General features: G+C 70.3%; 99 protein-coding genes, 3 tRNA genes, 3 pseudogenes and 1 riboswitch (1 of these 106 running past the window's edge). Of the genes and pseudogenes, 48 read left to right on the top strand and 57 right to left on the bottom strand.

Going from position 1 to position 115343, the window contains the following annotated elements:
• Positions 1 to 277, top strand: the 3' portion of a protein-coding gene (locus ABD352_RS34495; protein ID WP_344616716.1) for an aminodeoxychorismate/anthranilate synthase component II. Its footprint begins 368 nt before the window's first position; only the last 277 of its 645 coding nucleotides appear in the window; its start codon lies beyond the left edge, outside the window; its stop codon occupies positions 275 to 277.
• Positions 278 to 1181: 904 nt separating this feature from the next.
• Here ABD352_RS34495 and pknB read toward each other — a convergent pair.
• The 8 genes and pseudogenes from pknB to ABD352_RS34460 form a co-directional block, all read right to left on the bottom strand.
• Positions 1182 to 2921: a Stk1 family PASTA domain-containing Ser/Thr kinase gene (gene pknB / locus ABD352_RS34490; protein ID WP_344616808.1), complete on the bottom strand. Its 1740-nt coding sequence runs from the start codon at positions 2919 to 2921 to the stop codon at positions 1182 to 1184.
• Positions 2922 to 2981: 60 nt separating this feature from the next.
• Positions 2982 to 3194 carry a hypothetical protein gene (locus ABD352_RS57800; RefSeq protein ID WP_425553769.1) on the bottom strand — a complete coding sequence of 71 codons (213 nt, stop codon included), beginning with the start codon at positions 3192 to 3194 and terminating at the stop codon, positions 2982 to 2984.
• A pseudogene (locus ABD352_RS57795) lies at positions 3191 to 4673 on the bottom strand (serine/threonine-protein kinase). Before ABD352_RS57795 ends, ABD352_RS57800 begins: the two are co-directional and overlap by 4 nt.
• Before the next feature lie 13 nt (positions 4674 to 4686).
• The gene (locus ABD352_RS34480; protein WP_344616715.1) at positions 4687 to 6204 is read right to left on the bottom strand and encodes a peptidoglycan D,D-transpeptidase FtsI family protein; all 1518 of its coding nucleotides are present in this window, start codon (positions 6202 to 6204) and stop codon (positions 4687 to 4689) included.
• On the bottom strand, positions 6201 to 7673 hold the full coding sequence (locus ABD352_RS34475) for an FtsW/RodA/SpoVE family cell cycle protein (RefSeq protein WP_344616807.1): 1473 nt from the start codon (positions 7671 to 7673) through the stop codon (positions 6201 to 6203). Before ABD352_RS34475 ends, ABD352_RS34480 begins: the two co-directional genes overlap by 4 nt.
• A gap of 80 nt (positions 7674 to 7753) precedes the next feature.
• Complete coding sequence (locus ABD352_RS34470) at positions 7754 to 9163, bottom strand: PP2C family protein-serine/threonine phosphatase (RefSeq protein WP_344616714.1); 1410 nt, start codon at positions 9161 to 9163, stop codon at positions 7754 to 7756.
• Positions 9160 to 9639 (bottom strand): FHA domain-containing protein FhaB/FipA, encoded by a 480-nt coding sequence (locus tag ABD352_RS34465; RefSeq protein WP_344616713.1) that lies wholly within the window; start codon positions 9637 to 9639, stop codon positions 9160 to 9162. Before ABD352_RS34465 ends, ABD352_RS34470 begins: the two co-directional genes overlap by 4 nt.
• A 40-nt stretch (positions 9640 to 9679) precedes the next feature.
• Positions 9680 to 10459 carry an FHA domain-containing protein gene (locus tag ABD352_RS34460; protein ID WP_344616806.1) on the bottom strand — a complete coding sequence of 260 codons (780 nt, stop codon included), beginning with the start codon at positions 10457 to 10459 and terminating at the stop codon, positions 9680 to 9682.
• 157 nt (positions 10460 to 10616) lie between these two features.
• Between ABD352_RS34460 and ABD352_RS34455 the strand changes: the two genes are divergently transcribed.
• From ABD352_RS34455 to ABD352_RS34445, 3 genes are all read left to right on the top strand, one after another.
• Positions 10617 to 10699 (top strand) — tRNA-Leu (locus tag ABD352_RS34455).
• Between the two features lie 351 nt (positions 10700 to 11050).
• Positions 11051 to 12124 (top strand): NAD-dependent epimerase/dehydratase family protein, encoded by a 1074-nt coding sequence (locus ABD352_RS34450; protein ID WP_344616712.1) that lies wholly within the window; start codon positions 11051 to 11053, stop codon positions 12122 to 12124.
• Between the two features lie 4 nt (positions 12125 to 12128).
• Positions 12129 to 12935 carry a WecB/TagA/CpsF family glycosyltransferase gene (locus tag ABD352_RS34445; protein ID WP_344616711.1) on the top strand — a complete coding sequence of 269 codons (807 nt, stop codon included), beginning with the start codon at positions 12129 to 12131 and terminating at the stop codon, positions 12933 to 12935.
• A gap of 165 nt (positions 12936 to 13100) precedes the next feature.
• Here the strand turns inward: ABD352_RS34445 and ABD352_RS34440 are convergent, their stop codons facing one another.
• From ABD352_RS34440 to ABD352_RS34425, 4 genes are all read right to left on the bottom strand, one after another.
• The gene (locus ABD352_RS34440) at positions 13101 to 13397 is read right to left on the bottom strand and encodes a hypothetical protein (RefSeq protein WP_344616710.1); all 297 of its coding nucleotides are present in this window, start codon (positions 13395 to 13397) and stop codon (positions 13101 to 13103) included.
• Between the two features lie 558 nt (positions 13398 to 13955).
• Entirely contained in the window at positions 13956 to 14462 is a 507-nt protein-coding gene (locus ABD352_RS34435) for a hypothetical protein (protein ID WP_425553767.1), read from the bottom strand.
• A 188-nt stretch (positions 14463 to 14650) separates the two neighbouring features.
• Positions 14651 to 14878, bottom strand: coding sequence for a DUF397 domain-containing protein (locus ABD352_RS34430; RefSeq protein WP_425553766.1), 228 nt, complete (start codon positions 14876 to 14878; stop codon positions 14651 to 14653).
• Positions 14878 to 15678, bottom strand: coding sequence for a helix-turn-helix domain-containing protein (locus tag ABD352_RS34425; protein ID WP_425553765.1), 801 nt, complete (start codon positions 15676 to 15678; stop codon positions 14878 to 14880). The genes ABD352_RS34430 and ABD352_RS34425 overlap by 1 nt, the downstream gene beginning before the upstream one ends.
• Before the next feature lie 376 nt (positions 15679 to 16054).
• Between ABD352_RS34425 and ABD352_RS34420 the strand changes: the two genes are divergently transcribed.
• Complete coding sequence (locus ABD352_RS34420) at positions 16055 to 16345, top strand: hypothetical protein (RefSeq protein ID WP_344616708.1); 291 nt, start codon at positions 16055 to 16057, stop codon at positions 16343 to 16345.
• Positions 16346 to 16570: 225 nt separating this feature from the next.
• On the opposite strand, the gene ABD352_RS34415 is transcribed toward ABD352_RS34420, so the two are convergent.
• Complete coding sequence (locus ABD352_RS34415; RefSeq protein ID WP_344616707.1) at positions 16571 to 17242, bottom strand: PASTA domain-containing protein; 672 nt, start codon at positions 17240 to 17242, stop codon at positions 16571 to 16573.
• Between ABD352_RS34415 and ABD352_RS34410 the strand changes: the two genes are divergently transcribed.
• From ABD352_RS34410 to ABD352_RS34395, 4 genes are all read left to right on the top strand, one after another.
• A complete protein-coding gene (locus tag ABD352_RS34410; RefSeq protein ID WP_344616706.1) occupies positions 17234 to 17608 on the top strand; it encodes a hypothetical protein in 375 nt (124 codons plus the stop codon). The genes ABD352_RS34415 and ABD352_RS34410 overlap by 9 nt on opposite strands.
• A 173-nt stretch (positions 17609 to 17781) precedes the next feature.
• Positions 17782 to 19143 carry a hypothetical protein gene (locus tag ABD352_RS34405; RefSeq protein WP_344616705.1) on the top strand — a complete coding sequence of 454 codons (1362 nt, stop codon included), beginning with the start codon at positions 17782 to 17784 and terminating at the stop codon, positions 19141 to 19143.
• 415 nt (positions 19144 to 19558) lie between these two features.
• Positions 19559 to 21670 (top strand): MMPL family transporter, encoded by a 2112-nt coding sequence (locus ABD352_RS34400; protein WP_344616704.1) that lies wholly within the window; start codon positions 19559 to 19561, stop codon positions 21668 to 21670.
• A 79-nt stretch (positions 21671 to 21749) separates the two neighbouring features.
• Positions 21750 to 24767, top strand: coding sequence for a helix-turn-helix domain-containing protein (locus tag ABD352_RS34395; protein ID WP_344616703.1), 3018 nt, complete (start codon positions 21750 to 21752; stop codon positions 24765 to 24767).
• A gap of 211 nt (positions 24768 to 24978) precedes the next feature.
• Here ABD352_RS34395 and ABD352_RS34390 read toward each other — a convergent pair whose 3' ends face one another.
• Positions 24979 to 25467: a MarR family winged helix-turn-helix transcriptional regulator gene (locus ABD352_RS34390; RefSeq protein WP_425553763.1), complete on the bottom strand. Its 489-nt coding sequence runs from the start codon at positions 25465 to 25467 to the stop codon at positions 24979 to 24981.
• Between the two features lie 97 nt (positions 25468 to 25564).
• Here ABD352_RS34390 and ABD352_RS34385 point away from each other — a divergent pair, with 97 nt between their 5' ends.
• Both ABD352_RS34385 and ABD352_RS34380 read left to right on the top strand, forming a co-directional pair.
• Entirely contained in the window at positions 25565 to 26140 is a 576-nt protein-coding gene (locus ABD352_RS34385; RefSeq protein ID WP_344616702.1) for a YceI family protein, read from the top strand.
• A 189-nt stretch (positions 26141 to 26329) separates the two neighbouring features.
• A complete protein-coding gene (locus ABD352_RS34380; RefSeq protein ID WP_344616701.1) occupies positions 26330 to 27805 on the top strand; it encodes a glutamate-cysteine ligase family protein in 1476 nt (491 codons plus the stop codon).
• 17 nt (positions 27806 to 27822) lie between these two features.
• Here the strand turns inward: ABD352_RS34380 and ABD352_RS34375 are convergent, their stop codons facing one another.
• The 9 genes from ABD352_RS34375 to ABD352_RS34335 form a co-directional block, all read right to left on the bottom strand.
• Entirely contained in the window at positions 27823 to 28980 is a 1158-nt protein-coding gene (locus ABD352_RS34375) for an acyl-CoA dehydrogenase family protein (protein WP_344616700.1), read from the bottom strand.
• A 12-nt stretch (positions 28981 to 28992) separates the two neighbouring features.
• Positions 28993 to 30507 carry an acyl-CoA carboxylase subunit beta gene (locus ABD352_RS34370; RefSeq protein ID WP_344616699.1) on the bottom strand — a complete coding sequence of 505 codons (1515 nt, stop codon included), beginning with the start codon at positions 30505 to 30507 and terminating at the stop codon, positions 28993 to 28995.
• 172 nt (positions 30508 to 30679) lie between these two features.
• Positions 30680 to 32263, bottom strand: coding sequence for a chaplin family protein (locus ABD352_RS34365; protein WP_344616698.1), 1584 nt, complete (start codon positions 32261 to 32263; stop codon positions 30680 to 30682).
• A 268-nt stretch (positions 32264 to 32531) separates the two neighbouring features.
• The gene (locus ABD352_RS34360; RefSeq protein WP_344616697.1) at positions 32532 to 33437 is read right to left on the bottom strand and encodes a hypothetical protein; all 906 of its coding nucleotides are present in this window, start codon (positions 33435 to 33437) and stop codon (positions 32532 to 32534) included.
• Between the two features lie 122 nt (positions 33438 to 33559).
• Positions 33560 to 34453: a hydroxymethylglutaryl-CoA lyase gene (locus ABD352_RS34355; RefSeq protein ID WP_344616696.1), complete on the bottom strand. Its 894-nt coding sequence runs from the start codon at positions 34451 to 34453 to the stop codon at positions 33560 to 33562.
• A complete protein-coding gene (locus tag ABD352_RS34350) occupies positions 34450 to 35787 on the bottom strand; it encodes an acetyl-CoA carboxylase biotin carboxylase subunit (protein WP_344616695.1) in 1338 nt (445 codons plus the stop codon). The genes ABD352_RS34355 and ABD352_RS34350 overlap by 4 nt, the downstream gene beginning before the upstream one ends.
• Positions 35788 to 35867: 80 nt before the next feature.
• Positions 35868 to 36572 (bottom strand): TetR/AcrR family transcriptional regulator, encoded by a 705-nt coding sequence (locus ABD352_RS34345; protein WP_344616694.1) that lies wholly within the window; start codon positions 36570 to 36572, stop codon positions 35868 to 35870.
• 572 nt (positions 36573 to 37144) lie between these two features.
• Positions 37145 to 39970 (bottom strand): hypothetical protein, encoded by a 2826-nt coding sequence (locus tag ABD352_RS34340; protein WP_344616693.1) that lies wholly within the window; start codon positions 39968 to 39970, stop codon positions 37145 to 37147.
• Positions 39960 to 41735, bottom strand: a complete 1776-nt coding sequence (locus ABD352_RS34335; RefSeq protein WP_344616692.1) for an HSP90 family protein — start codon at positions 41733 to 41735, stop codon at positions 39960 to 39962. Before ABD352_RS34335 ends, ABD352_RS34340 begins: the two co-directional genes overlap by 11 nt.
• A gap of 76 nt (positions 41736 to 41811) precedes the next feature.
• Here ABD352_RS34335 and ABD352_RS34330 point away from each other — a divergent pair, with 76 nt between their 5' ends.
• The 3 genes from ABD352_RS34330 (at position 41812) to ABD352_RS34320 (ending at position 46242) form a co-directional block, all read left to right on the top strand.
• Entirely contained in the window at positions 41812 to 42690 is an 879-nt protein-coding gene (locus tag ABD352_RS34330; protein WP_344616691.1) for an ADP-ribosylglycohydrolase family protein, read from the top strand.
• Between the two features lie 209 nt (positions 42691 to 42899).
• Positions 42900 to 45302, top strand: coding sequence for a glycosyltransferase (locus ABD352_RS34325; protein WP_344616690.1), 2403 nt, complete (start codon positions 42900 to 42902; stop codon positions 45300 to 45302).
• Positions 45292 to 46242 carry a glycoside hydrolase family 130 protein gene (locus ABD352_RS34320; RefSeq protein ID WP_344616689.1) on the top strand — a complete coding sequence of 317 codons (951 nt, stop codon included), beginning with the start codon at positions 45292 to 45294 and terminating at the stop codon, positions 46240 to 46242. The genes ABD352_RS34325 and ABD352_RS34320 overlap by 11 nt, the downstream gene beginning before the upstream one ends.
• A gap of 21 nt (positions 46243 to 46263) precedes the next feature.
• Here ABD352_RS34320 and ABD352_RS34315 read toward each other — a convergent pair whose 3' ends face one another.
• Positions 46264 to 47154: a sulfurtransferase gene (locus ABD352_RS34315; protein WP_344616688.1), complete on the bottom strand. Its 891-nt coding sequence runs from the start codon at positions 47152 to 47154 to the stop codon at positions 46264 to 46266.
• Positions 47155 to 47385: 231 nt separating this feature from the next.
• Positions 47386 to 48156, bottom strand: coding sequence for an SGNH/GDSL hydrolase family protein (locus tag ABD352_RS34310; protein ID WP_344616687.1), 771 nt, complete (start codon positions 48154 to 48156; stop codon positions 47386 to 47388).
• Positions 48157 to 48299: 143 nt separating this feature from the next.
• Between ABD352_RS34310 and ABD352_RS34305 the strand changes: the two genes are divergently transcribed.
• The 3 genes from ABD352_RS34305 (at position 48300) to ABD352_RS34295 (ending at position 51422) form a co-directional block, all read left to right on the top strand.
• The gene (locus tag ABD352_RS34305) at positions 48300 to 49037 is read left to right on the top strand and encodes an arginase family protein (RefSeq protein ID WP_344616686.1); all 738 of its coding nucleotides are present in this window, start codon (positions 48300 to 48302) and stop codon (positions 49035 to 49037) included.
• Between the two features lie 130 nt (positions 49038 to 49167).
• Positions 49168 to 50892, top strand: a complete 1725-nt coding sequence (locus ABD352_RS34300; RefSeq protein WP_344616685.1) for a VWA domain-containing protein — start codon at positions 49168 to 49170, stop codon at positions 50890 to 50892.
• Positions 50893 to 50894: 2 nt separating this feature from the next.
• Complete coding sequence (locus ABD352_RS34295) at positions 50895 to 51422, top strand: YbaK/EbsC family protein (protein ID WP_425553761.1); 528 nt, start codon at positions 50895 to 50897, stop codon at positions 51420 to 51422.
• Here ABD352_RS34295 and ABD352_RS34290 read toward each other — a convergent pair.
• On the bottom strand, positions 51372 to 51800 hold the full coding sequence (locus tag ABD352_RS34290) for a SufE family protein (protein WP_344616801.1): 429 nt from the start codon (positions 51798 to 51800) through the stop codon (positions 51372 to 51374). The two genes, ABD352_RS34295 and ABD352_RS34290, sit on opposite strands and share 51 nt — an antisense overlap.
• 23 nt (positions 51801 to 51823) lie before the next feature.
• Here ABD352_RS34290 and ABD352_RS34285 point away from each other — a divergent pair, with 23 nt between their 5' ends.
• Positions 51824 to 52393 carry a GNAT family N-acetyltransferase gene (locus tag ABD352_RS34285; RefSeq protein ID WP_344616684.1) on the top strand — a complete coding sequence of 190 codons (570 nt, stop codon included), beginning with the start codon at positions 51824 to 51826 and terminating at the stop codon, positions 52391 to 52393.
• Here the strand turns inward: ABD352_RS34285 and ABD352_RS34280 are convergent.
• A complete protein-coding gene (locus ABD352_RS34280; protein WP_344616683.1) occupies positions 52383 to 52808 on the bottom strand; it encodes a CBS domain-containing protein in 426 nt (141 codons plus the stop codon). The genes ABD352_RS34285 and ABD352_RS34280 overlap by 11 nt on opposite strands.
• Before the next feature lie 98 nt (positions 52809 to 52906).
• On the opposite strand from ABD352_RS34280, the gene ABD352_RS34275 reads away from it, so the two are divergent.
• Positions 52907 to 53443, top strand: coding sequence for a barstar family protein (locus ABD352_RS34275; protein ID WP_344616682.1), 537 nt, complete (start codon positions 52907 to 52909; stop codon positions 53441 to 53443).
• A 226-nt stretch (positions 53444 to 53669) separates the two neighbouring features.
• A complete protein-coding gene (locus ABD352_RS34270) occupies positions 53670 to 53867 on the top strand; it encodes a hypothetical protein (protein WP_344616681.1) in 198 nt (65 codons plus the stop codon).
• A 278-nt stretch (positions 53868 to 54145) separates the two neighbouring features.
• On the opposite strand, the gene ABD352_RS34265 is transcribed toward ABD352_RS34270, so the two are convergent.
• The 6 genes from ABD352_RS34265 to ABD352_RS34240 all read right to left on the bottom strand — a co-directional run bounded on the left by ABD352_RS34265 (position 54146) and on the right by ABD352_RS34240 (position 61091).
• The gene (locus ABD352_RS34265) at positions 54146 to 54388 is read right to left on the bottom strand and encodes a DUF2188 domain-containing protein (protein ID WP_344616680.1); all 243 of its coding nucleotides are present in this window, start codon (positions 54386 to 54388) and stop codon (positions 54146 to 54148) included.
• A 935-nt stretch (positions 54389 to 55323) separates the two neighbouring features.
• Complete coding sequence (locus ABD352_RS34260) at positions 55324 to 55584, bottom strand: GNAT family N-acetyltransferase (protein WP_344616679.1); 261 nt, start codon at positions 55582 to 55584, stop codon at positions 55324 to 55326.
• Between the two features lie 417 nt (positions 55585 to 56001).
• Positions 56002 to 58356 carry a P-loop ATPase, Sll1717 family gene (locus tag ABD352_RS34255; RefSeq protein WP_344616678.1) on the bottom strand — a complete coding sequence of 785 codons (2355 nt, stop codon included), beginning with the start codon at positions 58354 to 58356 and terminating at the stop codon, positions 56002 to 56004.
• Between the two features lie 48 nt (positions 58357 to 58404).
• Entirely contained in the window at positions 58405 to 58956 is a 552-nt protein-coding gene (locus ABD352_RS34250) for a RipA family octameric membrane protein (protein ID WP_344616677.1), read from the bottom strand.
• A 197-nt stretch (positions 58957 to 59153) separates the two neighbouring features.
• A complete protein-coding gene (locus tag ABD352_RS34245; protein WP_344616676.1) occupies positions 59154 to 59831 on the bottom strand; it encodes a YdcF family protein in 678 nt (225 codons plus the stop codon).
• A 33-nt stretch (positions 59832 to 59864) separates the two neighbouring features.
• Positions 59865 to 61091 (bottom strand): helix-turn-helix domain-containing protein, encoded by a 1227-nt coding sequence (locus ABD352_RS34240; RefSeq protein ID WP_344616675.1) that lies wholly within the window; start codon positions 61089 to 61091, stop codon positions 59865 to 59867.
• 315 nt (positions 61092 to 61406) lie between these two features.
• On the opposite strand from ABD352_RS34240, the gene ABD352_RS34235 reads away from it, so the two are divergent.
• The 11 genes from ABD352_RS34235 to ABD352_RS34185 all read left to right on the top strand — a co-directional run bounded on the left by ABD352_RS34235 (position 61407) and on the right by ABD352_RS34185 (position 69842).
• Positions 61407 to 61667, top strand: a complete 261-nt coding sequence (locus ABD352_RS34235) for a hypothetical protein (protein ID WP_344616674.1) — start codon at positions 61407 to 61409, stop codon at positions 61665 to 61667.
• A 100-nt stretch (positions 61668 to 61767) separates the two neighbouring features.
• Complete coding sequence (locus ABD352_RS34230; protein ID WP_344616673.1) at positions 61768 to 62151, top strand: hypothetical protein; 384 nt, start codon at positions 61768 to 61770, stop codon at positions 62149 to 62151.
• Between the two features lie 80 nt (positions 62152 to 62231).
• The gene (locus tag ABD352_RS34225; RefSeq protein WP_344616672.1) at positions 62232 to 62960 is read left to right on the top strand and encodes a GntR family transcriptional regulator; all 729 of its coding nucleotides are present in this window, start codon (positions 62232 to 62234) and stop codon (positions 62958 to 62960) included.
• 135 nt (positions 62961 to 63095) lie between these two features.
• Positions 63096 to 63488 (top strand): transcriptional regulator, encoded by a 393-nt coding sequence (locus ABD352_RS34220; protein ID WP_344616671.1) that lies wholly within the window; start codon positions 63096 to 63098, stop codon positions 63486 to 63488.
• A 328-nt stretch (positions 63489 to 63816) separates the two neighbouring features.
• A complete protein-coding gene (locus ABD352_RS34215; protein ID WP_344616670.1) occupies positions 63817 to 65415 on the top strand; it encodes an FtsK/SpoIIIE domain-containing protein in 1599 nt (532 codons plus the stop codon).
• Positions 65412 to 65660, top strand: a complete 249-nt coding sequence (locus tag ABD352_RS34210; protein ID WP_344616669.1) for a spread protein — start codon at positions 65412 to 65414, stop codon at positions 65658 to 65660. The genes ABD352_RS34215 and ABD352_RS34210 overlap by 4 nt, the downstream gene beginning before the upstream one ends.
• Before the next feature lie 178 nt (positions 65661 to 65838).
• Complete coding sequence (locus ABD352_RS34205) at positions 65839 to 66363, top strand: DUF2637 domain-containing protein (RefSeq protein ID WP_344616668.1); 525 nt, start codon at positions 65839 to 65841, stop codon at positions 66361 to 66363.
• Entirely contained in the window at positions 66360 to 66761 is a 402-nt protein-coding gene (locus tag ABD352_RS34200) for a hypothetical protein (RefSeq protein ID WP_344616667.1), read from the top strand. Before ABD352_RS34205 ends, ABD352_RS34200 begins: the two co-directional genes overlap by 4 nt.
• Positions 66758 to 68434 carry a replication initiator gene (locus tag ABD352_RS34195; protein WP_425553783.1) on the top strand — a complete coding sequence of 559 codons (1677 nt, stop codon included), beginning with the start codon at positions 66758 to 66760 and terminating at the stop codon, positions 68432 to 68434. Before ABD352_RS34200 ends, ABD352_RS34195 begins: the two co-directional genes overlap by 4 nt.
• Before the next feature lie 14 nt (positions 68435 to 68448).
• Positions 68449 to 68610: a helix-turn-helix transcriptional regulator gene (locus ABD352_RS34190; RefSeq protein WP_344616665.1), complete on the top strand. Its 162-nt coding sequence runs from the start codon at positions 68449 to 68451 to the stop codon at positions 68608 to 68610.
• A 2-nt stretch (positions 68611 to 68612) separates the two neighbouring features.
• On the top strand, positions 68613 to 69842 hold the full coding sequence (locus tag ABD352_RS34185; RefSeq protein ID WP_344616664.1) for a site-specific integrase: 1230 nt from the start codon (positions 68613 to 68615) through the stop codon (positions 69840 to 69842).
• 66 nt (positions 69843 to 69908) lie between these two features.
• Here the strand turns inward: ABD352_RS34185 and ABD352_RS34180 are convergent.
• The 6 genes from ABD352_RS34180 to gyrB form a co-directional block, all read right to left on the bottom strand.
• A tRNA-Ala gene (locus tag ABD352_RS34180) sits at positions 69909 to 69981 on the bottom strand.
• A gap of 53 nt (positions 69982 to 70034) precedes the next feature.
• Positions 70035 to 70163: a DLW-39 family protein gene (locus ABD352_RS34175; RefSeq protein WP_344616663.1), complete on the bottom strand. Its 129-nt coding sequence runs from the start codon at positions 70161 to 70163 to the stop codon at positions 70035 to 70037.
• A gap of 375 nt (positions 70164 to 70538) precedes the next feature.
• Positions 70539 to 70612 (bottom strand) — tRNA-Ile (locus tag ABD352_RS34170).
• A 128-nt stretch (positions 70613 to 70740) separates the two neighbouring features.
• Positions 70741 to 71565, bottom strand: a complete 825-nt coding sequence (locus tag ABD352_RS34165) for a DUF3566 domain-containing protein (RefSeq protein ID WP_344616662.1) — start codon at positions 71563 to 71565, stop codon at positions 70741 to 70743.
• 3 nt (positions 71566 to 71568) lie between these two features.
• Positions 71569 to 74091 (bottom strand): DNA gyrase subunit A, encoded by a 2523-nt coding sequence (gene gyrA / locus ABD352_RS34160; protein ID WP_344616661.1) that lies wholly within the window; start codon positions 74089 to 74091, stop codon positions 71569 to 71571.
• Positions 74092 to 74123: 32 nt separating this feature from the next.
• Positions 74124 to 76067 carry a DNA topoisomerase (ATP-hydrolyzing) subunit B gene (gene gyrB / locus ABD352_RS34155; protein WP_344616660.1) on the bottom strand — a complete coding sequence of 648 codons (1944 nt, stop codon included), beginning with the start codon at positions 76065 to 76067 and terminating at the stop codon, positions 74124 to 74126.
• A gap of 452 nt (positions 76068 to 76519) precedes the next feature.
• On the opposite strand from gyrB, the gene ABD352_RS34150 reads away from it, so the two are divergent.
• Positions 76520 to 77077: a hypothetical protein gene (locus ABD352_RS34150; RefSeq protein ID WP_344616659.1), complete on the top strand. Its 558-nt coding sequence runs from the start codon at positions 76520 to 76522 to the stop codon at positions 77075 to 77077.
• Here ABD352_RS34150 and ABD352_RS34145 read toward each other — a convergent pair.
• From ABD352_RS34145 to dnaA, 5 genes are all read right to left on the bottom strand, one after another.
• A complete protein-coding gene (locus ABD352_RS34145; RefSeq protein WP_425553760.1) occupies positions 77074 to 77637 on the bottom strand; it encodes a DciA family protein in 564 nt (187 codons plus the stop codon). The two genes, ABD352_RS34150 and ABD352_RS34145, sit on opposite strands and share 4 nt — an antisense overlap.
• Entirely contained in the window at positions 77570 to 78682 is a 1113-nt protein-coding gene (gene recF / locus ABD352_RS34140; protein ID WP_344616657.1) for a DNA replication/repair protein RecF, read from the bottom strand. Before recF ends, ABD352_RS34145 begins: the two co-directional genes overlap by 68 nt.
• A gap of 2 nt (positions 78683 to 78684) precedes the next feature.
• Positions 78685 to 79560 (bottom strand): phosphogluconate dehydrogenase (NAD(+)-dependent, decarboxylating), encoded by an 876-nt coding sequence (gene gnd, locus ABD352_RS34135; RefSeq protein ID WP_344616656.1) that lies wholly within the window; start codon positions 79558 to 79560, stop codon positions 78685 to 78687.
• Positions 79561 to 79574: 14 nt separating this feature from the next.
• Positions 79575 to 80705: a DNA polymerase III subunit beta gene (dnaN, locus tag ABD352_RS34130; RefSeq protein WP_344616655.1), complete on the bottom strand. Its 1131-nt coding sequence runs from the start codon at positions 80703 to 80705 to the stop codon at positions 79575 to 79577.
• A 904-nt stretch (positions 80706 to 81609) separates the two neighbouring features.
• Positions 81610 to 83553 (bottom strand): chromosomal replication initiator protein DnaA, encoded by a 1944-nt coding sequence (dnaA, locus tag ABD352_RS34125; protein WP_425553759.1) that lies wholly within the window; start codon positions 83551 to 83553, stop codon positions 81610 to 81612.
• A 479-nt stretch (positions 83554 to 84032) separates the two neighbouring features.
• Between dnaA and rpmH the strand changes: the two genes are divergently transcribed.
• The 11 genes and pseudogenes from rpmH to ABD352_RS34070 all read left to right on the top strand — a co-directional run bounded on the left by rpmH (position 84033) and on the right by ABD352_RS34070 (position 95815).
• Complete coding sequence (gene rpmH, locus ABD352_RS34120) at positions 84033 to 84170, top strand: 50S ribosomal protein L34 (RefSeq protein ID WP_344616653.1); 138 nt, start codon at positions 84033 to 84035, stop codon at positions 84168 to 84170.
• A gap of 769 nt (positions 84171 to 84939) precedes the next feature.
• The gene (gene rnpA, locus ABD352_RS34115; RefSeq protein ID WP_425553782.1) at positions 84940 to 85248 is read left to right on the top strand and encodes a ribonuclease P protein component; all 309 of its coding nucleotides are present in this window, start codon (positions 84940 to 84942) and stop codon (positions 85246 to 85248) included.
• Positions 85245 to 85516: pseudogene (yidD, locus tag ABD352_RS34110) on the top strand (membrane protein insertion efficiency factor YidD). The gene rnpA and the pseudogene yidD overlap by 4 nt, the downstream one beginning before the upstream one ends.
• An 11-nt stretch (positions 85517 to 85527) precedes the next feature.
• Entirely contained in the window at positions 85528 to 86598 is a 1071-nt protein-coding gene (gene yidC / locus ABD352_RS34105; protein WP_344616800.1) for a membrane protein insertase YidC, read from the top strand.
• 189 nt (positions 86599 to 86787) lie between these two features.
• Positions 86788 to 87486, top strand: a complete 699-nt coding sequence (locus tag ABD352_RS34100; RefSeq protein ID WP_425553780.1) for a Jag family protein — start codon at positions 86788 to 86790, stop codon at positions 87484 to 87486.
• Between the two features lie 545 nt (positions 87487 to 88031).
• Positions 88032 to 88114: riboswitch (ZMP/ZTP riboswitch) on the top strand.
• 17 nt (positions 88115 to 88131) lie between these two features.
• Positions 88132 to 89034, top strand: a complete 903-nt coding sequence (locus ABD352_RS34095) for a bifunctional 5,10-methylenetetrahydrofolate dehydrogenase/5,10-methenyltetrahydrofolate cyclohydrolase (RefSeq protein ID WP_344616650.1) — start codon at positions 88132 to 88134, stop codon at positions 89032 to 89034.
• Between the two features lie 1436 nt (positions 89035 to 90470).
• Complete coding sequence (gene rsmG, locus ABD352_RS34090; protein WP_344616649.1) at positions 90471 to 91154, top strand: 16S rRNA (guanine(527)-N(7))-methyltransferase RsmG; 684 nt, start codon at positions 90471 to 90473, stop codon at positions 91152 to 91154.
• Between the two features lie 501 nt (positions 91155 to 91655).
• Positions 91656 to 92906, top strand: a complete 1251-nt coding sequence (locus tag ABD352_RS34085) for a ParA family protein (RefSeq protein ID WP_425553779.1) — start codon at positions 91656 to 91658, stop codon at positions 92904 to 92906.
• Positions 92903 to 93943 carry a ParB/RepB/Spo0J family partition protein gene (locus tag ABD352_RS34080; protein WP_344616647.1) on the top strand — a complete coding sequence of 347 codons (1041 nt, stop codon included), beginning with the start codon at positions 92903 to 92905 and terminating at the stop codon, positions 93941 to 93943. Before ABD352_RS34085 ends, ABD352_RS34080 begins: the two co-directional genes overlap by 4 nt.
• 358 nt (positions 93944 to 94301) lie before the next feature.
• Positions 94302 to 95018, top strand: a complete 717-nt coding sequence (locus ABD352_RS34075; RefSeq protein ID WP_425553758.1) for a hypothetical protein — start codon at positions 94302 to 94304, stop codon at positions 95016 to 95018.
• A 116-nt stretch (positions 95019 to 95134) separates the two neighbouring features.
• Positions 95135 to 95815, top strand: a complete 681-nt coding sequence (locus ABD352_RS34070) for a GNAT family N-acetyltransferase (RefSeq protein ID WP_344616646.1) — start codon at positions 95135 to 95137, stop codon at positions 95813 to 95815.
• Between the two features lie 133 nt (positions 95816 to 95948).
• Here ABD352_RS34070 and ABD352_RS34065 read toward each other — a convergent pair whose 3' ends face one another.
• The 7 genes from ABD352_RS34065 to murJ form a co-directional block, all read right to left on the bottom strand.
• Positions 95949 to 97127, bottom strand: a complete 1179-nt coding sequence (locus ABD352_RS34065; RefSeq protein WP_344616645.1) for an N-acetylmuramoyl-L-alanine amidase — start codon at positions 97125 to 97127, stop codon at positions 95949 to 95951.
• A gap of 223 nt (positions 97128 to 97350) precedes the next feature.
• Complete coding sequence (gene trxA, locus ABD352_RS34060) at positions 97351 to 97680, bottom strand: thioredoxin (RefSeq protein ID WP_344616644.1); 330 nt, start codon at positions 97678 to 97680, stop codon at positions 97351 to 97353.
• Positions 97681 to 97707: 27 nt separating this feature from the next.
• On the bottom strand, positions 97708 to 98634 hold the full coding sequence (gene trxB, locus ABD352_RS34055; protein WP_344616643.1) for a thioredoxin-disulfide reductase: 927 nt from the start codon (positions 98632 to 98634) through the stop codon (positions 97708 to 97710).
• Positions 98635 to 98726: 92 nt separating this feature from the next.
• Entirely contained in the window at positions 98727 to 99614 is an 888-nt protein-coding gene (locus ABD352_RS34050; protein WP_344616642.1) for a hypothetical protein, read from the bottom strand.
• A complete protein-coding gene (gene sigM, locus ABD352_RS34045; RefSeq protein WP_344616641.1) occupies positions 99611 to 100246 on the bottom strand; it encodes an RNA polymerase sigma factor SigM in 636 nt (211 codons plus the stop codon). Before sigM ends, ABD352_RS34050 begins: the two co-directional genes overlap by 4 nt.
• A 36-nt stretch (positions 100247 to 100282) precedes the next feature.
• Complete coding sequence (locus tag ABD352_RS34040; RefSeq protein ID WP_344616640.1) at positions 100283 to 101797, bottom strand: protein kinase family protein; 1515 nt, start codon at positions 101795 to 101797, stop codon at positions 100283 to 100285.
• 587 nt (positions 101798 to 102384) lie between these two features.
• On the bottom strand, positions 102385 to 104124 hold the full coding sequence (murJ, locus tag ABD352_RS34035; protein ID WP_344616639.1) for a murein biosynthesis integral membrane protein MurJ: 1740 nt from the start codon (positions 104122 to 104124) through the stop codon (positions 102385 to 102387).
• A gap of 427 nt (positions 104125 to 104551) precedes the next feature.
• Here murJ and ABD352_RS34030 point away from each other — a divergent pair, with 427 nt between their 5' ends.
• Positions 104552 to 106024, top strand: a complete 1473-nt coding sequence (locus tag ABD352_RS34030; protein WP_344616638.1) for a CCA tRNA nucleotidyltransferase — start codon at positions 104552 to 104554, stop codon at positions 106022 to 106024.
• Here ABD352_RS34030 and ABD352_RS34025 read toward each other — a convergent pair.
• Positions 106002 to 107018 (bottom strand): peptidylprolyl isomerase, encoded by a 1017-nt coding sequence (locus tag ABD352_RS34025; protein WP_344616637.1) that lies wholly within the window; start codon positions 107016 to 107018, stop codon positions 106002 to 106004. The two genes, ABD352_RS34030 and ABD352_RS34025, sit on opposite strands and share 23 nt — an antisense overlap.
• 218 nt (positions 107019 to 107236) lie before the next feature.
• Here ABD352_RS34025 and ABD352_RS34020 point away from each other — a divergent pair, with 218 nt between their 5' ends.
• A complete protein-coding gene (locus ABD352_RS34020) occupies positions 107237 to 108124 on the top strand; it encodes a hypothetical protein (protein ID WP_344616636.1) in 888 nt (295 codons plus the stop codon).
• Here ABD352_RS34020 and ABD352_RS34015 read toward each other — a convergent pair.
• The 3 genes from ABD352_RS34015 to ABD352_RS34005 all read right to left on the bottom strand — a co-directional run bounded on the left by ABD352_RS34015 (position 108118) and on the right by ABD352_RS34005 (position 111593).
• Positions 108118 to 109482, bottom strand: a complete 1365-nt coding sequence (locus ABD352_RS34015; RefSeq protein WP_344616635.1) for an MFS transporter — start codon at positions 109480 to 109482, stop codon at positions 108118 to 108120. The two genes, ABD352_RS34020 and ABD352_RS34015, sit on opposite strands and share 7 nt — an antisense overlap.
• Before the next feature lie 61 nt (positions 109483 to 109543).
• Positions 109544 to 111067: a flotillin family protein gene (locus ABD352_RS34010; protein ID WP_344616634.1), complete on the bottom strand. Its 1524-nt coding sequence runs from the start codon at positions 111065 to 111067 to the stop codon at positions 109544 to 109546.
• A 25-nt stretch (positions 111068 to 111092) separates the two neighbouring features.
• Positions 111093 to 111593: an NfeD family protein gene (locus ABD352_RS34005; RefSeq protein WP_344616633.1), complete on the bottom strand. Its 501-nt coding sequence runs from the start codon at positions 111591 to 111593 to the stop codon at positions 111093 to 111095.
• Positions 111594 to 111677: 84 nt separating this feature from the next.
• Between ABD352_RS34005 and ABD352_RS34000 the strand changes: the two genes are divergently transcribed.
• Positions 111678 to 112166, top strand: coding sequence for a methylated-DNA--[protein]-cysteine S-methyltransferase (locus tag ABD352_RS34000; protein WP_344616632.1), 489 nt, complete (start codon positions 111678 to 111680; stop codon positions 112164 to 112166).
• Between the two features lie 50 nt (positions 112167 to 112216).
• Here the strand turns inward: ABD352_RS34000 and ABD352_RS33995 are convergent, their stop codons facing one another.
• Together ABD352_RS33995 and ABD352_RS33990 are read right to left on the bottom strand one after the other, a co-directional pair.
• Positions 112217 to 113296, bottom strand: a complete 1080-nt coding sequence (locus ABD352_RS33995; protein WP_344616799.1) for an inositol-3-phosphate synthase — start codon at positions 113294 to 113296, stop codon at positions 112217 to 112219.
• 23 nt (positions 113297 to 113319) lie between these two features.
• Positions 113320 to 113922, bottom strand: coding sequence for a PadR family transcriptional regulator (locus tag ABD352_RS33990; protein ID WP_344616631.1), 603 nt, complete (start codon positions 113920 to 113922; stop codon positions 113320 to 113322).
• Positions 113923 to 114106: 184 nt separating this feature from the next.
• Between ABD352_RS33990 and ABD352_RS33985 the strand changes: the two genes are divergently transcribed.
• Complete coding sequence (locus tag ABD352_RS33985; RefSeq protein ID WP_344616630.1) at positions 114107 to 114532, top strand: DUF5318 domain-containing protein; 426 nt, start codon at positions 114107 to 114109, stop codon at positions 114530 to 114532.
• A gap of 370 nt (positions 114533 to 114902) precedes the next feature.
• Positions 114903 to 115343, top strand: a pseudogene (locus ABD352_RS33980) (transglycosylase domain-containing protein); the annotation flags it as partial.

Here is a 115343-nt window from a genome sequence, read left to right as displayed (position 1 = left end):
CATCGCCACGCGCTACCACTCGCTGGCCGTGGTCGAGTCGACCCTTCCCCCGGAGATCGAGGTAACCGGCCGCACGGAGTCCGGCGTCGTCATGGCCATGCGCCACCGCGACCTGCCGATCGAGGGCGTCCAGTTCCACCCCGAGTCGGTCCTGACCCAGGGCGGGCACCAGATGCTGGCCAACTGGCTCGCGGTGTGCGGCCTGCCCGCCGCCCTGGACCGCGCCCCCGACCTGGTGGCCGAGGTAGAGGCCCGCCGAATCGCCGCCTTCGCTTAGCCGGCCTCCTGCAACCTTGCGCGCGGTTGGAGCCGTAGGGCCCCTCCTCGCCAGGTCTCCGTGGTCACCGCTGGGCCTTCGCCGCCACGGCCGCCAGGCGTCGCGCTGGCCTCACGCCCGACCACCGGACCCCGGTACCTCGCACAGGCCCGCTCCGGCCGCCCACGCGCTTGCCTAGGGCACGAAAACGATCCAGACCGCGGAGGGGTGGTCAAGGCGGCGCGACGGCCGGAGCGGCGAGGGCTACACGTCGCGCCAGCCCCGCCAGACGGCATCCCATCCCGCACACCCGATCCCGCGCGCCCGCGCCGCGTTCAGCCTCGCCAGCCGAACGCCCCACGCACTACGACCCTCGGCGACGCCGTGCGCGCACAGCCAGCGGTCGGGCGTCGCGTTCCACACCACCGCCGAGGCCGGCGCACCCAGTGCACGACCTCGCCAGGCGCCGCCCCGGACCCCCGGACCCCCGGGCGGCGTCGGCCTCGCTCACAGGGCCCAACGGCCTGCCGAACCCGGCAGCGAACCCCGCGGGCGGCGCGCCCGCCGATATCGCCCGCCACCCGGAGCTCCAGCCGAAGCTCAGAGCCCGCGCCGGCCCCAACCAACCCGCGAGGCGCCGGGCGTTCGGTGACGCGCGCGAGTCGAACCCACGAAGCCCAAATCCGGCAACGTGAAGGCGAGGCTTGCCGTGGCGGGTCAGGAAGAGCAGGCGATATGTCGGTCGGTGCGGTGGCCGGTCTACACCTAACGCTACCTGAACCCAACAAATCCGAACGCCCGGTGATCCATCGCGGTCGACACAGCGTCACCGCGGCATCACCGCGCTAGCAGGCTGCCTGTGCACAACCCTGTGGATAACGACCCAGTTATCCACAGGGCACGGTCTGTAGCCCCCTAGAGGAGGTCAGTTCGGCGGGGTTGTGCTGCCGCTGGGCTTTGCCGAGCCCGACGGGTTCGGGGTCGGGTTGCCGCCGCCGTCCGACTGGCCGATGCGCAGGACGATCGGTTCGGTCTTCGAGTAGACCTTGTTGATCGTCTGCTTCGTGCCGACCACCAGGCCGACCTTCGAGTCGTCGGTGACCGTCGTGGACTGGGTGGTGACGTTCGTGAAGCCGAGCTGCTCCAGCGTGGCCTCGGCCTGGGCCGGGGTCTTGTCGATGACGTTCGGCATGACGGCCTGGTTGAACTTTGACACGTAGATGGTGACCGACGAGCCGGTCTTGACCTGCTGGTTGGCCGGCGGGTCGGTGGCGACGACCTCGTCCTTGGGCTCGGTGCCGTCGCGGTCCTGCACGACCGGGACCAGGTTCATCTGCTGCAGCTGCCGCGTGGCCTCGTCCTTGCTCAGCCGTCTAAGCTCCGGCACCGCCACCGTCGCGGGGGTGCCGCAGAAGGTGTAGTCGATCTGCGTGCCCTGCTTGACCTGCTTGCCGGCCTCCGGGCTCTGGGTGAGCACCGTCCCGGCCTGGCAGCTCTGGGCGGCGTCCTGCCGGGGGTCGCCGGACAGGCCCGACTGACGCAGGGCCGCGTCGGCCTCGGCCTGGGTCCGGCCGGTCAGCTTCGGGACAGGGACCATCGGGTCCTGGTTGGCCAGGTACAGGCCGATCGACAGGGCGGCGACGGCCAGCAGGCCGAGCACGGTCAGGGCGACGACCACGCCGGTCGAGCTCTTGCGCTTCTGGCGCTGGTTGGCCCGGGCCGGCTGGCGGGAGGCCGGCGGCGGCCGGTAGGCGGTGGCCTGGGAGGCCATCACCGCGGCCATCTCGTCCTCGGTCATCACCGGCGGGGCGGAGACGGGGCGGCCGGCCGCGGCCCGCATCACGTCGGCGCGCATCTCGGCGGCGCTCTGGTAGCGGTTCAGCGGGTTCTTGGCCAGCGCCTTGAGGACCACGGCATCGATGTCGGGGGTGACGTCGCGGTTGCTGGAGCTCGGCGGGCGCGGGTCCTCCCGGACGTGCTGGTAGGCCACCGAGACGGGGTTGTCGCCGACGAACGGCGGGTGCCCGCACAGCAGCTCGAAGATCACGCAGCCGGTGGCGTAGACGTCGCTTCGGGCGTCGACCGGCTCGCCGCGGGCCTGCTCCGGCGAGAGGTACTGCGCCGTGCCGATGACCGCCGACGTCTGCGTCATGGTCGTCGCGCCGCTGGCCAGCGCCCGGGCGATGCCGAAGTCCATCACCTTGACCTGGCCGGTCTGGGTGAGCATGACGTTGCCGGGCTTGATGTCGCGGTGGATGATCCCGTGCCGGTGGCTGAACTCCAGGGCGGCGCAGATGTCCGCCGTGATCTCCAGGGCACGCCGGGGCATGAGCCGTCCTTCGGCCGCGAGCACCTCTTTCAGGGTGCGGCCGTTGACGAACTCCATGACGATGTACGGCAGTTCCTCGCCCGCCGGCCCCCGCTCCTCGCCGGTGTCGTACACGGCGACGATCGCGGGGTGGTTGAGGGAGGCCGCGTTCTGGGCCTCCCTGCGGAACCGCAGTTGGAATGTCGCGTCGCGAGCGAGGTCGGTGCGCAGCGTCTTGATCGCGACGTCGCGACCCAGCCGCAGGTCTCGACCCCGATGGACCTCGGCCATACCGCCATAGCCGAGCAGCTCCCCGACCTGGTAACGGCCGCCGAGGAGGCGCGGCTGGGCGGTCATGTCGTGTCGTCCTTCGGTCATCGACTATTACCTTGCCACGTCTTGCGACGAGAAGACATTTCAGCCCGGCACGCAGATGCCGGCGAGGATCTTGTTCGGCGGCGCGCACGAGGCGTCGGTGTTCGGCGCTCCGGCGGACGTGGACGACTTCGGGTTGGAGGATGCGGGCGCCGACTGGTCGCCATTGTCGCCATTGTCGTCGATCGCGCCCCGGTTGGCGTAGATGGTGACCTCGGTGCCCTGGTTCACCTCGCCGCACGGCTCGACCTTCACGACGCCGTTGGGAATGACACCGCGGGTCGGCTGGTTGACGACGTTCGGCCTGAGGCCCTTGCGCTCGAGATCCTTCTGGAAGATGTCGACCGGGGTGAACGGCTTGCACTCCACCTTCACCGGCTTGCCCGTGCCCTTGACCGGGGTCGGCGAGGCGGACGTCGGCGCGGCCGTCGGGGTGTTGTCGCCCACGGTGTTGTCGGGCTTGTTGTCGCTCTTCGTCGCCAGGTAGATACCGCCGATGCCGACGAGCACCAGCAGTACCACCGCGGCAATTCCGACAAGCACGAGGTTGTTGCGTCCGCCGCCGGAGCGCGAGCCGGTGCCCGAGTTGGGCGGCGGGGGCTGGTAGCCGCCGGTGTTGCCGAGGAACGTCGCCGTCTCGTTCGACGGCGGCGGGGGCACGCCGGCCGCGCCCCGTGCCTGGTGACCGCCCATGCCTGCGGCGACGCCACCGGCGGCCGCGGGCATCGCGCCGGGCATGATCCGGGTGCCGCCCGCGCCGGAGGTCGGCGGGCCGGACATCGGGGCGCCGGACATGGGGGCGCCGCCGTAGCCGGGGGAGATCGGGGAGCCGGAGACCGGCGGGCCGGAGACGGGCGGCCCCGACATGGGCGCGCCCATCGGCGGGACCGCCGGGCCGGTGGCCGTGCTGCCGCCGGAGAGCTGGGCGGAGACTCGCCGCGCGGCCTGGGCCAGGGCGGCGGCGCTGGGCCAGCGGGCCGCCGGGTCCTTGGCCATCGACCGCTCGACGAGCTGGGCGACGGGCGGCGGGATGTCGGCCGGCAGCGGCGGCGGCATGTCGCGGACGTGCCGCATGGCGATCTCGAGCGGGTTCTCGCCTTCGAACGGCCGCACGCCGGACAGGCACTGGTAGGCCACCACACCGAGCGCGTACACGTCGGACAGCGGGGTGGCCTGGGCGCCGGAGGCCTGCTCGGGCGAGATGTAGGAGGCGGTGCCGAGCACCGAGCCGGCCGCGGTGAGCTGGGCGACGGCGGCGGAGCGGGCGATGCCGAAGTCGGTGAGCACCAGCGTGCCGTTGGGGCGCACGAGCAGGTTGCCGGGCTTGACGTCGCGGTGGACGATGCCCTTCTCGTGCGCGGCGTGCAGCGCGTCGGCGGCCTGGGCGATGAGGGCCATCGCCCGCGCCGGGGTGAGCCGGCCGACCCGGGACAGAGTGCGGGAGAGCGCGTCGCCCTCCACGTACTCCATGATCAGGAAGGCGGTCCCGTTCTCGCTGCCGTAGTCGTAGATGTCGACGACGCCAGGGTGGTTGATGGTCGCCATGGTGCGCGCCTCGCCCCGGAAGCGCTCGGCGAAGCCGGGCTCCTCCAGCAGCGCGGGCAGCAGCACCTTGATCGCGACCACGCGGCCGAGCACCTCGTCGGTGCCGCGCCACACGTCACCCATACCGCCGCCGGCGATGCGTTCGTCCAGACGGTAGCGACCGCCCAGGGTGGTGCCGGCGCTCAACATGTCGCGCACCTCATTATCGAATGCCCTTTTCGTCCGCGTATGCCTTCATGACCAGGCCGGCGATACGAGCCGCCTCGGCGCTGCCACCTTTGCCAGCGTTCTGGAGGAAGACCGCGACCGAGATGATCGGCTTGCCGTCCTTCAGGGCGAAACCGATGAACCAGCCGTGGTCCTCTGCGTCCTCACCGTCCTGCGCCGTACCGGTCTTACCACCGACCTGCAAACCCGAGATGCGCGCGCTCTTGCCGGTGCCGTCGTCGGCGGACACGACGCTGAACATCATGTCCTGCAGCTCGTGCGCGACGTCGGCGGTGATGGGGGTACGCAGCGTCTTGGGTTCGGTGTGGTCGGCGATGGACAGGTCCGAGTTCTGCAGGCGGTCGACGACGTACGGACGCATCTGCTTGCCGTCGTTGGCGACCGTCGCCGCAATCATGGCGCCTTGCAGCGGAGACATCTTCACTTCGCGCTGTCCGATGCTCGACTGAGCCACGGCCGGCGGGTCGACCCGCCCGTCCGAGCTGGTCATCGAGCCGGTGTGGCTGGCCACGATGCCGCAGTAGTTGCGGTCCTGGTCCTCGACGAGGCGGGGCTCCTGCTCGAAGCCGAAGGCCTGGGCCATCGACTTGAGCTTGTCGGCGCCGACCCGCTCGACGCCCATGCGGGCGAACACCGTGTTGCAGGACACGGTCAGCGCCTGCTTCATGGTGATCTGGTCGGGACACACGCCGGTGTGCGAGTTCTTGATCTGGAAATCCGACACCTGCGGCGGCTTGTAGTACTCGCCGCCCGGGACCACGGAGTCCGGGGTGAGCGACGAGTCGGCAGTCATCGCCGCCGCCGAGACGATGACCTTGAACGTCGAGCCCGGCGGATAGACGTCCTGCACCGCGCGGTTCAGCAGCGGCCGGGCCGGGTCCGCGGCGAGCGACTTGTAGTTGGCCAGCGCCGCGTTGGTGTCGTGGGTGCTCAGCAGGTTGGGGTCGTAGCTCGGCAGCGACACCTCGGCCAGCAGGCCGCCGGTGTTCGGGTCCATCGCCACGATGGCGCCGCTCGGGACCTTGAGCTTGTTGGTGCCCAGCGCCTGGTACGCGGTGTCCTGTGCGGCCTTGGAGATGGTCAGCAGCACGTTGCCGCCGGCGGGCTCCTTGCCGGTGAACATGCCGGTCAGCCGGTCGACCGCCTGCTTGTCCGAGGTGCCGGTGAGGAAGTCGTTGTTGAGCTTCTCGAGGTTCGTCGAGGCCAGGTTGACCGGCTTGTAGCCCAGCAGGTGCGCGTACTCGTCCTTGAGCGGGTACGTCCGCAGGTACTTCAGCGAGTCCCCGGTCAGCTGCGCGTCGGCGAGCACGGTCCCCTTGGCGTCGGCGATCTTGCCGCGCGGGTGCTCGTACTCCGTCGCCTGCACGCGCCCGTTGTGCGCGTCGGTCCGGTACTCGTCGGCCTTGACCACCTGGCGGTAGTTCAGGTTCAGGAACAGCAGGGCGAACAGGACCAGAACCACGACCCCGACCCGGCGCAGCGGGGCGTTCATCGCACAACCTCCGTGGGCATCTCTTTGATCTGCACCGGCGCGCCGCCGCCTCCGCCGGCGGAGATGCCGCCGAGCCCGATCGACGGTGCCCCGCCGGCCGGTCGGCGGCCCGCGTCGGAGATCCGCAGCAGCAGGCCGATCAGCAGCCAGTTGGCCACCAGCGACGAGCCACCCGCCGACAGGAACGGCGTGGTCTGGCCGGTCAGCGGGATGAGCTGGCTGACCCCACCCACGATGACGAACACCTGCAACCCGATGGTGAACGAGAGGCCGCCGGCGAACAGCTTGCCGAAGGAGTCCCGCACGTTGATCGCGGAGCGCAGGCCCCGCTCGACGATCAGCACGTATACGACGAGCAGGGCGGTCAGGCCGAACAGGCCGATCTCCTCGCCCATGCCGGAGAAGATGAAGTCGGTGCGCACCTCGGGCACCTTGGTCGGCTGGCCGGCGCCGGGCCCGGTGCCGGTGAGGCCGCCGGTGCCCAGGCCCAGCAGCGACTGCACCAGCTGGTAGCCCTTGTTGTTGGCGTCCCCGAAGGGGTCCAGCCAGGTGGTGGCGCGCTCGGAGAAGTTGAGGAAGGGCCCGCCGATCGTCTTGCCCAGGAAGTACGCCAGGAACGCACCGCCGAGGAACAGCCCCAGGCCGATGATCAGCCAGCTGACCCGCTCGGTGGCGACGTAGAGCGTCACGACGAAGAGGCCGAAGTACATCAGCGAGGTGCCGAGGTCCTTCTCGAACACGAGGACCATCAGCGACATCAGCCAGACGCCGACGACCGGCCCGAGGTCGCGGCCGCGCGGGAAGTCGATGCCGAGGAACCGCTTGCTGGCCAGCGACAGCACCTCGCGCTTGCGCACCAGGTAGTAGGCGAAGAAGACGAGCAGGCAGATCTTGGCGAACTCGCCGGGCTGGATCGTGAACCCGGGCAGCTTGATCCACAGCTTGGCGCCGTTGATCGCGGAGTACCGCGAGGGCAGCACCGCCGGGATCAGCACGAGCACGATGCCGGCGAGGCCGAGCGTGTACGCGTACCGCGAAAGGGAACGGTGATCGCGCACGATGATCAGCAGGGCGACGGCCCCGACCACGGCGACCGCGGTCCAGCCCAGCTGGCGGAAGCCGTCGCCGCCGAAGACGCTGAGGTCGGCCCGCTGCGCCGCCTTCGTGTTGGCCAGGTCGAGCCGCCGCAGGAACGCCACGCCGAGCCCGTTGATCAGGGCCACCGCGGGCAGGATTACCGGGTCGGCGTACGGCGCGAAGATCCGGATCGCGACGTGTGCCACCACGAAGATGGCCCCGACCAACGCGATCTGCACCCAGAAGTGGGAAGTGACCTCGCCGGCGGCGTTGCCCTCCACCACGGCGGCGAAGACGGCGAGGATGCCGATGACGAACAGCAGCAGCGCCAGTTCGACGTTGCGCCGGGTGCGCGGCTGGGCGGGCGCGGAAACGCCCGCTCCGCCGCCCATGGGCGACGGAGCCGGGATGGCGGTGGCGGTCACAACTGGCTTCCTTTGTTCCTCAGCACGTCAGTTCGGCCTGGGCCACGTCAGCAGCTGGCCGCGGGAGTCGGGGTCGGCGTGGAGGTCAGGGACGTCTCGGCGGCGCTCGGCGCGGTTGAGCCGGCCGGGTTGTTGGCGGGCGACGCCGGCGACGTCACCACGGACGTAGACGCCGACGGCGACTCCGACTCCGCGGGGTGCGCCGACGGACAGACCTGTTTGCGTGAGAGGTTGGTCGGGTCCTCCAGCTCGGCCATCTTCGCCTGGGCCTGCCGCAGTGTGTCGACCTGGATGCCCTGCCGGACATTGCCCTGCGCGACCTCGTTGAGGTCGTCGAGGGTGAGCGTGTCGCTCTCCTGGTACACCGACGACAGCTTCAGCCAGGCGACCTTGCCGGGCACGCCCTTGAAGATCGCGACCCGGCCGCTATCGGTGGCGCCGACGTAGTACTTCGACTGCGTGACGGTCCAGCCGTACCAGAGCCCGCCGCCGAGCAGCCCGAGCAGCACCACGAGGAGGAGGGTGGTGCGCACGGGGTGGCGCCGGGAGCGGGGCTCCTGGTCGTCGCGGGCATGGGCGGGGGCCGGGCCGCGGCCGCTGGGGTCGTCGTCCGGCACCGGCGGGCGCGGTGCGGCCAGCGCGGCGCCCCGGGCCGAGGACATCGACTGGTCGGCCGAGGTCGCCATGCCCCGGTCCTGTGCCGCGGCGCCGCCCACGATCGGCCGCTCCTCGACGATGTCCTCGTCGGTCACGTCGGCGACGATCACGGTGATGTTGTCCGGCCCGCCGCCGCGCAGCGCCAGCTCAATGAGCCGGCTCGCGCACTGGTTGGGGTCGACGTACTCGCGCAGGGTGGACTCGATCGTCTCCGCGCTGACGACGCCGGACAGCCCGTCGCTGCACAGCAGGTACCGGTCGCCCGGCTTCACCTGGCGCACCGAGTACTCGGGGTCGGCGTCGCGGCCGTCCAGCGCCCGGGTCAGCAGTGAGCGCTGCGGGTGGCTGTTGGCCTCTTCGAGGCTGATGCGGCCCTCGTCGACGAGCATCTGGACGTACGTGTCGTCCTTGGTCACCTGGGCGAACTCCCCGTCGCGCACCAGGTAGGCGCGGGAGTCGCCGATATGGATCATGCCCATCTTGGAGCCGGAGAACAGCATGGCGGTCAGGGTCGTGCCCATGCCCTCCATGGCCGGGTTCTCCTCGACGGCGTCCCGGATCTGCTGGTTCGCCAGGTCGACGGCGCCCCGGAGGGTGTCGATCATGGCGTTACCGGGCACGTCTTCGTCGAGTGGCGCCATGGTGGCGATGACGATGTTGCTGGCGACGTCACCGGCGGCCATGCCGCCCATGCCGTCGGCAACGGCAAGCAGCCGCGGACCGGCGTAAACGGAATCCTGGTTTCCGCTCCGGATCAGACCGCGGTCGCTGCGAGCCGCATAGCGCAAGGTGAGGGTCATGGCCGTAACTCGAGAGAAGTGCGGCCGATGCGGATCGGCACGCCGAGGGGGACGGGGGTAGGCGCGCTGACCTTGGTCTTGTCGAGGTACGTCCCGTTGGTCGAACCGAGATCCTCGAGGTACCACTGGCCCGCGCGCGGTACGAGGCGAGCGTGCTTGGACGAGGCGTAGTCGTCAGTGATCACCAGCGTGGAGTCCTCCGCCCGGCCGATGGTGATGGGCGCCTCGCCGAGTGTGATGCGAGTGCCCGCCAGCGCGCCGGCGGTGACGAAGAGCTGGTTGGCTGTCTTGCCGCGCTTGACCTTCGCCGGACGGCCGGGGGCCGCCACCGCACCAACCCCCCGGGGTGCGGCGACGATCCGGCTCGAACGCGAGCCCGCGAACAGGTCCCGGCGGATCACTCCCACCACCGTGAATACGAAGATCCACAGCAGCACGAGTAGCCCGTACCGGGCAACCGTGATGACGAATTCCATCTACGACGCGCTCATTCAGATCCGCCTACGTGAAGTACGGTCATCCATCCACGCGGTAGGTCAGCGTGGTCGTGCCGAGCTGGATCATGTCACCCGGGTTCAACGCGACGGCAGAGACGCGCTGTCCGTTGACCATGGTGCCGTTCGTGGAGCCGAGATCGGTCAGCACGACCTGGGCCCCGTCGAAGTCGAGTCGCGCGTGGCGCCGCGAGATGCCGACGTCGGGGAGCCGCATGTTGGCCTGGTCGCCCCGGCCGATCACGGTCGAGCCAATCGACAGAGGGTAGCTTCGCCCGTCGCCCGACACCAGTCGGACGTTGCGGGCGGGGCCGCCGGGGCCGCCGGGCGGGGGGCCGTAGCCGCCGCCACCCTGGTTGTAGCCGCCGTACGGGTCCGGGGCCGGCGGGGGCGCAACGTCGCCACCGGTGTAGACCTCCGCGGTGACCCGGAACATGCCGGTGTCCAGCCCGTCGCCGCGCTCGATCTCGACGATGACATCGCCGTAGACGGTCCAGCCCTGCTCGCCGATGAACTCCGCCTGCGACTGCGCGAGCTCCTGGGCGAGCGCGGCGGCGTACGGGGCCAGCCGGCTGTGGTCGTAGGGCGACAGGTCGATCACGTAGCGATTCGGCACGAGCGTGCGCCCGCCGGCCAGAATCGCCTTGTGGGCTTCCGCCTCCCGTTGCATGGCGTTGAGGATCTCCACGGGGTGGACGACCCCCTTGAAGACCTTGGCGAAGGCCCCCTCAACCAGGCCCTCTAGGCGCTTCTCGAAGCGCTGCAGCACACTCACCGGTTCCTCCTCGGGTTCCGAGGTCATGATGGTATCCGGACGTCGCACGCCCGTATGCAAGCTGACCGGTCGGCCCGTGCTACTCTTCCGTGGCGCCCAGGGAAGCCTAGTGCCTACCCGGTGATTTCGCCGAGTAGGAACGATGTATGCTCTGGAGCGCCGGTCACGCAACATTGTGACCTGCGGGGAAGTGGCGGAATGGCAGACGCGCACGGTTCAGGTCCGTGTGCCCGAAAGGGCGTGGGGGTTCAACTCCCCCCTTCCCCACCGCAGAGGGGTCTCCTGCTTCGTGGCGGAGGCCCCTTGCCTTGTCTGCGGTGGATTCCTCCCGCTCGCTTCGCTCGCTAAAAGTGGGGGGCTTCGCCCACCCAACGACCCCCCTTTCCGCGGTTGCTGTCCGCGGTTGGCTTACGGTCCCCCGGTCGGTGGTTACTGTCCGTGGTCGGGGTCGTCGTATTTTTGACTCAGGCCGCGTCACTTGCGGACCGTTGCTCCCGTCAGACACCGGTCGGCCCCTGGGGGGCCTCCCTGCCGGGTTCGCCGTGTCAATAGCCGTCGGCGGGCCCACGGTATGCTCCGGACGTTCGAGTTCCCGTCGTTTCCAGGGAGACTGCCAACGTGAGCGTCGCACTCGTCACCGGCTCGGCCGGCCTCATCGGATCCGAGGCGGTGCGCCACTTCGCCTCCCTCGGCCTCGACGTCGTCGGCATCGACAACGACATGCGCAAGCGGTTCTTCGGCAACGAGGCCTCCACCGCGTGGAACGTCGTGCGCCTGACGAGTGACCTCGGGGACTCGTACACCCACCACGACGTCGACATCCGCGACCGTGACGCCGTCGCCGCGATCTTCAAGCGCTACGGCAAGGACATCGCCGTCGTCATCCACACCGCGGCCCAGCCCTCGCACGACTGGGCGGTCCGCGACCCCTTCACCGACTTCGACGTCAACGCCGGCGGCACGCTCAACCTGCTGCAGAACGTGCGCGAGCACTGCATCGACGCCCCGTTCATCCACTGCTCGACCAACAAGGTCTACGGCGACCGGCCCAACAGCCTGCCGTACCAGGAGCTCGAAACCCGCTGGGAGATCGAGCCCGGCCATCCGTACGAGGGCGGCATCAAGGAGGACATGTCGATCGACGCCTGCCTGCACAGCGTCTTCGGCGCCTCCAAGGTCGCCGCGGACGTGATGGTGCAGGAGTACGGCCGCTACTTCGACATGAAGACCGCCTGCTTCCGCGGCGGCACCCTCACCGGCCCGGCCCACTCCGCCACCGAGCTGCACGGCTTCCTGGCGTACGTGATGCGCTGCAACATGGAGCAGCGCACCTACCGGATGTTCGGCTACAAGGGCAAGCAGGTCCGCGACGCGATCCACAGCCACGACGTGACCAGCGCCTTCGAGGCCTTCTTCCGTAACCCCCGCTCCGCCGCGGTCTACAACCTCGGCGGCGGCCGGCACTCCAACACCTCGATGCTGGAGGCCTTCGCCCTCGCCCAGAGCATCACCGGCAACGAGATGATCACCGAGTACCACGAGGCCAACCGCGTCGGCGACCACATCTGGTGGATCGGCTCCAACGAGCGGTTCCAGCTCGACTACCCCGACTGGAAGCAGGTCTACGACGTGCCGATGATCTGCCAGGAGATCTACGAGGCCAACGTCGGCAAGTGGACCCCGGAAGCCTGAGCCGATGATCGACCAGGGCAAGCGCAACGTCCTCGGCGTCGAGGTCAGCGCCGTCGACTACGACGGCGCCGTCGACAAGATCCTGCGGGCCGCCCGCGAGGGCCGGCCCCTCGCGGTCACCGCGCTGGCCGTCCACGGCGTCATGACCGGCGTCCAGGACAAGGCCCACGGCGCGCGGCTCAACTCGTTCGACCTGGTCACTCCGGACGGCCAGCCCGTGCGGTGGGCGCTGAACCTGCTCCACCACGCCCAGCTGGCCGACCGCGTCTACGGCCCGGACATGACCCTCAAGGTGCTCGAGGCCAGCGCCGCCGAGGGCCTCCCGGTGTACTTCTACGGCTCCACCCAGGAAACCCTGGACCGCCTCGCGCAGAAGCTGCACGAGCGCTACCCCGCGCTGAAGATCGCGGGCATGGAGCCGTCCAAGTTCCGCCAGGCCCAGCCCGGCGAGCCGGAGCAGATCGCGGCCCGGATCAGCGACTCCGGCGCCCGGGTGGTCATGGTCGGCCTCGGCTGCCCACGCCAGGAGGTCTTCGTCTACGCGATGAAGCACCTGGTCAACGCCCCGATGCTGGCCGTGGGCGCCGCCTTCGACTACCACGCCGGCGGCCTGAAGAACCCGCCCCCCTGGATGCAGCGCTACGCCCTGGAGTGGCTGTGGCGCCTCGGCTTGGAGCCCAAGCGCCTGTGGCGCCGGTACATCCTGCTCAACCCGAACTACCTGGCCCGCCTGGGCGCCCAGAAGACCCGCCTGTGGCGCGCCGCCCCGCCCGCCCCGGCCACCGAGCCCCTGCAGACCTTCGCCGTCTGACGCTCGCCGCTGGACCGATAAGTCGGGCGCTGGCGCGCCACGACTTATCGGATTTATACCCCGACAGGCGAAAGGTCCGAACGCAGCGCGCTCGGACCTTTCGCGGGAAGATTCGGGATTGCCAGAAACATCACACCCGGCGGCGTGTGGGGGAAATGCCCGGGTTCAGCGGCCCGTGATGGCGTCGACCTTGGTGGTGCGGCGCTTGAAGGTGCCGCGCTTGTCGAGGGCGCGCTCGGCCGGCCACAGCATGAGGGCCAGCGGGGCGGCGATGTACCAACGGTCGGCCATCACGTACGCGACGATGTTCGCCACGACGCCGAGCGCGTACAGACCGATCAACAAGTCGACCCGCCGCTCGCCGAGCCCGCGCTTGTGGTAGGCGTCCAGGACGCCGAAAGCGCCGACACTCAGGGCCAGGAGGCCGAAGCCGCTCACGAAAGCGAAGATCAAGTCTGTCACGTCACTCACCCTTGCCTCCCCGTTAACACCAGCAAACTCCGACCAAGCTAAGCGGACATTTCAAGATCGACCATCAACTTTGCGACATGCCGCTCGGCCGAACGTGGCTCGGCCAATCGGACATTCGGCCGATTTCCCTGATCTTGGGCACCCCCCGAATCGGCCGCTCGTGGGCCGTCTTGAGGGAGATGACCGCCTTCTTCCCGGGCGTCACCCGTGCCTCGGGGGCCGTCGGGTCGCAGCCTCGGCCGAGGTGGAAGTGGCGGGCGCGGTCATGCGCGCACGCGGGGGCGACGTAGGGCTGCAGGTCGGTGACCGCGGCGGCCGGCCGCGGTCATGCGCGCACGCGGGGGCGACGGGCGCGGGAGAGCGCGCACCGGTCGGGCGATGTTCGGTTTCGGCAGGGCGGGCGGCGCGGCGAGGGCGGCTGTTATCGACGGGCTCCGGCCGCGCGATCGGCGCACCCGGAGCCCGTCCGACCTCCCCAGGTCGAGTCCTCCCTGTTTCTACAGGGTGCGGATCGACCTGTCGATAGACAGGCAGGTGCGCGCGACGGGGTCACTTGAGCGGCCGGGACTCCTGGGAGTAGATCAGCTCGAGGATGCTGCGGGCCGCCTCGAACCAGCGGTCCAGCCAGTCCTGCTGCGGCATCGTGCCCTTCGGCGGCAACTCCATGAGCAGGCCGCGCAGCAGCGGGTGGTCGGCCATCGACGCGCTCGGGGTGTCCAGCCACGAGTCGCGGCCGAACATCGGCTCCGTGAGCGCGCTGCTGCCGAGCGAGCCGGAGCTCAGCGACCCGTTGCTCAGCGAGCCGCCGCTCAGCGAGGCGCCGGTCAGCGGGCCGAGGTCCGCGACGAGCGAGGACTCGGGCAGCTTGGGCGGCGTCATGTCCAGTGGCATGGACGCCCGGTCCAGCGACGAGCCATTGCGGGGCGACAGGTCGTCGAGCGGCCCGTCGCCGATGCCGTCCCGGCGACCGCCCGGACGGTAGCTACCCAGTTGCCCGGAGAAACGGTCGTCGGTCTTCGACGATCCGTTGCCGAAGTTTTCGGGGCCAATGTTCACGGTAGGAAGCCTTATCTCACTCGGGGGGAAGCGCCACAATCGGTGCGATTCGCGGCACTCATACCTACAACGACGCTCCCCGGGCTCCGGCCACGCAAAGCCGCCAAAACGCCTGCAAAAGCGACCGGCCCGCCCCCGCAGGCGTTACACCGCGGGAGCGGGCCGGCCGAATAGCGCCGGGGCGTGCGTCACGCCAGGTCGAATTCCCCGTCCTTGGTCCCGCCGACGAAGGCAAGCCATTCCTCCGCGGTGAACAGCAGTACCGCCCCGGCCTTGTCCTTCGAGTCGCGGAGCGCCACCGCTCCACCAACGAACGCGACCTCGACGCAGTTGTCCGAGTACGGACCGCTGCGGGTGCTTTTGCGCCACGCGGCACCGTCGAGGTTCACGCTGAAGCCCTTGGTTTCGATCTCCACTACAGCTCCTTTGTCAGCTTCCCGAACATCGACACCGACTCGTCCGGACGGAGTGCATTGGCGCGCAAGTAGTCAAAGATGAATCCGTAGCGCTGCAGCTCGTCGTCCTTCTCGAGAAAGAGACCACCCGCCGCGTTCGAGGCGAACACGAAGTTCTGCCCGGCAGACTCGTCGTACAGCAACATCGTGAATGCACCATCCATGCCGGCATGCGCACCGGCGGAGAAGGGCAGGACCTGCAAGGTCACGTTCGGCCACGTAGCCACCAGGCTGAGGTGCTCGAGCTGGCGCCGCATGACCGCCCTTCCGCCGACCGGGCGGTGAAGGACTGCCTCGTCCAGTACCAGCCAGAGATCGAGCGGGTCATCCTGAGTGAGTAACGACTGTCTGCCCATCCGGACACGCACCCTTTTCTCGACATCTGTGGCGCCGATGTCGGGGCGGGCGGCGTGGATCATCGCCTGGGCGTACTCCTCGGTCTGCAGCAGCCCGGGAACGACGAGTGCCTCGTACGAGCGGATGTGATCGGCGGCGGCCTCGAGTCCCACGTAGGCGCTCGTGAGGACGTCGCCGTACAGCTGCCACCAGCCCTTCTGCCGCGCCTCGCGCGCGATCGTCAGCAGCTGGTCGGCATATTCGGGATCCACGCCGTAGATGTCCAGCATGTCGCGCACATCGCGCGGGGTCACGCCGGTCTGACCGGTCTCGATCCTGGAGATCTTCGAGCCTGAGCACTCCAGGCGTTCGGCCACCTGGTCGATGGTCACGTGCGCGTTCTCGCGCAGCCGGCGCAATTCCATGCCCAGCTGCCGACGCCGGAGGGTGGGGCTGCCTCGCCGACTTGCCACGTTGTCACACCTCCGTGCCGCGGGACCTACGTAGATAACTTACGTATGGATCAGCGCAACATGGTAAAGCCGCGCAAGGCGGCGCGGCGCGACAAACGTTGACTCATACCTCTGGTGGAAACTTCGTCCTGCAAGTTGCAATGATCAAGATTCTCGGGCAACCTGAGCGTGTGGCTGGGGCCACGGAGAGTTCACTTGACCGATCAATCCGGCCCCGGATGGACGCAGCGACAAACGATCGATACCGATCGGCGGTTACGGGCCCGCCCCGCGACGGACACCGTGACCGGCTTCCCCCCACACGCCGACGGATGACGGGAGTTCCACCGTGTTACCGAGGACCGGTGACGTGCTGCGCGTGACCAAAGCCGCGAGTGTGCAGTTCACGCAGCCCATGCTGTTCCGGGTGATCAGAGTCCACGACTGGCAGACGTACGACGGCTGGGCCTGGCTGGACGGCTACCAGCTCAACACGGCGGGCGACGCGGTGGAGCGCCGCTCGATCTTCGTCCAGCTCCAGGGCCTGCAGCCGGGCTTCGTCACCCGCAGCCAGCGCACCGCCACCCCCGCCCGCACCACCGCACCGGCCGACGCCGGCATCCCGGTCGCCGTCGGCTGACCCCCACCCCCCGTCCTCGTTCGGCCACCGCCAGGCGCGGTGGCCGCTTGCTTTTTACGCGTCGGCTTTTCCGTCAGTCGCCAGCTTCTGCGTCAGTCGCTGGCTTCTGCGTCAGTCGCCAGCTTCTGCGTCAGTCGCCAGCTTCTGCGTCAGTCGCCAGCTTCTGCGTCAGTCGCCAGCTTCTGCGTCAGTCGCCAGCTTCTGCGTCAGTCGCCAGCTTCTGCGTCAGTCGCTGGCCGAGGCGCTGGGTGCCGGGGACGGCGGCGGGGAGGCCGGGGCGGCGACGATCAGCGTGACCGTGTCGCCCGGGGCGACGGCGGTTCCCTCGCCCGGGCGTGTGGCGATGACCTCGCCGGGCTGCACCGTGTCGTCGGCCCGGCGCTGGACGTCCACGTTCAGCCCGAGCACCTGCAGCTTCACCGTCGCCTCGGCCAGGGTGTTCCCGCGCAGCTGCGGGATCACCACCTGGCCGGCCGGCGGGCCTGCGCTCGTCGGCGGGGCCTCCGAGGACGGCTCGACCGACGGGGACGGCGGCGCACTCGTGGCCGGCGCGGGCGGCGGGGCCGAGGTCGTGGCGGCCGGCGGCGCGACCCCGCCGGGCGCGTTCTGGCCGTTGACGGTGGCCCGGTATATGAGGAACAGGCCCACGGCCAGGGCGGCGACCAGCACCAGCGCGACGAGGCCGACGATCACCGGGCCGTACCAGGGCCGGCCCTGGTACGGGTCTTCTTCCTCTTCCACCCACTCCTGCGGGGCGGGGCGGCGCAGGGACGGGTCCCCGGGTGCGGGCACGCCGGCGCGGGCCGTCCACCGCTCGCCCCGATCGGCCGGCTCCTCCACCCAGGTCGCGCCGCCACCGGACCCCTGCACCCTGGTCGTGTCCCCCGGGTGCTGCACCCGCGTCGCATCCCCGGGGCGCTGCACCCGCGTCGCATCCCCGGGACGCTGCACCCGCGTCGCGTCGCCGGGACGCTGCACTTGTGTGGCGTCGCCGGGCCGCTGCACCTGTGTCGTGTCGCCTGGGCGTTGCACCTGGGTCGTGTCGCCTGGCCGCTGCGCCTGCGTTTCGTCGCCTCGGCGGTGCACCTCGGTCGCGTCGGCGGGGCGTTGCGGGTGGGTGGTCTCTTCGGGGCCGTGAGCGCGCGTTTCGTCGCCCGGAGAGTCGGGCCGTGGCGATGCGGAGGCTGGGTGCGGTACATCTGCGGCACCCTCGTCGCCGCCGAAAGGCCAGAACGGCTGCGTCGAGGACTCATCGTCCGGTGACCGGTCCGCGTTGTTCCCCATACGTCCAGTTCACCACCTTGCCCGACTTGTCCGCCCCTCTCCAGCTACCAAATGCCCAGCCGGGCAGGGCCATAACACGGCGCGGGCCGGGGCGCTGACGTGAGCCCGACTTCGACTCGCCCGGGTGGACGGCTCGGCGTACGCTGCGCGGCATGGCGGCACGAAGCTGGGCAACCTCAATATTCACGGCGATCGGCGTGGCGGCCGGCGCGGGTGCCGCGCAGCTCGGTCTCGGCTACGGCCTGGGGATTGTCTCCTGGCAGCCGACCGGCGACAGCGCGACCGTGTGGGTCAGCAGCCTGGCCTGGGTGACCTGGCTCGCCGCGTCCTCGACGGTCATCGGCGCCATCTGCGCCGACCGGCTCGCCGGCGCCGGAGCCCCGGTCCCGGCCGACCCGCACAGCTTCGGCGGACAGGCCCTCGTCGTCGCCTGGCGAGTGGTGATCGCGCTGGCCGCGGCGGTCGGCTCGCTGATCATCGTGCCGCTGGTCGCCATCCCGGCGCGCACGCCGCGGCCGGACAACGTCGCCCCGTACTTCACCGCCGGCGGGTACGCGATCGCCGGGCTCATCCTCGGTCTCCTCGTCGCCGTCGGCGCGCTCGCCGCCCGGGCCGTCGCGGCCAACATCATCGCCTCGTCGGCCTGGCTGTGGACGCTCGCCGTGGTCGCCGTCGCCGACGTGGTGCGGGCCGACGGCAACACCGCCACCGCCGCCCAGCTCGGCACCTGGCAGTTCACCGACGCGACCTGGGTGCGCGGCATGGTCAACCTGCCCGGCGCCCTGCTCATGCTGGTCATCGCGCTGCTCATCGGCGCCCTGGCGGCGTGGCCGGCCGGGCGGCGCGGGGACAACCGGGTCGGCGTGGCCGTCTCCGGCCTCGCCGGGCCGCTGCTGGTGGCCATCGCCTACCTCCTGGCCGTGCCCGCGCTCGGCGAGCACGACCAGCACATGTCGGCGTTCGTGATCGCGCCGTACGCGATGCTGGCCGGCCTGGCCGGCTCCGTGATCGTGTCCGCCGTCGGGCCGCGCGGCTACCACGCCCAGAACCGGGCCGCCCGCCGCGCCGCCGCCGATGATCGCGACGCCCGCTCCGCCGCCGAGTACTCGGACTGGGCCGCCGCCCTGGCCGAGGCCGACGCCGCCGACTCGCGCCGCCGCGAGCAGGACGAGGACCTGCCCGAGCCGCTGCCCATCCCGACCGGCGCGACCAAGTCGCGGGAGCCGGTCACGGTCGGCGCGGCGGAGCTCGACTCGGGCGCCGCCGATATGGAGTCGGACGCGTACGCCCCGCCGCGGGCGTACGGCCGCACGTACTCCTCCGACTCCGCCGGCAACCGCGCCTACGCCGAGGACACGGTCGACGACGAACCGGCGCCGAAGCTGAACATGCCGGCGGCGACGGGCACGGCGAGCGTCGCCCCGCTGTGGCCTTCCGCCGAGCCGGTCACCGAGGAAGCGCCGGCCAAGCCGTCCGGGCGCACCAAGCGGGGCCGGGGCAAGCCCGCCGAGTAGCTCGGCCTTTCAGCTGGGCCGCCGGGCTGGGGCCGCTCGGCCCGGCCTGGCTCGATCCGCTCAGCTCAGCCCGGCCGGCGTGCTTTGGCCGGGGATGCTCGGCTGGGGCACTCAGCCGGTCCGCTCTGCTTGGGCCGTGACACCCGCCCGGCTCAGCCCGCCCGGTCCCGGCCCGGCTCAGCTTGGCCTGGGCACCTTGGCTCGGCCCCTTCCGCTCGGCTCGGCCCGTCGCGCTTTTGCCTGATCAGCTCGGCCAGCCCAACTCAGCTCAGGCCGCTCGGCCGGAGCTGCTTGCTTGCTTGACCTTGCTTGGGCTGTGGCATCGGACGCCGGGGTGGCCTTTTGCCGTGGCCCGGCGGCCGAGTGGCGGGACGGAGGATGCCCCGCCGGATGCGAGCCGTGCTTGCATACTGCCGTGTTCGCGAAACTCGCTGCGCTCATGGACCGCGGTCGCTGGATCGTCCTCGGCGCCTGGCTGGCGGTGACGATCGCCGGCGCGGTCTTCGGCGGCGGCCTGTTCGACCGGCTGGCCACCACCGACACGAACCGGCCCGACAGCGAGTCGGCCGTCGGGCAGCATCGCATCGACGAGCTCGCCCCGCGCGGCGCGCTGGTGATCGCCGTGGTGGAGGGCCTCGAGCCGTACGATCCGGCGCTCGTCGCCACCGTCGGCGACGCCGCCCGCGATGTGCGCGCCATGCCCGGCGTCAAGGAGGTCAACGATCTCTACACCGGCGTCGGCGGCCAGATCGGCGCGGACAACCGCAGCGTCAGCGTGCAGGTGGAGCTCGATCCGGGGCTCGCCGACGCCCCGCGCGAGGCGCTCGAGGACCGGGTCAAGGCCCGCCTCGAACTGATCAAGGCGCCCACGGTCCGGGTCGGCGGCACCAAGCTCGCCGAGCGCGCCTTCGCCGACCAGTCCGTGCACGACCTCGCGATCGGCGAGAGCGTCGCCTTCGCGGCGCTGCTGGTCGCGTTGTTCCTGATCTTCGGTGGGGTGCTCGCCGCCACGCTGCCGCTGGCCGTCGCGGTCGCCGGGGTGACCGGCTCGCTCCTGCTCCTGCTCGGCATCAGTTACGCGGCGAAGGTGAGCGAGTACTCGCTGAATGTCGTCACGCTGCTCGGCATCGGGCTGGCGGTCGATTATTCGCTGCTCATCGTCGCCCGCTACCGGGAGGAGCTGCTGCGTCACGAGCCGTCCGAGGCGCTGGTCGTAGCCGTGCGGCGGGCCGGGCGGGCGGTAGCGATCTCCGGACTCGCGGTGACGCTGACGATGGCCGGCCTGACCGCGTTCGCCGAGCCGTTGCTGGCCGCGGTCGCGCTGGGCGGGGCGGCGGTCGTCGCGCTGGCCACGCTGGCCGCCCTCACCCTCGTGCCGGCGCTCATCGCCGTGTGCAAGGGGCGCATCCGACCGTTCGGCGAGGGATTCCGGCTGCCGTTCAAGTTCAAGACCGGCCCGGGTGTACTCGCCGTGCTCGCCACCCGCGCGCAACGTGACCCGGTCCGGGTCGCCGCGCTGGCCACGCTCGGCCTGCTGATCCTGGCCGCGCCCCTGCTGGGGGCCAACCTGGCCAACTCCGACGCCCGGGCGCTGCCGCACTCCAACGAGGCCCGCCAGCAGTACGACATCATGGCCTCGAAGTTCCTCAACGACGAGGCCGAGCCGGTCGTCGTGCTCGTCCAGGCCGGCCCGGAGCGGGCCGAGGTCCGCGACCTGATGAACCGCATCGCCAACGAACTGCCGGGCGACCTGCTGCGCCAGGACGTGCGCGACAAGGTGCCCGCCGGCTGGACGATCCTGGACGTGACCCCGAAGGGTGGCGTCGGCGGGACGCAGGGCTACGACCTGGTGCGCCGCATCCGGGCCGTGCCCACCCCGGTGGCGAAGTGGGTGACCGGCCCGGCGGCCGAGGTGGTCGACTACCGCGCCTCGCTCGCCGCCCGCCTGCCCGCCGCCGCGCTGATCGTGCTGCTGGTCACCGTCGTGCTGCTCTTCGCGTTGACCGGCTCGGTGGTCATCCCGCTCAAGGCCGTGCTGATGAACCTGCTGACCCTGGCGGCCACCCTGGGTGTGCTCGTGGTGCTGTTCCAGTGGGGCTGGGGCGAGGTGCCGCTCTTCTTCGACTCCTGGGGCGGACTGGACCTCACCACCCCGGTGCTGCTGTTCGTCTTCATCTTCGGCCTGTCGATGGACTACGAGGTGTTCCTCCTGGCCCGGATCAAGGAGGAGTACGACCTGCGCCCCGACACGGGCCGGGCCGTGCTGCGCGGCATCACCCGCTCGGGCCCGGTGGTCACCGCCGCCGCCGTCTGCATCGGCATCGTGTTCCTGGGCTTCGCCCTGGGTGGCCTGGTCGCCGTCAAGGAGATCGGCGTCGGCATGACGGTCGCCATCCTCATCGACGTCACCGTCGTCCGCGGCCTGCTTCTGCCCGCCCTCATGGCCATGCTGGACGCCTGGAACTGGTGGGCGCCGAGCTTCCTGCGCCGCCGCACCCGGCCGGATCAGGCCGGCGCCCACACCTAATTGAGTCGGATATTGACATTGGTCGTGGTTCCGACGGCTGCCTGTTTCGGCCCCCCTCCGCTCAGTACCCTTCCACAACATGTCTCCAGTGGCGGATCATGATCCGCAAAACGCCGGGGCCGGCTTCGCCGCGGCGCTGCGGACCCGCCGACTCGCCCGGGGACTGACCCAGGACGAACTGGCCACGAGGGCCGGCCTCGGGGTGCGGACGCTGCGGGAGCTCGAACGCGGCCGGGTGAGCCGGCCGCAGCGCAACACGGTGGCACTGCTGGCCGACGCGCTGGCCCTGACCGGCCCGGACCGCGAGGCCTTCCTGGCCGCGTCGGCCGGGCGGCCGCGCGCACGCGACTCCATCCCGGACGCGCCGCGCACCCTGGATGCCCAGCTCGTCCCGTACGTAGCCGAAGCGGCGCCGAACACCAACGGCTGGGCGACCCGGTTCCGGGAGACACCCCGCGAGGACCCCGACTCTCGGAAGGTGCCGGACAACCGCGCTCGGGAAGCGTCGAGCACCCCAGCAATGTCGAGCGCACGGGCGGCCTCGGACGCCCCCGCCCAAGGGGGAACATCAGCCGGACCTCAGCAAGCGCCACCCAGCAAAGACCCGTCGGCGCCAAGCGCCGGCCGAAACCAGCAGGCGTCGGCGGGGCCGCTGCCGTTGCCGACGCTGCCGCCGCTCGTCGGCCGGGCCACGGACATCGCGGAGCTGCTGGAGCTCCTCGGCGCGCCGGAGCCCGACGCCGCCGTGGGCTCGGGCCGTGCCGGATTCGCGTCCGACCGGGCCGCGATGGCCCCGCAGCCGGGCGCGGCGGCCGAGGTCATCGCGCTGATCGGCATGGCAGGGGTCGGTAAGTCCGGGCTGGCGCACTCGGTGGCACATTCCGTGGCGCTGGCCGGCTGGACCGCGGTCTCCGTGACCGTCACCAATGTATCGGAGCCCACCGACATTTTTTCCGCCGTCGCCGCCGTGTTCGGGGTGGCACGGGCCGACGAGCTGGTCGAGCGGTACGCGGGCCGGCGGGCGCTGCTGGTGCTGGACGGGGTGGACCGGTCGCACCGGGCCGCGGTCGAGGCGATCGGCTGGCTACGGGCGCGGGTGCCGTCGGTGCGCATCCTGGCCACCTCCCGCCGGCCGCTCGCCGCCGAGCTGCCGGGCGCGGTCGACTGGCAGGTCCAGCCGCTCGAGGTGCCGGCGGCCGCGGACATCGAGACGGTGCGGCGCAATCCGGCGGCGGCCACGGACATCGAGACGGCGCGGCGCAATCCGGCGGCGGCCACGGACATCGAGACGGCGCGGCGCAATCCGGCGGCGGCCACGGACATCGAGACGGCGCGGCGCAATCCGGCGGCGGCGGCAGACATCGAGACGGTGCTACGCAATCCGGCGGCCGCGGACATCGAGGCGGTGCGGCGCAATCCGGCGGTGGCGCTGTTCGTGGAGCGGCTGCGGCTGGTGCGCCGCGAGCCCGCCCGGGACGACGAGATCGCGACGATCGCGGAGCTGGTGCGCCGGCTCGACGGGCTGCCGCTGGCCATCGAGCTGGCCGCGGCCCGGGGGCGGGTACTGGAGCTGGCGGAGCTGCTGTCCCGGTACGGCAACCGGGTCCTGGCCCTCGCCCCGACGGACCCGGCGGATCCGGCGGGCCGGCGGCTGCGCGACGCGGTCGCCGCCAGTTACGAGCTGCTCTCCGAGCGCGAGCAGGCGGCGCTGCGCCGGCTGTCGACGCTGCGCGGCCGGTGGTCCGTGGAGCTGGCCGAGGCGCTGCTCGATGGCGTGGTCGAGGACGTCGTGGCCGTGCTGGACCGGCTCGTCGGCCTCGGCCTGGTGAGCGTGCGCGGCCCGGGTGACCTGCGCTTCCGCCTGCTCGACGTGGTGCTCGACTTCGCCGCCGAGCGGTGCGCGGACGCGGGCGAGCTGCGGGCCGCCCGGCTGCGTCACGCCGAGGTCATCACGCGGGTGGCGGTGCGCGTGTCGGCCGACCTGACCGGGCCGGCCAGCGCCGAGGCGGTGGCGCGCCTGGACTACTTGAACAGCGACATCCGCTCGGCGCTGCGGTACGCCGCGGTCCGCGAGCCCGAGGTCGCCCTTCGCCTCGCCGGGGCCATCCCGCGCTGGTGCCGGCTGCGCGGCCGGGACGTGGAGGCCTACCACCTGCTGCGCCGGCTCCTCGACGACCGGCGCACCCGCGACTGCGACCCGGGCGTGCGGGCGTGGGCCCAGGTCGGCGCGGCGATGCTCGCGATGGCGCACGGCCAGGGGGTGCGCGAGCTGTGCGCGACCGAGGCGGCGCTGCAGGTGCTGGCCGGGCGGGGCGACGTGGCCGGCGAGCTGACCGCGCGGGCGCTGCTGGCCGGCATCTGGCAGGCGCTGGGCGGGGCCGACGAGGCGCGCCGGCACAACGAGGTGGTGCTGGGCCTGGCCATCCGGGCCGGCCGCCCCCGCGAGATCGCCGTGGCCCAGAACAACCTCGCCTGGACCGACATCCTGGCCGGCGACCTGACCACGGCGGCCCGCCGTCTCGCCGGCGCCGGACGGCGGGCGGCCGAGGCCGGCGACGCCCGCCTGCGCGCGCTCACGGAGGCGAACCTGGCCGAGGTGGCCCGCCTGGACGGCCGCTTCGACGAGGCCGTCGACCTGGCCCGCGGGGCCGCCGCCGCGATCGGCGAGGTGGGCGACCCGATCCACCGGGTGCGCGTGCTCGGCACCCTGGGCCAGGCCTTCGCCGAGGCCGGCCGCCCGGACGAGGCGGCCCGCGTGGTGTCCGAGCTGGCCGCGGTGCCGGGCAGCGCCGGCACCACCGCGATGATCGAGGGTTACCTGGCGTTGTCGCGCGGCGACCGTCCGGCCGCGGCCGGCGCGTTCCAGTCGGCCGCCGACCTCCTGGCCGGCCGCGACGACATCCGTGACGTGCTGGAGGCGCTCACCGGCCTGGCCGCCAGCGCCGACCCCCCGCGCCGCGCGCGGGCCGTGGAAGACCTGACCGGCCTGCGGGAACGGGCCCGGATGGCGCTGCTGCCCCGCGAGCGCCGGCTCCTGGCCCACCTGGAAGGCACGGACGAAGACCCCCTGGCGGCGATGTCACGCCTGCCCACCTAACTTCGTCCGTGCCGGCGGCCGACGTTATCCCAGCCAAGAAGCCAAAAATCCGAAGATTCCGACGTGTACGTACAATTGACCCCGGACCTGCCGGTAATTCTGCCGGTGGGCGATCGTTGACCGTCCGTCGCGAGAATGCCTCACGTTACCGGCCGGGAGCAGCAGCGATGAACCCGTGCACGAATCCGGCCCGCGAAGCCCGGGACGGATTTCAGGCGGCCGAGCGCATCGGCGGCACGCCCGACGTGGCCTCCGGCCGGACCGCGTCACGGATCGTGCGCAGCCCGCTCAGCAACGCCTCCAGCTGCGACTGGCCGAGCCGGCCGGTGAACCACTCCTCGATCAGGGCCACGTGCCCGGGCAGCACCTCGCGCATCTTGGCAAAGCCGGCCGGGGTGATCACGGTGAACGAGCCGCGACGGTCGGTCGGGCAGGCGCGGCGCGTGGCCAGGCAGTCGCGCTCCAGGCGGTCGACCACCCGGGTCACGCCGCTGGTCGACAGCCCCGTCTGGGCGGCCAGGTCGGTCATGCGCAGCTCCCCGCCCGGCGAGCGGGCCAGGCGCACCAGCACCTCGAAGTCGACGTTGCCCAGGCCGTGCTCGGCGAGCTGGACGTTGAGCCGCGCGTTCACCCCGGAGAAGGCCTCCACGAACAGGCCCATGGCGGTGATTCGCGGATCTTCCAGCATTTCGTCGGTCACAGTGCAAGTCTAGCAGAGAGCTTGACGAACGAGAGTCTGCCGAGTGTATATTTGCGGCGGCAATCTTCTTCCGAACCGCACAACCGAGGGAGTCATCATGACGGCACCCGCCAACACCCGCGAGTACAACGGTCTCACCATCCCCACGCCCGGGAAGTTCGAGCTCGACCCGGCGCACACCCGCGTGAGCTTCACCGCGCGCCACATGATGGTCAGCAAGGTGCGCGGCGGCTTCACCAGCGCCACCGGCAGCATCGTCATCGCCGAGGACCCGCTGGAGTCGCACGTCGAGGTGACCATCGACGCGGCCAGCATCGACACCGGCGTGGCCGACCGTGACGGCCACCTGCGCAGCCCCGACTTCCTGCACGTGGAGCAGTGGCCGTCGCTGACCTTCAAGAGCACCCGCGTGGTCGGGCTCTCCGGCAACGAGTTCAAGCTCGTCGGCGACCTCACCATCCGCGACGTGACCCGCCAGGTCGAGCTCGACGTCGAGTTCGAGGGCCACGCCAAGAGCCCGTGGGGCCAGGAGGTCATCGGGTTCAGCGCGACCACCGAAATCGACCGCGAGGAGTTCGGCATCACCTGGAACCAGGCCCTCGAGACCGGCGGCGTCCTCGTCGGCAAGAAGGTCAAGATCGAGATCGGCGCCGAGGGCGTGCGCCAGGCCTGAGCCCAGCCGCCGGTAAATCTGGAAATTTCCGATTCGCCGGTGTTTGACCATCGTGCAGAGGGTGGGCGAATTCTCCCACCCTCTGCAAGGTTCTGCTCACCGTCGGCTGACTTCATGTCCGTTTTGTCCCTAGCGGTACGTCTGGACTCCTCCTAACGTGGGGGGTCCAAGAGGGGCCAGGGGGCAGGCATGGGCCAGGAAGTCACACGGGGCGCCTTCTCGCGTGAGGACCGGGCTCGATACCGACGGAAGGTTCGTCGCTGCCTGGACGTGTTCGCGCTGATGCTCAACGACTTCCGGTTCGACTCCGACCGGCCGATGACCGGCCTGGAGATCGAGGTCAACCTCATCGATCCGGACGCGCAGCCGGCCATGCGCAACGCCGAGGTGCTGGCCGACCTCGCCGACCCGTCGTTCCAGACCGAGCTGGGCCAGTTCAACCTGGAGATCAACGTCGCACCGCGCGTGATCGAGGGCAATGGGCTGGAGGTGTACGAGCGGGAGGTCCTGGCCAGCCTGGTCCACGCCGACGAGCGCGCGCACAAGTCCGACGCCCGGCTGGTGCTCATCGGGATCCTTCCCACGCTGCGGCCCGAGCACCTGGTGCTCGCGAACATGTCCAACGACCCGCGGTACCGCCTCCTGAATGACCAGATCATCAACGCCCGCGGCGAGGACATCGCGCTCGACATCCGGGGCCACGAGCGGCTGGAGGCCCAGTCCGACTCGATCGCGGGCGAGTCGGCGTGCACCAGCCTGCAGTTCCACCTGCAGGTCGCGCCCGAGGAATTCGCGATGTACTGGAACGCGTCCCAGGCCATCGCCGGCGTTCAGGTCGCGGTGGGGGCCAACTCGCCGTACCTCTTCGGCAAGCGGCTCTGGGCCGAGACCCGCATCGCGCTGTTCGAGCAGGCCACCGACACGCGGCCGGAGGAGCTGAAGGCGCAGGGCGTCCGCCCGAGGGTGTGGTTCGGCGAGCGCTGGATCACGTCGATCTTCGACCTGTTCGAGGAGAACGTCCGGTACTTCCCGCCCCTGCTGCCCATCACCGAGGACGAGGACCCGGTGGCGGTGCTGGAGGCCGGCGGCGTGCCCCACCTGGGCGAGCTGCGCCTGCACAACGGCACGATCTACCGCTGGAACCGCCCGGTGTACGACATCATGAACGGCCGCCCCCACCTGCGCGTCGAGAACCGCGTCCTGCCGGCCGGCCCTACCGTGGTGGACCAGCTCGCCAACGCCGCGTTCTACTTCGGCCTGGTCCGCGAGCTTTGCGAGCAGGAACGGCCCATCTGGACGCAGATGCCGTTCTCTGCGGCCGAGGAGAACTTCCACACCGCGGCCCGGGAGGGACTCGACGCCCACGTGTGGTGGCCGGACCGCGGCGAGATCGCCGCGGCCGACCTGGTCCTGGCCGATCTGCTGCCCCTGGCCGAGGCAGGCCTGGACCGCTTCGGCGTCCACCCGGCCATCCGCGACCGCCTGCTGGGCGTGATCGAGGCCCGGTGCCGCACGGGCATCAACGGCGCGACCTGGCAGACGAGGGTCGTGCAGTCGCTCGAGCAGCGCCACCACCTGGACCGGCCGGCGGCGCTGCGGCAGATGCTGCAGCGGTACTCCGAGGGCCTGCACGAGAACGTGCCGGTCCACACCTGGCCGATCTGACCGCCCCGCGCCTCGGGCTACAGGCCGATCGCGCGGGAGATGATCATGCGCTGGACCTCGGACGTGCCCTCGCCGATCTCCAGGATCTTCGCGTCGCGGTACATGCGGCCGACCGGGGTCTCGTTCATGAAGCCGTAGCCGCCGTGGACCTGCGTCGCCTCGCGGGCGTTGAGCATCGCCGCATCGCTCGCGGAGAGCTTCGCGATCGCGGCCTGGCGCTTGAAGTCGCGGCCGTTCACCAGGCGGCTCGCGGCGTCGTAGTAGGTCAGGCGGGCCGTGTGCGCGCGGCTCTCCATGTCGGCGATCTTGAACTGGATGGCCTGGTACTCGGCGATGGCCTTGCCGAAGGCCTGGCGCTGCTTCGCGTAGGCGATCGACTCGTCGACGCAGCCCTGCGCCAGCCCCACGCCGAGCGCGGCGAAGGCCACCCGGCCCTCGTCCAGCGTCCGCAGGAACTGGGCGTAGCCCCGGCCGCGCTCGCCGAGCAGGTTCTCGGCGGGCACGCGCACGTCGTCGAAGGACAGCTCGTGCGTGTCGGAGGCGCACCAGCCGACCTTCGAGTAGCCGGGCTGGACGGTGAAGCCCGGGGTGCCGCTCGGCACGATGATGGCCGACAGCTCCTTGCTGCCGTCGGGGTTGGTGCCGGTGACGGCGGTGACCGTCACCAGGGCGGTGATGTCGGTGCCGGAGTTGGTGATGAAGGCCTTCGAGCCGTTGATCACCCATTCGCCGGTGGCGGGGTCCTGGACGGCGCGGGTCTGGGTGCCGCCCGCGTCGCTGCCGGCGCCGGGCTCGGTCAGGCCGAAGGCGGCCAGGGCCTCGCCGGACGTCAGGCGCGGGAGCCAGTGTTCCTTCTGGGCCTGGGTGCCGTACCGATATATCGGCATGGCGCCGAGGGAGATGCCGGCCTCCAGCGTCACCGCGATCGAGGAGTCGACGCGGGCGAGCTCCTCCAGGGCGATGCAGAGGGCGAAGTAGTCGCCGCCCATGCCGCCGTACTCCTCGGGGAACGGCAGGCCGAACAGGCCCATCTTGCCCATCTGGCGGACCAGGTCGTAGGGGAAGGCGTGGCGCTCGTAGTAGTCGCCGATCACCGGGGCGACCGCATCGTGTGCGAACTCCCGGACGGTGGCGCGCAATGCCTCGAGGTCCTCGGAAAGCGCGAAGTCAACCATGGTGCGGCCCCTTCAGACGGGTGTGACGCCGTGCCGGCGGCGGGAGAAGCCGCGGTCCTTGGACCGGGCCGCGGCGAAGCGGCGGACCAGCTCGCCGCGCAGCGCCGCCGGCTCCACGACGGCGTCGACGACGAGCTCGCTGGCCAGGCGCATGATGTCGATGTCGCGGTCGTACTCGGCGCGCTTGGCCGCGACGAAGGCGGCGCGCTCGTCGGCGTCCTCGATCGCGGCGATCTTGTTGGCGTAGACGGCGTTGACGGCGGCCTCGGCACCCATCACGGCGATCTTGGCGGTGGGCAGGGCGATGGTGGCGTCGGGCTCGAAGCCGGGGCCGGCCATCGCGTAGAGGCCGGCGCCGTAGGCCTTGCGCACGACGACGCAGATCTTCGGTACCGTCGCCTCGGAGATCGCCGTGATCATCTTGGCGCCGTGGCGGATGATGCCCTGCTTCTCCACCGCGGAGCCGACCATGAAGCCGGGCACGTCGGCGAGGAACAGCAGCGGCACGTTGAAGGCGTCGCAGAGCTGGACGAAGCGGGTGGCCTTGTCGGCCGAGTCGACGAAGAGCACGCCGCCCTTGAACATCGAGTTGTTGGCCACGACGCCGACGGTCTGCCCGTCGAGGCGGCCGAAGCCGACGGTGAGCTCGCGGGCCCAGAGGGCCTGGATCTCGAAGTACGAACCCTCGTCGAGCAGGCCGCGGACGACCTTGCGCATGTCGAAGGCCTGCCGCTCGCTCGCCGGGATCTCGGGCAGCCCCGTCGCCTCCGCCGCGGCGGCGACCGGCGGGTCGGCGGTCCACGAGGAGGGCAGGTAGGACAGGTACGACCGGACGGTCTCGATGGCGTCCTGCTCCGTCTTGCACAGGAAGTGCCCGACGCCGCTCTCGGCGCAGTGGACCCGGGCGCCGCCCATGGCCTCGAGGGTGGTCTTCTCGCCGGTGACCATCTCGACCATGCGGTCGGAGCCGAGGTACATCGACGCGTTGCCCTCGACCATGGCCACGACGTCGCAGAACGCGGGGATGTAGGCGCCGCCGGCGGCCGAGGGGCCGAAGAGCGCGCAGGCCTGCGGGATGCTGCCGCTGGCCCGCACCTGGGTGTGGAAGATGCGCCCGGCGCCGCGCCGGCCGGGGAAGAGCTCGACCTGGTCGGTGATGCGCGCGCCGGCGGAGTCGACGAGGTACACCATCGGCACCCCGGTCGCGTAGGCCTTCTCGATGATCCGAATGATCTTCTCGACGGTGCGCGCGCCCCAGGACCCGGCCTTGACGGTGGAGTCGTTGGCCATGAGGCAGACCGGCCGCCCGTCGACGGTCGCGGTGCCGGTGATCACCCCGTCGGCCGGGAGTCCGTCGGCGAGGGCGTTGGCGAACAGCCCGTCCTCGACGAAGGAGTCCTCGTCGACGAGCAGGGCGACCCGCTCGCGCGCGAAAAGCTTGCCGCGGGCGGCATTTGCCGTGTGGTACTTCTCGGCGCCACCGGCCTCGACCCGCTTCCGAAGCTGGGTGAGGGCTTCACCCTCCATGGTGCAACCTCCGCGTCGGCAACCTGAACGATCGTTCACGCCTAACGATCGTTCAGGTTAGCCGACGCGGAGGTGAAGTTCCAAGCCGGACGCGGGTCGGTGTGCATCCGGCCAGGTGGTCCGGGTACCCCCTGCGGCTCAGGGGGTACCGCTATGCCGTCGGAAATCGCCGTCAGCAGGAGTAGGCGAGCGCCCCGCCCGAGCTGGAGGCGTTGGAGAAGCCCAGCAGCGAGATCGCGTTGCCGGAGATGTTCACCGGCACCTGGACGGTGGTGTCGAACTGGTTGCCGTTGAGCAGGCCGGCGTTGAAGCCGGTGGTCCAGTCGCCGCAGCCGCCCTTCACCGCGGTGGCCCCGCCGCCGTTGCTCGAGCCGTTGCCGCCGTGGTGACGGTGGTGACGACGGCCGTGGTTGTCGTCGCCGTTGCCCTGGCCCGAGCCGTTGTCGTAACCGCCGTTGTTCTGGCCGTTGCCGTACCCGTTGTCGTCGCCGACGCCCGAGCCGCCACCGTAGCCGTTGTCGCTGGCCGGCGAGAGGCCCGCGCCCGTGCCCTTGTGGTTCTTCTTGGCGTGCTCGTCCAGCGAGACCGACTTGTGGTTCGAGGTCTTGGCCTTGTGCATGTGGGCCTTGGCCGACGCGTTGTTGGCCTTGACGTCGCTGGCGTTGCCGCTGCTGTGCGGGTAGGCGTTGCTGTTGCCGTTGGTGTCCGCGCCGTAGCCGTTGTCGCCGTTGTCCGAGCCGTTGCCGTAGCCGCCGTCGCCCTGGCCGTTGCCGTTGCCGCCGTGGTGGTGGCCGTGGCCGTGGCCCCAGCCGTTGTCGCCGCCCTGGCCCCCGCCGTTGACGTCGCCCTTGACCGCGGTGGCGCCGCCGCCGCAGTTGGCGCTGGCGAAGCCGAGGATCGCGATCGAGTTGCCGCACAGGTTGATCGGCAGCTGCAGCGTGGTGTCGAGCTGGTTGCCGTTGAGCAGGCCCGCGTTGTAGCCGGTGGTGTGGTCCGACTCGGTGGCCTGAGCGCTCTCGGTGGTCGCGCTCTCGCCCTTGACCGCCCACGCGCCGCCCTGGCTGGACGCGCCCGCGAAGCCCAGCAGCGCGATCGCGTTGCCGGAGACGTTGATCGGCAGCTGGGCCGTGGTGTCGAACTGGTTGCCGTTGAGCAGGCCCGCGTTGTAGCCCGAGGTCCAGTCCTCGGTGCGGTTCGCGACGCCCTCGGTGGCGTAGTTGCCGTTGCTGCCGGCGCTGTAGGAGCCGTTGCCGCCGGCGTTGTAGCCGCCGTTGCCGTTGCCGTTGCCCCCGCGGTGGTGGCGGCGGCCGTGGCCGTCGTTGTCGGCGCTGACGCCGCCCTTGACGGCGGTGGCCCCGCCCGAGCTGGAGGCGCTGGAGAAGCCGAGCACCGAAACGGCGTTGCCGCTGATGTTGACCGGCACCTGCAGCGTGGTGTCGAGCTGGTTGCCGTTGGCGACGCCGGCGTTGTAGCCGGTCGTCCAGTCCTCCGTGGTGGCGCTCTCGGTGGCGCTGGCGCTCTCGGTCTTGACCGCCGTGGCGCCGCCGCCGCAGTGCGCGTCGGCGAAGCCGAGCACCGCGATCGAGTTGCCACAGACGTTGACCGGCACCTGCAGGGTGGTGTCGAACTGATTGCCATTCAGCAGACCGGCGTTGTAGCCGGTCGTCCAGTCCGCGTGCGCGGCGCCGCCCGAGACGAGCAGGAAGCCCGCGGAAAGCACGCCCACGTTGAGCGACTTACGAACCCACGTCTTCATGGTGGAAGTGAGACCCTTCGGTAGTTTTCGATCCTCGGTACTGCAGATGGGCGCGGTACGAAGCCATGAGCCTGCGTGCGGGCAGGCTCCCCCCGGCTCCGCCCTGTCGACGTGCGCCCGGTTTGGTGCGTGGTGCGTATTACGAGATGCCGCGATGTGGTCGATGCGGGTCCGCTGGGACCAAGGCGTGCATTCCGGCTGTCGGCTCCGCCTTGACCCAAACCGGATGGCCCGCTCGGCGTCGCGCGTCGGCTTGGCCGGAACGGCCTCAGTCGGGTGAGACTGTCGGCTCCTCGGCTGCGAGCAGCCGCAACTCGACGTCCTCGACCGCCTCCGGCCGGAAGGTCAGCACCTTCGCGCCGGCCGGTGCGGCGGGCAGCGCGGCGGCGCCACCGTCGTGGTTGACGCCCGAGCCGGTGCCCGGGGCCCCCACGGCGAGGCCGACCGCCGGCGGCGCCGGGACGGGCGCCGGGCGGGGCAGCAAGGGCACGTGGTGCGTACCCTGCGCAACGTTCCGGTCCGCGACCGGCTGGACGTGCGCGCCGTCGAGCCCCTCGGCCGCCCGGAGGGCGCGGAGGCGATCGGCCGCACGTGCGGCGACGGCCGGGTCGACGCCGGCACCTCGGGTGCCGGTCGCCGCGGCGGTGACGTCGCCGACGGACCCGTCGCGGACCGGCTCGGTCTGGACGACCGGCTCCTGCGTCCGCCGCGGGTGGGTCTTGAGGATGCCGGCCTTTGCCGGCCTCTTGGTGCTCGCGTGCTTCGCGCTCGACGCGTCTGCCGTCGCCGAGCGGTCGGTCCGGGCGGTCCGGTCCACGGATTGGACCGGCGCCCGGGTAAGGGTCACCGTCCCGGTCACGGCCCCGGTGACCGTCGCGGTCACAGGCGGGGCGGCCTTCGCCACCGGGCCCAGCACCGCGAGCACGGTGCCCGTGACAAGGTCACCGTGCTGCTGGTGGTTCTGCTGGCCGGACAGTCCGGCCCCGGTGAGCAGGCTTGTCACCGGCGAGAGCAGTTCGGGCTGGTCCGAGGCGTGCGCCGCAGAGGCCGACAGCAGCCAGGCGACGCCGGCGAAACCGGCGACGATCAGGCCGCGGACGGCGTACCTCGCGCAGCGGGAAACGGCCGGCAGCGAAGCCGTGCGCGGGTTGCGCTCGCTCCTCGACTGGGCCATGTCCGCCTCTCAGTACGGGCTCAATGTCGGGCATTCGCCCCACATGTGACTCTTTCCGTACTGAGCAACGACCCGCCCCGGCCGGGGACACGCCACAACAACGGGCGAATCGGGCACAAGCCTCAGAAGGGGAGGCGGGGACCCGCCTTGAGGACCCCGGAGGGCAGCTCCCGACCCACCATCCCCTGCGCCAGGCGAGCGGCCTCCAGCAGGGCTTTCAGGTCAATGCCCGTGTCGTACCCCATGTCGTGCAGCATGTGCACCACCTCTTCGGTGGCCACGTTGCCGGTCGCCCCCGGCGCGTAGGGGCACCCGCCGAGCCCGCCGACGCTGGCGTCGAACTCGGTGATCCCCAGCCTCAGGGCGGTGAGGATGTTGGCCAGCGCCGTGCCGCGGGTGTTGTGGAAGTGCAGCAGCAGGGGCAGGTCGGGGTGCCGGTCGCGGACCAGCCCGACGACCTCCTCGACCCGCCGGGGCGTGCCCATGCCGGTGGTGTCGCCGAACGCGACCCGGTCGGCGCCGTCGGCCACGACCCGGTCGACGATGCCGGCCACCCGGGCGGGGTCGACGTCACCCTCGAAGGGGCACCCGAACGAGGTCGAGATGATCACCTCGGCGCTCGCCCCGGCGTCGTGCAGCAGGGCGATGAGGCCGGCGATGTCGTCGAGGGACTCGGCGGTCGAGCGGTTGACGTTGCGCCGGTTGTGGGTGTCGGAGGCGGAGACGACCACTTCGATCTCGGTGAAGCCGGCGGCCAGCGCCCGCTCGGCGCCCTTCGAGTTGGGGACCAGGGCGGAGTAGCGCACGGCGGGGTTCTTGGTCGCGCGTTGCCACACCTCGGCGGCGTCCGCCATCTGGGGGATCGCCTTCGGGTGCACGAACGAGACCGCCTCTATCCGCCGTACACCCGTCAAGGAAAGGGCGTCGAGCAGCCGCACCTTGTCGTCGGCCGGCACGGGGTCCTCGTTCTGCAGGCCGTCGCGCGGCCCCACCTCGCGGATCGAGATCTCGGTCATCGCATCCTGCCCACAATGCCGGTGTCGTAGTCGCCCGAGACGAACTCGGGCCGGTCCAGGAGCTCGGCGAAGAACGGCAGGTTGACCTTGGGCCCGGCGATCTCGAACCCGGCCACCGCGGCGCGCAGCCGGGCCAGCGCCTCGGCCCGGTCGGCCCCGTGCACGATCAGCTTCGCCATCAGCGAGTCGTAGCTGGGGGTGACCGTGGTGCCGGCCGAATACCCGGCGTCGACCCGCACGCCGTCGCCGACCGGCTCGACCCAGGTCGTGATCGCGCCCGGCCCCGGCAGGAACCGCTTCGGGTCCTCGGCGTTGACCCGGACCTCGATCGCGTGGCCGGTGACCGTCAGCGCGCCGGGGTCGAAGCTCGGCTCCAGCCCGGAGGCGACCCGCAGCTGCTCCTCGACCAGGTCCACGCCGAACACGGCCTCGGTGACCGGGTGCTCGACCTGCAGCCGGGTGTTCATCTCCAGGAAGAAGAACTCGTCGCCGGCCGGGTCGAACAGGCACTCGACGGTGCCGGCGTTGCGGTACCCGACCGCCTCCCCGGCCCGCACGGCCGCCGCGAGCAGGGCGGCCCGCACCGGCGGCGTGAGCGCGGGCGACGGCGTCTCCTCGACCAGCTTCTGGTTGCGCCGCTGCACGGAGCACTCGCGTTCGCCGAGCGCCACGACCCGCCCGTCGTGAAGACCCAGGATTTGTACCTCGATGTGCCGGACCCGCGGGAAGTAGCGCTCGATGAGCACGGAGCCGTCGCCGAACATCCGCTCGGCGAACCCGCGCACCGTGTCGTACTGCTTGCGCAGCCCTTCGGCGTCCTCGGCGACCGCCATGCCCATGCCCCCGCCGCCGGCCGCCGCCTTGACCATCACCGGGAAACCGATCTCGGCCGCGGCCCTCAGCGCCTCGTCCGCCGTGCGGGCCGGCTCCTTGCTCCCGGGCGCCACCGGCACCCCGGCCGCCGCCATGAGGTTGCGCGCGTTGATCTTGTCACCCATGGCCTCGATCGCGTCCGGCCCCGGCCCGACCCAGATCAGCCCGTGGTTGATCACCTCGGCCGCGAACGCCGCGTTCTCCGACAGGAACCCGTACCCGGGGTGGATGGCCTCCGCCCCGGTCGACTTCGCCGCGTCCAGGATCGCCCGGGCGTTGCGGTAGGACTGCGCGGGGTTCGCCGGCCCGATCTCGACGGCCTCGTCGGCCTCGGCCACGAACGGCAGCCCGGCGTCCGCCTCGGAGTACACCGCGATCGTGCGAATCCCCAGGCGGCGCGCCGTGCGGATGATCCTCCGGGCGATCTCCCCGCGGTTGGCGACGAGCAACGAACTGAGCATTCGGCCGGCTCTCCTGTGGATAACTCTGTGGGTAGGAATGCGGGCGGCCTGTGGATAACCCTGTTGACGCCCGCGAAGGGTCACCCCTGCAGCGCGGAGAGTGTCGCCGCGCGCAGCAATTCGGCTCGGCGCGTCCGGTCGACCTCGCCACCGAGGAACGGCGTCGAGTTCATGAGGCCGAACGCCGCGTGGGCCAGGACCCGGGCCTCCCCGTCGGTCAGGTCACCGTCCCGCAGCGCGGTCAGCGTGCCGACCCACTCCTCGACGTAGAGGCGCTGCAGCCGCCGGATCTGCCGGCGCGGCTCGTCCGGCAGCCGGTCGAGCTCGTGCAGGTGCAGGGCGATGACCGCCGGGTTGGCCAGGGCAAACTCGACGTGGAAGTCGACCAGCGCGGCCAGCGCCACTGCTGGGTCCTCACCCGCCTCGGCGATGCGGGCCTTGCCGCCGGTCAGCAACTGCTCGCTGACCGGGATGAGGGCGGCGGCGAGCATCGCTTCCTTGCCCTTGAAGTGGTGGTACAGCGCCGGCCCGGTGACCCCGGCGGCCGCGCCGATGTCGTCCATGGAGACGCCGTGGTACCCGCGCGTGGCGAACAACCCGACAGCGATCTCGAGAATCTCGTCCCGCCGCGACCGCCGCCGCGGCGCCCGGCCACCCTCCGCCTCGGCGGACTGGTCGCTCGCGTGAGCGGCCGGCTCACCACCCGTCGACGCCGCGCCGGCACCGGCGGGCCCGGAGCCGCGGGACTGGGTCGGCGGACGGACGGCTTGTTGTTCGAGCGTCATGGGGAAAGCCTAACCTGGTGTCAAGCCATGGACTGAACGCTCGTTAAGTTAATCACGACGCACCGTCACGTCAAACTCGACCCCTCCGACCTCCACCCCGTCCGCGCCCCGGCGGCGCGCTCCGGGGCTTCGCGCTGCGCTACCACCGAACCCGCCGCCGCAAACAAACTCCGAGCCCCCGGCGGTCGACCGGGTGGGCCGTCACCCAGCCGGTGGCCGGGCGACCGTCGGCCCCACGGAGCGGCGAGCGCCGGACCGTGGGCCGCCGGCGGGCGGTTGCACCGATGAAAGAACGGTGTGTGGATGGGCGGGTAGAGGACGCGCCCGGGTGAGGCCACGGCGGCCGATCCTGGCGAACAGCCCGGGGCGACCGATCGGCGAGGCGGCGGCAACGCCCAGACAGCGCAGCGACGGGCCGCCGGAGGTCGCGCCGACAGGCCGGGTGGGCGCCCACCCGGCCGGCAGAGCGCGGCGCACCCGGCACCCGGCACCCGGCACCCGGCACCCAGCACCCAGCACCCAGCACCCAGCACCCAGCACCCAGCACCCAGGGATTGTCGGCGCGCCCTTCCTTATTGCTGCAGGTACGCGCCGCGGATCTGCTCGGCCTCCTCCGAGCGGCCCTGGGCCTCCAGCGACTCGGCGAGCATCCAGGCCGTGTTCTGCTCGATCCGGGAGCCGCGCGGGGCCACGCCCAGCACCCCCCGCAGCCGGGCCTCGGCGCCGGCCGGGTCGCCCAGGCGCATGAGGCACTCGGCGTGCAGGAAGTCGGCGTCCAGGGCCTCGCCGAGGGCGCCGATCTGGCGCAGGGCCTCGCCGGCGGCCTCGCAGCGGCCGGCGGCGTCGGCGGGGCGGCCGTCCCCGATGTAGACGCGGGCGGCGTCGCAGCCGAGCATCGCCTTCTGCCAGATCAGCCAGGGCTCGTCGCGGTGGGCGGTGGTCTCGAACTGGCGGACCAGCTCGTCGGCCTCGTCGACGGCGGCGACCGCGGTCGGCAGGTCGCCGGCCCAGCGCAGGGAGAGGGCGCGCATGCGCCGGCAGTGCAGCTCCGACAGCATGTTGCCGCAGGACTTGAAGACGTCGGCGGCGGCCGTGAACCGCTCGGCGGCCTCGGCGTCGCGGTCCATGTCGTAGAGGACCTGCCCCGCCTCCTGCAGCATCCGGCCGCGGGCGTGCGGGTCGTCGTAGCCCTCCAGGCCGGCCGCGAGCCCCTCCAGCAGCCCGAGCGCCTGCTCGGCCTCGCCGAGCTCCCGGTAGATCCTCGACAGCAGGTAGCGCACCCGGTCGGCCTGCTCCTGGGCGCCGGCCCGGTCGAAGACATCGAGGGCGCTCTCCCCCGCCTCGGCCGCGTCCAGCGCCAGCCCGGCCTGCAGGTAGGCGGCGGCGAGGTCGTGGCGCACCAGCGCGGCCGGGATGTCCTCGCCGTGCGAGACGTGGTCGGCCACCGCCTCGACCAGGTCGTCGACGGCCTCGGCGGCGCGGCCCCAGGCCAGCCGGGCCCGGCCCCGCCCGACCAGCGCGTTGAGCCGCAGCATCCGCTCGGCGTCGAGGCCGAGCGCGATGTCGAACGAGGCGACCGACTCGTCGTAGCGCTCGATGTTGCCCAGCGCGTGCCCGCGGATCACCGCCGGGATGGCCGCCGGCGGCGGGTTGCCGAGCGCCGCGTAGAGCTCCAGGGACTCCCCGGCGACGACCTCCGCCTCCTCGTACTCCTCCAGGATCATGAGCACCCGGGCCCGGCGGCCGGCGAGCTCGGCCCGCAGCGCGGGCCCCTGCGGCCCCTCGGCGACGGCCGCGTCGACGGCGGCGAGCGCGTCGGTGGGCCGCTCCAGTCGCAGCAGCGCCCACTCGGCCCGCAGCCGCGCCTCGGCCCGGGTGTCGGCGTCGGCGTCGGGGTGGGCGACGATCCGCTCGGTGAGGGCGGCGAGGGCGGCGAGCATCGCGTCGTCGGCGTCGCGGCACAGGACCGCCCGCGCCTCGGCCTCGAGGGCCTTGAGCTGCGCGCCGAGGGCCTGATAGGCGGCGGCGACCTCCTGGAACAGCGCACCGGCGGCCTGGCCGCCGTCGTCGCGGACCGCGGCCAGGCGGGCCTTGCCCTCCAGCCGCCGCGCCGCCAGGTCGGCCGGCGGGTCGGGCAGCAGCTCGTCGAAGCGCTCGAACGCCGCCGTCGCCGCCTCGATCCGGTGCTCGTCGTAGAGCTCCCAGGCCCGGTCCAGCAGCGCCGCCGGGTCGTCGGGCAGCGCGGGCAGCTCGGCGCGGACGAGGCCGGAGGCGGCGGGCGAGCCGGCGGTGCCGGGCCGGCCGGGGCGCCGCCCGGCCAGGTGCCGGGCCTCGGCGGTCAGCGGCAGGTGGTCGACCAGGGTGGCCGCGGCCAGGGTGGCCTCGGTCCGCCGGGACACCGCGGCGTTGCCGTTGCGCTCGTCGAACTTGGCCGCCAACTCGCGGGCCCGGGTGGCCAGCCGCGCGCCGAGCTCGCCGGCGGTCGTGTCGCCGATGGGCAGCCCGGGCTCGACGCGGCCGAGCAGGAGCGCCGCCGCGGCCGCGAACTGCATCTCGGCCTGCGGGGTGGGGGCCCGGTCCAGCCAGGACAGGTGCCGCTGGACCAGCTCCAGGCCGCGGGTCTCGTTGCCGGTGCGGGCGCAGAACTCGACGTGGTCGGCGATGGACTGCAGGTCGGCGATGTTGCCGCGCAGCCGCCTGTAGGCCTTGCGGTGCGCGTCGACCGCCTCGTCGAGCCGGCCCGTCCGCGCGAACGGCACCAGGAGCGACGTCAGGATCGACTGCGGCTGCTCGATACAGGTCAGCTGCCCGGCGAGCACCGGCCCGGCCATCGCCAGCGCCTCCTCGTCGCGCCCCTGGGTGACGAGGTGGTCGACCTTCGCGCCCGGGTCGCAGCCGGCGCAGTCGGAGTTGCGGTCGCGGGGCGCGGCGCACCACTTCGCATACCAGTCCCCGGCCGACGGGTCGTCGAGGTGCGCGGCCACCACGTAGCGGTAGGCGTAGACGGCGTGCAGGCTGTGCCCGCCGGCCCGGAAGCGCCGCTCCATGTCGTCGAGCACGTCGTGGGTGCGGGCCAGCGGCACGGCCGGGAACTTCAGCAGGCCGTTGACCATGTACTTGAAGTGCCACAGCAGCGTGTGCTCGTCGTCGGCGTCGAAGCGCTCGGGGTGCTTGTCATACTCGGCCCGGCACCAGGAGAACGTCACGAACGAGCGGGCCGGCTCGCCGCCGTGGACGTAGGCGGTGGTGGCGAACATCCGGGAGGCGAGCCGCAGCTGCTCGTGCTCGCCGGCGTCGGCGTGGGCCATGACCTGCTCGACGAGCGCGATCTGGGCCGCGCCGTAGGGCATGTGATACGCCTCCCGCAGCAGCGACCACAGCTCTTCTTCACTCTTCATGACCGACCGCCTTGTTCAGGAGACCGAGGAACGAGCCGTTGAGCAGCGCGGCGTCCGCCGGCCGCAGGGGATGGTGGCCGAGCAGGAGGGCCTGGCCATAGAGCCCCTCGACCGCCAGCCGGACCAGCTGGGGGTCGGGGATCTCGGTGACCCGCCGCACGAGCGGGTTGCGGTAGTTGAGGACCAGCTGGGGGCGGTCCTGCTCGTCGGTGCGGGCGAGCGCGTCGAGCACGTCGGCCCACACGTCGTCGACCCGCTCACGGGTGGCCCGCAGCTCGGCCGCGAACGAGGCGGAGCGGCTGGTGAGGTACATCGCCGGGAGCCCGGCCGGGTCGAAGACGCGCAACACGACCTCGCAGCCGAGGCGGTCGAGGGCCCGCTGGGCCATCTGCAGGAACGGCCGCTTGGCCAGCTCCACGCCCGGGTCGAGCCCCTCGAAGGCGGTGCTGAGGTCGCCGGGCTCGATCCGCTCGATGATGGCGCCCGACTCGACCTGCGGCAGCCGCTCGACGATCTCGGTGTCGTAGATGTAGCCGGCGTTGACCAGCGGGATGCCCTGCGCGGCGGCGACCGCGCCGATCTGGCGGAACTCGTCGACCTGGGCGGTGTAACGGACCAGGCCGTGCTGGGCCCGGAACTCGGCCAGGGTCATCCGCCCGGCGTTGGTCTCCATCGGCCACCAGCGCTCGACCAACCGCAGCATCTCGTCGTCGTGCAGGGCGAGCGCCTTGACCCCGAGGTGGTGGACCTCGAGGAACTCGGCGAGCCGCTGCGGGCTGCGCCCGGCCAGCCGGACCAGCCAGCCGCGCAGCTGGTCGCCGAGGGCCTCCCGGGTCGACTCCAGCAGCGAGTCCTCGTAGAGGGCCTCCCGGCTGGCGGTGGGGCGCAGCTCGCTGGTGTCGATCACGCAGCGGGCGAAGAACGCCCAGGGCGGCAGGACCCCCTCGGCGCCCTCGGCCAGGAGCATGCGCTTGAGGTAGACGCGGTGCCCGGCCCGGGCCGCCGGGCTGGTCGGCGTGGGAAGCACGAACGCGACCCCGGTGAGCCCGGCCTCCGGCACCGCCAGGTCGATGATGTCGAAGGGGACGAACCCGAAGACCTCGCGGCAGTATTCGGCGAGGCGCTCCCGCCGGCCCTCGGCGCCGCCCTGCCAGGGCGGCCCGTCGCCGCTGACCGCCCGGCCGGCGACCTCGACGCGGAACGGCAGCAGCGAGCCGTAGAGGCCGGCGAGCTCGGTGACGGTGTCGCGGCGCAGCCACTCCCCGGCGTCGCGGCGCGGGACGAGGGTGACCGTGGTGCCGACGTCGTCGCGCTGCTGGCCCTCGGTGGTCACCGAGTAGCGGCCGTCGGCGAAGCCGCGCCACAGCACCGCCGGGGCGCCCTCGGCCCGGGTCAGCACCCGGATCTCGTCGGCGACCAGGAAGCAGGACAGCAGGCCGATGCCGAACTGGCCGAGGAAGTCGTGCCGGGCGAAGCCGAAGTCGTCGCGCTTGGAGCTGCGCCCGATGGTGGCCAGGAACTGGTGCACCTGCTCCTCGGTCAGGCCGATGCCGGTGTCGTGCACCCGCAGCGAGCCGTCGCCGGTGACGTCGGGCGGCTCGATGCGGATCGCGGCCCGCGCCCCCTGGTCGTGCGCCCGCCGGGCGGTGATCGCATCGACGGCGTTCTGCAACAGCTCCCGAATGTATACGCGGGGGCTCGCGTAGAGGTGGTGACTGAGGAGATCGACAACGCCGCGGAGGTCAACTTGGAACGTCCGGTCCACGCGGGCAACCTACCGCGTGGGTACGACATTTCCCGCCCCGGTTTCCGCCCGCGGGCGATCCACTATCTTCGGCGAGGTGAATCTTCGCGCCGCGGCCGACAGCCTGACCGGTCTCTCCGTCGGCGACGCGCTCGGCGCGCCGTTCGAGATGCGCCCACGAATGGGTGACGAGGCCGCGTTCGTGCCGCCGCCGACGCCGTGGCGCTGGACCGACGACACCGAGATGGCCTGCGCGCTGCTGCAGGTGGCGCAGCGCAGCGGCCGGGTCGACCAGGACGAGCTGGCGCGGGCGTTCGCGCTGCACTGCAGCGACGACCGCGGCTACGGCCGGGGCGCGAGGACCCTGCTCGCCAGCGTGCGCGAGGGGGTGCCGTGGCGGGCCGCGGCCGGCGCGCTGTTCGCCGGGCGGGGCTCGGCCGGCAACGGAGCGGCGATGCGGGTGGCCCCGCTGGGCGCGCTGTTCGGCGCCGACCCGGACGCCGCGGCCCGGGAGGCGGTGCTGTCGGCCGAGGTGACCCACCGGCATCCGGAGGGGGTGGCGGGGGCCGTGGCCGTGGCGCTGGCGGCCGCGTTCGCCGCTTCCCGCGGTACCGCTGCCGGGTCTGGCTTGTTGCGAAGCGTCCTGAACCAGCTGCCGCCGTCGGATGTGCGCGACGGCATCGCCCGGGCCGCCCGCACGGACCCCGGCACCGACCCCGGGGAGGCCGGCGCCGAGCTCGGCAACGGCTCGCACGCGCTGGCCCAGGACACGGTGCCCTTCGCGCTGTGGGTGGCGGCGGCCCACTTCGAGGACTACCCGGCGGCGATCGAGGCGTGCGTGCGGGCCGGCGGCGACGTCGACTCGATGTGCGCGATCGTCGGGGGGATCGTCGCGGTCAACGTCGGGGAGGCCGGCATTCCGCGCGATTGGATCGACGCCCGCGAACCGCTGCCGGAATGGTTCCACAAGCCGTAATCACGGTACGTGAGCATTGGGGGTTCGCGCAGGCGAATGCTATATATTGACCATCATGACGATTTTGTGACGGGTGATATTGGGCATGAGCTGCAGGGGGGCATGATCAGACCACACTCGTCATCCGAGGCGAATGAAGGATTTTCGGCGTCGGCAGGGGTAACAATGTGCTCATGTCACACCCTGCCGCGACCTATCGACTCGGTATCGTGTCGACCTATCTGCCGCGCCAATGCGGTCTCGCGACGTACACCGCGGACCTGCGCGAGGCACTGGGTGTCGCCACCGACGATCTGGAAACAGTCGTCGTGGCCATCGACCGTGACGGGCTCTCCTACGGCGACGAGGTCGTCGCCACCATCAACCAGGACCGCATCGAGGACTACTCCGCGGCGGCCCGCGTCCTGCGCGAGGCCGGCGTCCAGGTCGTGCTGATCCAGCACGAGTACGGGATCTTCGGCGGGCCGGACGGCTCGCACCTGCTCGAGCTCACCCGCGCGCTCAACGCGTGCGGCATCCCGTACCTGCTGACGCTGCACACCGTGCTGCCGAAGCCCTCGCCGGGCCAGGCGGCGACGCTGCGCGCGCTGTGCGCCCGGGCGGCCCGGGTGACGGTGTTCACCGAGACCGCCCGCCGCGTCGCGATCCGCACCGGCGTCGCCGCCGGCCATCAGCTCGTCGTCGTGCCGCACGGCGCGCCCGAGGCGATGCGCCGCCCGCCGGAGCCGGCGACGCTGCGGCCGGAGCTGCGCGAGCTGCTCGACAAGGTGCGGGGCAAGCCGACGCTGACCACGTTCGGCCTGCTCGGCAAGGGCAAGGGCATCGACATCGCGATCGACGCGCTCGCCGAGGTGGTACAGAAGCACCCCGACGTCCAGTACATCGTGGCGGGCACGACGCACCCGGAGATCAAGCGGCAGGAGGGTGAGGTCTACCGCGAGAGCCTGCAGGCGCAGGTCCGCTCGCTCGGCCTGGCCGGCAGCGTGCACTTCGTCGACGCGTTCCTGGCGCTGGACGAGCTGTCGGCGATCCTGCACGCCAGCACGTTGTTCGTGACGCCGTACCGTCAACCGGAGCAGATCTGCTCGGGTGCCCTTACCTTCGCGCTTGGCGCCGGGCTGCCCGCGGTGTCGACCTCCTACAGCTACGCCGAGGACATGCTGGCCGGCGGGGCCGGGCGGGTGGTGCCGATCGGCGACGGCGGAGCGCTCGCGGCCGAGATCATCGACCTGCTCACCGACACCCGGGCGCTGGCCGCGGCCAAGGCCGTCGCCGAGTCGTGCGCGTCCTGGCTGCCCTGGCCGGCCGTGGCCGCCCGGGAGGCCGACCTGTTCGCCGACGTGGTGCGCCAGGCCCAGGCCGCCTCGGCCGGCCCCGGCCACGCGACGGCGGCCGCGCCGGTGCTCAACCTCGATCACCTGGACCGGATGACCGACGAGATCGGCGTCATCCAGTTCTCCCGCGGGCCGAACCCGGACCCCTCGTCGGGGTACTGCGTCGACGACGTGGCCCGGCTGGCCATCGTCGCCGCCGACCTGCTCGCCGTCGGTACCGACGCCAAGCAGACGGCGCTGGCCACCCGCTGGCTGCGGCAGTCGATGCGTTTCCTGACCGCCGCCTACGACCCGTCCGGGTCGATGCACAACGTGCTCAGCTACGGCGGCACCTGGCAGGACTGGCCGCACTCGGGCGACCACGTGGGGCGCACGGTGTGGGCGCTGGGCGTGCTGGTGGGCACCCCGGCGGTGCCCGACGACATCCGGCGCCCGGCCGCGGCCCTGCTCGACGAGCTCGGCCCGCGCACCGACGCGCTGCCCGCCATCGGCCTGCGCTCCTGCGCCTACGCGCTCATCGGCATGGCCCGGGCCGGGCGGGTCGAGCAGGCCGCGCCGCTGCTGGCCCGGCTCGACGAGGCGCTGGTGGAGACGTCGGCGGCCGACCCGGCCTGGCGCTGGTTCGAGCCGGAGCTCACCTACGACAACGCCCGCCTGCCCCAGGCCATGCTGCTCGGGGCGGCGCTGCTGCAGGACGACGCCGCGCTCACCCGGGCGGTGGGCGCCCTGGACTGGTACGTCCAGCACGTGGGCCTCGCCGACGGCACCCTGCGCTGCGTGGGCAACCACTGGCACCACCGTGGCGAGTCGCCGGCGCTCTGGCTCGCCGACGACGGCGACGAGCAGCCGATCGACGCCGCCGCGGTCACCGAGGCGCTGGTCGACGCGTGGCAGCACACCGCCGACCCGCACCTGGCCCGGATGGCCGGCTGGGGCTACGCGTGGTTCCTGGGGCGCAACCGGGCCGGCGCCCGGCTCTACGTGGACGCCACCGGCGCCTGCCACGACGGTTTGTCTGCTACTGAGCCAAATGGGAACCAAGGCGCCGAGTCCGCGCTAGCCTATTACCAAGCGCTCCTCAGCCTGCTTAGGGCCGGTTTGGCCGCGTTGCCGCACCCCGTGGCGGCCACGACCCCGGTCCCGACCTCCCTGCCGGTGACCACGCTCTCCAAGCCCACGAACAAGGGTCGCGTGGTCGGCCGGGCGTCGGCGGGGTTCAGCGCGACCGCCACACCGCCCCGCCTGCGCACCACGGAGGACCATTCCGATGCACTTTGACGCGGAGCTCTTCCACCGAGACCCAGCCAATCCCCTGCTCACGGCGGGGGACTGGCCGTACCCGATCAACAGCGTCTTCAACCCGGGCGCCTGCCTGCACAACGGCGACACGGTCCTGCTCTGCCGGATCGAGGATCGCCGGGGCATCTCCCACCTGACCGTGGCCCGGAGCAAGGACGGCCGGACCAACTGGGTCGTCGAGGGCAAGCCGCTCATCGCCGACGACCCGACCGATGCGCACAGCTGCTGGGGCGTGGAGGACCCGCGGGTCACCTACGTCGAGGAGCTGGGCGCCTACGTGATCGCCTACACGGCGTACGGGCCGAGCGGCCCCTGCGTCGCGCTCGCACGGACCGAGGACTTCCTGTCGGTGGAGCCCCTCGGCGTCGTGATGCCGCCCGAGGACAAGAACGCGTCGCTGCTGCCGCGCATGATCAACGGGCAGTACGTGCTCTTCCACCGGCCGGTGTCGGTGCTGTCCGCCCGCGCCGACGTGTGGCTGTCGAAGTCGACGGACCTGCGCTCGTGGACGACGCCCGAGCCGGTGATGCAGTCGCGCTCCGGTCCGTGGTGGGACGCCACCCGGATCGGGATGGGGCCGCCGCCGATCGAGACGCCGCACGGCTGGCTCGCCGTGTACCACGGCGTCAAGGCGATGGTGGCCACCTCCATCTACCGGGTCGGCCTGGTGATGCTCGACCTCGACGACCCCACGAAGGTCATCCGGCGCACGCCGAGCTGGGTGCTGGGGCCGGAGGCCGACTACGAGCGCGTCGGCGACGTGCCCAACGTGGTGTTCCCGGCGGGCCTCATCCACGATGAGGCCCGCGACGAGCTGCGCATGTACTACGGCGCGGCGGACCTCACCGTAGCGATGGCGAGCGCCAAGTACTCCGAGGTCGTGGACTACCTGGTCTCGCTCCCACCCGAGGACGAGTAGGACGGATGAACGGGGGCCTCGCTACCTCGGCGAGGTCCCCTTCACCACCGGCACGCGGACCAGGTTGCCCCACTCCGTCCACGAGCCGTCGTAGTTGCGCACCTGCCGGTAGCCCAGCAGGTGGGTCAGCACGAACCAGGTGTGCGACGAGCGTTCGCCGATGCGGCAGTACGCCACGATGTCGTCGTCCGGCGCCAGCCCCAGCTCGTCGGCGTAGATCGCGCGCAGCTCGTCGACCGGCTTGAACGTGCCGTCGTCGCGGGCGGCCTGCTTCCACGGCTTGCTCACGGCGCCCGGGATGTGGCCGCCGCGCAGCGCGCCCTCCTGCGGATAGTCGGGCATGTGCAGCAGCTCGCCGGAGTACTCACCGGGCGAGCGCACGTCGACCAGCGGCCGGTCCGCGGCGATGTGGGCGAGCACCTCCTCGCGGAACGCCCGGATGGGCGCGTCGTCGCGGGTGACGACCGGGTACTTCGTCGCCTCCCGCACCGGCACGTCCTTCGTCATGGGCCGCCCCTCGGCGGCCCACTTGGCCCGGCCGCCGTCGAGGATGCGCAGGTCGCGGTGGCCGAACAGGGTGAACACCCACAGCGCGTAGGTGGCCCACCAGTTGAAGTTGTCGCCGTAGAAGACGACCGTGTCGTCGGGGCCGATGCCCTTCGCCGAGCACAGCGCGGCGAAGCCCTCGGCGTCGAGGTAGTCGCGGGTGACCTGGTCGTTGAGCTCGGTGTGCCAGTCGACCTTGACCGCACCAGGGATGTGGCCCGTGCCGTAGAGCAGGACGTCCTCGTCGGACTCGACCACGACCAGCCCTGGCTCGCCGAGGTGCTCGGCCAGCCAGCCGGTGGTGACGAGCCGCTCCGGGTTTGCGTAGGCGCCCAGATCGGGCGCCGGATCGGAACTCACAGCCATACTTCGAGCCTAGGTCCTGTCCTGTCGCTCATGTCGAGCCGAGACGAGGTCCAGATTTCGCCTGCGTGTGCCCCGCGAAAGGCGGGCTACCGGTGTTGTAACCGGCCTTTCGCGGGGTGCGCGCAGCGCCTGGGCTGGGCCGGCCAGGCGCAGCGCGCCGGGCCAGCCTGGGCGTCGCGGAATCTGGGCCCGTCGCAGGCCGGTATGAGCGACAGGGCAGGGCCTGGGCGGCTAGTCGGTGAGGGGGGCGAGCTCCGGGCGCTTGGCGGTGACCATGTCGCCGGACGAGCGGCCGGTCAGCCGACGTTTCACCCACGGCGCCAGGTGCTGGGTCGCCCACCTGGCGTCGGCCGCCTTGCGCGACATCCAGGACAGCTCCTCCGGCGGGGCCGGGGCGGCCAGCCAGTCCGGGTCGCAGGTCACGCCGAGCGCGCTCAGCACCTGGCCGGCGACACGGCGGTGGCCGGCCGCGGACAGGTGCAGGCGATCGGGGGCCCACAGCCGCGGGTTGGCGAACTCCGGGTCGTCCCACAGGCTCACCACGTGGGCGCCGTGCTTCGCGCCGACCGCCGCGATGGCGCCGTTGAACTGCTCGACCCGGGTACGCAGCATCTTGCCGCCCGGCATCCGGCCGGTCATGTCGACCCAGCAGAAGAGCACGACGTCGGCGCCGGTGGCGCGCAGCTTCCCGATCGTGCGGTCGAAGCGGTCGGCCACCACCTGCGGCTCGAAGGAGCGGCGCAGGGCGTCGTTGCCGCCGCCGGCGAAGCTGACCAGGTCCGGCTTCATCGCGACGGCCAGGGGCACCTGCTCGGCGACGATGTTGTCGAAGAGGCGGCCGCGCACGGCCAGGTTGGCGTAGCGGAAGTCCGGCTCGCCGCAGGCCAGCGCGCCGGCCACCAGGTCGGCCCAGCCGCGGTAGCCGCGCCCGTCCGGGCGGCGGTCGTCGAGGCCCTCGGTGAAGCTGTCGCCCACGGCCACAAAGCTTCCCCAGCGTTCCACGTCAGTGCTCCCCCCGGTCGTTCCATCCCCCGTTCGGCATCCTCGCAGCCGACTCAGGGCCGTGAAAGCGACTTTGGCTCAGACCACACCGCCGGCCCCCTAGTGACGAATCTCACCCGGCAAAGCCTGGCTAAAGTCGATGCATGATCTTCGTGCCGTACCACCTGGACGAACGCCTGTACGGGCTCGAGGCCGACCTGCTGGCTCCGCCCGGCGACGAGGTCACCGCCGACCTGCCCGAGGGCGACATCTGGGCCCGGCTGGCCGTCCTCTACGACCGGGTCGCGGATCGGGTGGCCGCGCGGGTGGCGGCGGGCGATCGGCCCGTGGTCGTGTCCGGCGACTGCACCGTGTCGCTCGGCACTGTGGCCGGCCTGCAGCGGGCCGGCGTGAACCCGTCGGTGGTGTGGTTCGACGCGCACGGCGATGTGCAGTCGCCGGAGACGACGACGTCGGGGTACATCGGCGGCATGCCCTTGCGCCTGCTGGTCGGGCACCGCCCCGATCTCATCGCCGACCGGCTCGGGCTGCGGCCGGTGCCGGAGGAGCGCGCGGTGCTGGTGGACGCGCGGGATCTCGACCCGGCCGAGGTCGAATACCTTGCCGGGGCGAGGCTCATGCGGTACGACATCGAAGCTCTGGAAATCCCCGAAGGCCCACTGCTGGTGCACGTGGACCTCGACGTCGTGGATCCTCGCGAGGTGCCGGGGGTACTGTTCCCGGTCAACGGCGGGCCCACCGGCCCGGCGGTCGTGGCGGCGGTCGACCGGCTGATCGCCACCGGCCGGGTCGTGGCGATGGACGTCGCGTGCACATGGCGCCCAGACGGCGGCAACGCACAGCGGCGCGGTTTGATCACCGCCCTTACTAAGGGGCTCTAAAGGAAACCCTCAGGGTTTCCGACTCTGCGTGATCAATGAATTGCGCAGTGTACCGAACCCCTGGCATAGCGCGTACCAAATGGCCGAACGCGGGACCCACGAATCGCTTAACTAGGGAATATTGGTACCCGTGAGAGGACGGCATCGGGCGACAGACCTGCGTAGCAACGGGTTCGTCGCCCTCGCGGCCGGCATGATCCTTCCCCTCCTCGCCATCGGTGGCGTCTACGGCGGATATCAGGTCATGTCGACTTCCGGCTGCTCGGGGACGGTGCGCCTCGCCGTCGCCGCCAGCCCGGAGATCGCGCCGGTGATCAAGGACGCCGCGGCCCGGTGGATCAAAACCGAGCCGCGGGTCGACAACGAGTGCGTCGCGGTCGACGTGACCGCAGTCGGATCGGCGGAGGTCGCGGCCGCCGTGGCCGGCGAGGGCGGCGCCACGGTGCCCGGGCTCGGCCAGGCCGACGGCAAGACACAGGTGCCCCAGATCTGGATTCCCGACTCGTCCATGTGGCTGCAGCGGATGCGGGCCGCCCGCGAGGACCTGGTCCCGCTGGCCGCGCCGTCACTGGCCCGCAGCCCGATCGTGCTGGCCGTGCCGGAGCCGACGGCGAAGGCGCTTGGCTGGATCGAGACCAAGGTGACCTGGAAGCAGGTCCTGGAGCAGATCGTCGGCGACACCCGGATCCAGCCGGGCATCGTCGACCCCAACCGCGACTCGGTCGGCGTGTCGACGCTCGTGGCCATGGCCTCGGTGCGCGACCAGTTCGGGCCCAGCGGCGACTCGCTGACCGTCGGCGCCGTGAAGTCGCTGATGGCGGGCAAGTCGGAGCAGCAGACCGGCCTCGTCGGGCGGTTCCCCCGCGACGCCGACCCGAAGACGCTCTCCACCGCGGTGACCCTGGCGCCGCTGTCGGAGCAGGCGCTGCACACCTACAACGCGGCCGGCCCGGCGGTGCCGCTCATCGCCGTGTACCCCGACCCCGCCCCCATCGCGCTGGACTTCCCCTTCGCGGCCATGCCTCGGCTCTCGCCCAACCGGGCCGCGGCCGCCGAGCAGTTCCGCGCGGTGCTCTCCGGTGCGCCGTTCCGCGACGTGCTGGCCCAGCACCAGCTGCGGGCCAACGACGGCTCGGTCGGCACGGGGATGACGCTGAGCCCCAGCGCCCCGGTCGGCGGCCAGGTCACACCGGTGCCGGATGCCGCGGTGATCTCCAAGGCCCTGCAGATGTGGGTCGAGATCACGCAGCCGTCGCGGATGCTCGCCGTCATCGACGTGTCCGCGACGATGAAGACGCCGGTGCCGAGCGCCGGCGGGCTCACCAAGGAGCAGGTCGCAGTCCAGGCCGCGCAGGGCGGCCTGGACCTGTTCCCGGACTCGTGGGCCGTCGGGCTGTGGGCCTTCTCCACCGGCATGCCGGGCGGCCTCGACTACCAGCAGCTCGTCCCGATCGGCCCGCTGACCTCGCAGCGCGACCAGCTGCGCGGCGCGATCGGCGGGCTCAAGCCCAATCCCAAGGGCGGCAGCGGGCTCTACGATACGATCCTCGCGGCGTACCAGACGGTCCAGCAGGGCTGGGACCCCGGCCGCGGCAACTCGGTGGTAGTGGTCACCGGCGGGCGGAACAATGACCCGGTCGGGCTGTCGCTCGACGAGCTGGTCGCCGCCCTGAAGAAGGCCGAGAACAAGGACCAACCGGTGCAGATCATCATCATCGGCGTCGGCTCCGAGGTGAACCAGGCGGAGATGCAGAAGGTCGTCGACGCCACGGGCGGCGCGGTCTTCGTCGCGCCCGACCCCTCGAAGATCGGCGAGATCTTCACGAAGGCGCTCGCGCTGGACGACGGGCGCTGACGTTGCGCCTCGATCTCTCTCCCGCGCTGTCGAAGCCCGAACTGCTCGCCGCGCCGGTCGTCGAAGCCCTGTCGAAGCTGCCCGACGCCGACGCGATCCAGGTCGCGCCCATCGATCCCGACCTCGCCGACACCGCCGCGTTCTGCGAGGCGTACGACGTGACGCTCGAACAGTCCGCGAACTGCGTGATTGTCGTGGGCAAGCCGGCCGGGGTCTACGCCGCCTGCGTCGTGCTGGCCACCACCCGGGCCGACGTGAACGGCGCCGTCCGGCGGCTCCTCGGCACCCGCAAGGCCAGCTTCGCGCCGATGGACGACGCCGTCGGGATCTCCGGGATGCAGTACGGCGGAATCACCCCCATCGGGCTGCCGTCCGACTGGCCGGTGTACGTCGACTCGCGCGTCCTCGCCGTGTCCTCCGCGGTCATCGGCAGCGGCATCCGGGGCAGCAAGATCGTGCTGCCCGGCACGCTGATCGCGTCACTGCCCGGCGCCACCGTGATCGAGAACCTGGCGCTTGAGTCGCTGTAGGATCGCCGTCCCGCCCCTCACCCGGAGCGGGCTGATCGCCTGCGCGAGACCCATGCGCTGGTAAAGGTCGGCCGGCACGCCCAGGACCTGCTCGGGCGTCGCGCCCTCGAGCCCCTCGGCCAGGATGCCGGCGAACGCGCGTGTCGTCGGGGCCTCCGGCGGGCAGTCGAAGAACAGCTCCACCGTGCCCTGCGGGGTCACGTCGGCCTTCAGGAAGAACGGCGTCTGGCACTCGGGCACTTGCTCCATGCCGGCATGCCCCTCGAGCTCCGGCGGGAGCGGCCGCACCGCCTCCGAGTACTCGAGCAGCATTTCCAGCACCACATCCCGCGGTGCCGACGCGAACTCGTCGACGATCACCGCGAGCTTCTCTGGCATCTCCACAGTGTTAACGTACCGCCGTGGCGTACCTCGTTGCGGATGTCGTGAGCGCAGGGACGCTGACCGGATCGCCCCAGCCCACCCTGGCCGCCGACGGACTGACGCTGCGCCCGTGGCGATCCGCGGATCTTCCGGCGGTCGTCGCCGCTTACGCCGATCCCGCCATCCAGCAGTGGCACTGCCGGACCATGGACGAGTCGGAGGCGGCGGACTGGCTGGCGGCGTGGCCCGGCCGCTGGCGGACCGAGTCCGGCGCCGGTTGGGCCGTGACCTCTCCCGACGATGAGGTCGTGGGCCAGATCGGCCTGCGCACGATCTCCCTCCCGGCCGGATTCGCCGAGATTTCGTACTGGGTGCTGCCCGCATGTCGCGGCCGGCGCATCGCCGCGCGGGCGCTGTCGGCGCTGACCACGTGGGCGCTGGGATCGCTGGGCCTGCACCGGCTCGAACTGCGGCACTCGATGGTCAACACGGCCTCGTGCCGGGTCGCCACGCGGGCGGGATATGCCGCCGAAGGGGTACAGCGAAGCGCGCTGCTGCACCCCGACGGCTGGCACGACATGCATCTGCACGCCGTGGTCAGTTGTTAGGTTCGGCCTTGCTGATCCCGCCCAGCACCGAGTCGGGGTCGATCTCCTCGGCCAGGTCGCCGATCGAGACGATGCCGACCAGGCCGTTGCTGTCGTCGCAGACCAGGACCCGCCGGACTGCCTGATCGCGCATGAGCAGCGCGGCGGAGTGGATGGAGTCCTCGGGACGTACGGTCACGAGGTTCTTGCTGAGGATCTCGCCGATCGTCGTGGCCGCAGGGTCGCACCGCTCGGCCACTGCCCGCACGACGATGTCACGGTCGGTGACCAGCCCGGAGAGCTCGGGCCCGTCGGCCACCACCACGTCGCCGATGTCCTGCTCGCGCATCGTCCTCGCGGCCTCGGCCAGGGTGGTCTCGCTGGGCAGGTACACCACGTTCGTGGTCATCACGTCCCGGACTGTCTGCATCGCCATTGACTTGACCTCCCGCCATTCGATGCGCATCTGTTACCCACCGTGCCGATCGCTTAACGATCATGCAGCGGGCGCGACCACGGCTACGCTCTTCGGTCATGGCGGCCTTCGACCCCGACTCGAACCTCAACGGTGACGTCGCGTACCGCCTGCTCGCCAACACTGCGGTGACCCTGTTCTGGCGCCGGCGCCTGCTGGCCGAGACCACGGTCTGGCTCACCGAGCACGGTTACCAGGTCATCACCCTGGACGCGGCCGACTGGTCGACCGAAGGGGACATGCACCGGGCCGTCGCCGCCGCGCTCGGCTTTCCCGACTACTACGGTCACAACCTCGACGCACTCAACGACTGCATGCGCGACGTCGTCGGCCAGCAGTACGGCTGGACGCCGGCCACCACCGGCCTCGCCGTCGTCTTCACCGCCTATGACACGTTCGCCACACGTTGCCCTCGCGCGGCTCAGATCGTCCTCGACATCCTTGCCGAGCACTCGCGCAGCGCCGCCCTCATCGGCCGGCGACTCATGTGCCTGGTACAGAGCAACGACCCGAACATCACCTTCGAACCGGTCGGCGCGACGCCCGTGAACTGGAACGACGCCGAGTGGCTCAATGCCAACCGCCGCGCCGTCTGATCCCTCGGCGGGCGATGAGCGTGGTCATTGGCGCTATTGACGAGGATCCGCATGCGGTGACGCGAACTCAGCGGGAAACAGCAACGGCTCAAGCCTCAGGACATCGAGCGCTGCGTGAGCGGACAGTCCAACCAGGCACTGCGGCTGTTCGACGTCATCCGGCGCGGTGGCGGGCGCCGGTATGGCGAAAGCCGGCGCGGGTTTGCGGCCGGCGAAGGTGATCGGGGTGGAGAAGGGCGACCCGGACACGGTCGTCGCCGAGCAGGTCCGGGCCCACATCGCCGAGTTTCCGCCGGCAGAGCTCGAACTGCTCGACATCACGCCCGGGAGAGCCACGGCATCGGACGGTGCGTTCGGCAGCACTGCGTTATCGGGGCGGCGCTGGTCGACGCCGCGGCCCATCACCGCAGGTCGGGTGCCTTGAAAAGTGGAGACGAGGGGACTCGAACCCCTAACGCGCAGGCCCGTCGGGAGATCTCCCGAATCGGACGGATCATGCCTCTGAACTGGGCGAGCATTGCCATCGGTTGTGATCGTTTGACAGCGCTCGCCAACCTCAGACTTACCGGATTCTTACCGGCTGATCTTGGCATACGTCGCCCGACAGTCGACCCTGGTGTTCGACAGCACTCGATCCGGGGAGCCGGAAGGGCCGTGGCCGCATCACAATCAAGGCAGCCACGGCCCTCATACAGCTACCGCCTACTTGCGGTCGCGGGGCGGGTTCGGGTCATTGCCCGGAGGCACCGTGTCCGAGTCCCGGATGTTGCCATCCCGACCATGGATCACGATCTCTCCGCCATTCCGGTTGCCCAAAATCTCGCGCGCTCGGTCGATCGCGGCGGCCTGCGTGTCCGCATGGCCGCTGCGCCGCTGCGCATCAGGAGCCACGATGTCCCACCCACCGTTCGGGTTACGGACGACGTGCCGTTCATCTCGCGCCATGCCAATCACCTCCACTCCGAGCTGGACACTGTTCGGTCCTCATGTGGTGGAGGCACCTGCCCGGCAGTCCCGGGTCGGTGTAGGGTCGCCGTCTGCGTGGCCAACGCTGGAGACCCCGGCCGAAGTGTCGACCCTAGGTCCATCTTCGACCGGGGTCTCTCCTTGCTCAGTGCTTAGAGTAACGGAAGCTAAGGGCCGTATGCCAACCATGTAGTTATCCACAGGTTGTGTCTCTTGGTGCACAGCCACCCCACAGATTGGGGTCCTTCGTACACACGTTTGTCCACAGATCCTCCCGCCAGCCTGTGGATAACTACTAAACGTGATGTCGGCTCATGTCTGTACAGCGCCGCTTCAGCCCCTCCGTGTACCCGTCGTCCACCCATCGGGGAACGGGCCGGCGGCGGGGGCTGCCCTCGTGAGTACGGACCGCGACGTCCGTGACCACGCTTGGCGGCCCCCGCCGCCGGCCCGTTGGCTTGCCCGGACGACGGGGCCGCGGAGAGGCGCCCCCGGAACCCTGAGGCCCCCGGCTGGAGGCCCCGCCGGAGGCAAGAGCGGAACTACACACGGGTCCGGCAGGGAGCGAAGCGACCGGTGTCCGCGGGAGCATGCGGTCAGCGCCACGACGGACCGAGGTCCAAAAGCTGCGGAACCATCGAAGGCGGCAAGCTGACCGGCTCTTTCAAGAACACTCGGCGCGGCCTGTGCGGGGGCTTCCGGCCGGGCGGGGTTACGGCGCCAGCGCGAAGCGCTGGTGCCGCTCGCACGTCGAGTCGGCTGACCACGTGCAGGCTGCGCCGTAGGCGCCTTGATCTAGTACAGCCAAATTCGGCAGAAGGGGAACGCGTCTCGATGTCCGGTCCCGGCACATGCTTGACACGCGTCCCAGCTGATGCTCGACATGATCGTGTGGTGGGCGTCAGGGGCGGCTGTCACTCCGGTTCCCAGCGAAGCCAGCGCTGGTCATGCTGGAAGCCTGATCGCAGGTAGAGCGGTGCTGCCAGGTCATTGGAGTGGACGGTTACGTGTTCCAGCGCCAGCTTTCCCGCTTGGGCCAGCACGGAGTCCAGGAGCGCCGCGCCGATGCCGCTGCCGCGCAGCTCGGACACGACGTACGCCGATTGGACGTCGCCGCAACGGCGGCATGGCTGACCGGGGCCGGGCACCCGCTCAGCGATCATCAGCCAGGCCACTCCGACCAGTTCATCGTCGACCTCGGCGATGAAGGGCAGGGGGTGGATAGGTGCTCGCTGACCCGAGCGACGAAGGAATCTACGAAGGCATCGCGGTCGAGCTCGGTGTACTCCCTGTATTCGGACGTCAATCGCCAGCGAAGGCCGGCTAGCGCGGCAGCGTCGTCCAGTGTCGCCTTCCGCACGGTCACCTGCATCGAGACTTCCCTGCTGATGAAGAAATCGCCCCGGCTGGCCAGCGGCTGTCAGCGCACCGGAGTCCCGTTGGCTAGCAGCCCGACCGCTGGTCAGATGTCGTAGCGGAGAAAGTCTAGGCCTGAACGTCAAGCGTCAAGTGGGACGGAAACGTCAAGAATCAGGTTGGACTCGACAGGAAACGCGCCTCGACAGGGAACGCGACCCCTGCCGTCCTATCTATTATTCACTGATCTCTAGATAGGGCCGATAGGCCGGATGGATCTGATATCGAGCCGGTTTCCGACGCGCCTTCCCCAGCTTCTTCGCTAACACATCAGCTCGACGCATTTCACCCTCTGAACCTCCGAAGTCAAAAGACATCTCGCCGATCTCGATACCCAGAAAACCCAAACGCCTGAGGACTCGAACAATCTCGGCCTCACTGCTCTTCTGCCTGATGCCCCTGAGGAGAGTGGCGAGGCGATTTTCGGTTAGCACCGAGCCTTCGCCGGCGAACTCAATCAATATCGGCTCCAGGTCGACCTGGGCTGCCACGCCCTCGACAAGCAGCGCCTCGAACGCAAAGGTGCTATATGCATTTTCCGCTAGCAGGATATCGGATTCTGTCACATGGTCATGCTTGGCGTTGCTTGCGCGAAGAACGGCACTATTAGCAAAGAACACCAGGTCACGCGGTCGAGGCTGGACCCTCGACAGCATGTAATCCCGGGTTGGCAACCCTTTAACGGTGGCCGTAAACGCAGTTTCCCATAGTCCATTTGAGTTTGTGCTTGTTTGCCACGAAGCTAGGAAGCGCTCCTCCAGCACTCGCGCCAGCAGGTCTCGATCACGCCACTCAATCTCGACGGTGGCGATCTTGTCGGGCTCGCGCGCGTGAGTACGGACGAACGCAAAAATGTCACTCCTCAGAAAAACGGTCAAAGTGACGTTCACAGGCGTTTTCCGCGAGCTTTCTTTCTTGAATTCATCGACGATGCGGCCTATCACCGTCAGAAGCCCCAACAGGAGGCGCGAAAGTAGTTCCAGGTCAGCGCCTTTGTGCCACGCTTTGTCAAGGTTATCTACCAGGACGGCGATCCGTTGCCGATCTGCCAGAGCAACGCCAATCGCCGATCTGAGACCCTTTAATGTGCTGCCGTACAGGGCGGTGTTAACTCTTTGTCGGGATGACTCAACGTCGTGCTCATCGACGCCTTTGGTCAAGACTCCTTCGAGCGACTTGACGAGTCGCTCCAGTCTGACCGAGAAGCTTGTATCCGCTCCGCCGTGCTGCTCTTCCATGCATTCTCGCAGCGCGTCGATAGGGGACCCTCTCAAGATCCCAGCGGGCCGCTTCTCGGCCTCTTCAATACCGCGAGCAGACACTTCCGTGTACAACAGATACTTCCACAAGCCCTCGATGACGTAGTCGCCAAGGTGTCTCGACTCGACTCGTCGCAGAACCTCTAGAAGCGCCTCCAATTCGTAACTAGCGGGCTTTACGACACAAACGAGGTTGCGCGCGTCTGCGCGGAGCGTCTCTGCCGCTTGCAACATGTTTGCGGTCTTTCCAGTACCTTTTTTTCCAGTAAAGACGGTTGCGGCGGCGTCTACGACATCGCGATAGTCGCGCGTCTCCACAAAATAATGATCAAGACCTTCCTGGTCACTCTCAGCGACATGGTTTCCAAACCGTAGGGCGGCAAGTTCGACATTCAAGTGCTTTCTTGGGCGCCTGACGCGTTGCGGGGGTCGACGAATGTTGTCCACCCAGGAGCCTGCCTGCCTCTCCAGCTCGCCGGCATACCTGTATTTCAGGGCTAGATCACGGTAGTCAATCGCCGTTTTCGCCGAATTTTCGACGATGATTAGTACCTCGCGGCCGATCCCACGTGCGATTCCAGCCAGCAATGATGCGCGGTTGTTAGCAGTGTCAGATAGATAAGCACGTTCTGGCGTCAAGTGGAATATTGCGACGGATGACGTGTATATTTCTTCTACGAACCATGCGAGAGGAGAGCCGCCATATTCGTCGAAGTCGGCCGTCAGGACGTCAAAGTTTCCATATGAGTGGAGGAGTCGAGATAGTTTTTGACTCGCCTCGTCTTCTTTGAAGCTGGGTATGTAGAAGAGCTTCGACGGGTCCGGAGTGGGCAACTCGATCCCACCAGTCAGGTCCTCCCACAGTGGAACAGTTGGGCTCTTCAGAATTTCGAGTATGCTCGTTACGAGGTCCGAGGAATTTCGGTACGAGGTCAAGCCTGTTGTTGTTAGAAGCGCGAAATCCCGCAAATTACGCGTTGCCTGAGCGTCCTGAGAATCAAGCAAGATGGCTACACGCTTACGCTTACCGATCGCCAACCCGACTTCGAATAGGACGTTGTGGCTTAGCGTAGATAGCTCGAAAATGCCTAACGTACATCTGTCGATGGCGGCCTCGACCTCGTTTACGATAAGCCGGCCATCTACCACTAGGTCTTCCCATGTCACCGCATGGGCTACCTGTCGATTCCTGCCGAGTTCGACAGCGGTGTTACGCATGGCCTCGCTTAGCAGCGGGGGATCCATGCTGTAGCCAAAGAATAGCTGCTCCATGGTGCACCTCTCCGCATTAGCCGTGCCGTGCAGGCTTCACGCTAATGTCTAGGCCAAAATTATCGTGATGTAGGAGGCAACATATGCAGCGGCATATACTGCAGGAACCCATTGTTCTAGGCTCGCTACAGGCCAGTAGAGCGCAGGGTCTTTCCCTCTGCCAAGCGCATCCCATTCGGCACGCCAATACGGCGATGCTGGCAGTCGCTCCTCAAGGGCACCGATAACCCGATGCTTCGCGGAACTAAGCTGGCGATAGGATCGCAGTACCCAAAACCACACGCCGCATTGAATTACAAGCATTAGCACGGGAGTCAACAAATAGGCGCGACTGGGCGCCAACGCCTTAGCGTAAACTGTGGCAAGGGATATTGCAGCCGTATTTATAGCGAGGAATAACGTATTTGCTGCACCCCTTCGGGCACTCAGGCGATCGGCCATCTCGACGTAGGTCTTGTATTGGTCCAGTATCGCAGCTTGATACTTTTCCCCAGATCCGTATTCGGCCTCTCCAACTTTCGACCACAGACTTTGTCTGATGTCTGCTATTTCCACCTGCTTGCGGAAGAAGTAGGAGCGGGTACGTCTCAACACGGCCACCGAGCCAGTATGACGCACGCCTCTGTCTGCGGCCTAGCGCTGGATGGGGGCGGAGGCAAACCTCGGCGGTAGGTCCCGCGGAGGTGTCCGTTCGGCTATCGGCTTCACCTGAATGGACGGGAGTTTCCGGGGGATCGCTCGAAGTTCCGACACGAGGGAGCCAAGAGCTGAGAATGTACTGGCTAAGTTACCCGTCCTCAGAGGAGGCGGCTGGTGTAACCACTTTGCTTTAGCCGCTCATATGCTGCAACGACATCGACGGGAATTTCCTGCGAGATGGCGAAGCCGCGCTCTGCGTACACGTGGATGCGCTGTGTATCGCCGACGAGCATGCTGATGACCTTATTGACGTCACCAATGCTGCACACGTACGAGTCAACGTCGAGCGGGTTCGATGCGCAGATAATGTCAACTTGGGGCCACAGCTTCTTGGCCGTTGCGTAGGCGCGACGCTGTTGGTAGGGCCGAGACATCACGATCGCAGATCGCACCGCGATTCCGCGTCCGTCGAGGAGCTTGTGGGTCAGCTCGAAGTTCTCCTGGGTGTTCGTCGCTTGGGACTCGACCAGCACCGCGTGAGTCGGCACGCCGTGCTCAGTGGCGTATTCGGCGTAGTGGACTGCCTCGCCGCGCGGGAAGCGTTCGATCGTGGTGGGCGCGTTGGCGCCAGTGAAGACCAGGAGCGGGTACATGCCGCGGTGGTAGAGGTCGGTGGCGATGATGGCCACGCCCAGGTCGTGGCTGCCGAGGCCGATGCCTACGTCGCAGGGGCGGAGTTCGTGGTGCATGTTGTGGTACTCCCACAATGTCTCGACGTCCGCGCGGTGTTCTTCTGGGATTGTGGTCGCTGCGGTGCTCTCGTCGGCATGCGTCACGTTCACACACTAAGCGGTGGGAGCCGTGGTCGCTCAGTCCATGACGTCGAGGCGTCGGGCGAGGTCGACCAGGGTGGAGGACGGCCGGCTCTTGTTCTGCCGCACCCAGGCCAGGACGAGTTGGCGGCTCATGACGTGGTAGCGGACCTGCTCCGGTGCCATCTTCTCGGCGTCGAGCAGGGTTGCCAGAGCGTCGTCGCCTCGGTTCCAGGTGCTGTAGGCGCGGGCGACTTCAAGGGCGTGGCGTACTCGGCGTTCCATCGGCAGGCCGGCGGTGTCGACGCGTGGGCCGAGGTCTACGGCTACTTGGACGTCGCCGAGTTCGGCCGCGGTGGCGACGCGGTGGATGGCGACGTTGGTCGGGCCGAATGCGGTCCACAGGTGGTTGGCGTCCTGGCCGAGTCGCGTCGCTGCCTCGTCGGCGGCCTGGAGGAATGAACGGGTCGTGATGGCGTCGTTGGCGCGGGCAGCGGCAATCGAGCCGGCGAGGAACAGCGTCCCGTACACCGACAGCATCTCGGGCGTGGCCTCGCGCATGTTCGGTTCGAGGTAGTTGGCGGCGTCGTTGGTGAGTTGGACCGCCTCGCGGTACCGGCCGGTCGCCTGCAGGGCGTGGGTGACTGACCGTAGGAGCGTGCCGATGACGACGATGTCGCCGGCGGCCCGGGCGGCGCTGAGTCCTCGGTCGGCGGCGATCCACGCGAGGTCGGCCTCACCGATCTTCGTCAGCTGCACGGCGGCGAGCTGGTATGCCAGGCCCAGCACTCGCCGCGCCGCGTCAAGCTGCGATCCGGTGTAGACGTCGACGGCCGCCTCGGCGTGGGCGAGCAGGCTCGGCAGGCGTCCGGTGACGTAGCCGAAGCGCGCGGCCTGGTACGCCTCCCAGAGCGTCGACAGCTCGTGCTGCAGGTCGGCAATCGACGGCGGCTCGACCCCGGACCCACTCGCGCCGAACGGTGTGACGCGGCGGTAGTCCATGAGGGCGGCGCGTAGGGCGGGCACGGTGCGCATGCCGCTGTCGCTGGTCCACTGCATGAGGGACGGTTCGGCGACCAGGTCGGCGAGGGCGACGTCCAGCACGTCGGCGAGGGATTTGATGACGGACAGCCGGTCGAGGTCGATCCGGTTGTTCTCCACCTTGCTCAGCCAGTCCACGGTCCGGTCGACCCGGCCGGCGAGCACTTCTTGCGACATGCCGCGCCGGCGGCGGTACCACGCGACGCGTTCGCCGATCGTCAGGTTGTTCGTCATCCCACGCATGTCGTAAGCGTCGCACCGCCCTCCGTGTTGACCCCGGAATCATTTTCCGGGGTGAATGCCTGGTTCGGGTAGACGCTTTATCTATGTTTCGGGGTGCTCTGGTTCTGATCGAGCAGTTGGCGTGCCTCGGCGGTGGCCGGTGAGCCGTCGCAAACCATCTGGATGCAGCTCGTGTCAGGGCCGCGGGTGGAAGGTGGTCACTCGGCTCGGGCGCCTCCGCGACCACGAACAGCGTGCGGCTTTCGAGGTCCGGGCCTGCACGGATTGCCGCGGCGGGACGAACGCCGAACACCCCCATCAGTGAAGGAGGAATGCATGCATGTGCTGCGCGCGCCACAAGCCGATGTCGATCTGGACGTCGGCACACTGCGGATCTGGGAGGCGGCCGACGACAACGACGAGCCGGTCCTGGTGCTCAGGGACGTCGACTCGACGGTGGTCATCGAGTTCGTTGCCGTCGATGGTGCGTGGGACTTGGCGATCCGGGCGGCGGAGCGGCTCGGCGATGCCGCGCTGATGTACGCGGCGACGCTGCGGGCCGCGATGGCGAAGGCGAAGCAGCAGCAGAACGGCTGATGGGCGGCCCCTTGATGTCGGTAGCACCAAGGGACCGCGACCTATCTTCCCATTCCGCGCCGATCGGTCGCGGAGTCAGTGCATGAGGGGGTCGCGTGACATGGCTGGGCAGGACGAACACGAAGACGCAGAGCTGCAACTGGAAGTGGCGCTCGCGCTGCTGCCACTGATCGGGCGTTGTGTGCAGCTCGAACACGGCAGGGCAGTACGACTCCAGGGAAATCGGCTCGATGACACGCAGGATCGGCGTGCGCTCGTGCGCGAGGTGGCCCGTCGGTGGAGGGCACTCAAGCCCAATCAGCGCCGGCGGTACCCCGGGGATCCCGGGCTGGCGATCGTGGCGTTCGCGGCGGAGTACGTCGAGGATGTCGAGCACATGGCGCCGGACGATGGCGACTATCGCGGGGCCGACTACGACGCCTCGCTGGAGGTCGTGTGGCGTCGGCACGTCGAGGCGATCCGCCAGCGGGACGAGGCTGCGTGATGGCGCCCGATCGACACAGCGCACTCACACAGATAAGCTCTTGACAAGCTATGTTGTCGTCTTCGTGAACGGTGGTCTCGATGCCGATCGAGTACGCGCCACCCAAGTACATAGTGATCGTGAACGCCTTGCAGGCGCGTATCGAGGATGGGACGTACCCGTCCGGCTCGATGCTGCCCAGCGAGACCGCCCTGATGGCGGAGTTCGACACCTCACGCCCGACGGTCGTCCGCTCGCTGGAGATCCTTCGTCAGGACGGGTGGATCGACACTCAGCAGGGCAAGGGCCGGTTCGTCCGGTCGAAGCCTGTCAACGTCCGCGCGATGCCCGCACGCGCGGCCGCGCTGCTGACCGACGAGGCCGAGGGTCGCGTACGAATCATCGACGTCGGCGAAGTACCGGCGCCGTCACGGGTGGCCTCCGCGCTGGACATCCGCGAGGGTGCACCGGTCGTCGTGCGACGTCGGCTGGTCAGTGTCGACGGCCTGGGGCCGGTGGAGCTCGGCTCGGTGTACGTGCCGGTCGATCTCGCCGAAGGAACGTCGGTTCGGTCGTCGGCGCCGTTGCAAGAGGGTCTGCTGCAGCACCTGGCCAAGGCGAAGGGCTTGCAGTTCGGGCATGCCACGGAACGGATCTCAGCTCGGCCAGCGACCGACGAGGAGCTTGAACTGCTCGACGTCGACCCAGGTGAGTGGGTGCTGACCGCGCTGTTCTCGGTCCATACCAGGGAAGGGCTTCCGGCGTTCGCGCTGGACGTCGCGGTACCGCCGGCGCGGCATGAGTTCGAGGACTCCTTCCCGATTACTTAGACCGTCCAGCGACCTTGCTCAATCTCAGATTGGGCAAGGTCGACCACTTAACAAGTTAGGTTCCGGCGCTACAATTGAGTCACTTAACAAGTCAACTGGTCATCTGATTGGGTGATCGAGGCTGGGAGGACTGCGGTGGCACTGAAGGGTGGAACCAGGTTCAGCGTGCGGTTCGAGGACGTCTTTCCGGCCGGATGCGTGCTCGTGCCGGACTCGATCGCGGAGGCGCAGGACTACAACGAGGCCACGCGGACGCGGACGCCCGCGGTGGACAAGCTCACCGGTCAGCGGGTGTGGCAGGTGCGGGTCATGGACATGGACCCGGACCTCGCCGGCCGGTCGCGGGAGATCGCGGTGAAGATCTCGGCGCCGGTCCAGCCGGTTCCGGAGTCGTCTACGCCGTTCGCGCCGGTGGAGTTCGAGGGGATGACGGTCACGCCGTACGTCGGGCCGACCGGTCGTCTCATGTACTCACTGCGGGCGACGGGGTTTCGCGCGCCGGTCGCTGCGGGCCGGGCGGCGAAGTAGCCGCCGGTTGATCGATGTGGGTCCGGGGCGGTCCGGCTTCCTACGGCATACAGACCGCCCCGTTCCTTCCCATTCCCTGTTGAGGCAAGGAAGGCGGGCTTCATCATGCCCAACTCCGGGCCTTCGATCCAGCGCGGCCGGCGGCGTGTGTGCGCCGGTCAGCTGCTCCTGCTGATGCCCGTGGCGCGGGATGCGTCCGGGCGGTTCACCCGCTGGTTCACCGGCATGCCGTTGCAGCTGCTCGCGTTCCGCCGCGATGCCCGCGGCCGGTTCGCGCCACTCGCAACGGCTGCCCGGTGAACCCGGGCTATCCCTGGGGAGGGTCGAAGTGAAGAACAACGCTCCGCTGGTCAACTTCCGGCGGCTGTCTGTCCCGCTGCCCTGGTGGCTGGTCATCTGGGTAGTCGGACCGTACCTGGTCTTCAAGGCCGTCCGGGCGTTGTTGCGGCTGGTGCCGGTCGCTTGCCGGAACTGGTGCTCGCTGGCCGTTACGGGCGGTGGGCTGTGGTTGTGGTACCGCCACGGCCTGCTCGTGATGGTCCTGGTCCTGCTCGCCGTGGCCGGCGTGGGCGTGTTGTGGTGGTGGCGCTGGCCCTGGCCGTTCCAGCGTCTCGTCCTGCTGCCGCTGCTGGCCTGGTGGCGCCGTCTCACCGTCTACCGGCTGCACTGGCGTGAAGCCCTCGACCTGTGCGGGCTGAGTGAACGCTTCGACGGCACGCGGATCATGCCGCGGCTGCTGGCTGTGCGGTGTACCCCGGCGGCGGATGAGCTGCTGGTGCGGATGCCGCGCGGGCAGAACCCGGACCTGTACCACCAGGCGTCGGCCAATCTGGCGCACTCGTTCAACGCCCGCCAGTGCCGCGTCTACATCGGCCACCGCACCTCGCCGCCGGCGCGGACCGGCCGGTTGGCCCGGCTGCTGCGCGTCGTGGATCGGGTGCGGTTCCGGGACCGTCCTCGGCTGGTGTGGCTGGTGTTCCCTCGCCGGGATCCGCTGCGGTCGGTCGTGCCGTCGTTCCCCGTCCCGTTCGAGCCGGACTTCGAGCGCCTGCCGATCGCTCTCGGTGAGGACCTGCGGGTGTTCGCCCTGCGGCTCCTCGCTACGCACGTGCTCATCGTCGGCGCGACCCGGGCGGGCAAGGGCTCGGTGCAATGGTCGCTGGTGCGGGCCTTGGCCTTTGGCATCCGGTCGGGTCTGGTCCGGCTGTGGGGGATCGATCCCAAGGGCGGGGTCGAGCTGTCCATCGGCCGAGAGTTGTTCTCCCGCTACGAGTACACGGACCCGGCCCCGATGGTGGCGATGCTGGAAGACCTCGTGGCGTTGATGCGCGAGCGGCAGGCCCGTATGCAGGGCGCGGTCCGGGTCCACACGCCCACGCTCGCCGAGCCGTTGTACGTGCTCGTCGTCGACGAACTCCTCGCCCTGGTGGCGCTGCTGCAGGACACGGAGTTGCGCAACCGCGCCCGCTCAGCGCTTGCGCTGCTCCTGACCCAGGGCGCGGGGCTGGGTTTCCTGGTGATCGGGGCGACGCAAGACCCGCGCAAGGAAGTGGTCGAGCTGCGGGACTTCTTCCCCGCGCGGATCGCGTTGCGCGTCAACGAACGCAACCACGTCGACCTCATCCTCGGCGACGGCGCCCGGAACCGTGGCGCCCTGGCCGACCAGCTCTCGGCCGATCCGAGCATGCGCGGCATCGGCTACGTCGTGCTCGACGACCGGCCCGAACCGCTGCGGGTGCGGTTCTCCTACCTGCCCGACGACGAGATCCGCGAGATGGCCGTCGAGTTCGCCGCCCCCGTGCAGGCGTCTCCGGCGGGCGCGCCGAAGCAGCGGGACAAGCGCACCTACCGGCCCGGGCGACAGTCCGCGGGGCCGCTGCTCCCGGAGAGCCTGGCCGGGCTGCTGGATGGCGGTGAGCCCGCGTGAACGACGAGGACGACCGCCGGTTCTACCGCCTCCGCGCGCCACACCACACCGAGGGCTCGACGGCCGTCACGGTCCGGGTCACGGAGGGCGCAGACCTGTACCTCGCAGTCGGCGGCGGCCGCCGGCGGATGTACCTCACCCCGGCGGAGGCATGGGCTCTGTGGCGTTGCCTGTCCGAAGCCGTCGCCTCCACCGGTGCCCCACCGGACTGGATCCGCGTCCCGATCAACCCCAAGAGCCGATGAGGAGGTCTGCTGTGCGTGTTCACCGCCGTCCCTGCCTGGACCTGGCACACCGGTTCCCCGACATGACCTGCCCGCGCTGTCCCGGCGTCCACATCGACCAGGCCGGCATCATCGGTGCTGCCCGGCGTCGGCACGCTCGCACGATCGCCGAGGACCGCGACGGGTTCGGGTGGTCGTCATGACCGGCCGCGGCTGGGCCTACCTCGGCACCGCGCTCGGCGGTTTCGGGTCCCTCGCCGCGAACGTCGCCCACTGCTACATCCCGCCCACCGGTGCCCCGGCCAGCTGGCGCCCGGACGTCGGGGCGGTGCTGTCGGCGATGTTCTGGCCGGTCGCGGTGTTCATCGCGGTCGAGATCCTCGTCCGGACCGTGTGGCCGGCGGGCTGGTGGTGGCGACTGGCCCGGTTCGCCGGCCTGCTGCCCGTCGCCCTCGTCGCGGCCGTTGTGTCCTACCGGCACCTGTCCGGTCTCTTCCGCCACTACGGCGAAGACCCGCTCACCGCCACCCTCGGCCCCCTCGCCGTCGACGGGCTCATGGTCATGGCCGCCGCCGCGCTCCTCGCCGCCCACCCCCGACCGGCCCGCACCGCCGAGATCGAACCGGCGCCGGAACTTCTGCCCGAACTGCTTCCTGAGCCGCAGCCCGAACCGCGCCCGAGCCTCCACGTCGTGGGCGCGATCCCGTCAGGAGTCGTGCGATGACCCGCGAACTGCAACCCGTCGACCACTTCATCACCGGCCCGGCCGACCGGATCGCCAATGTCCTGCAGGCCGCAGAAGCCCGGGGACACCTCGTCCGCTACGGCCGCCCCCGGCTGCTCGCTGACGGCCGCTACGCCATCGACGTCACCCTCCTCGAGCCCGTCCAGCAGCGCAACGGCCGGCGCCGCGCGGCACAGGTCGCCGTCATCGTCGCCGGCCTCGGTGTCGTCGGCGGGGTCGGCTGGGGGCTTTGGCTGCTCGTGGAATGGCTGACCTCGCACTGGCTGGTCATCGCCGGCACCGGCGCCCTGGTCCTCGTCGTCGCCGGGCTCATGGCCGGTGCTGGCCGGCGGGACAGCTGCGGCGGGCTGCACTGCGGGGGATGTGGGCGCCGTTGACCATCACCGCGCTCCCGGGCCTCGAACCGGACGAACAGGCGGCGCCCCGGCCGGGCTCACGCGCCGCCCGGATGCTCATCCCCCTCGCCGCAGACGTGGTCAAGGACATGGCCGCCGAGTACGGAGTGTGCCTGCGCCCGGTCGGGCTGCGCCGCACCGACCTCGACACCGGCAAGACCGAAATCATCGACGTGCCGTGCGGGGCGACCCGTGAGGACAAGTGCCCGCCGTGCGCGAAGCGGGCTCGCCGGCTGCGGAAGGTCCAGATCCGGGAGGGCTGGCACCGCACCGACGAACCCGCCCCCGCACCCGAGCCGGCCACCGAGGGACAGCGGGCGCTGATCGGCCTCCGCGCCCACCTCGAACATGCCCGCGACCAAGCCGTCCGCTCCTCCACATGGGACCAGGTCGGGGAGGTCGATGAGGCAATCCGCGAGGTGGAGGAGGCGATCGCGGCCGAAGGGCTGCGCGGCACCGTGGCGCCGACGCATGACAAGCCGGTCGAGCCGAAGCGGCAGCGCTCCACCAAACGCCGCCAGGACGCACCCGCCCTGCCCCGCCAGAAGGTCGACCCGCGCACGGTCGGGCGGGTCTACACCGCTCCCGACGGCGCCGAATACCGACCCTCGATGTGGCTCACGGTCACCCTCGACTCGTACGGACCCGTACGGCCGGACGGCTCCCCGGTCGACCCCAGCACCTACGACTACCGGCGGGCGGCGTGGGATGCGATCGCGTTCCCCCGGCTGCTCGACCGGTTCTGGCAGAACCTGCGCCGCTGCGTCGGCTGGAACGTCCAGTACGCCGGGTGCGTCGAGCCGCAACGCCGCCTCGCCCCGCACGCCCACTTCGCCATCCGCGGCACCATCCCCCGCGCGGTCCTGCGGGAGGTGGCCGCGGCGACCTACCACCAGGTCTGGTGGCCCAAGGTCGACGCGCCTACCTGCCGGCCGGTCTGGGACGGCGACACCTGGTGCGACAGCGCCACCGGCACGCCGCTCGCCTCGTGGGATGAGGCGCTGGACGCGATTGAGGATGAGCCGGCGCACGTGATCCGGTTCGGTGTTCAGCTGCGGGCCGAGGGCGTCAACGCCAACGACAGCAACGCCGAGCGGGCCATCGGCTACATCACGAAGTACATCACCAAGTCCGCCGCCGACTGCCACGCCGTGACGACCGACCGGCAGCGTGATCACCTCGAGCGGTTCTGGCGGGAGCTGCGCGTCACGCCGTGTTCGGAGCGGTGTGCGAACTGGCTGCTGTACGGCATCCAGCCCAAGAACGCTCACGCTCGCCTGCGGCCGGGCAACTGCAAGGGCCGAGTGCATCAGCGCTCCACGCTCGGTATCGGCGGCCGGCGCATCCTCGTCTCGCGCGACTGGTCGGGCAAGACCCTGGCCGATCACCGCTACGACGCCCGGGCCTGGGTCAAGGCCCTGCTCGGCGTCTCTGATAACGACACCGCCGCCGATCCGGAGTCGCCGGCGCCGGTCGCGTGGGAGCTCGCCCGACCGAACGACCCGGACCTGCCACCGATGCGGCACCGGCTGCTGCGCGCGCTGGCTCAGCGCATCCAGTGGCGCAACGCGCTCAACGCTGCTCGGGACCGCGCGGCGCAGTACGACAGCACGGCAGTTCTTTCGGCAACCGACGACAACGGGGTGAAGGGCTGAGGGTGGAGCAGACATTGTCGATCGACGAAGTGGCGGCGCTGCTGCGGGTGCCCAAGGGAACGCTGTACCAGTGGCGCTCGCGGCGGAAGGGGCCGAAGGCGCGGAAGGTCGGCCGGCACCTGCGGTACGACCCGGCGGATGTACAGGCGTGGTTCCGCGACCAGGAGGCGGCCTGACCATGCCGATCTACGACCTGTGGTTCTCGTCGAAGCCGGGGCCGAACAAGGAGAAGGTAAAGACCGCGCGGCATGGGCGCGGAAAGCGCTGGCGGGCCGTGTACGTCCACCCTGACGGCGTGGAGGAGACCAAGGCGTTCCACCGCAAGGCCGACGCGGAAGAGTGGGAGCGCCAGGCGATCAAGGGTGAACTGCCGGAGGCGCCGAAGCGCGTCGCTCCTTCGGCAAAAGGCCTGACATTCGCGGAGTACGCGGAGCGGTGGCGGCTGGCGCGGGAGGTCGGCTGGCAGCTGGAGACGCGCAAGCGGGTGGCGTCGAACCTGCGGGTCCACCTCATTCCGGCGTTCGGCAACTCGCCGGCGGCGGCCATCAACGAGACCCAGATCCTGGAATGGCTCGGCCGGATGCGGGCGGACGGCCTGCCGAAGTCGGTGATCAAGCTGTACTTCGAGCTGTTGGACGCGGTCCTCGGCGCGATGGTCCGGGACAAGGCCCGCGAGGACAACCCCTGCGCCGGGATCCGGCTGGCGAAGATCCTCGACGGGCTGTCGATCACGCCGAAGTGGGTGCCGACGCCGGAGCAGGTGCTGCGGCTGCTCGACGCGATGCCGGCACGGTATCGGCTGGCCGGGTGGCTCGGGGCCGGGCAGGGCCTGCGGATCGGTGAGGCGCTGGGGATGGAGGACGGTCCGCGGTGCGCCGACCCCGCTGACGGCGAGCTGCGCGTGGTGCAGCAGTTGCGGTACTCGCCGAAGGAGTACAGAGGCTTCTACCTGGCGAAGCCGAAGGCCGGCTCGTCGGGGACGGTCGAGCTCGACGGCCTGGTGGCGGAGCACTTCGCCGCGCACGTCGCGGAGTTCCCGCCGGTGGAGATCGAGCTGCCCGACATCACATCGGGTGAGCTGGTGCGGCGGAAGGCGCCGCTGCTGTTCACCTCGCGGCATGGCAACCCGCTGACCGATCGGATCTGGTCGCGGGAGTGGGGGAAGTGGCGCGAGGCGGCCGGCTGGCCGAACACGGAGCACGCCGGGTTCCACGCGCTACGGCACTTCTTCGCCACCGTCCTGATCACGAACGGGGCAGAGCCGCAGGAGGTCCAGCGGGCGCTACGGCACAAGTCGTTGAGCCTGACGCTGGAGACCTACGTCGGATGGTGGCCGAAGCGGATCAAGACGCGCGGCATCTTCGGCGAGGCGCTGAAGGCCGTACGCCGGACGGGAGAGTTGCGGTAAGACTTACCCGTCGCTTACCGGGCGATCTTGGTGGACCCGGAACTGCAGGTCACACGCCAGATGAAGTGGAGACGAGGGGACTCGAACCCCTAACCCCCGCCTTGCAAAGGCGGTGCTCTGCCAGTTGAGCTACGCCCCCGCCGGTCGGGGTGGCGGCGAGGCCTCAGCAGAAGCCGCGCACGCCCGTAGAGACTATCGCAGATCCGGGGCGGTGGTCGCCTCGTGCCAGAGGGCGCGCTCCTCGCTGGCGGACTTCACGCGCTTCGCAACGTAGGCGGCGGCCCCGACGACGGCGACCACCAGCAGCACCTTTTTCCACATGTGGGGCTAGCTGGAGTCGAACCAGCGACGTCGTGAAAGGCGTCGGCGCTACCGTAGTTAGCGCCTGTCCCGGGCAGTGACGAAGAACTCCTCAACCGCCGCACGGAGCTTAGCACCGAGCGTCCCTCGCAAAGGCCCGGGGTCGCCGAATGCCGCTGTCAGAAAGCAGCCAACACCCACCCAGAACAACCCTGCGCCGCCATACGGACACGGTGCGGTTTTGAGCGGGCCAAAGCGCCTGTGCCGCCAAGGGCCACGCTGCAAGTTTGAGGGGGCATGGGTGGAGCAAAGCTCCCCCATTGGGGAGCGAGCGAAGCAAGACGGACGAAAACGCGAAAGCGCCCCCTGCGCTAAGCAGGGGGCGCCATTCGTCCGTGGGGCTAGCTGGAATCGAACCAGCGACCTCAGAGTTATCAGCTCTGCGCTCTAACCGACTGAGCTATAGCCCCGTGGACACCGGGCGCGGTTTGAAGCGCTCCAGCGGTGCGAACAGAAGGTTACCGTACCCGGTGCGCTTGCCTCAAACCGGTTACCCCTCGGCGCGGCGCGTGCCCCGCCGAGGGGTCGAAGCGGCAGGTCAGTCCTTCTCGGCCAGGGTCAGTTCGATGCCGCCGACCAGGTCGGCGCACACGTTGTAGATGAACGAGCCCAGGGTGGCCAGCGCGGTGAAGAGGACCACGTTGACGACGCCGACGAGGGCGGCGCCGCCGATGATGCCCTTCGCGGTGATGCGGAAGGTGTTGTCGCCCGAGCCGCCCGTGGAGTTGACCAGGTCGGCCAGGAGCTTGTTGATGCTCTTGAAGACGTCCATCGCGTCGAGGGCCAGGTAGAGCACCGAGGTCGCGACGATGAGGACGACGAAGAGGACGAAGCTCACGGCAAAGGCGAACTTCATCACGGACCATGGGTCGATCCGCTTGAGGTGCAGCCGGGCCCGGCGCGGGCCGCGGCCCACGGCCGAGCTGACGGTCTTGCGGGCCGCGCGCACGGCCTCCGTGACGCGGGCCGAGCCGCTGACCGCCGGGGCAGGCGTGTTGATGGCCTGCGTTGCGGCGGCGGCCGGCGTGCGGACGGCGGCGCGGGCGATAGCGGACACGCTGGCCGTGCCCGTGGCCGACGAGGCACCGGCCGGGATCGAGACGGGCGGCGACGCGGCGCCGGTGCCCGAAGGCGACTGAATCGGCACCGTGAGCGAGTCGGGGGGCGGCGCCATGCCCGGCGCGCGCATGAACTTCGGCGTGCCGCCGGTCGTGGTCTCGCCCGGCAGGCCGCCGTTGACCGCGCCGAACTCACCGCCGGCGGCAGGCGTCCCCGAATCAGATCCCGTCATGGCAGCCTCCCCGGCCTGCTTGGCCTCATCGGTTGCCGAGGCGGTCCCCGACTTCGCCTGTGTGTCTGTCATCAACTAGTCCTGTTCGTCGGGCTCATCGGCGTTGCGGGCGATCGCGACGATGGTCACACCCTCCGGAAGGTCCATTAGCTTGACCCCCATTGTGTTCCGGTCCCTCGTACGCCGTACAGGCTTCACGGGAGTCCGGATCACGCCACCATTCGAGGTGATGGCGAACAGCTCGTCATCCGGGCTGATCACCACCGCGCCGACGAGACCACCGCGCCGCGACGTGATTTTAGCGGTGAGGACGCCCTTGCCGCCGCGCCCTTGCACCGGATACTCCTCGATGGGCGTTCGCTTGGCAAAACCACCATCGGTGGTCACCAGAACGTCCAGGTCCATACCCTCGCGCACCACTTCCATGGCAAGCAGTTCGTCGCCTTCGGCGAACCGCATCCCGATCACGCCGGACGTGGCCCGGCCCATGGGCCGCAGTGCCTCGTCGCTGGCCGTGAAGCGGATGGCCTGGGCCTGCTTGCTCACCAGGAGCAGGTCGTCCTCCGGCCCGAGCAGCGCGGCGCCGACCAGCTCGTCGTCCTCGCGCAGGTTGATGCCGATGATGCCCCCAGACCGGTTGGAGTCGAACTCCTCCAGTTTGGTCTTCTTCACCAGGCCCTCCTTCGTCGCGAGGACGAGATACGGGGCGACCTGATAATTCGGAATCTCGATCACCTGCGCGATGTGCTCGTCGGGCTGGAAGGCCAGCAGGTTGGCGACGTGCTGACCCTTCGCCGCCCGGCTCGCTTCGGGCAGCTCGTAAGCCTTTGCCCGGTACACGCGACCTTTATTCGTGAAGAACAACATCCAGTCGTGCGTGGAGCACACGAAGAAGTGGCTGACGATGTCGTCCTGCCTCAGTGTCGCACCCGAGACGCCCTTCCCGCCCCGCTTCTGCGAGCGGTACAGGTCGACCTTGGTGCGCTTCGCGTAGCCGGTCCGCGTGATCGTCACCACAACGTCCTCCCGGACGATGAGGTCCTCCATGGAGACCTCGCCGTCGAACGGGATGATCTGGGTGCGGCGCTCGTCGCCGCGGCGGGCGACGATCTCGGCGAGCTCCTCGGAGACGATCTGCCGCTGCCGGGCCGGCGTGGCCAGGATGTCCTTGTAGTCGGCGATCTCGATCTCGATCTTGGCCAGCTCGTCGAAGATGCGCTGGCGCTCCAGGGCGGCCAGCCGGCGCAGCTGCATGTCGAGGATCGCGGTGGCCTGGATGTCGTCGATCTCGAGCAGGTTCATGAGGCCGACCTTCGACTCTTCCGCGCTCGGGGAGCGGCGGATGAGGGCGATGACCTCGTCGAGCATGTCGAGGGCCTTGACCAGGCCGCGGAGGATGTGCGCGCGCTCCTCGGCCTTGCGCAGCCGGTAGCGGGTGCGCCGGACGATGACGTCGATCTGGTGGGCGACGTAGTAGCGCACGAACTGGGCCAGGTTGAGCGTGCGGGGCACGCCGTCGACCAGCGCCAGCATGTTGGCGCCGAAGGTCTCCTGCAGCTGCGTGTGCTTGTAGAGGTTGTTGAGCACCACCTTGGCGACCGCGTCGCGCTTGAGCACGATCACCAGGCGCATGCCGGTACGGCCGGAGGACTCCTCGCGGATGTCGGCGATGCCGGCGAGCTTGCCTTCCTTCACCAGGTCGGCGATGCGCTCGGCCAGGTTGTCGGGGTTGACCGCGTACGGCAGCTCGGTGACCACCAGCTGGGTGCGCCCGCGGGCTTCCTCTTCGACCTCGACCACGGCCCGCATGCGGATCGAACCGCGGCCGGTCCGGTAGGCGTCGATGATGCCCGCCGTGCCGACGATGAGGCCCTTCGTGGGGAAGTCGGGCCCCTTGACGATCTTGATCAGCTCGTCGAGGGTCTCCTCCTCGCCGGCCTCCGGGTTGTCGAGGCACCACTGCACGGCCGTGGCGATCTCGCGCAGGTTGTGCGGCGGGATGTTGGTCGCCATGCCGACCGCGATGCCGGTGCTGCCGTTGACGAGCAGGTTGGGGATGCGCGACGGCAGGATCGTGGGCTCCTGGGCCCGGCCGTCGTAGTTGGGGACGAAGTCGACGGTCTCCTCGTCGATGTCCCGCAGCATCTCCATGGCCAGCGGGTCGAGGCGGGCCTCGGTGTACCGCATGGCCGCGGCCGGGTCGTTGCCCGGCGAGCCGAAGTTGCCGTTGCCGTCGATCAGGGGGTAGCGCAGCGACCAGTTCTGCGCCATCCGCACGAGCGCGTCGTAGATGGAGGCGTCGCCGTGCGGGTGGTAGTTACCCATCACGTCACCGACGACGCGGGCGCACTTCACGTAGCCGCGGTCGGGGCGGTAGCCGCCGTCGAACATCGCGTAGAGGATCTTGCGGTGCACCGGCTTGAGGCCGTCGCGCACGTCCGGAAGGGCCCGGCCCACGATCACGCTCATCGCGTAGTCGAGGTACGAGCGCTGCATCTCGACTTCGATGCCGACCGGTTCGATCCGGCTGGCGACCGCGGACCCGCCCTCGGCCGGCGTCTCTTCCGGGTTCTGAGGGGTGGAGTTCGGTTCCGTCACGCTTCTTTATCCCTTTATCTCGTGTCCGCAGGTCAGATGTCGAGGAACCGGACGTCCTTGGCGTTGCGCTGAATGAACGAGCGCCGCGCTTCCACGTCTTCGCCCATGAGGACGCTGAAGAGCTCGTCCGCGGTTGCAGCGTCGTCCAAGGTCACCTGGCGCAGCATGCGCGTGTCCGGGTTCATCGTGGTCTCCCACAGCTCCGGGTAGTTCATCTCGCCCAGACCCTTGAACCGCTGGATGTCGTCCGGCTTGGCGTTGGGCTTGGTGCGCTGCCGAAGCTCGATCAGGCCGTCGCGCTCGCGGTCGGTGTACGCGTACTGCGCGTCGTCGCCCTTCTTGTTCCACTTGATCTTGTACAGCGGGGGCGCCGCCAGATACACGTGCCCGAGCTCGATCAGCGGCCGCATGAACCGGAACACCAGCGTCAGCAGGAGCGTCTGGATGTGCTGGCCGTCGACGTCGGCGTCGGCCATGAGGATCAGCTTGTGGTAGCGCAGCTTCTCGATGTCGAACTCATCGTGGATGCCGGTGCCCAGCGCCGTGATCAGGGCCTGGACCTCGTTGTTCTTCAGCACGCGGTCGATGCGCGCCTTCTCCACGTTGAGGATCTTGCCGCGGATCGGCAGGATCGCCTGCACCCGCGGGTCGCGGCCCTGCTTGGCCGAGCCGCCGGCCGAGTCGCCCTCGACGATGAACAGCTCGCACAGGCGCGGGTCGTTGGACTGGCAGTCGGCCAGCTTGCCGGGCATCGAGCCGGACTCGAGTAGCGACTTGCGGCGGGCCAGCTTGCGGGCCTGGGAGGCGGCGATGCGCGCCCGGGCGGCCTGCGAGGCCTTGGTGATGATGGTCTTGACCTCCGCCGGGTTGCGGTCGAACCAGTCGACCAGCCACTCGTTGCAGACCTTCTGCACGAAGCTGCGGGCCTCGGTGTTGCCGAGCTTGGTCTTCGTCTGGCCCTCGAACTGGGGGTTGGCGAGCTTGACGGAGATGATGGCGGCCAGGCCCTCGCGGATGTCCTCGCCGGTGAGCTTCTCGTCGCCCTTGAGCAGCTTCTTGTCGGCCCCGTACTTGTTCACGACCGTGGTCAGCGCGCTGCGGAAGCCTTCCTCGTGCGTGCCGCCCTCGTGCGTGTTGATCGTGTTGGCGAACGTGTAGACGCTCTCGCCGTACGACTCGTTCCATTGCATGGCGATCTCGACCGCGATGCCCTCGCCGTCGGCGCCGAACTCGACCACGGTCCGGTGGATCGGCGTCTTGGTGGCGTTGAGGTGGCGCACGAAGTCGGCGATGCCGCCCTCGTAGCAGAAGGTGACCTCGCGCTTCTCCTCCGGCACGTCCGGCCGCTCGTCGCGCAGAATGATCTTCAGGCCGCGGTTGAGGAAGGCGTACTCCTGGATGCGCCGATACAGCGTCTCGTAGACGAAGGTCGTCGTCTCGAAGATCGTCGGGTCGGGCCAGAAGGTGACGCTGGTGCCCGTCCGGTCGGTCGGCTCGCCCTTCTGCAGGGGCTCGGGCTTGGAGTTGTTGTAGCGCTGGCGCCAGACGAAGTCGTCCTTGTGGATCTCCAGGTCGATGCGCGTGGAGAGCGCGTTGACGACCGAGATGCCGACGCCGTGCAGGCCGCCGGAGACGGCGTAGGCCTGGCCGTCGAACTTGCCGCCGGCGTGCAGGACGGTCAGCACGACCTCGACGGTGGGCCGCTTCTCCTTGGGGTGCATGTCGACCGGAATGCCGCGGCCGTTGTCCACGACCCGAACCCCGCCGTCGGCGAGCAGCGTCACATCGATGGTGTCGCAGAAGCCGGCCAGGGCCTCGTCCACCGCGTTGTCCACGACCTCCCACACCAGGTGGTGCAGGCCGCGCTCACCGGTCGAGCCGATGTACATACCGGGCCGCTTGCGGACCGCCTCGAGCCCCTCGAGGACGGTGATCGAAGAGGAGTCGTAGGACTGTTCGGGCTTGTTTGCTGCCACCCTCGGTCGCTTTCTCGCACTGGCCGGCCGCGCTGGTGGGCGCCCCGGGTCTCGTGCGGAGTCGGTGCGGGCGCGCCGCGGCCGGTAGAAGGCACGCCGGAGTCCGGCGCTCCACTGGCGAGCGCCCTGAACTCGGGCGGGCCGACCACCGCTGTGACGCACACGCGGGATGTGATCGACTGTTCTATGAGCCGATGCAATCCTACTGTGTCCGGGCGACATTTTCGCACCGGGACAGCGCCTGTAGTCCACGTAGCGGCTCGAACGGTGCGGTCCGAAGGTCCCTCTACGCGGAAGGGGTCCCCGCGCCTGGTGGCGGGCGGCACGGGCAGTACAGGATCCGATTGTGCCTTCGGAGCCCCCGGGGGTCGCGCAAGAGGCCGTTCGTGCCGTATGTTCCCCGCCGCGGGGCGGGTGTGTGGCAAGTGAACCAGCGGAATAAGGGGTGCGCGATGGGCCTGGACAACGTCGCCGTGCAGTGGCCGCGCACCGGACGGTTCTATGACCCGGTCGCGCCGGCCGAGTTCGTGGACTTCGCCAACCTGGCCGAGAATCTGCCGATGCACGCCGGACCGGCCGCCGCGCTGGCCGATCACGTGGCCAAGACGGGAACTGTGCGCGTCACCGGGTACACCGAGCTCGTCGACCTCCTCTTCGGGCTCAACGGCGTGCTCTTCGCCACAGATGCGGCCGCGGAGGACGAGGATCCGGTGATCAGCCCGGACGACTGCGCCTGGATCGCCGGTGGGCTCGAGCGGTTCGTCAACGGCCATCAGGAGTACGGCGACGAGATCACGTTCGAGACGGTGAGCGCGGTGCTGCGCAAGGCCCTGGAGGGCTCCCGCCTCGCCGAGCAGCAGCTGCGCTGGCTGCAGAGCCGGCTGGACGCGCTGCGGGACGACTCCGGCAACGCCCCGCAGTGGAGCTACTCCATCGCGGAGCTGGACGTGCTGGCCAAGTTCTACCGCCGGTGCGCCAACCGCGGCTTCGCGGTGTATGCCGATTTCTAACCGTACGTGTCGCGGGGACCGCGGCCGCGGACGCGCCGAGGCCCGCTGCCCCACGACGGCGTGGCCGGCCCGTGGATGTGCAGGCGCTTGACGACGTTGTGTCCGACCTCACGGGCGATGCCGGCCAGCAGCTTGGCGGCCAGCATGCGCAGCTGGGTGGCCCAGGCCGTGGACTCCGCCTCGATGGTCAGCTCGCCGTCTTCGAGCTTGATCGGCCGGCTGTGCGCGGCGATGTCGGCCCCGACGACCTTCTCCCACTCGCCGAAGATGCGGGCCTCTGAGGTCGGGCGCTGCCAGCCCCGCTGCTTCATCAGCCGCTCCAGCACGGTGCCGAAGAGCTGCGGGTCGCGCGGGTCGGGCCCCGGCCCGGTGTAGCCGCGGCGCCGGCCGCCGCCGTCGATGACGGATTTCCGACGCGGCGCGGACCGGTGCTTGGCCAGCGCGGCCTCGACCGCGGCCCGGGCGAGCTCCGGGCCGGATTTGTCCGGTTTCTCAGACACGCTGGACTTCCCCTCCGCCCACCAGGAACCGCGCCCCCCGCAGCCCGGCCGGCACATCATCCTCCACCGCGCAGGTCACGACCACCTGGCTGGCCTCGCCGACCAGGGCGGCCAGGCGGTCCCGGCGCCCGGCGTCGAGCTCGGCGAACACGTCGTCGAGGATCAGCACGGGCTCGATGCCGTCGTCGCGGAGGAGGTCGTACGCCGCCAGCCGCAGCGCGAGCGCATAGGACCAGGACTCGCCGTGGCTGGCGTACCCCTTCGCCGGCATCTCGCCGAGCGTCAGGGTCAGCTCGTCGCGGTGCGGGCCGACCAGCGTCACGCCCCGCTCGATCTCCGACGGTCGCGATTCCGACAGCGCGGCCAGCAGCGCCTGCTCGAGGTCGTCCTGCAGGCCGAACGACGGCGCGTAGGAGATACGGGCGTCGGAGCGGCTAGCGCTGACGGCCGAGTAGGCCTTGGCCACGTGCGGGGCGAGCCCGGCGACGAGGTCGAGGCGGGCTCGCACGAGCTGGGCGCCGTGCCGGGCCAGGTGCGCGTCCCACACGTCGAGGGTGGACAGGTCGCCGCCGCGGCTGCCGCCGGTCTTGCGGGCCAGGTAGGCGCTGCGCAGCAGGGCGTTGCGCTGCTTGAGCACGCGGTCGTAGTCCGAGCGCACGCCCGCGAAGCGGGGCTGGCGGGCGACAAGCAGCTCATCGAGGTACCGCCGGCGCTCTGAAGGGTCTCCGCGGATCAGCGAGAGATCCTCGGGCGCGAAGAGCACGAGGCGCAGCGCCCCGAGGATGTCGCGGGTGCGGGTCACGGGCGAGCGGCCCAGGCGGGCGCGGTTGGCCTTGCCCGGCTCGATCGAGAGCTCGATCAGCAGCTCCCGCTCCTCGTGCACGACCGCGCAGCGGATCACGGCCCGGGCGGTGCCGAAGCGGACCAGCGGGGCGTCGGTGGCGACCCGGTGCGACTCCAGGGTCGCCACGTAGGCGAGCGCCTCGACGAGGTTGGTCTTGCCCACCCCGTTCGGCCCGACGAGCACGCACGGCCCGGGGCCCAGCTCGACGACCACCCGCGCATAGCTTCGGAAGTCGACGAGCTCCAGGCCCCGGACGTACAAGCTCAGCCCTTCTTGACGGCGTGGCCGCCGAACTGGTTGCGCAGCGCGGCCACGGCCTTCATCGCCGGAGAGTCCTCCTGGCGCGAGGCGAACCGGGCGAAGAGCGACGCGGCGATCACGTTCATCGGCACGGCGAGGCGAATGGCCTCCTCGACGGTCCAGCGGCCCTCGCCGGTGTCGTCGGCGTAGCCCTTGATCCTGGCGAGGTCCGGGTCCTCGTCGAGGGCGCGGTCGAGCAGGTCGAGCAGCCACGACTGTACGACCGAGCCGGCCCGCCAGCTCTTGATGATCTCCGGGATGTTGTCCACGTACTCCGAGGTCTCGAGCAGCTCGTAGCCCTCGGCGAAGGCGTGCATCATGCCGTACTCGATACCGTTGTGGACCATCTTGGCGTAGTGGCCGGCGCCGGGCATCTCGCCGGCGTGCGCGAAGCCGAACTCGCCCTCGGGCTTGAGGCCCTCGAAGATCGGCATGCAGTGCTCGACGTGCTGCTTCGGCCCGCCCACCATCAGCGCGTACCCGTTGGTGCGGCCCCAGACGCCGCCGGACACGCCGACGTCGAGGTAGCCGATGCCCTTCGCGCCCAGCCGGTCCGCCCGAGGCTTGTCGTTGCTGAACCGCGAGTTGCCGCCGTCGATCACGATGTCGCCCTCGCCGAGCAGGCCGGAGAGCTCGTCGATGGTGGACTCGGTGAACTGCACCGGCACCATGATCCACACCACGCGGGGGGCGGCGAGCTTCTCGACGAGTTCGCTGAGGGATGACACGTCGGTGACGTCGGGGTGTTGGTCGTAGCCGATGACCTCGTGCCCGGCGGCGCGCAGCCGCTCGCGCATGTTGAAGCCCATCCTGCCCAGGCCGATGAGACCGAGCTGCATTTGGTGCCTCCGAATCAACTACCGATGCGAACCGGCATGATCAAGTACCAGTACCCAGGGATGATTTCTCCATCATCCTTGGCCGGGGACATGACTGCAGGCTTCTTCGGGTCAGTGAACGACAGCACCGCAATGGGCGCGTCGAGCGCCTTGAGCCCGTCGAGCAGGTACTGGTGATTGAAGGCGATCGTCATCGGCTCGCCCTCGTACTGGCAGTCCATCGCCTCGCTGGCCCGGGCGTCCTCGCTGCCGCTGGCCTCGACGACCAGGCCGTCGGTGCTGAAGGAGAGCCGCACCGGCGTCTGGCGCTCCGCCACCAGGCCGACGCGCCGAACCACCTCGTTGAGCGCCGCCACCGGGACCCGCGCCTGCGCGTTGTGGGTGTCGGGCAGCAGCGCCCGCACCTTGGGGAAGTCGCCCTCCAGCAGCCGGGACGTGGTGCGCCGGGTGCCGCCGGCGAAGCCGATCATCCCGTCGCCCAGCTTGCCACGCGACAGCGCGACCGACACGTTCCCGCCGAGCGGGCCGAGGGTCTTCGCGGTGTCGTCCAGGGTGCGGGCGGGCACCAGAGCGGCGACGCTCATGTCCGGCTCGTCGGGATGCCACATCAGCTCCCGCACGGCGAGGCGGTACCGGTCGGTGGCGAGCAGGGTGAGGGTCGTGCCCTCCAGCTCGATCCGCACGCCGGTCAGCATCGGCAGGGTGTCGTCACGGCCCGCGGCCACGGCGACCTGTGAGACCGCCTTGGCGAACAGCGCGGCGTCGACGGCGCCGGCCGACTCGGGCATCTCCGGCAGGGTCGGGTAGTCCTCGACGGGCATGGTCGGCAGCGTGAACCGGGCACTGCCGCAGGTGATCTCGACGTGGGAGCCGACGGCGGCGACGTCGACCGGCTTGGCCGGCAGCGACTTGGTGATCTCGGCGAGCAGCCGGCCGGAGACCAGCGTCGCGCCGTCGGCGTCGGCCTGGACCTCGACGGAGACCTGGCTGGACACCTCGTAGTCGAAGCTGGACACCTGGAGGCGGCCGTCGGCGACGCGCAGCAGGACGCCGGCGAGGACGGGCACCGAGGGGCGGCTGGGCAGGCTCTTGGCCGTCCAGGCGACGGCATCGGCGAGCGCGTCGCGCTCGACTCGGAACTTCATCGCGGTCCTCCCGCATTCTCTTCGGTACTTCAGTTCGCCACCCGCCGCGCGCAGGTGCGGTCGTTTCGGCCGTGCCGTCCGATTGTCGCCGGTCCCGGCGTCCTCGTGGGGCGCCTCGGGTCCGGTGGGGGTCGCGAGAGTGAGTGAGTGTCTGCCGGTGAGCGGTGGCCCCCGGTCGGCGGTGCGTCCGGTGGGGCTCGCTCATCGAACCTTAGGGCCTGCTGGCGGCGGTCGTGCACCGACCCCGCCAAATCCGGCGGCCCGAACTTGCCCACACCCCGATGATTGTTTTTCTTCTCTTCTTAAAAGAAATTTCTTTCGTAGTCATAGGGGGTGTGGATTCTGTGGAAAACCCTCGTTTTCCCAGTTCACCCCGCTTGTGTACCGGTGGATGACCTGTGCATGCATGGTGTGGACGACGCCTGTGGATTGTGGATGAGCGGTCGTCCACAGGGGTTATCCACCGCTAATCCACCGGTAATCCCCAGGGTTTGTCCACTCCTGTGGAAAACGTAGGGCCCCAAGGCCCAACACGCTCGGTCGCCATCACGACTACTGTCCGGAAGCATCCACAAGCATTCCACAGCGAATCCCCAGGAGTTATCCACAGGCTGTGGGCAACGGCTGTGTGCAGTCCGTAGCCATCCGATTACTGTCCCGTCGAAGTTGGCACAAACGAAGTTATCCACAGGTTTTCTGTGGACACCGTGTGGATGCTGGGGACAACCGCGCGACCAGCGGCTGTGGACAGTTGTGGACCGCCTGGGGACGGCGTGTGGATAACGTGTGGCCAGATGGGGACCGGATCCCTGGTGGGCCGCCTGTGGACACGGTGGATAACTCAAGTTGTCCACAGGCTGTGATCAACCCCGGTGGACGGCGAAACCCCTGTGGATCCTGTGGATTACGTCGTCTGCTTGATGCGGTTGGTCAGCTCGGCGATCTGGTTGTAGAGCGACCGGCGCTCCGCCATCTGCTGCCTGATCTTGCGATCGGCGTGCATGACGGTCGTGTGGTCGCGGCCGCCGAAGGCCTGGCCGATGCGGGGCAGGGAGAGGTCGGTCAGCTCGCGGCAGAGGTACATGGCCACCTGCCGGGCGTTGACGAGCACCCGCGAGCGGCTGTGCCCGCGCAGGTCCTCGAGGCTCACCCCGAAGTAGTCGGCGGTCGACGCCATGATCTGGTCGGCGGTGATCTCCGGGCCCGAGCCGTCCGGGATGAAGTCGCGCAGGACCTCCTCGGCCAGGCCGAGCTCGACCGGTGAGCGGGTCAGGTTGGCGAACGCGGTGACCCGGATCAGCGCGCCCTCCAGCTCGCGGATGGACGAGGCGATCCGTGAGGCGATGAACTCGAGCACGTCCGGCGGCGCGAAGAGCCGCTCCTGGGCCGCCTTCTTCTGCAGGATCGCGATGCGGGTCTCGAGGTCCGGCGGCTGGATGTCGGCCAGCAGGCCCCACTCGAACCGCGTGCGCAGCCGGTCCTCCAGCGTGGCCAGCTGCCGGGGCGAGCGGTCCGAGCTGATGACGATCTGCTTGTTCGCGTTGTGCAGGGTGTTGAAGGTGTGGAAGAACTCCTCCTGGGTGCGCTCGCGGGTCTCCAGGAACTGGATGTCGTCGATCAGGAGGATGTCGACGTCGCGGTACCGTCGCTGGAACGCCTGGGTCTTGTCGTCGCGCAGCGAGTTGATGAAGTCGTTCGTGAACTCCTCGGTCGACACGTACCGCACGAACCGGGCGTTGCCCAGCATCGTGGCGTACTGACCGATGGCGTGCAGCAGGTGCGTCTTGCCCAGCCCGGAGCCGCCGTAGATGAACAGCGGGTTGTAGGCCTTCGCCGGCGACTCGGCCACGGCGACCGACGCGGCGTGCGCGAAGCGGTTCGACGATCCGATGACGAACGTTTCGAAGGTGTACTTCGGGTTGAGGCGGTTCCCGGCGGAGTCCCCGGCCGGCGTGGGTGCGCCGCGGCGGTCCTCGCGGCCGGTGCCCGGCGTCGAGGGGCGGGGCGGGGGCAGCGGCTCGTTGCGGGTGGCCTCGATCTGGGCCTGCTCGTAGCGGCCGGCCTCGGCGCCGGCCTCGACGGCTGTGCCGGAGTGCTCGTAGGTCCGCTGGCGGTCGCCGTGGCTCTGTGCGGTTCGGTCCGCGAAGCCTCGGTCCAGCCCGCTCCTGTCCTGCGTGCCTCTTTCCTGTACGCCTCTATCCGTTACGCCTCTGTCTTGGACGCCCCTGTCCTGTATGCCTCGGTCCTGTGTGCCCCTGTCCTGTCCGTCCCGGTCTTGTCCGGTCCTGTCCAGTCCGCTCCTGTCCAGTCCGGTTCTGTCCTGTCCAGTTCGGTCTTGTCCAGTTCGGTCCGGGAAGGATCGCTCCTGGAAGGTTCTCTCCTCCGGGAGGTCGAACAGCCGGCCGGACTCGGGATTCACGGTCGGTTCGAGAGGGAGCGGGTCGCGAAGGGTCGCGGAGGGGCCGTTGGACCAGTGCGAGGCGGAAGGCGCCGGCAGGGAGGGTGCGTCCTCGGGCGGGCGCACCGTCACGGCGACCTGGATGGCCCGGCCGAGCAGGCGTGAGAGCGCCTCGGTGATGACCGGCCGGAGCCGGCTCTCGATCATGTCGCGCGAGTACGGGTCGGGCACGGACAGCAGCGCGGTGTCCTCGACGATCGCCCGCAGTCTCGTCATGCGCAGGTACGCACGCTGCTGCGCCGAGTCGATACCATCGGCGAGCTGATCCGTCGCGGCATGCCAAATCGCTGCGAGGTCGGTGTCCGTCACCGTTCGCGCACCCCCATCATCATTCGCGGCCCCCACCGCGAGTGGACGGTGCCCGGTACTTCCCCGCCGCCCCGGCACCATTGTCCACAGGTTTTCCACAACCTGTGTATCAACGAGTCATGTGCCGTGGACGGATCGTCCTGTTTCCCCCTCGCCCGTGCTGACTATGCGGTGATCAGCGCGTACGCGGCGGTGATACAGGTCAGGCGCGCGTCTCGTCCCCCTCGTCGAGCGCCTGTTTGGCCGAAAAGTCCGTTGTGCTCCGTCGCCGGTCGTCGCGGTGTCTACCGGCAACCGGGCACGTTAACAGCGTTGTCCACAACCACTCAACCGTTGTCCACAACGAACCTGTGGATTGTGGCCTTGACCTGGGGATCCTTTATTCACATCCAGGCCGCTCGACGGCGCGCGTCGTTGCTCGTTGACTGTGTGTGAGGCGGCGCGTACCCTGTTTCGGTTGGAGCACCGTACCCTGGTAAACTCCAAATCACCGATCGACATCCCGTGGGCGTGGCTTTGCCAAGTCAGTCCACGCCCAGTCACGAAGACGGAGCCCCGACGTGAGCAAGCGCACCTTCCAGCCGAACAACCGCCGGCGCGCGAAGACCCACGGCTTCCGGCTGCGCATGCGCACCCGCGCTGGCCGTTCGATCCTGTCGGCGCGCCGCGCCAAGGGGCGCGACCGCCTCTCGGCCTGAGCCTGAACCACGACGACCGGGCCCTCCGGGAGGCAGCGTGCTGGCGGCCGCACAGCGACTGCGGCGGCGGGAGGACTTTTCCGCCACCATTCGCAACGGCCGCCGGGCCGGCCGGGGGGTCGTGGTTGTGCACTTCATGAACCCCGGGTCTCCGCGGCCCGGGGTTGCTGTGTCTCCCGGGTCTGCGTTTCCGGTCGTCGACTCGTCTTCGGCCCTCGGCTCCGCGCCGGCCGTCGTCGCCCCGTCGGGCGGCCCGGTCGCCGGCTCCGTGGCTGCTCCGGCTCTCGACCCGTCGTCGGCTTCGACTTCCGACGCGGTGTCGGCCCCGGCTTCCGGCCCGGTCTCGGCCTCGGCCTCCGACTTGGTGCCGGCCTCGGCTTCCGACTTGGTGCCGGCTTCGGCTTCCGAGTCGGTGCCGGCTTCTGCTTCCGGCTCGGTGTCGGCTTCGGCCTTTGTTTCGTCGTCGGCTCCGGCCGGCGGGGGCTCGGAGGTCGCGGCGGGTTCGGTCGGCGGTGACTCGTCGGCTGCAGCCGTCGATCCGCGGTCGGCCGAGGCTGCCCACCATTCGTCTGCCGCTGGCGGCTCGAGTACCACAGCTATGGCCGGTGCCGGTCCGACCGAGGTCGGTTCCGCTCGCAGCGGTTCGACGGCGACCGGTCCGGCCGAGGCAGGTGTTACTGGCGTCGGTTCGTTGCCCGGCAGCCTGGCGGGTGGCGGATCGGCGAATCCGGACTTGTCGGGTCCTGGTGCCATTTCCGATTTGTCGGCCATGACGCCGGTCACGTCCGACCCTGCCTTGGGTGAGGACGCGGTCGAGCCGGTGTTGGGCGGCGTTGGGTCCGCGCGGGCCGGGTTCGTGGTGTCCAAGGCCGTCGGAGGTGCCGTCGTGCGCAACCGCGTGAAGCGGCGGCTGCGGCACCTCGTACGTGAGCGCATCGCGGACCTTCCCGCTGGGTCGGTGCTCGTGGTGCGGGCGTTGCCGGAGGCGGCGAGCGCGCAGTACGAAATCCTGGCACGTGATCTTGACTTGGCGCTGGAGGCCGTGCGCCGACCGAAGAACCGAGGTGGTCGTCGATGAACGCGGGAGCCCGTATCGTCGCCGCTCCCATCGTCGCGTACCGTCGTTGGATAAGCCCGGCGTTGCCGGCGCGTTGTCGGTTCTACCCGTCGTGCAGTGCTTATGCCCTGGAGGCGGTCAGCACCCACGGCGCGATCCGGGGAATCGGTCTCGCGATCTGGCGGCTGCTGCGCTGCCACCCATTCCACCCCGGTGGGTTCGACCCGGTGCCTCCGCGCCGGGGACACTCGCCCGAGCCCGAGTCGACGTGACTGGAGCGGTGTCGTGATTAGCAAGCTGATGGCCGGGATCTACTGGCTGATCTCAAAGGTGATGCTGTTCTGGCACACCGTCTGGGATTCGATCCTGCCGGACCACCGGGTGCTGAGCACCAACTGGCAGTGGGTCCTGGCGATCGTCTTCCTGGTGATCACCGTCCGGGTCGTCCTCTTCCCGATCTTCGTCAAGCAGATCAAGTCGCAGCGGGCGATGCAGGCTATCCAGCCGAAGATGAAGGAGCTGCAGGAGAAGCACAAGGGCGACCGGGAGACCCTCCAGAAGGAGGTCATGAAGCTCTACCAGGAGGAGAAGGTCAACCCGCTCATGGGCTGCCTTCCGATGTTCCTGCAGATCCCGGTCTTCATCGGCCTCCTGCACGTGCTGCGCCACCTTCGGCCGAACACGTCGGACCACCAGATGGAGCTGTACGGCTGGACGAAGGCCGAGTTCCTCAGCGCCGTCGACGCGCGCCTGTTCGACGCCCCGATCGTCGCCAAGTTCAGCAGCAGCGCTGCCGACCTGATAAACATCGATGCCAACTCGACCACGGTCAAGATCGTGGCCGCCTGCCTGGTCGCCCTGATGATCACGACGACCTACCTCACGCAGCGTCAGATGATCAAGAAGACGGGCTGGAACACCGACCCGCAGCAGCGCATGATCCAGAAGTTCATGCTCTACGGCATTCCGTTCTTCACCCTGACCTCCGGCTGGTACTTCCCGATCGGCGTCATCATCTACTGGGTCACGAACAACGCCATCACGCTGGCGCAGCAGTACTGGGTGCTGCACAAGTACCCGCCGCCGGCCAGCGCGACGACCAGCACGACGCCGTACAAGAGCGGCGGCGCCAAGGTTGCCGAGTCGAAGCCGAGCGGCCTGGGCGCCCTGTTCGCCCGCGCTCGCGACGAGGCCGCCGCCCAGCAGCGGACCAACGGCAAGGCCCCCGCGAAGGCGGCCGGCACCAAGGCCACCGGCGCGAAGGCGACCGGCACCGACGCCCCGGCCGACGGCCCGTCCCGCGCCCCGAAGCCCGGCGCGAAGCCGATCAACCCGAAGAAGGGTGGCGCCGCGAAGCGGCAGTCGGGTTGACGCGTCCCGCCGGGCCACCCCTCTCACGGCCCGGCGTAGCGACGCTCCCTGCACCAGCAACCCACCCCTCACCGACGACCTGTGACGGCGCCTCGGCGCCCCAAACAAGCGGAGATGAGTTTCGTGACCGACACCACCAGTGACCTCGACGCAGCGCCTGGTTCGCGGGACGAGGACAAGGACGTGTCCCTGGCCGAGGACCAGGAGGCCCGGGCCGCCGACGAGGCCGAGGACGACGACCGGGAAGAGGTCGACGCCGAGGCCGACGAGGACGACGAGGACGAAGACGACGAAGAGGACGAAGAGGACGAAGACGAAGAGGACGAAGACGAAGAGGACGAGGAAGACGACGACGAGGAGGCCGAGGACGACTCGGAGACCCCCGCCGCCGCCGGCTCCGGCCGCGCCGCCAGCGACCTCTTCCGCGAGAGCGAGATCGCGGCCGACTACGTCGAGGGCCTCCTCGACATCCTCGACTACGACGGCGACATCGACGAGCTCGTCGTGAGCGGCCGCCCGGTGGTCGAGGTCGTCGAGGGCGGCGACGGCTCGGGCAAGCGCCTGCAGGCCCTCGTCGGCCAGCGCGGCGCGACGCTCGAGGCGCTGCAGGAGCTGAGCCGCCTCGCCGTCTTCCGGCAGACCGGCTCCCCGAGCCGGCTTCTCCTCGACGTGGGCGGCTACCGGGCGCTGCGCCGCAAGGAGCTCGGCGCCATCGCCAAGAACGCCGCGGAGAAGGTCAAGGAGTACGGCGAGGCCGTCCGCCTTGAGCCGATGAGCGCCTTCGAGCGCAAGTGCGTGCACGACGTCATCAACGCCCTGCCGGGCGTGGAGAGTGAGTCGGAGGGCGTCGAGCCGGCCCGCCGGATCGTGGTCCGCCCGACGGCTTAGTTCTCCCCCGCACCACCAACCGCCCCAAGCGCCCCTCGGCGATTGGGGCGGTTTCCTTTTGTACGCCGGATAGCCCGCCCCCCATCCCTCCTTCTTCGAAGCGTTTGGACTGACGTTGGACGGACTGACGTTGGACGGACTGACGTTGGACGGACTGACGTTGGACGGGCGGCCGCCGTCGCTCTGTTCGCGCTTCGCTAGCGCTGCCGCGACGGCTCTCATCCAGCGCGGCTCGACTCCGTCTCCGGCCCGGCTTCGCGCTCTCGCCCCATCAACACCTCATCCTCGTCACCCCACACCCAGTCCTCGTCGCGCCCGGTTTCGTTGTCCGGCCGACCTCCGGCTTGGGTGCTGCCTTTCTGCCCACTTCACCTCGCCGCTCCTTTCTCCTTCTCTCCTTCGGCTTGGCCGCTCCCTTGTTCCTCGGCCTACTCGACCCGTGGGCCCGGGCGTCTCCTCCTGCAGTGGTCTCGTTCGGTGTCTCCCCCGTCACCCGGGCTCGGGAGGCCCCACGTAGCGGTGGCCAGGATGAGGACGGGCATAATTCACGGAGACGCGACTGGCGGCACCAAGGATGGGCAACCATCGGGAAGCCTCGGCGTGGAAGTCGACCGCCTGGGCTTCCACGTGACGCCGAGGAGTCGTATGTCCATTTCCTCTTCTTCCTCTGCCGCCGCTCCCACCCCGGCGCCGAGTGCCCGGCTTCTGCCCGGGGCTCCGGTGGCCGACCAGATCCTGGCGGATGTAGAGACTCGAGTCGCGGCCCTCCGCGAGCGGGGCATCACCCCGTCCCTGGCCACGATCCTGGTCGGCGACGACGACGCCAGCGCCGGGTACATCCGGATCAAGCAGCGCCAGGCCGCGTCCCTCGGCTTCGCCTCCCCGCACCGCCACCTGCCGGCAACGGCCACCCAGGAGGACCTGCACGCCGCGATCGACGAGTTCAACGAGGACCGGGACGTCCACGCGCTGCTGATCCAGTACCCGATCCCGCAGCACCTGGACTACGACGCCGCCCTCATGCGGGTCGACCCCGACAAGGACGTCGACGGCATGCATCCGCTGAACCTGGGCCGCCTGGCCGCGGGCATCCCCGGCCCGCTCCCCTGCACCCCGGCCGGCATCGAGGCCCTCCTCGCCTACCACGAGATCTCGGTCAGCGGTCACGAGGTCGTGATCCTGGGCCGGGGTGCCACGCTGGGCCGTCCCCTGGCGATGCTCCTGGCCCAGAAGCGCCCGACCGCGAACGCCGCCGTCACCGTGGTCCACACCGGTGTTCCCGACTGGCCTCGGTACACCCGCCGCGCCGACATCCTCATCGCCGCCGCCGGCGTTCCCGGCATCATTCAGCCGGAGCACGTCAAGCCGGGCGCCGTGGTCGTGGGAGGCGGAGTCCGCTACGAGGGCCGCCGCCTCCTCCCCGACGTCGACGAGTCCTGCGCCACCGTCGCCGGCGCCATCACCCCGCGGGTCGGCGGCGTGGGCCCGACCACCGTCGCCATGCTCTTCCGCAACGCCATCGAGGCCGCGGAGCGCCGTTTCACGTGAAACGCCGGGGGAGCCCGCCGTCATAGGGCGGCGGTGCTCCTCCGTTGCCGTTGCTCCCCGCAGGCCGGGTTCGAGCTTCGCGCCACCGCCTTTGGCTAGCCCCCACGTCTTGCTCTTCCGCCCGCCCGCGCCCCAAGTTGTGGCCCGTCTCGGGCGGTGGCTGTGCCGGCCGTTCGAGCTTCCCGCGCCGCGCAGTATTCGACGTTCGCACTCGGCGGCGATCCACGAGCTCACGCGGTCCCGGCCCTGTGCCGCATCCGGCGAGACTGCCTGTTGTCGGGTCGGTCTGCGTCAGATCGGGTGGTCACGCCTGCCCAGCGGCCGCCCCGGATCTCGCATCGCATCGTCGGATGGCATCGCGCGGGGCAACGCCGGGCGGTGTCCCGTGGGGTGACGCCGGGACGCGTCGCGCTGGGTCTGCGTCGGGCTGCGTTGGAGCGGGGCACGCCGGACCCCCGGCCATGCCATGGCATGCCGAGTCGGTCGCGCCGTGCCGGGGCCTCCCGGTTGTGGCGGGGCGGTGTCCCGCCGGGTTGCGCCGGTTCACGCCGCGCCGGGTTGCGCGAGGTTGGGTCGGGTTGCGTCAGGCCGTGCCGCGCCGGATCGTCTCGGGCCGGGTCGCGGTTGCGTCGGCCGGGCCATGCGGGGTTTCACTGGACCGCGCTGGACCGACCGCGTCCGGCCCAGGCATGCAGGGTTGCGCCGAGCGTTGTCCCGCCGGGTGGAGCCGGGCCGCGCCGGGCGGGTTGCACCGGCGTCCGGCGGACCCCCGCACGCCGGGCCGCCGGGCCGTGCCGGGTAGGTCGCGCCGTGCCGGGGCACGCGGGGTTGTGGCGGGCGATGTCCCCTGCGCCGGGACGGTCGCACAGCGCGCGGGATCGCATCGAGTCGGATCGGGTCCGCGTGGGTCGTGCCAGGCTCAATTGCGCCGGGTCCCGTCAGGCGCGTCGGGTTCTCCCGGACGGCGCCACGGCGTCGTCTCGGCGCCGACCGGACCAGGTGCGGGCAGGCGTGAGGAGCCCCTGCGCCTCTTCACCGACTCCGCCTGGGTCCGTCGCGCGCAGCCGGATTCCGGAAGTCCCCCGCGGCCCTCTCTCAAGAAGGAGTCACGCGGACGACCTCTCAAGAAGGAGCCACGCGGACGACCTCTCAAGAAGGAGCCACGCGGACGACGCGGATGCGATGACCGCGCGGCCCCGCAACGGCCAGCGGGCATAGGGAACCACTGGGAGCCGCGACGTCAAAGGAGGCGCCCCCTCGCCCGGCCGGAGGGCGCGACGGAGAACCCCGCCGCCGAACCAGCTCCGCCACGGTAGGGTGGCCCGGCGTCGCCGTAGAGGGCGTCGTCATCGCTCCCGTTTCACGTGAAACAGGGGCCCCAATAGACCGCTCCCCCGCGTCCCACCGGGGGCCGGCCCGCATGGTTTGCTTGACGGATGGATGGTGCAGTGCCCAGCGAGATCCTCCCCGTCGCCGAGAAGGTCTTCGGTGACCGCCTACCCCAGGCGCGCCACTACGCCGAGCTTCTCGTCACCGACGGCGTCGTGCGTGGCCTCATCGGCCCCAGGGAGGCTCCTCGGATCTGGGAGCGCCACCTTCTCAACTGCGCCGTGGTCGCGGACCTCATTCCGTCGGGTGCCTCAGTGGTCGACGTCGGGTCAGGGGCCGGTCTGCCCGGTATGGTGCTGGCAGTGGCTCGTCCCGACCTTTCCGTCACCCTGGTCGAGCCGCTCGCACGACGTACCGCATTCCTATCCGAAGCGGTGACGGCGCTCGGCCTCGAGCGGACCTCCGTGGTCCGCGCCCGGGCCGAGGAGTGCGTCGGGAAGCTTCCCCTCGCCGATGTCGTCACCGCCCGGGCCGTCGCTCCGCTGGACCGACTCGCCGGCTGGTGTCTTCCCCTCACCGCCGTCGGGGGGCGGTTGCTCGCGATGAAGGGCGCCTCCGCGGCGGCCGAGATTGCCGAGCACGCGGAGGCCCTCGGCCGGCTCGGTGCGGGGACACCGTCGGTGCGCACGTGCGGGGACGGGCTCCTCGCCGAGCCCACCACGGTCGTCGAGATCGTGCGCGAGCGGGAAGTCGCGCGTCCTCGAAAGGCCGGGGGGCGTCGCGGCCGGTAAGCCCGGGGCGCAGCGCGACCCCGGGCGCGGGGGAACGCGGAGGCACTCATGGGGGACGGCAGGGCGGTCGGCATCGGGTGGCCGATGTCGCCGATACAGCGACTCGGCGGCCTACTACGCCGAGTTGACGGATTTCTGGTCTTTTGGCGCACGAGTCGGGGTGAGAAGGCCAACGACGCGCCGGGTAGTCATGGCTCCGCCCGGCGAAGCGCCGTAGGCTGGCCGAGCGCCACTCTTCTGTCCGACGGAACGGGCCTCGACGAAGACGAACCTGTCCTGGACGGAACGGATCCGAGCGGAGCGACCTCCAAGGCCGAGAGAGCCGTTGCGACGGACGGGACCGTAGACACCGACGGGCCCAAGAGTCCTGACGGAACCGAAGGGGCCGAGGAGGACGCCCAGAGATCCGGTACCGCCCGGACGGCTTCAGAAGGACGGGTTCCTGGATTGGGCGAGGCGGCCGAGGGTGCACACCTTTCCGAGCGGGACGGGACTGACATGGTGCGCGACAGCGGTGATGGTCCGGGCTACGGCGATGCAGACAATCAGGTTTCACGTGAAACGGGGATAGAGGGCTGGGGCGTCCGTCCCGCCGGCCGGGCAGTACCCCAGCCGCGGGCCGACGTGGGGGGCCCCGAGGTCCGAAGTCCGGATCCGACACGCGGGGGCACGGTGGAGTTTCATGTCAGTACCCCGAATGAGCGATCGTCAACCGGTACCCTTTACGGCCGGGGAGTAACGCCGCCGGTCGACGCTACTCCGGCCGAGGTGCGGACCGAGCGACGGAACCCACCATCCCCCCGGCCGCACCCGTCCGTCGTCACCGCGGATACCGAAGGCGCAATGACTGACGCGTATGTTTCACGTGAAACCGAAGACCCCCCGCTGGCACAGGAGGCAAAACGCGCCGTGGAGATTCTCAACCCGAGCGGGGAGATCACGATGCCCCGCCCACCACGGCGCCGCACCATGTGTGTGGCCAACCAGAAGGGAGGCGTGGGTAAGACGACCACCGCGGTGAACATCGCCGTCGCCCTCGCGCTCCACGGCAACCGTGTCCTGGTCATCGACCTCGACCCTCAGGGCAACGCCTCCACCGGACTCAACGTCCCGCACCACTCCGGTGTGCCGGACGTGTACGACTGCCTCATCGACGGCGCCCCGCTCGACGCGGTGACCCAGCAGGTCGAGGGAATCCCGAACCTGTGGGCGGTCCCGGCGACGATCGACCTCGCCGGTGCGGAGATCGAGCTCGTCTCGGTCGTTGCCCGCGAGTCGCGGCTCAAGCGCGCGATCGAGGCCGGCGGCAACGCCTACGACTACATCTTCATCGACTGCCCGCCGTCGCTCGGCCTGCTCACGGTCAACGCGCTCGTCGCCGCCGAGGAGGTGCTCATCCCGATCCAGTGCGAGTACTACGCGCTGGAGGGTGTGCAGGCGCTGACCAACAACATCGAGCTGGTGCGGTCCCACCTGAACCCACACCTGGACATCACGACGGTGCTCCTGACGATGTACGACCGGCGCACCCGCCTGGCCGACCTCGTCGAGCAGGACGTGCGGAACCACTTCGGCGAGAAGTGCCTCAACGCCGTCATCCCCCGGAACGTCCGGGTGTCCGAGGCGCCGAGCTACAGCCAGTCGGTCATGACGTACGACCCCGGCTCCCGGGGTGCGGTCAGCTATTTTGAGGCGGCGCAGGAGATCGCGCTGCGCGGCGCGCAGGGTGCGCAGGTGGGAGGCATCGCATGAAGTCCAACCGACGTGGAGGTCTCGGGCGGGGGCTCGGTGCCCTCATCCCCACCGCCGCCGCGCCGGTCGAGGGTACGACCGGCACGGCGACCGCACTCGCCACGCCGCCCGCCCCGAGCGCCGGCGTGGCCAATGGGGCCGCGGCCCCCGAGGTCGAGACCGAGACGACGACGGCCCTCGCCCCGGTGCCCGGCGCCCGCTTCGCCGAGATCCCGGTGGGCACGATCGTGCCCAACCCGAAGCAGCCGCGGCAGGTGTTCGACGACGAGGCGATCGAGGAGCTGAAGACCTCGATCCAGGAGGTCGGCTTCCTCCAGCCCATCGTCGTGCGCGAGCTGCGCGACGCCGACGGGGAGAAGCAGTACGAGCTCGTCATGGGCGAGCGCCGGTGGCGCGCCGCCCAGGCGCTCGGCAAGGAGGCCATCCCCGCGATCGTCCGCGAGACGCGCGACGACGCGATGCTCCGCGACGCGCTCCTGGAGAACATCCATCGGGCGAACCTCAACCCGCTGGAAGAGGCGGCCGCGTACCAGCAGCTGCTCGACGAGTTCGGGGCGACCCACGAGGAGCTCGCCAGGCGGATCGGCCGGAGCCGGCCGCAGATCTCGAACACCATCCGCCTGCTGAACCTGCCGGCCCCGGTGCAGCGCCGGGTCGCGGCCGGCGTGCTCTCCGCGGGCCACGCCCGAGCGCTCCTCGGCCTCGACAACTCCGAGGAGCAGGAGCAGCTCGCCACCCGGATTGTGGCGGAGGGCCTCTCGGTGCGCGCCACCGAGGAGCTCGTCTCGCTCGCGGTCTCGGAGGGTGGATCGGCCAAGAAGACGGCCCCCGCGCAGCGGCGGGCGAAGCCGCACGCGCCGGCGCTGTCTGATCTGGCCGACCGCCTCTCGGACCGGTTCGACACTCGGGTGAAGGTCGACATCGGCCGGCGCAAGGGTCGCATCACGATCGAGTTCGCGACCGTCGACGACCTCGAGCGGATCGTCGGGATCATCGGGGTCCCAGAGGAGAGCTCGGCGGCTCAGCGGGAGCAGTGACCACCCGACACCGACAGCCGTGAGGGCCGGATCCGAGAGGATCCGGCCCTCAGTCGTTTCCGACGCCAAATTGTCCGATTTCGAAGGCCGGGCCGCCCGGAAATCGGCGGGACGGAAACCTTGAGAGAACGGCTTCTAGGGAAGTCTGTCCACAGGGGTTATCCACAGGCTCACCCGTTTCACGTGAAACTCCGTGGTCGGTCGTTCGCATGCCTGTGGATGACCGGACACGGAGGCGCGGCCGTTGTCCACAGGGACAGCCGACGTACCTGTGGATAACTTCCCGGGATGAGGAAGATGCGAGGTCGCTGTCCACAGGGTGCGGACATCGAGCCCAGCAGTCGGCTAGGGTCACTTCGTGTCCGAGACGCCAGCACAGCCCCCTCTGCCCGCCTTCACGTACTGGCCGACCTTTCCCTTCGAGGGCGACCTCCGGGTCAAGCGCCTCCTCGACCCCGTGCCGGTGGAGCCGCCCCGCCACGGCGACAACCCCGCGGAGTGCCGGGCGTGCGCCGCGCCGGACGAGGCGTACATCTGGGTGAGTGACCGCTGGCGGGTCCGCGCCCTCGATCGGCCGACGGGCCTGCCGGCCGTGCTCATCCTCGAGTCCCGCTCGCATCTCGACCTCGGCGACCTGCCGAATATGCTCGCCGCCGAGCTCGGCGTGATGACGGTCCGGCTGGAGCGCGCGATCCGCTCGCTCGACGACGTCGCGCGGGTCCACGTGAACCGCTGGGGCGACGGCGCGGCGCACCTGCACGTGTGGTTCCTCGCCCGGCCGTACGGACGCCTCCAGCTGCAGGGCACGTTCCTCGCGCTGTGGGACGACATCCTCCCCCCGATCCCCGAGGTGCGCTGGCGGGAGAACCTGGCGCTGGTCGCCGCGTGGCTCGCCGAGTTCGGCGGCCGCCCCCTGGCCGAGCCGCCGCGCATCAACTGGACCGCCCCCGCGAGCCTCGCCCCGCAGGAGGCCGGCGACGCCCTGGAGCCGGCCGCGGCCGCCGAGGAGAACGACGACGTCGTGGTCCCGGAGCCGGCCGAGGGCAACGGCGACGCCCCCGACCCAAAGGCCTAACTGGCACCGGTACCGCGGGTCAAGAGATGAGGAACTGTGGGCGGATGCCTCCCACGGCGGATCGTGAGTGCGTACCATCATGACGAGCTAATGCCGGGTGCGGTGGAGATGGGCCAATGTCGCGACGTCTCGTGAGTCTGACGCTCGACACCCTCGAGGATCTTCCTCGATCGTGCCGCGAATGCGTGTTCTGGGAGCTTGATCCGGTCGCGGCCGATCGGGCCTGCGCCAACGGCGACCCGGGCCTGGAGAAGGAGGCCTGGGTCTCGCAGACGCTGCTCGAGTGGGGCTCGTGCGGCAAGCTCGTCTACGTCGATGGCATGCCGGCCGGCTTCGTGATGTTCGCCCCGCCGGCCTACGTCCCCCGCAGCATGGCGTTCCCGACGTCGCCGGTGTCGCCGGACGCGGTACTGCTGATGACGGCCCACGTCGTCCAGCCGTTCGCCGACGGTGGGCTCGGCCGCATGCTCGTCCAGGGCGTCGCCCGCGACCTCACCAAGCGCGGCGTCAAGGCGATCGAGGCGTTCGGCGACGCGAAGTTCGGCGAGGTCGACGAGGCGGGCCGCAACGAGCGGGGCTGCCTGGCGCCGGCCGACTTCTTCCTGTCGATCGGCTTCAAGACGGTACGACCGCATCCGCGTTATCCTCGGCTGCGCCTCGAACTGCGCACGGCGCTGTCGTGGAAGTCCGACGTGGAGTACGCACTGGAGAAGCTGCTCGGGTCGATGAGCCCGGAATCGCTGCTTCGCCCCGTCCTTCCGGTTCGCCCGGCGACGCGCGAAATGACCTCCGGCTGAACCCAGCGCAGCCGAAGCGGCCTCCGGCTGAACCCAGCGCTGCCGAATTGACCTCCGGCTGGACCGAGCGCGCCCGAAGTGACCTCAGGCTGAACCCAGCGCTACCGCGCGGCGGCGCTGGGTAACCGGTCGCTCAGGCGGTGGGCGCCGCGTGGCCGGTGAGCGCCCGCAGCAGGCTGACGTCGATCGAGCCGGTCGGGACGTCGGCCTCCACCGGGAGGTACATCCGCTGCACCGCGGCCATGATGGCCTCCACCACCCGGTCGCGGAAGGCCGGGTCGATGAGCTGGCGCCGGTCGCCGGGCGAGGTCAGGTAGCCCACGTCGACCCGCACGGCCGGCATCTTGGTCAGCCGCAGCAGCTCCCACGTCTTGGCGTGCGTGTGGCAGTCGCGCAGCCCGGTGCGCACCACGATCTCCCGCTGCACGAGCCCCGCCAGGCGCTCCCCCACGACTGAGGTTGGGCCGGAGACCGAGCCGTAGTGGTAGGTCGCCACGCCGTCGGCCGCGGGGCTCTGGTGGCCGTCGAGGTGGATCGAGATGAGGAGGTCGGCGCCGAGCTCGTTGGCGAGCTGCACCCGGTCCCGGTCACTCAGGGCGCTCGTGGGCTGCGGACCCCTGGTGAGGTTCACCCGCATCCCCGCGGCCGCCAGACGGCCCTCCAGGCGGGCCGCGAGGTCATACACGAGGTCCGCCTCCACCCACCGCAGCGGGCCGTCGGGGACCACGTGGCCGGCGTCCGGTCCGCCGTGCCCGGGGTCGATCACGATGCGCTTGCCGAGCAGCGTCGGGCCGGACTCGCGGAAGGCCTCGGCCTCGCGCAGCAGCTGCGGCCGGCCGCCGATCACCTTGCGGCCGAGCCGGCGTAGGGCGCCGACGGTCGCCGGGCCGCACTCCCCGTCGGGGCGCAGGCCGACCTCGCGCTGGAACTGGGCCACGGCGTGGGCCGTGCGCCCGCCGTAGATGCCGTCGGCGCGGCCCGGGTTGTAGCCCATCTCCAGCAGCCGCTCCTGCAGCTGCCGGACGTCGTCGCCGATGTAGGGGTCGGCGACGGTGTGGAAGAGCGCGCGCTGGCCGAGCCGCCAGCGGGCCGCGTCCAGCGCCCGCCAGGTCTCGTCGCCCACCGAGCCGTCGACGGTGAGGCCGCGGCTCTGCTGGAAGGCCCGCACGGCCCGCTCCACGTCCTCGTCGTACTCCGGATCGGTCGCCGACGGATCGGACGGCAGGAGGTCCTCGAGCAGCTCCAGCACGACAAGAATGCTGCGGATCTCGGCAACCGCCGCTCCCCGCGCCCCGCGCCGGATAGCACGCATGTGGTCCTCCTGAAAACCTGTGACCCTGCGACGGAATCGTACGTGCCCGGCCGAGCACGTCGTCATAGGGCGAATAACCCACGCGGCGCCGCGCCCGCGAGGCAGCGTACTCCGCCCGCCTCTGGATCGCGCCCCAGCGCCCTTGCCCAGAACGCCGGACAAGACACTCGCCCCGCCCCCGGAACTCCGGGAGCGGGGCGGAAAACGTCGAGTGCGAGAAGGATCAGTCGAGGGCCGACTCGATCAGCCGGACCAGGGCGCTCTTCGGCTTGGCCCCGACCTCCGACCGGAACGGCTCGCCGCCCTTGAACACGGTCAGCGTGGGCACCGAGAGCACCTGGTAGGCGCGCGCGGTCTCGGGGTTGCTGTCGATGTCGACCTTGACGATCTTGACCTTGTCGGCGAGCTCACCGGCCGCGATCTCGTTCAGCATGGTTTCGATCTTGCGGCACGGCTGGCACCATTCCGCCCAGAAGTCCACCAGAACCGGAATATCCGATTTGAGGACATCGACCTCGAAGGTCTTGTCGCTGACGGGCTGGATGGCTCCCATGCGCTCTCCTTCTCTCGAAGCTCTTCGTTACAGCGAGGCGATGAACCGCTCGGCGTCCAGGGCCGCGGCGCAGCCGGTGCCCGCGGCGGTGATCGCCTGCCGGTAGGTGTGGTCGACGACGTCGCCGGCGGCGAACACGCCCTCGATGTTGGTGCGGGTGCCCGGAGAGGCGACCTTCACGTACCCCTCGTCGTCGAGCTCTACCTGACCGCGGAACAGCTCACTGCGGGGGTCGTGGCCGATCGCCACGAACACGCCGGCCACCGGCAGTTCGGTCTCCTCGTCGGTCTGCACGTTCTTGACCTTGATGCCGCCGACCCGGCCGCCGCCGTCGAGGACCTCGGTCACGACGCTGTTCCAGAGGACCTCGATCTTCTCGTTGGTCAGCGCCCGCTCGGCCATGATCTTGCTGGCGCGGAACTCGTCGCGGCGGTGGATGATCGTGACCTTGGAGGCGAACCGGGTGAGGAAGGTCGCTTCCTCCATGGCCGAGTCGCCGCCGCCGACGACCACGATGTTCTCGTTGCGGAAGAAGAAGCCGTCACAGGTCGCACACGCCGACACGCCGCGGCCGAGCAGCTCCTGCTCGCCGGGGACGCGCAGGGGGCGCCAGGCCGAGCCGGTGGCGATGATGATCGCCTTGGCGCGGTACTCCGTCTCGTTCACCCACACGCTCTTCACCGGGCCCTCGAGAGCCACGCGGGTGGCGTCGTCGGTGATGAACTCGGCGCCGAAGCGCTCGGCCTGCTTGCGCATGTTGTCCATGAGCTCGGGGCCGTTGATGCCATCCGGGAAGCCCGGGAAGTTCTCCACCTCGGTGGTCGTCACCAGCGCGCCACCAGAGGTGACGCCCTCGATCACCAGAGGCTTGAGGTTGGCACGGGCGGCATAGACCGCAGCCGTGTACCCGGCGGGACCGGACCCCACGATGATCAGGTTGCGGACCTCATCCACGGTCGACTCCTCGATTTCAGCCTGTGCCAGCAAAACGTCATCCTACGAACCGGCAATTCCCGGTGGACGGTGACTGGTGTGCCACATCACCACTACGGGGCGATGGTCCGGTACCGTTCGTCGGCGATGGCGCCGCCGATGCCGCAGTCGGGGCCCACGACGACGACGAGCCGCTTGCCGGCCCCGACCCGAGTGCCGTCCAGCACCACCACGAGCGCCGGTTGTCCCTCGAACGCGGCATAGTCGACCAGCGTCACCTGACCACCGTATTCCCTGGTGATGGCGGCGAGGCAGGCGCCCCGGGCGGCCGGACCGGCCAGCCGGGACAGCGGCCCCGGCACGCCCGTCACGCTCGTGCGGCCCGAGGTGGCACCCGGCCCCGCGCCCTCCGCGCCCTGCACGTTGGCCGCCGTGCCGGTCCCGCCGCGGGTCAGGTCGCCCAGCGTGCCGCGGCCGTAGTCCCGCCCGCTGCTGATCACCGGGCCGCTCGCGCCCGAGCCGCCGGCCGCCGAGTTGCCGCGGGAGTCCGGCGCCGCCGCCACGTTCGGCAGGTCGGCCGAGCTCTGCGCCTTGTTGTCCTGCCCGGACGAGCGGATCACCTGGACGCCCACGCCGCCGCAGACGATCATCGCGGCCGCGGCGGCCAGCCCGGCGATCCAGCGCCCTCGCCGCCGGCGCGCCTGCCGCGCCCGGTCCAGGTCGACCACCGGGGCGTTCGTCGGGGGCGCGGTGACCGCCTCCATCAGGGCCACGTCCAGTCGTTGCTGCACTTCCAGCGGTACCGCGGGAGCCTGAGCCCCCAGCGCGTGCAGCTCGTCGCGCATGGTGGCGTCGGCGGCCACCAGCGCCGCGTACGCCTCCGCCCACGCCGTGTCGGTGGTCACCAGGTGGCGCACGTCATCCGCCTCCGGGGTGCCGTCCAGCGCCCCGCCGACGAAGTCGGCGAGCCGGTCGAGGTCGGCTTCGGAGAAGGCCGTCACGCGCCACCCTCCTTTCCGGACGCGGTTGGAATGTCGGCTTTGGCTCGGCCGTCCGGTGATGGGACGCGGGCGCCGTCGACGGGGTTCCGCAAATGGCCCAGGAGCAGCGCCAGCCGGGCCCGGCCGCGCGCGCACCTGCTCTTGATGGTGCCCTCCGCGACGCCGAGCATGGCGGCGGCCTCGGCCACCGCGTACCCCTGCACGTCGACGAGCACGAGGGCGGCCCGCTGCTCGGCCGGGATCTGCTGCAGCGCCTGCTGGACGTCCATCGCGGTGTCGCGGTCGGTCGCCGGCGCCGGTGTGATGTCGGTCTCGGGCAGCGGCACGGTCGGGCGGGCCTGCCGTCGCCTTGCGCGGTCCAGGCAGGCGTTCACCACGATCCGGTGCAGCCAGGTCGTGACGGCCGAGTCGCCGCGGAAGTTCCCCGCCGCCCGGAACGCCGACAGCAGCGCGTCCTGCAGCGCGTCGGCGGCCTCCTCGCGGTCGCCGAGGGTGCGCAGCGCGACCGCCCAGAGCCGGTCCCGGTGGCGGCGCACGAGTTCGGCGAAGGCGTGGGGATCGCCGGATGCGTGGGCACGCAGCAGCCAGGCATCGTCGCGCACCTCGCGCGGGCCCGGCTCGCCAGCATCCACGGCTCGCACCTTATCGACCGGGCCCGGTTCGTGGGGTCACTGCACGCGGACGGTTATCTCTCCGATAGCCACTCGATACCCGGTGCCGTCCTTCGGCAGCTTGGTGATCCACACGAGGAGGAACCGCGTCTGCTGCTCCGGCCCGGTGAACAGCGTGGTGCTGCCCATGTTCTGGCGCGGCTGCCCGACGACCGTGTACTGCGCCACGGTCTGCGCGTCCCCGGCCGCGCTCGCGCCCAGGTCGGTCGTGCCGGTGCGCAGCTCCCCGTCGGCCCCTGGCGTCTGGAGCACGACCTGCACGGAGACGACCTGCTTGAGGTCGCCGAGGTCGATCCACACGCCCATGCCCGGCTTGGTACCGCCGAAATTGGCCTTGGTGTACTTGTCGGTCCTCCACGCCGTGTTGGGATCGCCGTCGACCGTTTTGTCCGCGTCTTTGATCTCGGACCGGTTGCCCTGCGGGTCGACCACCCGGACCTTGCTCGGGTCGATCTTGAGCTCGGTCGGCTGTCCGGCCGGCTTGGCCGGCTGCGACGCGCTGGCCCCGGGCGGCGTGGTGGGCGGCGCCTCCGGCGTGGCCGGATCGCCCAGCACCCGGGCCGCGGCCAGCGTCCCGGCCAGCGCGAGCACCAGCAGCCCGACGACGCCGACGGCGAGCTTGCGCCCAGCCGGCTTCGGCGGCGCGGCCGACGCGGCCGCGGAGTCGAACGCGGCGAAGTCGACCCGACCGCCGTCCTCGGCCGCCGCCATCTCCTCCTCGTCGAGGCTGCCGAACGAGGCGAGCTCCCCGGCCAGCGACTCGGCCGAGGGCAGCGGAAGATCGGGGTTCAGCAGGTCGGCGACCAGCGAGTCGAGGGGTGCCGGCACCCCGGCGCGGACCTGCCGCGGCGTGGTCAGCGCGCCCGAGGAGTCGCGCACGCCGTCGGGCACGGAGTAGGCCCCGGCCTCGGCGTGCGGCCAGTATCCGGTCAGCGCGCAGTACAGGATCGCGCCGATCGCCCGGATGTCGCTCTCCGGCGTCGCGCGGTCGTCCGCGCGCGCGTCGGTCAGCACCACCCGGCCGTCGTGCGCGACCAGCACGGTGCCGGGGTGCACATTGCCGTGCGCCATGCCGGTGCCGTGCAGCGCCGCGACCGCGTCCGTGACCGCCCACGCGATCGCCACCGAGCGCCCGGCGTCGAGCGGCCCGGAGGCCACGATGTCGCGCAGCGCGATGCCGTCGACCCACTCGCGCACGACATACGCCCGCCCGCCCTCGTCGATGGCGTCGTAGACGCCCACGAGGTGCGGGTGCACGATCCGGCTGGCCGCGACAGCCGCGCCCAGCATCTCCTTGGCGCTCTCCCCGCCGGGGTAGCGCAGGACCACCGCCACGGGGCGGCGCAGGATGACATCGATGCCGCGGTACAGCTGGCGGCCTAGCGAGTCGTTGCCGATGTGCTCTTCGAGCTGGTAGCGCTCGGCAAGGATTTCACCGACGGATGGGGTGCCGAAGGTCAGGACCCGGGGAGTGCCCCCCGAAGCCTCCAGCCCTTCGTCGAGCTCAGCCACCCGTCCTCCCTTCCGATCCGTGTGCCGACCTGTGGCGTCCGTCGTAACGCGAGTCGCAGTCACTAAGCCTAAGCGCTTCGGCAGGGCGCCGGGGTTGACCTTACCTGTCGCCAGTTCGGTCGCAGACACGTCATCATCTCCGGACCACCCCGCGCGAGGCCAATTGATCACCCATATCGCGACATGGCAGCCATTTCTGCTTTACCGACTTTTCACCGAATTGTCGCGGCGCTCGCCCGTCCCGCGCTGCACCGCAACCCGTGGCCTGTCCGGCTGTGCCTGCTATGCCCGGTCGTCATTCGACAAATGCGACAAATAGCCAATTTCCCTGGTTGATCCACGGGCCGTGGGGGTGTCCGCCACTAGTCACACGCACCCCACCCATCCCACGCAATACGTCACCCTGCCTTTCACGCCCCCGCGCCGCATTTCCCACCCGGCCCGGCGCATTTGGCCGGATTTGCCGCCTCTGTGTACCTCCGGCAGGGCGCTGAGAGTGACCTGCGTCTCTTCCGGACGACACTATGACGGGACCCACGCATCCCCGGCGTCGGCGACCCGCCGAGCCCCGCGGGCGGCGGTCCAGGTCAGCGGCCCAGGCGGGAGCGGATCATGCCGGCGAACTGGCGGACCTCCTGGACCTTCAGGAAGATCGCGGCGACGGCGTACGTGGCGAGGAGCACGCCGCTGCCGATCACTAGCTGGACGATGCCCTGCACCTTGCCCGGGTCGATGATCTGCCCGATCAGCCAGGTCGTGGCCAGGGCCAGCAGGCCGCCGGCCGCGGCCGCGACGGCCAGGCGGATCAGGGTGTCCAGCAGGCGGCGCAGGCCCAGGTTGCCGAGGCGGCGGCGCAGAAGTACGTAGCCGACCAGCAGGGCGGCGATGTAGGACAGGGCGGTGCCCACCATCAGCGAGGTCGTCACCACCGCGACCGGCAGGACGAAGTAGAAGGTGATGTCCAGGATCAGGCGCACGGCCACGCCGCCGATGTTGACCAGGGCCGGGGTCTTCGTGTCGCGCATGGCGTAGAAGACGCTTGTCTGCATCTGGCTCAGGGCGAACGGGACCAGGCCGAGGCCGGCGGCGGCCACGACCGAGCCGGTGGACAGGGCCTGGGGGTAGCCGTAGTTGCCCCAGTCGAACAGGGTCACGGCGAGCGGGCGGCCCAGGACGATGTACACCGCTGCGGCCGGGATCAGGATCACCGAGGCCAGGCGGCTGGCGTGGGCCAGCTGATCGGTCACGTCGGCGAAGCGGCCGTCGGCGGCGGCGGCCGAGATGCGGGGCATGATCGCGGTGATGACGGAGACGGCGACGATGCCGTGGGCCATCATGAAGATCAGGAAGGCGTTGTTGAAGACCGCCGGGCCCTCGCCGCCGTTGACCTGGTTGTTCTTGGCCAGGGCCATGACGACGGTGATGCCGAGCTGGTTCACCCCGACGTACAGCAGCATCCAGGCGCCCAGCTTGCCCAGCTCGCGCAGGCCCAGCTTGCGGAAGTCGAAGCGCCACTTCCAGTGGAACCCGGTCTTGCGCAGCGCGGGCCACAGGCCGGCCGCCTGCACGACGATGCCCAGCGTGGTGCCCAGGCCGAGCACGAGTACCTGGGTGAGGGTGATCGTGTCCGGGGTCGGCAGCTTGCCGCCGCCGCGCGCCACCATGAACGCGCCCGCGGTGCCGATGACGACGATGTTGTTGAGGATCGGCGTCCACATCGGGGCGGCGAAGTGGCCGCGGACGTTGAGGATCGCGGCGAAGATGCCGGCCAGGCCGTAGAAGAAGATCTCGGGCAGCAGCAGGTACGCCAGCAGCGTGACCAGGTCCCGGTCAGCCGTCGTGACCTTGTCGTTGCCCAGCGTGTACATCGCGGTGATCAGCGGGGCCGCGATCACCACGATCAGGGTGGCCGCGCCGAGGGCGACGGCGGCCAGGGTGAGCAGGCGCTGGGCGTGCGCCTCGCCGCGGTCGGGCTCCTCCTTGCGGGCCCGCACCAGGGTCGGGATCAGCACGCTGGCCAGGACGCCGCCGAGCAGCAGCTCGTACACCTGGTTGGGCAGGTTGTTGGCCAGCGTGTAGTCGTCGCCGACGACCTGCCCGCCGATGGCCGCGGCGATGGCCGCCGCCCGCAGGAAGCCGGTGGCCCGGCTGACCAGGCTGAGCACGGCCATGGTGCTGCTGTTGCGCACCACGGTGCCGCTGCTGTCGTCGTCGGCCGCGCTCGGCGGCGCCGACTCCTCGACGACCGGCGCGTCGGCGACCACCTGCGGCCGCGGGGTGAACAGCGGCAACGCCACGGTCGGCGCGTTGGCCGGGTCGACGGTCATGCCGTCCGGCCGACGGCCGACGTGCAGCCGCACGGCCTGCCCGGGGTCGGCGCCCCCTGGCGAAGAGACCTCGGGCCCGGCCCCCGGATACCCCGGATGCCTTGGCGGTACCACCTGCGTGGGCCCCTCAGCCGGCGCAGGGAAGCCTTCCCCGTAAGGGGGAACAGGCGCGGTCGGCTCCTCGGGCGCGCGATGAGCGCCGGCCGGCCGCATCCGCACGGTCGGCTCGCCGGCCCAGCGGTCCCGCTGGGCCGGGTCGGTCCCCGGATCCATTCGCCACCTCGAATCGCCCGTACTTGCGCTCGCAGCCACGACCATAGTGGCATCCGGCGACACTTCCGGGCGGGGAGGATTTGAGGGGACGGGCCGCACACGGGCCCGCTACCCTCGGTGCCTGCTTTCCCCACCGCGATAGGCTGAGCGACCGATGCCCGAGCTGAAGAGCCAGACAAACCCCACTGCCCGCGCGCTCACCGAGGCCCAGCGCCGCGCCGTGCACGAGCTGCTGCGCGTCTCCCCCGTCGCCGACGATCTCGGCCGGCGCTTCGCCAAGGCCGGCAAGGAGCTGCACCTCGTCGGCGGATCGGTGCGCGACGCCCTGCTCGGGCGGCTCGGCGACGACCTGGACTTCACCACCGATGCCCGGCCCGAGGAGACGCTGCGCATCATCGAGGGCTGGGCCGAGGCGGTCTGGACGACCGGGCAGGAGTTCGGCACCATCGGGCTGGCCCGCCGCGGCCTGCGCATCGAGGTGACGACGTTCCGCGCCGACGCCTACGACCGGGTCAGCCGGAACCCGATCGTGCGGTACGGCGACAACCTCATCGACGACCTGCGCCGCCGCGACTTCGCCGTCAACGCGATGGCGGTCTCGGTGCCCGGGCACGAGTTCACCGACCCCTACGGCGGCCTGGCCGACCTGGCCGAGCGCGTGCTGCGTACCCCGGGCGCGCCGGAGGAATCCTTCGCCGACGACCCGCTGCGCATGCTGCGCGCCGCCCGGTTCGTGAGCCAGCTGGGCTTCGAGGTGGCGCCGGAGGTGCGGGCGGCCATGGTCGCGATGGCGGGCGACCTGTCCCGGATCACCGCCGAGCGGATCCGCGACGAGTTCGTCAAGCTCATGTGCGGCGCCGACCCGGTCGCCGGCCTGCGCCTGCTGGTCGACACCGGCCTGGGCGACCAGTTCCTGCCCGAGCTGACCGGCCTCAAGCTGGAGATCGACGAGCACGCCCAGCACAAGGACGTGTACGAGCACACGCTGATCGTGGTGCGCAACGCGATCGGTCACGAGCGCGAGGGCGCCGACTTCACGCTGCGCATGGCCGCCCTCATGCACGACGTCGGCAAGCCGGCCACCAAGGCCGTCGGGCCCGACGGCGGGGTGAGCTTCCACCACCACGAGATCGTCGGGGCGCGGCTGACCAAGCAGCGGATGCGGGCGCTGAAGTTCCCGAAGGACGTGATCTCGGACGTGGCCGAGCTCGTCGCGCTGCACCTGCGCTTCTACGGGTACGGCCGCGGGGAGTGGACGGACTCGGCGGTGCGCCGCTACGTGACCGACGCCGGACCGCTGCTGTCCCGCCTGCACAGCCTCACCCGCTCCGACGTGACCACCCGCAACCGGCGCAAGGCGGCCCAGCTCGCGGCCGACTACGACGCGCTGGAGGAGCGGATCGCGCGCATCGCCGCCGAGGAGGACCTGGCCCGGGTCCGGCCCGACCTCGACGGCAACGCGATCATGGAGCTGCTGGGGGTGCCCCCGGGCCCGATCGTCGGCCGCGCCTGGCGCTACCTGAAGGACCTGCGCCTCGAGCGCGGCCCGCTGGAGCACGACGAGGCCATCGCCGAGCTCCAGAAGTGGGCGCAGGCCGAAGGGATCACGACACCCGGATCTCGCTGATCTGCACGCCGAGCTTCGGCGGCCCGTCCGGGCTGCCGGTCGTCGTGCCGGCCGCGGCGATCCGGTCGAGCAGGTCGAGCCCGCTGGTCACCGTGCCGAAGACGGTGTAGTCGGGCGGGATGTCGCTGTCCTTGTACACCAGGAAGAACTGCGACCCGTTCGTCCCCGGCCCGGCATTGGCCATCGCCAGCGTCCCCCGCGGGTACGGCGGCAGCGTCGTGGGCAGGTTCTCCTCGCCGAACTGGTATCCCGGCGTCCCGGTGCCCGTCCCGCTCGGGTCCCCGCACTGCAGCACGTACAGCCCGTCCGTGGTCAGCCGGTGGCACGGCGTGTCGCTGTAGAAGTCGTCGCGGGCGAGGTGCACGAAGGAGTTCACGGTGCAGGGGGCCCGGTCGGCGTACAGCTGGATCCCGATGGGGCCGAGGTTGGTCTCCATCGTGGCGGCCACCCGCCCGGTGAGCGTGGCCTTGGGCGCGGGCGTGGCGATCAGGCGCGTGTCGCCCTCGCCGCGCGCGGCCGAGGCGTAGGCGCAGGGCACCCCGCCGGGCACCGCGGAACGGGCGCCGGTCGGCCCGACGGCGGCCGCGCTGGACGCCGGCGACTCGGTGATCGGCGCCCCGACCTGCGGCGCCGGCCCCCGCTCGGCGTCGCTCGCACCGCTGGTGGCGATGGCCCCGCCGATGGCCTCGACCGACCGCCCCGACTGGCTCAGCACGAGGTAGGCGACCAGCCCGCAGACCATGAGGGCAAGGGCCCCGCCGCCGATGACGGGCACGATCCAGGAAGGGCGGGGCGGGGCGGGCTGCGGCGTGGGGCCGGACGGGAGCGCCCGAGGCGGAGGGAACTGAGGGTCTTCGCGGGAGGAGCGCGGCGCGGCGTCGCGCAGCGACTCGGGCCGCACCGCGCCGGGTCGCCCCGGCTCGGGCGCGGCGGGCGGCAGCGGCTCGGCCAGCTCCGGCGGCCGCGCGGCGCCGGGCTCCGGTGGTGTTGACATATTGTAATCGTACGACTACACATAGCCACCGGCTCGGTGGTCGTTGCTCCTTGTCGGAAGCCCGACCAGCGGGCGTCGTGCATGTGGCGTTTCGGCCGCTTCTGCGCGTAGACGGGGTCCGCTACCGTCGCTAACACATGAAACCGGCCGCACCCCCGGGGCCGGGCTTTTCCTTGAACCTGGAGGCAGACATGCAGCCGTGTCCCAACTGCGGCGGCATGGGCATTGATGCGAACGGCTACTGCACGCAGTGCCGCACATATCGAGGCGTCCCGCAGGCGCCACAGCAGCCGACGAGCGGCACGCCCTACAGCGGCGCACCGTACGGCGGACAGCAGCCCTATGCCGGATACCCCGCGAGCGCAACGCCGTCGTACCCCGAATATCCCGCGAGCTCGGTCCCGTCGTCGTACCCCGACCCGATCAGCGCCCCGCCGAGCGCCTATGGCGCGACCTACGGCGGCAGCGGCGGCGGCTCCTCGCGCAACAAGTACCTGACCCCGATCCTCGCGCTGTCCGGCGTGCTCGTGGTCCTGGTCGTCGCGATCGTCGTGGTCGCCCTGGTCAAGGGCGGCGGGGACGACAAGAAGACCGACCCGCAGGCCGGCGGCCCGACCGGCGCCGCTACCGCCACCGCCAAGAGCACCGGGAAGCCGTCCGCCGCGATCGACACGTGCGTCATCGGGACGTGGACCACGACGCAGTACACCATCCAGCAGGTCGTCGAGAACGTCGGCAACGTGCCGATCACGCTGCAGAAGAACGGCTCGACGATGAAGTTCACGCCCGAGGGTCACCTCACCGAGGTCTACAAGGACACCACGTTCACCGGCAACCCGACCATCCAGGGCACGGCGGTGCCGATGACGATCACGGTCAACGGCACGGTGACCGGGGACGTGGCCACCAGCAACGGCAGCTTCACCTACACCAACGTGTCGGCGACTGGCACCACCAACCTGAAGGCGCCCACGGTGCAGGTCGACGAGACCGACCCCCTCACCGCCGACGACAGCCCGGCGAAGTTCAGCTGCAACGGCTCGACGCTCACGATCACCGGGGCGCAGTTCACCCAGACGCTCAACAAGAGCAGCTCGAACTACTGAGTCGCATCGGGCACGCGCCCGCCGGGGCCGGCGATGTCGTCGCCGACCCGGCGGGCCCAGCGGCCGCCCAGCGCCGCGTAGCCGGCCGCGGCCAGTAGGTAACCCGCGGCGACCACGCTGAGCACCGCCGCCGAGCGCCCATTGTCGGGCAGGGTGAGCGCGCCGAGGTACATCCCGGCCACCAGCGTCACGTTGAACGCGGTGTCGTTCAGGCTGAAGACCCGCCCGCGGAACTCGTCGGCGCACTCGTGCTGCAGCGACGTGTCGGTCACGATCTTGATGCCCTGGGCCGCGATGTTGGTGACGAACACCGCGCCGAGCAGCAGCACCGGGTCGAAGGGCAGCCCGAAGCCGAGGATGGCCACCCCGGTGGCCGCGAGCAGGGCCGCCACCCAGCGCCAGCCACCCACGCGGCGGGCGATCGGGGGCGTCGCGAACGACGCGATGAGCATCCCGACGCCACCGGCGAGAAAAGCATTGGCGAGGGTACCGAAGGAGCCGCTCACGTCGCTGCCGTGGTTGAACACGGTGCGGAAGAGCAGCAGGCTGGCGAGCAGCACCACGCCGTACAGCAGCCGGAACATCGCCTGCGCGAGCATCAGGTAGGCGGCGCCGCGCTTGGTCACGAGATGCCGCGCGCCGGCCGCCGTGCCGCGGCTGGTCTCGCGGATCGCGCCGAGGATCGAGCCGCCCCGCCGGCTCGCGGCGTCCGGGCCGAGCTCCTCGGGGCCGAACGAGGCCCGCCCGACGAGCGCGGAGGCCAGGTAGAACGCGGCGGCGAGGGCGGCCACCAGCGCGTAGCCGTGAAAGGACGTGCCCAGGATCGCCTTGATCAGCGCCGCGCCCAGCCCGATGCCGACCGAGAAGCTCAGCGAGCCCAGCGTGGCGGCGAACGAGTTGGCGGTCACCAGCACCTGGTCGGCGACCACGTGCGGCGTCGCGGCGGACAGGCCGGCCAGGAAGAACCGGTTGAGGCCGATGACGATCAGGGCGAGCAGGAACGGCGCCGGCGAATGCTCACCCCACCAGACGTAGAGCGCGATCGGCAGCACCAGCGCCGCCCGGACCAGGTTGGCCACGACCACGATGGAGCGGCGGCGCCAGCGGTCCAGGAACACCCCGACGTAGGGCCCGATCAGCGAGTACGGCAGGAGCAGGATCGCGAAGCCGGCCGCGATGGCCATGCCGCCGGCCCGCTTCTCCGGGTTGAACAGCACGCTGCCGGCCAGCGCCCCCTGGAAGAGCCCGTCGCCGATCTGGGCGATCATCCTGACCGCCACCAGCCGGCGGAAGCCTCGTTGCCGCAGCACGGCCCGGACGAAGTGCGTGTGGGGCTGAACGGCGGTGAGGGCGGACACGGCCAAAGCCTACGGCGCGCGAAGGGCCCGCGCGGGTGACGCGGGCCCCTCGAACAGGGTCCTACTTCTTGGGGGCCTCGACCGCGGGCCGGCCGTTGACCGGCTCGGTGTCGTCCTGGGCCAGCCCGCCCAGCTTGCTGAGCAGCTTGGGCAGGTCGATGCCGGTCAGGTCGGTGCCCAGCTGCAGGCCCTGGGCGACGTTGTTGGCCACCGACTTGGTGAGCGACGACGCGCCGTCGGTGGAGATCACCGTCATCTTGTCGATGTTGCCCATCGGGTCGCTGGCCGCCTTGACCACGTCCGGCATGACCCGCACGAGCAGGTCGAGGATGGCCGCCTCGCCGTAGGTGGCGAACGCGTCGGCCTTGAGCTTCATGGCCTCGGCCTCGGCCTGGCCGCGGGCCAGGATGGCGGACGCCTCGGCCGCGCCCTCGCGCTCGAGCGCGTCGGCGATGGCGACGCGCCGGCGCTGCTCGGCCTCGCCCTCCTTGGCACCCTCGATGGCGTTGGCCTCGGCGAGGGCCGCGCGGCGGGACCGCTCGCCCTCACCGGTGAGGCGGGCCTGCTCGGCCTGCGCCTGTGCGTTGGCGATGGTGGCCTGCCGCTGCGCCTCGGCCTTGGCGATGGTCGCGTTCTTGGCCGCCTCGGCCTCCTGCTCGACCCGGTACCGCTCGGCGTCGGCCGGCTTGCGCACCTCGGTGTCGAGCTGGCGCTCCTTGAGCTCCGCGTTGCGCTCGGCGACCTTCTGCTGCTCGGCGAGGATCGCCTGGTCCCGCTCCGCCTGGGCGAGCGGGCCGGCCGCGGCCGACTTCGCCTTGGCCGCGTCGATCTCGGCCTGGATGCCCGCCTGCTTGAGAGCGAGGTTGCGGTTGGCCTCGGCGATCGCCTCCTCGGACTTGAGCCGCTCCGACTCTGCGGCCTGGCGGGCCTGCGCCTCGGCGATGGAGGCGTCGCGCAGCACGCGGGCGGCCTCCGGGCGGCCCAGGTCGGCCAGGTACGAGCCGTCGGCGAAGATGTCCTGCAGCTGGAAGGCGTCGAGCACCAGGCCCTGGTTGGTCAGCGAGTGCTCGGCCTCCTCGGCGACCGCGCTGGCGAAGGCGGTGCGGTCCCGGATGATCTCCTCGATGGTGAGCCGGCCGACGATCGAGCGCAGCGCGCCGGCCAGGACCTCGCTGGTGAACAGGTCGATGCCCTGCTGCTGGTTGAGGAAGCGCTGGGCGGCGGCGCGGATCGCGCCTTCGGTGCCGCCGACCTTGACGATCGCCACGCCCTGCAGCTTGGCCCGGATGCCCTGCTTGCTGACCGCGCCGTTGATCTCGACGTGGATGCGGCGGCTGGACAGGTCGAGCACCTGCAGCTTCTGCACGATCGGCATCACGAAGACCGAGGCGCCCATGACGACCTTCTGGCCGGACAGGTCGGTCGAGCGGGTGCCGTCGACGGCCTGCACCGACTTGCCTTTGCGGCCGGTGATGATGAAGGCCTCGTTCGGGCCGGCCACCTTGATGCGCGACACGATGAAGATCACCAAGAACAGGATCAGCAGCACGCCGCCGCCGATCGCTACGAGCAGGACGGTATCCATCAACAACCCTTCCGAGGGGGGGTACTTACAGAGTTGTTTCTTCGACGATCACGCTGGTCGAGCTCGTCGCCTCCACCACGAGGACCCGGGCGCCGAGGGGGATCGGGCGGTCGGCGCGGGCGCTGAGCTTGACCGGTTGGCCGCCGAGGGAGATGCGGACCTCGCCGAAGGCGCTGCCCGTGATGGCGGTGACGACCACGCCGGTGGTGCCGATCATGTCGAGCTGCGTCGGGGTCGCGTCGGTGCGCATGTTCATCGCCATGCGGGACAGGCGGGTCGCCACCCAGGCGGTCGGCAGGGCCGCGACCACGCCCGCGGCGACCGGCACCAGCAGGCCGTCGGAGCCGGTGAGGGCGGCCACCGCGGCGCCGGCGAAGCCGAAGGCGCCGATGAAGCCTGCGACGGCGGGCACCGAGACGGGCCCTGCGGCGTCGGGATGGCCGAAGTGGAAGAGGTCACCGATGAGCACGGACAGGGCCAACACCACGACACCGACACCGCCGATGACGAGGAACGTCGTCTCCACCGTCCCCTCCCCCCTCCAGGACAACTGGAGGGTAACCCCCCGGCGCCACCCGGGTGGTCGGGCAAAAGGAGCACAATCGACGCCATGCGGTGGGTGGAGGTGCAGGCCCCGATCGATTCGCTGGGCGTGGCGGCGGACGAATCGGGCATTTGCCGCGTTCAGTTCGGCGGGGTGCCGGAGGGCCGGCCCGTGTCGCCGCCCGACGAGCTGCTCGAGCGCGCGGCCGACGAGCTGACGCGGTACTTCGCCGGCGAGGCGGTCGACTTCACCGTGCCGCTGTCGGTGCAGGGTGGCTCGGCCTTCGAGCGGGCGGTCTGGTGGCAGCTCTACACGATTCCGTACGCCGAGATGCGCACCTACGGCCAGATCGCCGCGGCGGTCGGGGAGCCGGACGCGGCCCGGGCGGTCGGCACCGCGTGCAACCGCAACCCGATCCCGGTCATCATCCCCTGCCATCGGGTGGTCGGGGCCGGCGGCAAGCTGGTCGGCTTCGGCGGGGGACTGTGGCGCAAGAAGCACCTGCTGGAGCTCGAGGCCCGGGTGCGCATCGAGCGGGAGTTCGGGCTGTTCTGAGCACGCAAAGGGCCGGCCCGCACCGCGGACCGGCCCTTACTGCGAGCGATCTAGCGCTCGATCTCGCCCTGGATGAACGCCTCGACCGAAGCGTGGGCGTCGTGGTCGTTGTACTGCACCGGCGGCGACTTCATGAAGTAGCTCGACGCGGACAGGATCGGGCCGCCGATTCCGCGGTCCTTGGCGATCTTGGCCGCCCGCAGCGCGTCGATGATCACGCCGGCCGAGTTCGGCGAGTCCCACACCTCGAGCTTGAGCTCGGCGTTCAGCGGCGTGTCGCCGAACGACTTGCCCTCGAGGCGGATGTACGCCCACTTGCGGTCGTCGAGCCACGGCACGTGGTCGGACGGGCCGATGTGCACGTCGGACTTCACCATCTCGTGCGGGATCTGCGAGGTCACCGACTGGGTCTTCGAGATCTTCTTCGAGACCAGGCGGGTGCGCTCCAGCATGTTCATGAAGTCCATGTTGCCGCCGAAGTTGAGCTGGTAGGTGCGCAGCAGCTCGACCCCGCGGTCCTCGAACAGCTTGGCCAGGGCGCGGTGCACGATCGTGGCACCGACCTGGCTCTTGATGTCGTCGCCGACGATCGGCAGGCCGGCGTCCTCGAACTTCTTGGCCCAGACCGGGTCGGAGGCGATGAAGACCGGCAGCGCGTTGACGAAGGCGCAGCCGGCGTCGATCGCGGCCTGCGCGTAGAACTTGTCAGCCTCTTCGGAGCCCACCGGCAGGTAGCACACGACCACGTCGACCCGCGCCTCGCGCAGGGCGGCGGCCACGTCGACCGGCTGCTCGTCGGACTCCTCGATGATCTCGCGGTAGTACTGCCCCATGCCGTCGAGCGTCGGGCCGCGCTGGACGGTCACGCCGGTGGGCGGAACGTCGCAGAACTGGATGGTGTTGTTCTCGCTCGCACCGATCGCGGCGGCGAGATCCTGCCCGACCTTCTTCGCGTCGACGTCGAACGCCGCCACGAACTCGACGTCGCCGACGTGGTAATCGCCGAACTTGACGTGCATGAGACCCGGTACCCGGTCATTCGGGTCGGCGTTGCGGTAGTACTCCACGCCCTGAACCAGGGACGAGGCGCAGTTGCCGACACCGACGATGGCAACGCGGACGGAGCCCATCGCGGATGCCTCCTTCTTGTTGTTCACGATGACCGCTCCGGACCTTCTGCCGAAGGCGGCTGAGGTGTGGTGCCTTTGCGTTCGTTCGCAATGAGCTCTTCGAGCCAGCGAACCTCGCGCTCGCAGGCGTCCAGGCCATGGCGCTGCAGCTCGAGCGTGTAGGTGTCGAGCCGCTCGGCGGCCCGGCTCAGCACGTCGCGCATGCCTTCGCGGCGCTCTTCGACGCGACGGCGGCGGCCCTCGAGGATCCGTAGCCGGGTCGAGGGATCGGTGCGCGCGAAGAATGCGAAATGGACCCCGAAGCCGGCCTCGCTGTCGTAGGTCTCGGGACCGGCGGCGCTGAGCAGCTCCTGGAACCGCTCCTTGCCCTCCGCGGTGATCGTGTAGACCACGCGGCCCCGCTTGCCGGTGAGCAGGGGTACCTCTTCGGTGCTCGCCGGCATACCCGTCGGCGGCGCACCCTCGGTGATCCAGCCGTCCGCCTGCAGGCGGCGCAGCGTGGGGTACAGGGAGCCGTAGCTGATGGCGAAACGGAACGCCCCCAGCTTGGTCGTGAGCTGCTTGCGCAGCTCATAACCGTGCATCGGGGACTCGTGAAGCAGACCCAGGATCGCCAACTCGAGCACTCCCAGCCTCCTTCCCGTAACCAGTCCGATGTATCGGTCCGATACATCGAACGGTAAGCCGGGGTTCGGCAGGATGCAACAAATCCGACCAAGTGGCCTTGCGCACAGCGCCGGTAGTCAATCTGACGACTACCGATCGTGACCACGCTCGCCGTGGGACGCCGGACCGCGTACCCTCGGGCGCATGCGTACCCAGCGTCAGGTCGTGGACTTCTCCTTGCGGAGACGCGCCCTCCTGCGCGAGGTGCAATCGGGCCGCGTCGGCACCTATGAGGTGTGCGACGCGTCGCCTTACCTGAAGAGTGCTGCGAAGTTCCACGGCGAGCCGACGGACGAGCTGTGCCCGATCTGCCGGCGCGACAACCTCACCCACGTGCACTACATCTACGGGGACGAGCTGCGGCAGTCCTCGGGCCAGGCCCGCCGGCTCGCCGAGCTGCCGGTCCTGGCGATGACGCTGAGTGAGTTTCACGTCTATGTCGTGGAGGTCTGCCGCGCCTGCGGCTGGAACCATCTCGTCGAGCAGTACCTCCTCGGGCGCGACGGCCTCGCGGCCGGCCCGGAAGACGGCGAACGGCCGTCGCGGCTGCGGGGAGGGGCAGCCGAGTGAGTCCACTGCGAGTGAACCTGGGTCGACCGGCGAGGCGTTGTAGAGAGAGATCCGCGATGCGCGGCAACGGCGCCGCGGGCTCTACGTGCGTCGGACGAGTGGCTCAGGTCACAGACATGATGGCGACGGAGCATGCGACGACGATGCAACCGGCAAGGTGGGACGAATGAACTACGGTGACCCGAGCAACCCCCAATCGGGCCGCGCGCAGGTTCCCGGAATGCAGCCGGAACCACCCTCCCCTCACTCCCCCGTCCCGCAGCCACCGATGGCCGGCCGCGCCCAGGTCGGGCGCGCGACCGTCGGCTCGGCCAGCGTGGGCTCCGCGCGCGTGGGCCCGCCCGGCGATCCGACCACCGGCAGGGCCTCGGTGAGCGGATCCGCGAGCGTGGGCGCCGCCCGCGTCCCCTCGGGCGAGCCGAGCACCGGCCGCGCCTCCGTGACCGGCTCGGCGTCGGTGCAGGGCGCGGCGGGACGCGCCTCCGTGGGCCGCGCGGTCGTCGGGTCGGCCTCCGTCGGGATGGGCGACATCGTCGACGGGCCGGGCGGCCCGCCGAGTGACCTGCCACCGGGAGGCGGCGGAAGCGGCTCGGGCGGCAAGGGCGGCCGCAGCGTCACGGCGAAGGCGAAGAGGCGCCGCCGGCGCAACATCCTCATCGCTTCGATCGCGGCGTTCATCATGATCGCGGGCATCGGCATCGTCAGCGGCACGTACTACTTCGACCAGGTCGCGCTGCCCGATGACGTCACGGTGAACCAGTCGACGACGATCTACTACTCCGACGGGGTCACGCCGATGGGTCGCATCGGT

The sequence above is a fragment of the Dactylosporangium salmoneum genome (assembly GCF_039532525.1).
Lineage (GTDB): Bacteria > Actinomycetota > Actinomycetes > Mycobacteriales > Micromonosporaceae > Dactylosporangium > Dactylosporangium salmoneum.
The sequence above is the reverse complement of the archived record's forward strand: the minus strand, read 5'-3'. Positions and strand labels throughout refer to the sequence as shown.

Bases quoted from the DNA above. Each gene is read 5' to 3' on its own strand.
- ABD352_RS34465 (WP_344616713.1), bottom strand. From the start codon at position 9,639: ATGGAATTCGTCATCACGGTTGCCCGGTACGGGCTACTCGTGCTGCTG.
- murJ (WP_344616639.1), bottom strand. From the start codon at position 104,124: ATGACCGTCGACCCGGCCAACGCGCCGACCGTGGCGTTGCCGCTGTTC.
- ABD352_RS34230 (WP_344616673.1), top strand. From the start codon at position 61,768: ATGGCTGGGCAGGACGAACACGAAGACGCAGAGCTGCAACTGGAAGTG.
- ABD352_RS34345 (WP_344616694.1), bottom strand. From the start codon at position 36,572: ATGACGCTCGAACAACAAGCCGTCCGTCCGCCGACCCAGTCCCGCGGC.
- ABD352_RS34305 (WP_344616686.1), top strand. From the start codon at position 48,300: ATGATCTTCGTGCCGTACCACCTGGACGAACGCCTGTACGGGCTCGAG.
- ABD352_RS34350 (WP_344616695.1), bottom strand. From the start codon at position 35,787: ATGCTCAGTTCGTTGCTCGTCGCCAACCGCGGGGAGATCGCCCGGAGG.
- yidC (WP_344616800.1), top strand. From the start codon at position 85,528: ATGGCCGGGATCTACTGGCTGATCTCAAAGGTGATGCTGTTCTGGCAC.
- ABD352_RS34150 (WP_344616659.1), top strand. From the start codon at position 76,520: ATGGGCCTGGACAACGTCGCCGTGCAGTGGCCGCGCACCGGACGGTTC.
- ABD352_RS34030 (WP_344616638.1), top strand. From the start codon at position 104,552: ATGCCCGAGCTGAAGAGCCAGACAAACCCCACTGCCCGCGCGCTCACC.
- ABD352_RS34185 (WP_344616664.1), top strand. From the start codon at position 68,613: ATGCCGATCTACGACCTGTGGTTCTCGTCGAAGCCGGGGCCGAACAAG.
- ABD352_RS34460 (WP_344616806.1), bottom strand. From the start codon at position 10,459: ATGACCTCGGAACCCGAGGAGGAACCGGTGAGTGTGCTGCAGCGCTTC.
- ABD352_RS34010 (WP_344616634.1), bottom strand. From the start codon at position 111,067: ATGGATACCGTCCTGCTCGTAGCGATCGGCGGCGGCGTGCTGCTGATC.
- ABD352_RS34225 (WP_344616672.1), top strand. From the start codon at position 62,232: ATGCCGATCGAGTACGCGCCACCCAAGTACATAGTGATCGTGAACGCC.
- trxA (WP_344616644.1), bottom strand. From the start codon at position 97,680: ATGGGAGCCATCCAGCCCGTCAGCGACAAGACCTTCGAGGTCGATGTC.
- ABD352_RS34145 (WP_425553760.1), bottom strand. From the start codon at position 77,637: ATGATGTGCCGGCCGGGCTGCGGGGGGCGCGGTTCCTGGTGGGCGGAG.
- ABD352_RS34205 (WP_344616668.1), top strand. From the start codon at position 65,839: ATGACCGGCCGCGGCTGGGCCTACCTCGGCACCGCGCTCGGCGGTTTC.
- ABD352_RS34240 (WP_344616675.1), bottom strand. From the start codon at position 61,091: ATGCGTGGGATGACGAACAACCTGACGATCGGCGAACGCGTCGCGTGG.
- rsmG (WP_344616649.1), top strand. From the start codon at position 90,471: ATGGATGGTGCAGTGCCCAGCGAGATCCTCCCCGTCGCCGAGAAGGTC.
- ABD352_RS34000 (WP_344616632.1), top strand. From the start codon at position 111,678: ATGCGGTGGGTGGAGGTGCAGGCCCCGATCGATTCGCTGGGCGTGGCG.
- ABD352_RS34320 (WP_344616689.1), top strand. From the start codon at position 45,292: ATGCACTTTGACGCGGAGCTCTTCCACCGAGACCCAGCCAATCCCCTG.
- ABD352_RS34200 (WP_344616667.1), top strand. From the start codon at position 66,360: ATGACCCGCGAACTGCAACCCGTCGACCACTTCATCACCGGCCCGGCC.
- ABD352_RS34065 (WP_344616645.1), bottom strand. From the start codon at position 97,127: ATGCGTGCTATCCGGCGCGGGGCGCGGGGAGCGGCGGTTGCCGAGATC.
- ABD352_RS34280 (WP_344616683.1), bottom strand. From the start codon at position 52,808: ATGGCGATGCAGACAGTCCGGGACGTGATGACCACGAACGTGGTGTAC.
- ABD352_RS34395 (WP_344616703.1), top strand. From the start codon at position 21,750: ATGTCTCCAGTGGCGGATCATGATCCGCAAAACGCCGGGGCCGGCTTC.
- ABD352_RS34365 (WP_344616698.1), bottom strand. From the start codon at position 32,263: ATGAAGACGTGGGTTCGTAAGTCGCTCAACGTGGGCGTGCTTTCCGCG.
- ABD352_RS34470 (WP_344616714.1), bottom strand. From the start codon at position 9,163: ATGACCCTCACCTTGCGCTATGCGGCTCGCAGCGACCGCGGTCTGATC.
- ABD352_RS34340 (WP_344616693.1), bottom strand. From the start codon at position 39,970: ATGAAGAGTGAAGAAGAGCTGTGGTCGCTGCTGCGGGAGGCGTATCAC.
- ABD352_RS34255 (WP_344616678.1), bottom strand. From the start codon at position 58,356: ATGGAGCAGCTATTCTTTGGCTACAGCATGGATCCCCCGCTGCTAAGC.
- ABD352_RS34375 (WP_344616700.1), bottom strand. From the start codon at position 28,980: ATGGTTGACTTCGCGCTTTCCGAGGACCTCGAGGCATTGCGCGCCACC.
- ABD352_RS34385 (WP_344616702.1), top strand. From the start codon at position 25,565: ATGACGGCACCCGCCAACACCCGCGAGTACAACGGTCTCACCATCCCC.
- ABD352_RS34480 (WP_344616715.1), bottom strand. From the start codon at position 6,204: ATGAACGCCCCGCTGCGCCGGGTCGGGGTCGTGGTTCTGGTCCTGTTC.
- ABD352_RS34445 (WP_344616711.1), top strand. From the start codon at position 12,129: ATGATCGACCAGGGCAAGCGCAACGTCCTCGGCGTCGAGGTCAGCGCC.
- ABD352_RS34175 (WP_344616663.1), bottom strand. From the start codon at position 70,163: ATGTGGAAAAAGGTGCTGCTGGTGGTCGCCGTCGTCGGGGCCGCCGCC.
- ABD352_RS34370 (WP_344616699.1), bottom strand. From the start codon at position 30,507: ATGGAGGGTGAAGCCCTCACCCAGCTTCGGAAGCGGGTCGAGGCCGGT.
- gnd (WP_344616656.1), bottom strand. From the start codon at position 79,560: ATGCAGCTCGGTCTCATCGGCCTGGGCAGGATGGGCTTCAACATGCGC.
- ABD352_RS34355 (WP_344616696.1), bottom strand. From the start codon at position 34,453: ATGACCGAGATCTCGATCCGCGAGGTGGGGCCGCGCGACGGCCTGCAG.
- ABD352_RS34380 (WP_344616701.1), top strand. From the start codon at position 26,330: ATGGGCCAGGAAGTCACACGGGGCGCCTTCTCGCGTGAGGACCGGGCT.
- ABD352_RS34095 (WP_344616650.1), top strand. From the start codon at position 88,132: ATGTCCATTTCCTCTTCTTCCTCTGCCGCCGCTCCCACCCCGGCGCCG.
- ABD352_RS34425 (WP_425553765.1), bottom strand. From the start codon at position 15,678: ATGGAATTGCGCCGGCTGCGCGAGAACGCGCACGTGACCATCGACCAG.
- ABD352_RS34070 (WP_344616646.1), top strand. From the start codon at position 95,135: ATGTCGCGACGTCTCGTGAGTCTGACGCTCGACACCCTCGAGGATCTT.
- rnpA (WP_425553782.1), top strand. From the start codon at position 84,940: ATGACGCCGGTCACGTCCGACCCTGCCTTGGGTGAGGACGCGGTCGAG.
- ABD352_RS34360 (WP_344616697.1), bottom strand. From the start codon at position 33,437: ATGGCCCAGTCGAGGAGCGAGCGCAACCCGCGCACGGCTTCGCTGCCG.
- ABD352_RS34165 (WP_344616662.1), bottom strand. From the start codon at position 71,565: ATGACAGACACACAGGCGAAGTCGGGGACCGCCTCGGCAACCGATGAG.
- ABD352_RS34080 (WP_344616647.1), top strand. From the start codon at position 92,903: ATGAAGTCCAACCGACGTGGAGGTCTCGGGCGGGGGCTCGGTGCCCTC.
- ABD352_RS34020 (WP_344616636.1), top strand. From the start codon at position 107,237: ATGGGCATTGATGCGAACGGCTACTGCACGCAGTGCCGCACATATCGA.
- pknB (WP_344616808.1), bottom strand. From the start codon at position 2,921: ATGACCGCCCAGCCGCGCCTCCTCGGCGGCCGTTACCAGGTCGGGGAG.
- ABD352_RS33995 (WP_344616799.1), bottom strand. From the start codon at position 113,296: ATGGGCTCCGTCCGCGTTGCCATCGTCGGTGTCGGCAACTGCGCCTCG.
- ABD352_RS34405 (WP_344616705.1), top strand. From the start codon at position 17,782: ATGGCGGCACGAAGCTGGGCAACCTCAATATTCACGGCGATCGGCGTG.
- ABD352_RS34290 (WP_344616801.1), bottom strand. From the start codon at position 51,800: ATGCCAGAGAAGCTCGCGGTGATCGTCGACGAGTTCGCGTCGGCACCG.
- ABD352_RS34265 (WP_344616680.1), bottom strand. From the start codon at position 54,388: ATGGCGCGAGATGAACGGCACGTCGTCCGTAACCCGAACGGTGGGTGG.
- ABD352_RS33985 (WP_344616630.1), top strand. From the start codon at position 114,107: ATGCGTACCCAGCGTCAGGTCGTGGACTTCTCCTTGCGGAGACGCGCC.
- dnaA (WP_425553759.1), bottom strand. From the start codon at position 83,553: ATGGTGCCGGGGCGGCGGGGAAGTACCGGGCACCGTCCACTCGCGGTG.
- dnaN (WP_344616655.1), bottom strand. From the start codon at position 80,705: ATGAAGTTCCGAGTCGAGCGCGACGCGCTCGCCGATGCCGTCGCCTGG.
- ABD352_RS34475 (WP_344616807.1), bottom strand. From the start codon at position 7,673: ATGGGCGGCGGAGCGGGCGTTTCCGCGCCCGCCCAGCCGCGCACCCGG.
- ABD352_RS34235 (WP_344616674.1), top strand. From the start codon at position 61,407: ATGCATGTGCTGCGCGCGCCACAAGCCGATGTCGATCTGGACGTCGGC.
- ABD352_RS34315 (WP_344616688.1), bottom strand. From the start codon at position 47,154: ATGGCTGTGAGTTCCGATCCGGCGCCCGATCTGGGCGCCTACGCAAAC.
- ABD352_RS34025 (WP_344616637.1), bottom strand. From the start codon at position 107,018: ATGTCAACACCACCGGAGCCCGGCGCCGCGCGGCCGCCGGAGCTGGCC.
- ABD352_RS34275 (WP_344616682.1), top strand. From the start codon at position 52,907: ATGGCGGCCTTCGACCCCGACTCGAACCTCAACGGTGACGTCGCGTAC.